108 protein-coding genes and 2 pseudogenes are annotated in these 113,980 nt (G+C 64.6%); 45 read left to right on the forward strand and 65 right to left on the reverse strand.

Annotated features, from left to right (window positions below; translation table 11 throughout):
- Positions 1–485 precede the first annotated feature (485 nt).
- Positions 486–863 carry a BlaI/MecI/CopY family transcriptional regulator gene (locus JF781_RS07610; protein ID WP_225327048.1) on the forward strand — a complete coding sequence of 126 codons (378 nt, stop codon included), beginning with the start codon at positions 486–488 and terminating at the stop codon, positions 861–863.
- 304 nt (positions 864–1,167) lie between these two features.
- On the opposite strand, the gene JF781_RS07615 is transcribed toward JF781_RS07610, so the two are convergent.
- Entirely contained in the window at positions 1,168–1,410 is a 243-nt protein-coding gene (locus JF781_RS07615) for a hypothetical protein (RefSeq protein WP_225327034.1), read from the reverse strand.
- Between the two features lie 846 nt (positions 1,411–2,256).
- On the opposite strand from JF781_RS07615, the gene JF781_RS07625 reads away from it, so the two are divergent.
- Complete coding sequence (locus JF781_RS07625; RefSeq protein WP_225327047.1) at positions 2,257–2,973, forward strand: anti-sigma factor; 717 nt, start codon at positions 2,257–2,259, stop codon at positions 2,971–2,973.
- Positions 2,974–4,353: 1,380 nt separating this feature from the next.
- On the opposite strand, the gene JF781_RS07630 is transcribed toward JF781_RS07625, so the two are convergent.
- Together JF781_RS07630 and JF781_RS07635 are read right to left on the reverse strand one after the other, a co-directional pair.
- Positions 4,354–5,145: a sulfite exporter TauE/SafE family protein gene (locus JF781_RS07630; RefSeq protein WP_225327033.1), complete on the reverse strand. Its 792-nt coding sequence runs from the start codon at positions 5,143–5,145 to the stop codon at positions 4,354–4,356.
- 229 nt (positions 5,146–5,374) lie between these two features.
- Positions 5,375–5,815 carry a heavy metal-responsive transcriptional regulator gene (locus JF781_RS07635; RefSeq protein ID WP_225327032.1) on the reverse strand — a complete coding sequence of 147 codons (441 nt, stop codon included), beginning with the start codon at positions 5,813–5,815 and terminating at the stop codon, positions 5,375–5,377.
- Positions 5,816–6,093: 278 nt separating this feature from the next.
- Here JF781_RS07635 and JF781_RS07640 point away from each other — a divergent pair, with 278 nt between their 5' ends.
- Positions 6,094–6,384, forward strand: a complete 291-nt coding sequence (locus JF781_RS07640; protein ID WP_225327031.1) for a DUF1490 family protein — start codon at positions 6,094–6,096, stop codon at positions 6,382–6,384.
- A 59-nt stretch (positions 6,385–6,443) separates the two neighbouring features.
- Positions 6,444–8,789 (forward strand): copper-translocating P-type ATPase, encoded by a 2,346-nt coding sequence (locus JF781_RS07645; protein WP_225327046.1) that lies wholly within the window; start codon positions 6,444–6,446, stop codon positions 8,787–8,789.
- Positions 8,790–9,026: 237 nt separating this feature from the next.
- On the opposite strand, the gene JF781_RS07650 is transcribed toward JF781_RS07645, so the two are convergent.
- Together JF781_RS07650 and JF781_RS28700 are read right to left on the reverse strand one after the other, a co-directional pair.
- Entirely contained in the window at positions 9,027–9,662 is a 636-nt protein-coding gene (locus JF781_RS07650; protein WP_225327030.1) for a DUF5134 domain-containing protein, read from the reverse strand.
- Between the two features lie 279 nt (positions 9,663–9,941).
- Positions 9,942–10,382 carry a transposase gene (locus JF781_RS28700; RefSeq protein WP_225327029.1) on the reverse strand — a complete coding sequence of 147 codons (441 nt, stop codon included), beginning with the start codon at positions 10,380–10,382 and terminating at the stop codon, positions 9,942–9,944.
- 657 nt (positions 10,383–11,039) lie between these two features.
- On the opposite strand from JF781_RS28700, the gene JF781_RS07660 reads away from it, so the two are divergent.
- On the forward strand, positions 11,040–11,999 hold the full coding sequence (locus tag JF781_RS07660; protein WP_225327028.1) for a M56 family metallopeptidase: 960 nt from the start codon (positions 11,040–11,042) through the stop codon (positions 11,997–11,999).
- Positions 12,000–12,190: 191 nt separating this feature from the next.
- Here the strand turns inward: JF781_RS07660 and JF781_RS07665 are convergent, their stop codons facing one another.
- The gene (locus JF781_RS07665; protein WP_225327027.1) at positions 12,191–12,637 is read right to left on the reverse strand and encodes a DUF4189 domain-containing protein; all 447 of its coding nucleotides are present in this window, start codon (positions 12,635–12,637) and stop codon (positions 12,191–12,193) included.
- Positions 12,638–14,704: 2,067 nt separating this feature from the next.
- On the opposite strand from JF781_RS07665, the gene JF781_RS07675 reads away from it, so the two are divergent.
- The 6 genes and pseudogenes from JF781_RS07675 (at position 14,705) to JF781_RS07700 (ending at position 23,695) form a co-directional block, all read left to right on the forward strand.
- Positions 14,705–15,688 carry a DUF732 domain-containing protein gene (locus tag JF781_RS07675; RefSeq protein WP_225327026.1) on the forward strand — a complete coding sequence of 328 codons (984 nt, stop codon included), beginning with the start codon at positions 14,705–14,707 and terminating at the stop codon, positions 15,686–15,688.
- 1,598 nt (positions 15,689–17,286) lie between these two features.
- Positions 17,287–18,150 (forward strand): cyclopropane mycolic acid synthase MmaA2, encoded by an 864-nt coding sequence (gene mmaA2 / locus JF781_RS07680; protein ID WP_225327025.1) that lies wholly within the window; start codon positions 17,287–17,289, stop codon positions 18,148–18,150.
- Positions 18,151–18,237: 87 nt separating this feature from the next.
- Positions 18,238–19,134 carry a cyclopropane mycolic acid synthase family methyltransferase gene (locus JF781_RS07685; RefSeq protein ID WP_225327024.1) on the forward strand — a complete coding sequence of 299 codons (897 nt, stop codon included), beginning with the start codon at positions 18,238–18,240 and terminating at the stop codon, positions 19,132–19,134.
- A gap of 855 nt (positions 19,135–19,989) precedes the next feature.
- On the forward strand, positions 19,990–20,466 hold the full coding sequence (locus JF781_RS07690) for a hypothetical protein (protein WP_225327023.1): 477 nt from the start codon (positions 19,990–19,992) through the stop codon (positions 20,464–20,466).
- Between the two features lie 131 nt (positions 20,467–20,597).
- A pseudogene (locus tag JF781_RS07695) lies at positions 20,598–21,761 on the forward strand (GMC family oxidoreductase); the annotation flags it as partial.
- 314 nt (positions 21,762–22,075) lie between these two features.
- Complete coding sequence (locus JF781_RS07700) at positions 22,076–23,695, forward strand: OB-fold domain-containing protein (protein WP_225327022.1); 1,620 nt, start codon at positions 22,076–22,078, stop codon at positions 23,693–23,695.
- A gap of 10 nt (positions 23,696–23,705) precedes the next feature.
- On the opposite strand, the gene JF781_RS07705 is transcribed toward JF781_RS07700, so the two are convergent.
- The 4 genes from JF781_RS07705 to JF781_RS07720 all read right to left on the reverse strand — a co-directional run bounded on the left by JF781_RS07705 (position 23,706) and on the right by JF781_RS07720 (position 26,678).
- A complete protein-coding gene (locus tag JF781_RS07705; RefSeq protein WP_225327021.1) occupies positions 23,706–24,869 on the reverse strand; it encodes an NDMA-dependent alcohol dehydrogenase in 1,164 nt (387 codons plus the stop codon).
- 94 nt (positions 24,870–24,963) lie between these two features.
- Positions 24,964–25,758 (reverse strand): SDR family oxidoreductase, encoded by a 795-nt coding sequence (locus tag JF781_RS07710; protein WP_225327020.1) that lies wholly within the window; start codon positions 25,756–25,758, stop codon positions 24,964–24,966.
- A gap of 2 nt (positions 25,759–25,760) precedes the next feature.
- Positions 25,761–25,928, reverse strand: a complete 168-nt coding sequence (locus JF781_RS07715) for a hypothetical protein (RefSeq protein WP_225327019.1) — start codon at positions 25,926–25,928, stop codon at positions 25,761–25,763.
- 117 nt (positions 25,929–26,045) lie between these two features.
- Positions 26,046–26,678: a TetR/AcrR family transcriptional regulator gene (locus JF781_RS07720; RefSeq protein WP_225327018.1), complete on the reverse strand. Its 633-nt coding sequence runs from the start codon at positions 26,676–26,678 to the stop codon at positions 26,046–26,048.
- Between the two features lie 121 nt (positions 26,679–26,799).
- On the opposite strand from JF781_RS07720, the gene JF781_RS07725 reads away from it, so the two are divergent.
- Positions 26,800–27,942, forward strand: a complete 1,143-nt coding sequence (locus tag JF781_RS07725; RefSeq protein WP_225327017.1) for an ABC transporter substrate-binding protein — start codon at positions 26,800–26,802, stop codon at positions 27,940–27,942.
- Here JF781_RS07725 and JF781_RS07730 read toward each other — a convergent pair.
- A complete protein-coding gene (locus tag JF781_RS07730) occupies positions 27,934–28,992 on the reverse strand; it encodes a dihydrodipicolinate synthase (protein ID WP_225327016.1) in 1,059 nt (352 codons plus the stop codon). The genes JF781_RS07725 and JF781_RS07730 overlap by 9 nt on opposite strands.
- A 131-nt stretch (positions 28,993–29,123) precedes the next feature.
- Here JF781_RS07730 and JF781_RS07735 point away from each other — a divergent pair, with 131 nt between their 5' ends.
- Together JF781_RS07735 and JF781_RS07740 are read left to right on the forward strand one after the other, a co-directional pair.
- Complete coding sequence (locus JF781_RS07735; RefSeq protein ID WP_225327015.1) at positions 29,124–30,362, forward strand: cytochrome P450; 1,239 nt, start codon at positions 29,124–29,126, stop codon at positions 30,360–30,362.
- A 10-nt stretch (positions 30,363–30,372) separates the two neighbouring features.
- The gene (locus JF781_RS07740; protein ID WP_225327014.1) at positions 30,373–30,591 is read left to right on the forward strand and encodes a hypothetical protein; all 219 of its coding nucleotides are present in this window, start codon (positions 30,373–30,375) and stop codon (positions 30,589–30,591) included.
- 16 nt (positions 30,592–30,607) lie between these two features.
- Here JF781_RS07740 and JF781_RS07745 read toward each other — a convergent pair whose 3' ends face one another.
- The 3 genes from JF781_RS07745 to JF781_RS07755 form a co-directional block, all read right to left on the reverse strand.
- A complete protein-coding gene (locus JF781_RS07745; RefSeq protein WP_225327013.1) occupies positions 30,608–31,411 on the reverse strand; it encodes an SDR family NAD(P)-dependent oxidoreductase in 804 nt (267 codons plus the stop codon).
- 15 nt (positions 31,412–31,426) lie between these two features.
- A complete protein-coding gene (locus JF781_RS07750; protein WP_225327012.1) occupies positions 31,427–32,206 on the reverse strand; it encodes an SDR family oxidoreductase in 780 nt (259 codons plus the stop codon).
- A gap of 192 nt (positions 32,207–32,398) precedes the next feature.
- Complete coding sequence (locus tag JF781_RS07755; RefSeq protein WP_225327011.1) at positions 32,399–34,012, reverse strand: class I adenylate-forming enzyme family protein; 1,614 nt, start codon at positions 34,010–34,012, stop codon at positions 32,399–32,401.
- A gap of 168 nt (positions 34,013–34,180) precedes the next feature.
- On the opposite strand from JF781_RS07755, the gene JF781_RS07760 reads away from it, so the two are divergent.
- The 4 genes from JF781_RS07760 to JF781_RS07775 all read left to right on the forward strand — a co-directional run bounded on the left by JF781_RS07760 (position 34,181) and on the right by JF781_RS07775 (position 37,445).
- A complete protein-coding gene (locus JF781_RS07760; RefSeq protein ID WP_255641388.1) occupies positions 34,181–34,657 on the forward strand; it encodes a nuclear transport factor 2 family protein in 477 nt (158 codons plus the stop codon).
- A gap of 134 nt (positions 34,658–34,791) precedes the next feature.
- On the forward strand, positions 34,792–36,024 hold the full coding sequence (locus tag JF781_RS07765; RefSeq protein ID WP_225327009.1) for a CaiB/BaiF CoA-transferase family protein: 1,233 nt from the start codon (positions 34,792–34,794) through the stop codon (positions 36,022–36,024).
- Positions 36,021–37,253: a cytochrome P450 gene (locus JF781_RS07770; RefSeq protein WP_225327008.1), complete on the forward strand. Its 1,233-nt coding sequence runs from the start codon at positions 36,021–36,023 to the stop codon at positions 37,251–37,253. Before JF781_RS07765 ends, JF781_RS07770 begins: the two co-directional genes overlap by 4 nt.
- Before the next feature lie 18 nt (positions 37,254–37,271).
- Positions 37,272–37,445 carry a hypothetical protein gene (locus JF781_RS07775; RefSeq protein WP_225327007.1) on the forward strand — a complete coding sequence of 58 codons (174 nt, stop codon included), beginning with the start codon at positions 37,272–37,274 and terminating at the stop codon, positions 37,443–37,445.
- Positions 37,446–37,558: 113 nt separating this feature from the next.
- On the opposite strand, the gene JF781_RS07780 is transcribed toward JF781_RS07775, so the two are convergent.
- From JF781_RS07780 to JF781_RS07810, 7 genes are read right to left on the reverse strand one after another with little or no spacing between them, the layout of a single operon-like run.
- Complete coding sequence (locus JF781_RS07780) at positions 37,559–38,569, reverse strand: zinc-binding dehydrogenase (RefSeq protein WP_225327006.1); 1,011 nt, start codon at positions 38,567–38,569, stop codon at positions 37,559–37,561.
- The gene (locus tag JF781_RS07785; RefSeq protein WP_225327005.1) at positions 38,566–39,051 is read right to left on the reverse strand and encodes a VOC family protein; all 486 of its coding nucleotides are present in this window, start codon (positions 39,049–39,051) and stop codon (positions 38,566–38,568) included. The genes JF781_RS07780 and JF781_RS07785 overlap by 4 nt, the downstream gene beginning before the upstream one ends.
- A gap of 58 nt (positions 39,052–39,109) precedes the next feature.
- Positions 39,110–39,922 (reverse strand): sugar phosphate isomerase/epimerase, encoded by an 813-nt coding sequence (locus JF781_RS07790; protein WP_225327004.1) that lies wholly within the window; start codon positions 39,920–39,922, stop codon positions 39,110–39,112.
- 25 nt (positions 39,923–39,947) lie between these two features.
- The gene (locus JF781_RS07795; RefSeq protein ID WP_225327003.1) at positions 39,948–40,712 is read right to left on the reverse strand and encodes an SDR family NAD(P)-dependent oxidoreductase; all 765 of its coding nucleotides are present in this window, start codon (positions 40,710–40,712) and stop codon (positions 39,948–39,950) included.
- Between the two features lies 1 nt (position 40,713).
- On the reverse strand, positions 40,714–41,919 hold the full coding sequence (locus JF781_RS07800) for a sulfotransferase (RefSeq protein WP_225327002.1): 1,206 nt from the start codon (positions 41,917–41,919) through the stop codon (positions 40,714–40,716).
- Positions 41,916–42,665: an SDR family NAD(P)-dependent oxidoreductase gene (locus JF781_RS07805; protein ID WP_225327001.1), complete on the reverse strand. Its 750-nt coding sequence runs from the start codon at positions 42,663–42,665 to the stop codon at positions 41,916–41,918. The genes JF781_RS07800 and JF781_RS07805 overlap by 4 nt, the downstream gene beginning before the upstream one ends.
- Positions 42,662–43,900: an alkyl sulfatase dimerization domain-containing protein gene (locus JF781_RS07810; protein WP_014384318.1), complete on the reverse strand. Its 1,239-nt coding sequence runs from the start codon at positions 43,898–43,900 to the stop codon at positions 42,662–42,664. Before JF781_RS07810 ends, JF781_RS07805 begins: the two co-directional genes overlap by 4 nt.
- Before the next feature lie 87 nt (positions 43,901–43,987).
- Here JF781_RS07810 and JF781_RS07815 point away from each other — a divergent pair, with 87 nt between their 5' ends.
- Positions 43,988–44,896, forward strand: coding sequence for a helix-turn-helix domain-containing protein (locus JF781_RS07815; RefSeq protein ID WP_225327000.1), 909 nt, complete (start codon positions 43,988–43,990; stop codon positions 44,894–44,896).
- A 203-nt stretch (positions 44,897–45,099) separates the two neighbouring features.
- On the opposite strand, the gene JF781_RS07820 is transcribed toward JF781_RS07815, so the two are convergent.
- The 8 genes from JF781_RS07820 to JF781_RS07855 are packed head-to-tail and all read right to left on the reverse strand — an operon-like array spanning position 45,100 to position 51,829.
- Entirely contained in the window at positions 45,100–45,702 is a 603-nt protein-coding gene (locus JF781_RS07820; protein WP_225326999.1) for a TetR/AcrR family transcriptional regulator, read from the reverse strand.
- A 16-nt stretch (positions 45,703–45,718) separates the two neighbouring features.
- On the reverse strand, positions 45,719–46,897 hold the full coding sequence (locus JF781_RS07825) for a lipid-transfer protein (protein WP_225326998.1): 1,179 nt from the start codon (positions 46,895–46,897) through the stop codon (positions 45,719–45,721).
- On the reverse strand, positions 46,894–47,346 hold the full coding sequence (locus tag JF781_RS07830) for a MaoC family dehydratase (protein ID WP_225326997.1): 453 nt from the start codon (positions 47,344–47,346) through the stop codon (positions 46,894–46,896). The genes JF781_RS07825 and JF781_RS07830 overlap by 4 nt, the downstream gene beginning before the upstream one ends.
- A complete protein-coding gene (locus JF781_RS07835; RefSeq protein WP_225326996.1) occupies positions 47,343–48,452 on the reverse strand; it encodes an acyl-CoA dehydrogenase family protein in 1,110 nt (369 codons plus the stop codon). The genes JF781_RS07830 and JF781_RS07835 overlap by 4 nt, the downstream gene beginning before the upstream one ends.
- Positions 48,453–48,472: 20 nt before the next feature.
- Positions 48,473–48,886, reverse strand: coding sequence for a Zn-ribbon domain-containing OB-fold protein (locus JF781_RS07840; RefSeq protein ID WP_225326995.1), 414 nt, complete (start codon positions 48,884–48,886; stop codon positions 48,473–48,475).
- Complete coding sequence (locus tag JF781_RS07845; protein ID WP_014711341.1) at positions 48,886–49,461, reverse strand: MaoC family dehydratase N-terminal domain-containing protein; 576 nt, start codon at positions 49,459–49,461, stop codon at positions 48,886–48,888. Before JF781_RS07845 ends, JF781_RS07840 begins: the two co-directional genes overlap by 1 nt.
- On the reverse strand, positions 49,458–50,657 hold the full coding sequence (locus JF781_RS07850; RefSeq protein WP_225326994.1) for an acyl-CoA dehydrogenase family protein: 1,200 nt from the start codon (positions 50,655–50,657) through the stop codon (positions 49,458–49,460). The genes JF781_RS07845 and JF781_RS07850 overlap by 4 nt, the downstream gene beginning before the upstream one ends.
- Positions 50,657–51,829, reverse strand: a complete 1,173-nt coding sequence (locus JF781_RS07855) for a cytochrome P450 (protein WP_225327045.1) — start codon at positions 51,827–51,829, stop codon at positions 50,657–50,659. Before JF781_RS07855 ends, JF781_RS07850 begins: the two co-directional genes overlap by 1 nt.
- Positions 51,830–52,087: 258 nt before the next feature.
- On the opposite strand from JF781_RS07855, the gene JF781_RS07860 reads away from it, so the two are divergent.
- Together JF781_RS07860 and JF781_RS07865 are read left to right on the forward strand one after the other, a co-directional pair.
- Entirely contained in the window at positions 52,088–53,548 is a 1,461-nt protein-coding gene (locus JF781_RS07860; protein WP_225326993.1) for an aldehyde dehydrogenase family protein, read from the forward strand.
- On the forward strand, positions 53,545–55,944 hold the full coding sequence (locus JF781_RS07865; protein ID WP_225326992.1) for a CaiB/BaiF CoA-transferase family protein: 2,400 nt from the start codon (positions 53,545–53,547) through the stop codon (positions 55,942–55,944). Before JF781_RS07860 ends, JF781_RS07865 begins: the two co-directional genes overlap by 4 nt.
- 22 nt (positions 55,945–55,966) lie before the next feature.
- On the opposite strand, the gene JF781_RS07870 is transcribed toward JF781_RS07865, so the two are convergent.
- The 3 genes from JF781_RS07870 to JF781_RS07880 form a co-directional block, all read right to left on the reverse strand.
- Entirely contained in the window at positions 55,967–56,443 is a 477-nt protein-coding gene (locus JF781_RS07870; RefSeq protein WP_225326991.1) for a MaoC family dehydratase, read from the reverse strand.
- Entirely contained in the window at positions 56,440–57,633 is a 1,194-nt protein-coding gene (locus JF781_RS07875; protein ID WP_225326990.1) for an amidohydrolase family protein, read from the reverse strand. The genes JF781_RS07870 and JF781_RS07875 overlap by 4 nt, the downstream gene beginning before the upstream one ends.
- Before the next feature lie 92 nt (positions 57,634–57,725).
- On the reverse strand, positions 57,726–58,361 hold the full coding sequence (locus JF781_RS07880; protein ID WP_225326989.1) for a cysteine hydrolase: 636 nt from the start codon (positions 58,359–58,361) through the stop codon (positions 57,726–57,728).
- A gap of 51 nt (positions 58,362–58,412) precedes the next feature.
- Between JF781_RS07880 and JF781_RS07885 the strand changes: the two genes are divergently transcribed.
- Complete coding sequence (locus JF781_RS07885) at positions 58,413–58,850, forward strand: nuclear transport factor 2 family protein (protein ID WP_225326988.1); 438 nt, start codon at positions 58,413–58,415, stop codon at positions 58,848–58,850.
- Between the two features lie 3 nt (positions 58,851–58,853).
- Here JF781_RS07885 and JF781_RS07890 read toward each other — a convergent pair whose 3' ends face one another.
- Entirely contained in the window at positions 58,854–59,756 is a 903-nt protein-coding gene (locus JF781_RS07890) for a TIGR03619 family F420-dependent LLM class oxidoreductase (protein WP_225326987.1), read from the reverse strand.
- Positions 59,757–59,766: 10 nt separating this feature from the next.
- Positions 59,767–60,867, reverse strand: a complete 1,101-nt coding sequence (locus JF781_RS07895; RefSeq protein ID WP_225341154.1) for an acyl-CoA dehydrogenase family protein — start codon at positions 60,865–60,867, stop codon at positions 59,767–59,769.
- Positions 60,868–61,135: 268 nt separating this feature from the next.
- On the opposite strand from JF781_RS07895, the gene JF781_RS07900 reads away from it, so the two are divergent.
- The 4 genes from JF781_RS07900 to JF781_RS07915 are packed head-to-tail and all read left to right on the forward strand — an operon-like array spanning position 61,136 to position 66,045.
- Positions 61,136–62,332, forward strand: a complete 1,197-nt coding sequence (locus JF781_RS07900) for an amidohydrolase family protein (RefSeq protein WP_225326985.1) — start codon at positions 61,136–61,138, stop codon at positions 62,330–62,332.
- A gap of 7 nt (positions 62,333–62,339) precedes the next feature.
- Complete coding sequence (locus JF781_RS07905) at positions 62,340–63,299, forward strand: acyl-CoA dehydrogenase family protein (RefSeq protein ID WP_225326984.1); 960 nt, start codon at positions 62,340–62,342, stop codon at positions 63,297–63,299.
- On the forward strand, positions 63,296–64,498 hold the full coding sequence (locus JF781_RS07910; RefSeq protein WP_225326983.1) for an acyl-CoA dehydrogenase family protein: 1,203 nt from the start codon (positions 63,296–63,298) through the stop codon (positions 64,496–64,498). The genes JF781_RS07905 and JF781_RS07910 overlap by 4 nt, the downstream gene beginning before the upstream one ends.
- Positions 64,495–66,045: a class I adenylate-forming enzyme family protein gene (locus JF781_RS07915; RefSeq protein ID WP_225326982.1), complete on the forward strand. Its 1,551-nt coding sequence runs from the start codon at positions 64,495–64,497 to the stop codon at positions 66,043–66,045. Before JF781_RS07910 ends, JF781_RS07915 begins: the two co-directional genes overlap by 4 nt.
- A gap of 19 nt (positions 66,046–66,064) precedes the next feature.
- Here the strand turns inward: JF781_RS07915 and JF781_RS07920 are convergent, their stop codons facing one another.
- The 11 genes from JF781_RS07920 to JF781_RS07970 form a co-directional block, all read right to left on the reverse strand.
- On the reverse strand, positions 66,065–67,249 hold the full coding sequence (locus JF781_RS07920) for an amidohydrolase family protein (RefSeq protein ID WP_225326981.1): 1,185 nt from the start codon (positions 67,247–67,249) through the stop codon (positions 66,065–66,067).
- A 65-nt stretch (positions 67,250–67,314) separates the two neighbouring features.
- Positions 67,315–68,073, reverse strand: coding sequence for an SDR family NAD(P)-dependent oxidoreductase (locus tag JF781_RS07925; protein ID WP_225326980.1), 759 nt, complete (start codon positions 68,071–68,073; stop codon positions 67,315–67,317).
- Positions 68,070–68,675 carry an SDR family oxidoreductase gene (locus JF781_RS07930; protein WP_308011535.1) on the reverse strand — a complete coding sequence of 202 codons (606 nt, stop codon included), beginning with the start codon at positions 68,673–68,675 and terminating at the stop codon, positions 68,070–68,072. Before JF781_RS07930 ends, JF781_RS07925 begins: the two co-directional genes overlap by 4 nt.
- Before the next feature lies 1 nt (position 68,676).
- Positions 68,677–69,081, reverse strand: a complete 405-nt coding sequence (locus tag JF781_RS07935) for a hypothetical protein (RefSeq protein ID WP_225327044.1) — start codon at positions 69,079–69,081, stop codon at positions 68,677–68,679.
- Positions 69,082–69,115: 34 nt separating this feature from the next.
- A complete protein-coding gene (locus tag JF781_RS07940; RefSeq protein WP_225327043.1) occupies positions 69,116–69,775 on the reverse strand; it encodes a hypothetical protein in 660 nt (219 codons plus the stop codon).
- 365 nt (positions 69,776–70,140) lie between these two features.
- Positions 70,141–71,613, reverse strand: coding sequence for a class I adenylate-forming enzyme family protein (locus JF781_RS07945; protein ID WP_225326978.1), 1,473 nt, complete (start codon positions 71,611–71,613; stop codon positions 70,141–70,143).
- Positions 71,610–72,410 carry an enoyl-CoA hydratase/isomerase family protein gene (locus JF781_RS07950; protein ID WP_225326977.1) on the reverse strand — a complete coding sequence of 267 codons (801 nt, stop codon included), beginning with the start codon at positions 72,408–72,410 and terminating at the stop codon, positions 71,610–71,612. Before JF781_RS07950 ends, JF781_RS07945 begins: the two co-directional genes overlap by 4 nt.
- Complete coding sequence (locus tag JF781_RS07955; protein ID WP_225326976.1) at positions 72,407–73,222, reverse strand: enoyl-CoA hydratase/isomerase family protein; 816 nt, start codon at positions 73,220–73,222, stop codon at positions 72,407–72,409. The genes JF781_RS07950 and JF781_RS07955 overlap by 4 nt, the downstream gene beginning before the upstream one ends.
- Positions 73,219–74,478 carry an acyl-CoA dehydrogenase family protein gene (locus JF781_RS07960; protein WP_225326975.1) on the reverse strand — a complete coding sequence of 420 codons (1,260 nt, stop codon included), beginning with the start codon at positions 74,476–74,478 and terminating at the stop codon, positions 73,219–73,221. The genes JF781_RS07955 and JF781_RS07960 overlap by 4 nt, the downstream gene beginning before the upstream one ends.
- 13 nt (positions 74,479–74,491) lie before the next feature.
- Positions 74,492–75,298 carry an enoyl-CoA hydratase/isomerase family protein gene (locus JF781_RS07965; RefSeq protein WP_225326974.1) on the reverse strand — a complete coding sequence of 269 codons (807 nt, stop codon included), beginning with the start codon at positions 75,296–75,298 and terminating at the stop codon, positions 74,492–74,494.
- A 4-nt stretch (positions 75,299–75,302) separates the two neighbouring features.
- Positions 75,303–76,553 carry a hypothetical protein gene (locus JF781_RS07970; RefSeq protein WP_225326973.1) on the reverse strand — a complete coding sequence of 417 codons (1,251 nt, stop codon included), beginning with the start codon at positions 76,551–76,553 and terminating at the stop codon, positions 75,303–75,305.
- Positions 76,554–76,642: 89 nt separating this feature from the next.
- Between JF781_RS07970 and JF781_RS07975 the strand changes: the two genes are divergently transcribed.
- Complete coding sequence (locus tag JF781_RS07975; RefSeq protein ID WP_308011534.1) at positions 76,643–77,476, forward strand: enoyl-CoA hydratase-related protein; 834 nt, start codon at positions 76,643–76,645, stop codon at positions 77,474–77,476.
- A gap of 11 nt (positions 77,477–77,487) precedes the next feature.
- Here the strand turns inward: JF781_RS07975 and JF781_RS07980 are convergent, their stop codons facing one another.
- Positions 77,488–78,354 (reverse strand): SDR family NAD(P)-dependent oxidoreductase, encoded by an 867-nt coding sequence (locus tag JF781_RS07980; RefSeq protein ID WP_225326971.1) that lies wholly within the window; start codon positions 78,352–78,354, stop codon positions 77,488–77,490.
- A gap of 116 nt (positions 78,355–78,470) precedes the next feature.
- Between JF781_RS07980 and JF781_RS07985 the strand changes: the two genes are divergently transcribed.
- Positions 78,471–79,988: a class I adenylate-forming enzyme family protein gene (locus JF781_RS07985; protein WP_225327042.1), complete on the forward strand. Its 1,518-nt coding sequence runs from the start codon at positions 78,471–78,473 to the stop codon at positions 79,986–79,988.
- Between the two features lie 18 nt (positions 79,989–80,006).
- On the opposite strand, the gene JF781_RS07990 is transcribed toward JF781_RS07985, so the two are convergent.
- The gene (locus JF781_RS07990; RefSeq protein WP_225326970.1) at positions 80,007–80,411 is read right to left on the reverse strand and encodes a Zn-ribbon domain-containing OB-fold protein; all 405 of its coding nucleotides are present in this window, start codon (positions 80,409–80,411) and stop codon (positions 80,007–80,009) included.
- Positions 80,411–81,556, reverse strand: a complete 1,146-nt coding sequence (locus JF781_RS07995) for an acetyl-CoA acetyltransferase (RefSeq protein WP_225326969.1) — start codon at positions 81,554–81,556, stop codon at positions 80,411–80,413. Before JF781_RS07995 ends, JF781_RS07990 begins: the two co-directional genes overlap by 1 nt.
- A gap of 35 nt (positions 81,557–81,591) precedes the next feature.
- Here JF781_RS07995 and JF781_RS08000 point away from each other — a divergent pair, with 35 nt between their 5' ends.
- From JF781_RS08000 to JF781_RS08015, 4 genes are read left to right on the forward strand one after another with little or no spacing between them, the layout of a single operon-like run.
- Positions 81,592–82,443, forward strand: coding sequence for an HpcH/HpaI aldolase/citrate lyase family protein (locus JF781_RS08000; protein WP_225326968.1), 852 nt, complete (start codon positions 81,592–81,594; stop codon positions 82,441–82,443).
- 41 nt (positions 82,444–82,484) lie between these two features.
- Complete coding sequence (locus JF781_RS08005) at positions 82,485–83,600, forward strand: TauD/TfdA family dioxygenase (protein WP_225326967.1); 1,116 nt, start codon at positions 82,485–82,487, stop codon at positions 83,598–83,600.
- Positions 83,601–83,616: 16 nt separating this feature from the next.
- Positions 83,617–84,696: a hydroxyacid dehydrogenase gene (locus tag JF781_RS08010; protein ID WP_225326966.1), complete on the forward strand. Its 1,080-nt coding sequence runs from the start codon at positions 83,617–83,619 to the stop codon at positions 84,694–84,696.
- 41 nt (positions 84,697–84,737) lie between these two features.
- Positions 84,738–85,565 carry an enoyl-CoA hydratase/isomerase family protein gene (locus JF781_RS08015; RefSeq protein WP_225326965.1) on the forward strand — a complete coding sequence of 276 codons (828 nt, stop codon included), beginning with the start codon at positions 84,738–84,740 and terminating at the stop codon, positions 85,563–85,565.
- Between the two features lie 16 nt (positions 85,566–85,581).
- Here the strand turns inward: JF781_RS08015 and JF781_RS08020 are convergent, their stop codons facing one another.
- Positions 85,582–86,769, reverse strand: coding sequence for an amidohydrolase family protein (locus JF781_RS08020; RefSeq protein ID WP_225326964.1), 1,188 nt, complete (start codon positions 86,767–86,769; stop codon positions 85,582–85,584).
- Positions 86,770–87,058: 289 nt separating this feature from the next.
- Here JF781_RS08020 and JF781_RS08025 point away from each other — a divergent pair, with 289 nt between their 5' ends.
- On the forward strand, positions 87,059–87,856 hold the full coding sequence (locus JF781_RS08025) for a TetR/AcrR family transcriptional regulator (RefSeq protein WP_225327041.1): 798 nt from the start codon (positions 87,059–87,061) through the stop codon (positions 87,854–87,856).
- Here JF781_RS08025 and JF781_RS08030 read toward each other — a convergent pair.
- Positions 87,845–89,005 carry an acyl-CoA dehydrogenase family protein gene (locus JF781_RS08030; RefSeq protein WP_225326963.1) on the reverse strand — a complete coding sequence of 387 codons (1,161 nt, stop codon included), beginning with the start codon at positions 89,003–89,005 and terminating at the stop codon, positions 87,845–87,847. The genes JF781_RS08025 and JF781_RS08030 overlap by 12 nt on opposite strands.
- 105 nt (positions 89,006–89,110) lie before the next feature.
- On the opposite strand from JF781_RS08030, the gene JF781_RS08035 reads away from it, so the two are divergent.
- Positions 89,111–90,142: an acyl-CoA dehydrogenase family protein gene (locus tag JF781_RS08035; protein WP_225326962.1), complete on the forward strand. Its 1,032-nt coding sequence runs from the start codon at positions 89,111–89,113 to the stop codon at positions 90,140–90,142.
- A 70-nt stretch (positions 90,143–90,212) separates the two neighbouring features.
- Here the strand turns inward: JF781_RS08035 and JF781_RS08040 are convergent, their stop codons facing one another.
- Positions 90,213–91,121 carry an enoyl-CoA hydratase gene (locus tag JF781_RS08040; RefSeq protein ID WP_225326961.1) on the reverse strand — a complete coding sequence of 303 codons (909 nt, stop codon included), beginning with the start codon at positions 91,119–91,121 and terminating at the stop codon, positions 90,213–90,215.
- 98 nt (positions 91,122–91,219) lie between these two features.
- Between JF781_RS08040 and JF781_RS08045 the strand changes: the two genes are divergently transcribed.
- The 5 genes from JF781_RS08045 to JF781_RS08065 all read left to right on the forward strand — a co-directional run bounded on the left by JF781_RS08045 (position 91,220) and on the right by JF781_RS08065 (position 96,534).
- The gene (locus JF781_RS08045) at positions 91,220–92,332 is read left to right on the forward strand and encodes a dihydrodipicolinate reductase (protein ID WP_225326960.1); all 1,113 of its coding nucleotides are present in this window, start codon (positions 91,220–91,222) and stop codon (positions 92,330–92,332) included.
- Between the two features lie 44 nt (positions 92,333–92,376).
- A complete protein-coding gene (locus JF781_RS08050) occupies positions 92,377–92,988 on the forward strand; it encodes a nitroreductase family protein (protein ID WP_225327040.1) in 612 nt (203 codons plus the stop codon).
- A 93-nt stretch (positions 92,989–93,081) separates the two neighbouring features.
- Complete coding sequence (fadD4, locus tag JF781_RS08055) at positions 93,082–94,611, forward strand: fatty-acid--CoA ligase FadD4 (protein WP_225326959.1); 1,530 nt, start codon at positions 93,082–93,084, stop codon at positions 94,609–94,611.
- A gap of 296 nt (positions 94,612–94,907) precedes the next feature.
- A complete protein-coding gene (locus tag JF781_RS08060; RefSeq protein WP_225326958.1) occupies positions 94,908–95,264 on the forward strand; it encodes an SgcJ/EcaC family oxidoreductase in 357 nt (118 codons plus the stop codon).
- Positions 95,265–95,337: 73 nt separating this feature from the next.
- Entirely contained in the window at positions 95,338–96,534 is a 1,197-nt protein-coding gene (locus tag JF781_RS08065; RefSeq protein ID WP_225326957.1) for a cytochrome P450, read from the forward strand.
- A gap of 149 nt (positions 96,535–96,683) precedes the next feature.
- Here the strand turns inward: JF781_RS08065 and JF781_RS08070 are convergent, their stop codons facing one another.
- Positions 96,684–97,385 carry a metalloregulator ArsR/SmtB family transcription factor gene (locus JF781_RS08070; RefSeq protein ID WP_225326956.1) on the reverse strand — a complete coding sequence of 234 codons (702 nt, stop codon included), beginning with the start codon at positions 97,383–97,385 and terminating at the stop codon, positions 96,684–96,686.
- Positions 97,386–97,478: 93 nt separating this feature from the next.
- Between JF781_RS08070 and JF781_RS08075 the strand changes: the two genes are divergently transcribed.
- Positions 97,479–98,246, forward strand: a complete 768-nt coding sequence (locus JF781_RS08075) for a DUF2249 domain-containing protein (protein ID WP_225326955.1) — start codon at positions 97,479–97,481, stop codon at positions 98,244–98,246.
- Between the two features lie 73 nt (positions 98,247–98,319).
- On the opposite strand, the gene JF781_RS08080 is transcribed toward JF781_RS08075, so the two are convergent.
- The 5 genes and pseudogenes from JF781_RS08080 to JF781_RS08100 all read right to left on the reverse strand — a co-directional run bounded on the left by JF781_RS08080 (position 98,320) and on the right by JF781_RS08100 (position 101,722).
- Positions 98,320–98,511: a ferredoxin gene (locus JF781_RS08080; protein ID WP_225326954.1), complete on the reverse strand. Its 192-nt coding sequence runs from the start codon at positions 98,509–98,511 to the stop codon at positions 98,320–98,322.
- A gap of 35 nt (positions 98,512–98,546) precedes the next feature.
- Positions 98,547–99,021 (reverse strand): annotated as a pseudogene (locus tag JF781_RS08085) (hemerythrin domain-containing protein).
- Positions 99,022–99,054: 33 nt separating this feature from the next.
- Positions 99,055–99,495 carry an OsmC family peroxiredoxin gene (locus tag JF781_RS08090; protein WP_225326953.1) on the reverse strand — a complete coding sequence of 147 codons (441 nt, stop codon included), beginning with the start codon at positions 99,493–99,495 and terminating at the stop codon, positions 99,055–99,057.
- Positions 99,496–99,586: 91 nt separating this feature from the next.
- Positions 99,587–100,732, reverse strand: coding sequence for a mandelate racemase/muconate lactonizing enzyme family protein (locus JF781_RS08095; protein ID WP_225326952.1), 1,146 nt, complete (start codon positions 100,730–100,732; stop codon positions 99,587–99,589).
- Positions 100,733–100,741: 9 nt separating this feature from the next.
- A complete protein-coding gene (locus JF781_RS08100) occupies positions 100,742–101,722 on the reverse strand; it encodes an NAD(P)H nitroreductase (protein ID WP_225326951.1) in 981 nt (326 codons plus the stop codon).
- Between the two features lie 130 nt (positions 101,723–101,852).
- On the opposite strand from JF781_RS08100, the gene JF781_RS08105 reads away from it, so the two are divergent.
- From JF781_RS08105 to JF781_RS08120, 4 genes are all read left to right on the forward strand, one after another.
- Positions 101,853–102,587 carry a metalloregulator ArsR/SmtB family transcription factor gene (locus tag JF781_RS08105; protein WP_225326950.1) on the forward strand — a complete coding sequence of 245 codons (735 nt, stop codon included), beginning with the start codon at positions 101,853–101,855 and terminating at the stop codon, positions 102,585–102,587.
- Positions 102,580–103,017 (forward strand): group III truncated hemoglobin, encoded by a 438-nt coding sequence (locus JF781_RS08110; RefSeq protein ID WP_225326949.1) that lies wholly within the window; start codon positions 102,580–102,582, stop codon positions 103,015–103,017. Before JF781_RS08105 ends, JF781_RS08110 begins: the two co-directional genes overlap by 8 nt.
- 127 nt (positions 103,018–103,144) lie before the next feature.
- Complete coding sequence (fdxA, locus tag JF781_RS08115) at positions 103,145–103,495, forward strand: ferredoxin (RefSeq protein WP_225326948.1); 351 nt, start codon at positions 103,145–103,147, stop codon at positions 103,493–103,495.
- Between the two features lie 103 nt (positions 103,496–103,598).
- On the forward strand, positions 103,599–103,793 hold the full coding sequence (locus tag JF781_RS08120) for a hypothetical protein (protein ID WP_225326947.1): 195 nt from the start codon (positions 103,599–103,601) through the stop codon (positions 103,791–103,793).
- Here the strand turns inward: JF781_RS08120 and JF781_RS08125 are convergent.
- The 4 genes from JF781_RS08125 to JF781_RS08140 form a co-directional block, all read right to left on the reverse strand.
- Positions 103,786–104,253, reverse strand: coding sequence for a GreA/GreB family elongation factor (locus JF781_RS08125; protein WP_225326946.1), 468 nt, complete (start codon positions 104,251–104,253; stop codon positions 103,786–103,788). The genes JF781_RS08120 and JF781_RS08125 overlap by 8 nt on opposite strands.
- Positions 104,254–104,339: 86 nt before the next feature.
- Positions 104,340–105,617 (reverse strand): FAD-binding oxidoreductase, encoded by a 1,278-nt coding sequence (locus JF781_RS08130; protein WP_225326945.1) that lies wholly within the window; start codon positions 105,615–105,617, stop codon positions 104,340–104,342.
- 136 nt (positions 105,618–105,753) lie between these two features.
- Positions 105,754–106,380: a hypothetical protein gene (locus tag JF781_RS08135; RefSeq protein WP_225326944.1), complete on the reverse strand. Its 627-nt coding sequence runs from the start codon at positions 106,378–106,380 to the stop codon at positions 105,754–105,756.
- 186 nt (positions 106,381–106,566) lie between these two features.
- Positions 106,567–108,090 carry a CdaR family transcriptional regulator gene (locus JF781_RS08140; protein WP_225326943.1) on the reverse strand — a complete coding sequence of 508 codons (1,524 nt, stop codon included), beginning with the start codon at positions 108,088–108,090 and terminating at the stop codon, positions 106,567–106,569.
- A gap of 226 nt (positions 108,091–108,316) precedes the next feature.
- Here JF781_RS08140 and JF781_RS08145 point away from each other — a divergent pair, with 226 nt between their 5' ends.
- Positions 108,317–109,414, forward strand: a complete 1,098-nt coding sequence (locus JF781_RS08145) for a 3-keto-5-aminohexanoate cleavage protein (RefSeq protein ID WP_225326942.1) — start codon at positions 108,317–108,319, stop codon at positions 109,412–109,414.
- 21 nt (positions 109,415–109,435) lie between these two features.
- On the opposite strand, the gene JF781_RS08150 is transcribed toward JF781_RS08145, so the two are convergent.
- From JF781_RS08150 to JF781_RS08165, 4 genes are all read right to left on the reverse strand, one after another.
- Positions 109,436–110,206: a slipin family protein gene (locus JF781_RS08150; protein WP_225326941.1), complete on the reverse strand. Its 771-nt coding sequence runs from the start codon at positions 110,204–110,206 to the stop codon at positions 109,436–109,438.
- Positions 110,203–110,829 (reverse strand): hypothetical protein, encoded by a 627-nt coding sequence (locus tag JF781_RS08155; protein ID WP_225326940.1) that lies wholly within the window; start codon positions 110,827–110,829, stop codon positions 110,203–110,205. The genes JF781_RS08150 and JF781_RS08155 overlap by 4 nt, the downstream gene beginning before the upstream one ends.
- 2 nt (positions 110,830–110,831) lie before the next feature.
- A complete protein-coding gene (locus tag JF781_RS08160) occupies positions 110,832–113,156 on the reverse strand; it encodes a nitric-oxide reductase large subunit (protein ID WP_225326939.1) in 2,325 nt (774 codons plus the stop codon).
- 129 nt (positions 113,157–113,285) lie between these two features.
- Positions 113,286–113,771: a hemerythrin domain-containing protein gene (locus JF781_RS08165; RefSeq protein WP_225326938.1), complete on the reverse strand. Its 486-nt coding sequence runs from the start codon at positions 113,769–113,771 to the stop codon at positions 113,286–113,288.
- Positions 113,772–113,980: the final 209 nt, after the last annotated feature.

The raw sequence follows: 113,980 nt of genomic DNA on the forward strand, positions 1-113,980 counted from the left end.
GTGGCGAGGTGCGGTTCGTTGAGCACATGCGCTCTCATCACCTGGGGTTCGACATGCCGCAGGACGTGTCACCTCGCTGTGGTCGCGTGCGGGCGGTTGTCACCCAACCGGGATACCGCGGCAGCGACGGAAGCCACCGGTTTCGGGATCGCGTAGATCGACTGGTTCTCCTACGCTCCGCTGCGGTTCGTTCCGACATCCTTTCCCGCACCCTCGGACGAGCCCTGCCCGCCGGCTGAGTTGGTCCGCCCGCTCGAGGAAGGCATGGCCTGGGTCGTCGAAAGCGTTGCGTCGACGCGGCAATCACGTTCGACGGTCTCCCAATGCGAGGATTCGAAAATGCCGGCGTCATCTGGATGACTTCTGCCGCATCGTGGCCAGACATCCGACATTGTATGTGGGCCACGGTTAACCTACTATGTGTGTACGTAGTTAGTGTATGACGGTGACCGGCGTGGGAATGCTGAGCGGATCGGAGGGTGACGGTGCGCGTGCGCGGGTTCGGGGAGTTGGAAGCGGTGGTGATGGACCGCATCTGGGACCGGAATGGAACCACTACGGTCCGCGAGATATTTGACGAGCTGGCCGCTGAACGCGAGATCGCCTACACGACAGTGATGTCGACCATGGACAACCTGCACACCAAGGGGTGGCTGGAGCGTGAGCGAGACGGCAAGGCCTACCGGTACTGGCCTACATTGACCCGCGAGCAGCACAGTGCCCAGCTCATGCGCGAGGTATTTGATGCCGGGGGGCGCTCTGAACTGGTGCTGAGCCACTTCCTCGAACAGATCAGCCCCGAGGAATCCGCGCGTTTGCGTGCAGCGTTGCAGCGGCTGGCCCGACGGACCCGACGCAAGTAACCGTTACGGGGCCGCCGGGTCCTGCCTTCACCCGTCGAATCATGCTGCTTTGCAGACGCATTGGTTCGGAGTGGCTTCGTGATCGCCGGACGCTAGGGTGGTCCCACCCTGCCGCCATCCGTCAATCGGATACGCAGCACCGGTGGCACCGGCACGCCGCGCAGTGCTTATCCCACACACCGCCCACCGCGTCGGCCAGCGCCGCTAAGGCCGCGCGTCGGGTGTATCTACCCATCTGACGACTCTCGGGATACTCAATCAGTTTTTACGGTCATCACTAGCGCGGTCGCCGCATCTCGCCCGCCTACATCAACCGGCGGCAGACATCATCCCCGTCGGCATCGCCGCGCGCGCCAGGTGACGTTGGCACCTGGCCGGCCCGATCAAAACCGCCGTCCGCTCCCGCCGACGGGACGCTTCGCCTCGCGTCGCGAACATGAATCGCGAGCACCACAGCGGTGATGACGACGCCCAAAAACAGCATCACCGCCAATCCGTTGAACAACGTGCCACACCAAACCCAGCTGTCGGCGCCATACGAGATCATCGCCGCACTACCTCCGTCTCATCACCGATCACCACGCGACCACGAGATCCGAAAACCGAGACCGCCCAACCGCATCGCCCAACTAGGACTGCGCCGCCACCGGCCTGCCGACGAGTCTGATCTGCATTCCTACTATCTATGTACACAGATAGTAGATCAATTCGAAATATCCGGCAACGGACAGAGATGATGCGGCTCTGGCCGCGGCCCGCTGCTCCTGTCCACGGGCCAAGCCGGTCACGCGACGATGAACGCGTTCGGCCATGCGTTGGCGAGGAATCGGACGAAACAATCGTGACAACAACCAGATATGAAACTGCATCTACGTACCGGCTGGCATAGATGATGACGGTCGCGACGCTTCGGCTGGTGAACCTGCCAGGCGCCCCACTCGTGTCATAGCAGGAGGTGATGGAGTGCCAGGGGTCATCGGCGGATCGGAACTGCAAGCGGCGAGGACGGCTCGCGACGACGATCATGCCGCCGCCTTGTGGCGATATGCGTTTCGATTGATAGGCCATGCGAGTCGTCCCGAAGACGTCGTCTGCGAGACCCTGCTCCGGGGACCTCAAATTGCCGAAGGACCGTCAAGTCCCGATTGCGCTAGGTCGCTCGGCACGCCGGCTTACCCAGCAATCACGCCGGCTTACCCAGCAATCACGCCGGCTTACGCAGCAATAGAGCGAGGTGACACGTTGACAGCGCTACCGCCCATCGCGATGCCCGTCGACAGCGAAAGCCAAAAGATGCAAGGCAATTGGCTCGAGACCAAAGCCATCCGACAGCCCGTCCGTGCGCCATCGAGCTCGAATACCTGCTAGTCGCTAGGGATGGAGGGTGATGGTGATGATGACATCGTTACGCGGAGTTGGCCCGCCTGGTGACAACCACCTCCACGCGATGTGGGATGCCGCGTATGTCTTGGGATCACTGTCGGCCACCGATTGGCGTGAATTCGAGGCGCACATGGCCGGCTGCCCGCAATGCCGTCAGGCCGTTGCCGAGCTCAGCGGCATTCCGGCCATGCTGGCGCAGCTCGCCCGCAGTGACATTGGTGCGATCAACGAGGCAGACCACCCAGCCGGAGCAACCGAGATGCCGCCGGATTTGCTGCCGTCGATGCTGGCCGCGGTCCGTTCGCACCGCGTTCGAAGCCGCGCGATGACCTGGGTGGGCTCGGCTGCCGCTGCCGTCATCCTGACGATCGGTGTGCTAATTGGGGTTAATGGTAGGTTCCCGACATCGCCGCCACAGGCGGCGCTGCCGATGGACCAAATCGGTACGACCCTGCTGGCATCGACAGTGTCACTTAGCGGCCAGCAATGGGGTACAAACATCGCGCTGAAGTTCGTGTGCCTAGCTCCACCCGATGCTCCTCACGATACGGTGGCGTTGGTCGTCGTGGGCCGCGACGGCAGCCAGACCCGGCTGGCGACGTGGGTGGCGATCCCAGGCCATACGGCGACGCCCACCGGTAGCATTTCGATGCCGGTAACCCAGATCGCCGCAGTACAAGTGGTTTTGGCCGACAACGGCCACGTGATGCTCCAGCGCTCGATCTAGCCTCGACCGTAGCCGCACCCAATTGTTATGCGAGGCGCAACGCTACGGCTCCGCCTCGAAGTTGTTCTGGTCGGTGTGGGTTCTCCGGGCTGGACGGTGTCGTAGGTCAGGACGATTCGTCGTGTGCGTTGAGGGCAGGGCAGCAGGGTCGCCGCTCATGGGATTGCCATTAAGGAAGTCCCGTAGCGTCTTCCGGCACCGGCTCGCAGCCCGCCGATGCTGCCGGTGGACAGGCCCACGCCCAATTCTGTAAGAACTCGTCGAGGGTAAACGTTCCTTCACGGGCTATTGATATGAATCACTGCGTCAAGCCGTGCGTGTGCACGAGGCCGATTCTCCGACGGGCGACGCCGATCATCGCTGGACCTCAACAGTTACTCAGACTGGGGAGGCCTGTGCGCTTTATCGTTTAATCATCTACTATATGTGTACGTAGACAGTGCTGCATCGGTGACCCCTGAGAGGGATTGGCGCCGCTGACAGATAGGAACGAGGATTGCTCCGTCGCAACCCGCATATGGGTATTCGATGCTGGCAGCGAATCTGATCGGGTCGAGTCCACAATATTTCCGAGGCGCTTGACCAGCTGGCGGCCGAACGTCAAGGGTGGAACGGCCTTCCAAGGCCAGTAACATAATCTAGCGAAACTCGGAGGTGCACATGACTGAAACACCCCAAGCACCAAGCGAATCCACGGCCGGGAAACCGAACCCTCAGCGATCCAGCCGCCTAGGTCAGGCCGCGGCAGTGGTGGGAATCACCGCCGGTGTTGTCTTCATCGTGGGTGCGGTGTTCTTTTCGGGCTTTTTCCTTGGCTCCCGCTGGGAGCATCACAACGGACCGCAGGTGATGCGCTGTGAGATGGGCGGGTCTGGCGGCGGAATGGGAGGCATGATGGGGGCCGGTGGCATGGGGCCGATGGGGCCTGGTCAACCGCCGTCGTCGACGTCGACTACTCCTTTGGCCCCGGTCACTCCGCGACCGTAGCCGTATCGCCTAGGAACCGCGATCTAGAGGTTCCTAGGCCATTAACTCCGAAAACCTACTCGCAGCAAAGAAATTCGTGCTCGGCCGAAGCATCATCGTCGCCCATCATGGCTGCCCTCGCGACGAGGGCCGCGGCGAAGGACATCGTTGACTGGGCGTCCGCGGACATTCCGTCATCGCACATGCCGGCGGCGCTCACCACTGATCACCACCAACCTAGCCCCGCGGACACCAGAAGGACTGCCAGGCCGGACCTCCGGACCAGGGAGCGAATGCTGGTGGCGCTGGAAGGATGCGCGGATTCAGCTGGGGACTGAGGTGTCAACGGTTTCTGAAAATTGACCCTTTTCGGTTCCCGGGAAATCGACCCGCCTTGGCTGTGGTCCTGTCTCGTTAGTGCACGGCTTGGAGGAGGTAGAGGGTTGCGGTTGCGATGGCCAGAGCGCCCAACCCCACGCGGAGGGAGTGTTCGGGAAGGTGTGGTTGCAGCCGTGCGCCGAGGTAGCCGCCAATAAGTCCGCCAGCGCCGGCGATGAGTCCGATGGTCCAGTCGGGTGCGATGTGGTGTCCGGCGGCCGCAATTGCTAGGAGGAGGTAGGTGATCGCGCCGACGGCTGAGGTGATGAAGGTGGAGACCAGGGTGGCCGGCGCAACCATGGCGATGGGAACGCCGCGCCCGACCAGGATCGGGCTTAGCAGTGATCCGCCACCGATACCGTAGATCCCACCGATCACACCGACGATGGTTGCCAGCACGATGGTCGTTGATGTTGGCGGTGGGACTGCCCGCGGTGGCGATGCGGCCGCCGGGTTTTGTGGAAGACACAACCAGATCCCCAGTGGGAGAAGGAATCCAGCGACAAGCAGCCGGAAGACTTGGGGCCCCGGGATGAGGAATACCCGGATGATGGCGCCGATCACCATGCCGGGCAGCGTGCCGATCAGCAGCATGGCGGTCAGCGGGCTATGTAACGGTGCTTGAGTGCGGTAGCGCACAAGAGCGCCGGGAATCGCCACGATGTTAAACAGCAAGTTAGTGGGGGTGACCGCGGGGTTTGGCACCTGCAGCACGGTGAGTTGAATGGGCAGCAGGAACGCTGCACCTGACACGCCCACCGGGGCAGTCAGCAGAGCGACGCCCAATCCCGCCACGAAACTCAGCAGCACCACTTCAAGGGCATTCACCAGTGCACTATCACTGCTCTGGGCTCGTCTGGCCAGGGTTTTGATACAAGACTGATCGTGACCGCCGAGTCGGCAGATGGGGCCGCTTCAAACCGTCGCTACCGAGACCTAACCCGTCACAGACATCCGCAAGTCTGACTCGATGAACCCACTACTGCCTAGGTAAACGCGCAGGAGCCCTCGGAAACCGTGTACGTGCTGGTCCCGCCAGGATGTCGATCTAGCTGTACTAGCCACGGGCGTCCGTGAGTTCGGCGGCTTCTGGGGCGTCCAGGTCGTTTTCCAAGATCCAGCACACGGTGGAATGGTCATGTTTGGTCGGCGCATGGCGTGATGCACGGTCGAGAAGAGTCTGCAAGTGACCCTCAAGCGCGACGAGTTCGGCGATCTGGGCGCGGACTTGGTCAAGGCGGCTATGCAGGACTTGGCGGACGTGCCCGCACGGCATCTCGCCGCGGTCATGAATCGCCAAGATTTGGCGAACCTTCTGCAGGGTCAACCCGGCCGCTTGACCGCGATGGATGAACCGCAGCCGATCCACGATCTCGGGTCCATAGTCGCGATACCCGGAAGCGCTGCGTGCGGGCAACGGTAACAGCCCCGAGTCCTCGTAGAAGCGGATCGTCTTGGTGCTGGTGTTGGTCAGTTTGGCCAGCTCGCCGATCTTCATGCGCCCTCCTTGACCTTCCAGTGCACTGGAAGGATAACACTGGATTCATGGCAATCGCGAGCTGCGGCGGTGCGCTCAAGGTTGACGGTTGGTTTCGGTGAGTCCAGAAGTCACCTTGGTCCCAGAGATTGTTGCCGGCTTGTACGGCAGTAATTGGCCTATGACGCCCGCGGTAGTGGCTTGATGGTCTCTTCAGTCCGGTCATCACGGCGGACACCACCGAAGTTGAACCCACCGACGGGTCAACAATTTGCATGACATGAAAGGGAGCACTCGGAATGGTGTTGCACGGATTCTTGGTGAAGGCGGTACCCACGGTGGTGACCGGCGTAGTCGGGGTTGCCGCGTATGAGGCACTGCGCAAGGCGGCGGGGAAGGCTCCGTTGCGGAAGGCGACGGTCATCGCTACCGCTTGGGGCATACGCGTTGTCCGCGAGGCCGAGCGCAAGGCCGGGGCGGGCGCCGAGCAGGCTCGACTGACGGTCGCCGACGTGCTGGCTGAGGCCAAAGAGCGCGCCGGGGAGGAAGCTGGACCACTGACAGTGGTGGACTCGAGCGACGACAAATGACCACCGGGGTCCTTGACGGCGACGTCGCATTGAAAGTTGTATCCGATGCGTCGGGGCGGATGCGTGTGCGCGTCACGGGGTTTGGTGTGGACGCGGTTCGGGCCGTTGCGATCGAGGAGATGGTCTCCCAAGTGACCGGCGTGCAGGCCGTGCAAGCGTATCCGCGTACCGCATCCGTGGTGGTCTGGTACATGCCCCAAGCCTGCGACACCGCTGACGTGCTGTCGGCGATCGCCGAAGCCGAGCACATCCCCGCCGAATCGGTGCCCGCGCGGGCCCCGCACTCGGCTGATATTCCAAAGGCCGGTGTGCTGCGAAGAATTGCCAGCGGGATCAGATTGGCGCTGTTCGGCTTGCGCCGTGATGTGCAAGATCGTGCGACGGACGGCGAGAGTTGCGGCGGCTGCGGGTCCGGACCGGTCATCGGGAGTGAGTTGTCGCCGGACGAGCAGAGTCGGCGCGAACGGCGCAAGTGGTGGCGGCGGGTGTGGTTGGCCTTCCCGCTGGGGCTGGTAGCGATGGCTTCGACAATGTTCTTCGGCGCCTACCCTTGGGCGGGCTGGTTGGCGTTCGCCGCGACGGTGCCGGTGCAATTCGTCGCCGGGTGGCCGTTCCTCCAGGGGGCGGTCGAGCGGGCGCTGGAGTTGACCTCGAACATGGACACTCTGATCTCGCTGGGCACATTGACCGCGTTCCTCTACTCCACTTATCAGTTGTTTGCCGGTGGGCCTCTGTTCTTCGACACCTCGGCGCTGATCATCGCGTTCGTGGTGCTGGGCCGCTATTTCGAGGCCAGAGCCCAAGGCAAGGCGCGCGAGGCGATCAGCAAGCTGCTGGAGATCGGCGCCAAGGAAGCCACGCTGCTTGTGGACGGCGAGGAGCGCCGCGTGCCAGTCGATCAGGTCCGCGTCGGAGACCTGGTGCGCGTGCGGCCGGGGGAGAAGATCCCGGTCGACGGCGAGGTCATCGACGGGCGCGCCGCCGTCGATGAGTCGATGCTGACCGGCGAGTCCGTCCCGGTCGAGAAAACGGTGGGCGACCATGTTGCCGGCGCGACCGTCAACACCGATGGGCTACTGACGGTGCGCGCCACGGCGGTTGGGGCGGATACTGCGCTGGCGCAGATTGTGCGACTTGTCGAGCAGGCGCAGAGCGGCAAGGCCCCGGTCCAGCGGCTGGCCGACCGGGTCTCGTCCGTGTTCGTTCCGGCCGTCATTGTTGTTGCCGTCGCGACGTTTGCGGGGTGGACGCTGCTTGCCGGCAACCCGATCGGCGGCATGACCGCGGCGGTCGCGGTGCTGATCATCGCGTGCCCGTGTGCGCTGGGCCTGGCCACCCCCACGGCAATCATGGTCGGCACCGGCCGGGGCGCAGACCTGGGAATCCTGGTCAAGGGTGGCGAGGTGCTCGAAGCCTCGAAGAAGATCGACACGGTGGTGTTCGACAAGACCGGCACCCTCACCCGCGCCCAGATGCGGGTGACCGAGGTCGTTGCCGGCAAGCGGCGCAAGCCCGATCTGGTGCTGCGGATCGCCGCCGCAGTCGAATCGGGCTCCGAACACCCGATCGGTGCGGCGATCGTCGCCGAAGCGCATGAGCGGGGATTGGAGATCCCGGCCGCCGCTGCGTTCACCAACGTCGCCGGGCACGGGGTACGCGCCGAGATTGACGGCAGGCCGGTGGTGGTTGGGCGGCGCACGCTCATCAACGAGCACGATCTGGAGTTGCCCGACCATTTGGCTACCGCCGCCGCGGACCTCGAAGCACAGGGCCGCACCGCGGTGTTCGTCGGCCGCGACGGTCACGTGGTGGGTGTGCTCGCGGTGGCCGACACGGTCAAAGAAGACGCCGTCGACGTGGTCCGTCAACTGCACGCCATGGGTCTACGGGTCGCCATGATTACCGGCGACAACGCCCGCACCGCGAACGCGATCGCGAACCAGGTCGGCATCGACCAGGTGCTGGCCGAGGTGTTGCCGGAAGACAAGGTCACCGAGGTTCGCCGGCTGCAGGACGAGGGCAAGGTGGTCGCGATGGTCGGCGATGGCGTCAACGACGCCCCCGCCCTGGTGCAGGCTGACCTCGGCATTGCCATCGGCACCGGTACCGACGTGGCCATCGAGGCCTCCGACATCACCCTGATGTCTGAGCGGCTCGACGGTGTCGTGTCTGCGATCGGGCTCTCCCGGCAGACACTGCGCACCATCTACCAGAACCTCGGCTGGGCCTTCGGCTACAACACCGCCGCAATCCCACTCGCCGCGCTCGGCATGTTGAACCCGGTCGTGGCGGGTGCCGCGATGGGGTTCTCCTCGGTCAGCGTGGTAACCAACTCGCTGCGGCTCCGCCGCTTCGGTCGCGAGGCCCAGCTGGGCGTGCGCAAATCACTGGTCGCTGTGAAATGAGGAGCCACGAAATACCCGTGCATCAGGGTGGCGCCACGCCGTATGCGATTTCGACGCGGTTCCGCTGGCTTGCAAGGCATTTGGCGGCTTACTCTGGGGCACCCGAGATTTCGCGAACGATGCAGCCCTGAACGGCCGAATGGCACTCCACGCTTGAGCGGATAGGAAGTGGAGACGTACGTCGACCTCGCCCATGCCGAATGCGCGAAAGGACTGCCGGAAGCGGCTTTCGCACGCTCAAATCCGAAATAGCGTGGCGGAGAACAGGGTAGACATGCCGATAGCCATCCCTGCCTGACTTAGGTTACCCAGTGACCTGAACAGGGACGGCTCATGCTGACGTTTGACGAAGTACCAGTAGGTCCAAAAAAGCGCCGCAACCGCGAAACCGATGGCAGCGAACCAGTTCACAGCGCTAAACCATACAGGCAATCCGCTGCCTGCCGGCATGGCCGTGCCGGCCATGTCCATGCCCGGCATAGACGACATAGCTGGCGGAGCGTTGTGCTGGGTGCTCGTTCGGGCCGGATACCACCGAGCGTTCATCATGGCGTACATCCAGCCCGTCGCCAGCATCATCAGAGTGTGATACCCGTACCTAACGCGCAAGGCGGTTGTTCGGGCCACAACGAAGGCCATCGTCACGAACGTCATGGCCGCGAGCAGGAAAAACACTGTAGGTCCGGTCGAAGGCAGCTGTGCGCCCGATGGCCAGGCCATCATCACCATTGCCAGTGCCATGACGAAATGCAGCCCGTGACTGACGACCCAGGTCCACGGTCGGCGTTTGCCGACGATCGCCAGCACGCATTCTGCGGCGGTCAGGACGAACAATCCGGTGACGACCCAACGAAGTACCAAGTCATGAATCATGCGATACCGAGCCGCTCCCGTCGACGTCAGAGAGGACGCCAGTGGTCATTTGTGTCGTCCGTGCTTGCCAGTCACGCGCGTGGCACGAGCACGCGCCAGGCTCGCCACTATCGACGTGGCGCCACCGCGTAGAGCATTGCGATCGCACGGCCAGTCGCCAATTGGCGCGCGGTCCAAGTCTTTTAGACGACGCACTCCGAGCCGCGCTACCGAGCCGTATAGTTTCACCGCCACGCGAGGGCTCCAGGCTAAGATCGCGCGCACCGTCGCCTATACAGGTCATAGCCATCGGTCATATGTGTCACCGTCAAACCCACCTTGGCCCTGAGGCTCTCGTCGTGCTTGCTGGGCATCGCGCCATCCTTCCCAAGCAAGAAAGTGCGCACGAAACTCGGGACTGTTAAGTTGCGCCGCGCAATACGCCGAGGCGTTGGCTAGGAAGGCGATAGTTTCTGCCTGTTCAGCCACCTGCTTGCGGAGTCGCACCAATTCCGCTCGCTCCTTGGGTAAAAGCGGTTCACCGCCACTGGGATCATCTAGCAACCTGCCAGCACTGTCGGCAGACATGCGCCACCGTTCATCGCGCACCCATGTGTGTAGCACGCTGTCATTCAGATTGAGCTCCCGGGCGACGTCGACGACACGCTCTTTTCCATCGATGACACGATGCGCGGCCGTAAACCTGTACTCAGGAGTAAACGATCGCCGAGTTCGTCGCATTGCGCCATCCCTCAAGGAACACAAGTCCTGTCATCGCCGGCCCAAACAACCACCTTGGGCGTACTATCTATGTACGCAGATAGTAGATATAGCACTGCGCGACTGGCAATACCGAGTTCGAGCCTTGTGCAAGCCCGCGATTTCGCGGTGATCGATCCGCGGCCGCTGCCGTGACGGATGTGGCCGAGGAGCTCTGGAGAAGCTGTGCGGTTCGCCCCTCCGATGAGTTCAGCACCACCGCTCATAGTCGCGATACCTGGACGCACTTCGCGCCGCGGGTGATACGAAACCCGAGCCCTCGTAGGAGCAGTGGTCTTGGCGCTGGCGTTGGCGAGTTCGGCCAACTCGCCAATCTTCATACCACCGTCCTTGACATTCCAGTGCGCTGGAAGGATAACACTGGGTGGTGTGCCACGGATCGGAGGTACTGGCGGTGAGAACAACGGTCGGTTCGGTACTCGAAACCTCGTGTGCTGCTTGCAAGTGCGCGATTGCTGACGCGATGACGGAACCCACGAACTCACCTGCAAGCCCCGACTTGACCGCGGCTTGCTTCCTCAACCCGATCCTCACGGGCGCGGCAATGGGATTTTCTGCGGTCAGCGTGGGTGCCAATTCGCTGCGCCTGATGAGCTTCGACGAGAGCCCAACGGCACGATGAGCGTCGCAGTCTGCCTGCTGCTGTACAGCTTCGCGGTCGCGACGCTCTCACCGTGGGTGTTGCCTCGCTTGACCCATGCGGGTACCGCCCCGCGGCTAGGGGTGGCTGCGTGGTTAATGGTGATGGTCAGCGTTGTCGCTTCGTGGCTGGCCGCGACTGCATTCCTCATCGTGTCCCTTGTGCGTTATTGGCATGAGCCAGGTCGACTCGCCACCGCATGTTTCGAGTCGCTGCGGCGGCTGGTCGACGGCGGCGCCGCGGTAGCGCTACAGGTGGCCTTGCTCGTGCTGGCCGCGACCGCGGTCAGCACACTGAGCACGCTGGGTTGGCGCTCGGGCAGGTCTCTGTGGCGGGCATGCGCGCAGAGCCGCCGGCACGCCGAAAGAGCTCGGGTGATCGGTCGGCGCATCGATGGAGTGGATGCCGTCGTGGTGGACGCTGCCGAACGGGCTGCGTACTGCGTGGCCGGCCGCCCTGACATCGTCGTCGTGACCAGCGCAGCGCTGGACTCACTCACCGATCGCAATCTGCAGGCTGTGCTGGCACACGAACGAGCCCATCTGGCTGGGCGCCACCACCATGTTCGGGCCTTCGTGCACGCCCTAGCGGTTGCCATCCCCGGGGTGTCCCTGTTCAGCACGGCCGATCGAGAGATCGCTCTGTTGCTGGAGATGGCCGCCGATGACGCCGCGGCCCGCAGGTGCGGTTCGCTGACGCTGTTGGACGCGCTGCTGGCGTTGTCCATGGATGCCCAGGCGCCGCAAGGTGCCTTCGGGGCCACCGGAACGGACGTGCTGGCCCGCGCCGAACGTCTGGCCGCACCGGCCGCCGCTCGAAATCGATGGAACAGCCGGCTGTTGCTTACCGCCGCAACCCTTCTCATCACTGGGGGGCCGCTGATTTTCGCCGTTCTCACTGCAGCCGGCGCCATGTGGTGCTACCCGATAGCCATCTAAAGGGGAACGCCGGCCGAGCACGCTTATCTACCTAATACCGAGTTGCGACACCAGATCGGGGACAACCGCGCATGTCGGAACGCCGCCTGCCGCGTCCCTCGGGCGACAGGGTCCGCCTCTGCGGCGCGATTACGAAAATTGATCCGACAAGCCCCCGCGCTCAGAGCTAAATCGTTCGTACGGCAACGTGATCAGTTCTCACCATCTGTGGACCAGCTGACTTGGTTGCACGCCCATGTGAGGACCCTCCCGCCGCCGAGCCTGGTTATGGCGTCGTTTTCTGCCATGCTGCGCGTAGGGCCGACTCCGCCCGCGGAAGCCGAGCCGTCGTTAGCGAGAGCGCCGCAGCGGGTGAACCAACTGAGCACCTCGCAATTGGCGACGCCGCACTTGTCCATTGCGACGTTCTCTGCTTGTGATCGAGTGCGCCACCGCCATGCTTTGCCGACTGCGCCGTTCGGCGCATAGGCGATCGCGCCATAGCGAATGCCTAGAGCGAAAGGCCGGAGAGGCAGATCGGTGGTGGAACTGTTGTCTGGCTCGGCGCCGGCGGGCGGATTCAGCATGACGGTCATCGCGGCGGTTACCGCCAGGCTCGCGACGGAAAGCACGGTTCGGCGTTGGAGTTTGGCTTTCATTCCGTCACCCCTTTTTCTGGGCTGCAGTCCTGTGGGTTGGATTGGTCGAGACGAGATCGCTGCGGCGGGTTGCGCTGGAGGCCAAATGATTGGCAGCGGTGCGGCGAAAGACCCGGCCTCGAAATGGATGGGGTTGGTGTTTGGGTCGAACCGGGGGAGCGAGAGTGCCGACGAGAGCTAATGCTGCCCAGGGGAGTTCGCCGATCCCGAGACGGTGTGTGGCACCGAATGTCGATCTGGTGGCGAGATTGCCGGGGGAATTCCGGCGCCGACGATGGTGTCCATCTCGAGAGGGAACACCGCAACCGAGTCGATCGCGAGCAGGCCCCCTCATAACAGTAGGGGCGCCCACCGCGGCGGGCGCGCAAAGGCACTGAGTGTCGGGCACCATGAGCAGCGGTACGAACGATGCCGCCGCGAGCATCATGCCGATGAACGGACTACGCCCTGAGTTCCGACGAGCGACGAACCAGCGGGTGACGCGCAAGCGTCCGGTGACGGCTACTAGAATCGACGTCGCGAATAGTGGTGCCATGAGCCATGTTTGGGACGTTAGCGCCAGCCCTAGGCCCAGGTTGCCGCTGGTGGATTCGCCGATCCGGGCGCCGGGTTGCAGCTCACCGCGGACCGGGCTCAGCTCCGCCATGTGCGTGGCGGGACGGTCTTTCATGCGGCCGCCGGAGTTGAAGCCATCATGGTGGTCCAAAAGTCCCGGTCGGGCGGGCGGTTCCGCGATGCACAGCACGGGGATTGGCCCAGTCTGACGCCGACAGTGAAGAGACACCGGCGGCGGGCCGCCGCTACGCGGGTTGCGGGTGTTTAGTGTGTGGATCGGGTGGACACGATGATCAAGGGATGCAACGCCAGTCATGGGTATTGTCGCTTCGGTGCCGGGCCGCGAATCAGAGCAGCAGCCGTTGACAAAGGATCAGCGATCACCGGCCGTCGTGGCAGGACACAACGACCTGACGCTGACCAGTTAGCGACGAGACAAGCAGAACCGCGTCAACAGATCTTGACCGGTAAGCGCAATGCCCGGTGTGACAGGCGGGCCCCGCCCGGCCGAAAAAATAAGCGGCGCCATCCATCCCGTGACGGCGACCACCGCCACGACTACACCCAGCACGGCCAACTCGGTCGCTGAGCGCACCGGTACCGCCGTCGCCACCTGCTGCGGACAACCGTGTGGTGCACCGTCGCCAAGCGAGGCGTCCTCACCGTGGACAACTAACCGTTGACCCGTCGACGCCAACACCGAGTCCGGCGCATGAGCCCCATATGACTCAGCCTGGTGCAATCCACACAGGCCAAAAGCGAGCGCCCACACCACCGCCGCGGCGATCCCCGTGCCAACGATCAAGCGTCGCCGCGGTGATGTTCCAGCGCCCGCGGGGCTCACCGTGGCGAGACTCCGACTTCACTGTTGCGTGCAATGGTCTGCACGGCCGCTAAACAACACGCAGCTCTTGAGCCGCGACCAACACCTCACCGACCGACTTACCCAAATCGATGCGAGCGTCGCAGACGAGCGGGAAACACCCCACGATCCGACGATAGACCATATCCCTTATACCCTCAAGGGGTATGAGGTAGTCGATTTCGAGCAGTTCGGATGAGTCAACGAGCCGAGAGGGAATGCAGCATGGTCGGTGTGACCAGCATCGGAAGGCCGGCGTTAGCCGCTTAGCATCTGGACTTGGGGCCGGATGTTGACCCACCAGCCAACATCCGGCGTTCTCAACGAAGGGCCCATACCCCCGCGTGCGTCGCACTGACCGATCACAGTCGTAAGCGGTCCATACGTGGCGCCGCGGGCGATGATCGCGACCACCGATCCATTGCGCTGGCTGGGCCCAGGAGCGCCACCGGCCCAGACGCCGCCACCTCGATGACGGTCAGCGGATCACAAATGTCGACGTTGGGCTCCCGCATTAGCGACCACGCCACACTTGCCAATTTGCTGACCTACTAAGTACTATAGTAGACAGTATATGTCCGCTCCACCGGGAGGGGCCAAGACCTCGCCAAGGGGAGCGATGGGATGGCCAAAAGAATGGAACCCCTGCCATGTTCGCCGGCATCACTAGCCACGCCGGCGCCCTGGTTACCGCCACTGTGGTGCTAGCCGGCACCGCAATTGTGGGCGCCGGCACAGTAGCGGCCGACCCCGACCAGGACGACCAGTTTCTGGCGCTGCTCGTTAAAAAAGAGATCCCCGCCCGCCGGAACGTGCCAAGCCTCATCGCCACTGCCCACAAGGTTTGTCGCAAACTCGATGGCGGCATGCCGGTGAACGACGTAGTGGACTTGATGAGGAACACTGCGTTCAACGTGGACCCGCCCGAGCGCCAATATCCCCCCGAGCGGCTCACGCGTACCCTCACCCGATTCATCACTGCGGCCGTGGAAGCCTACTGCCCGTACAACCAACAAAAGATAGCTTCCATCACGGCTATGGCTAGTCCCGCGCCAGGATCGAATCAACCGACGCACCTGGTCGCCGCGTCCACACACAACACGGTCAACTCAGCAAGCGATCCGCGCGAGCCGCCGCGCTTTTACATGATCGACACTTCGGCGGCGCGGCAGGAACCGACGGGCACCGGCGTGGTGCGGCTGCCACACTTGATCGACGGTGCCACCTTCGTGTTGGGCCGCTCCGGGAACGACCGATCGGACCGTGGCGCGCCGGGCACAATGCTCACCTCGCTGACCGGAGCGGTTCCCGAGGGAGATTCCGACTTACCGAACCCGCCGCAGATTCCGCCACCACCGCCGCCGACGGCGCACAACCTGATACCACCCCGGCCAATCGCGGCACCGCCGCCACCACAACGACCGCCGCCACCACCGCAAGAGCTGCCGCCACCACCGCAACAGGTGGAGCCTCCTGCTGCGGCTCCTCAGCCGGGAGGCATTGCCGGCGGTGGCGGTGGTGGTAACGGCGGTGGAGGCATCGACGGGGGCGGCGGTGGTGGCAACGGCGGCGGTCCGGTGCAGTCGGCGCCGGCGCCCCATATGCCGCCGGGCTTTGTCAGGCTCGCACCATGAGACAGCAATGGCGCCGTCGGCCGCCACCAAAGCCTTCCGCTGGTCGCTTCACGACGATCGGATCGTCCGTGGCAAGCCGCGCGGCCATCCTCCCGCTACGAGCGGGGCAGCTTCGCCACCGGGCACAAAACCGTTCGCTGGGGTGAAGTTCGGCCGCGTAGCCGCGAGCAAGGATGGGTGATCGGAGTGAAAGCAGGTTCCGTTCGACCTTGCGCATAGAGCCTTGGCAGCTCTTAGGATTCGCAATCTCACAGTCAGGACGCTGTTGATGTGGATCTCCTCAACTCTGACAAGACGTCGGAAGGACCAATATGACTGGCTATCAGGATGGGCAATCTCTTGGCGAAGACCGCTTTGCGCGCTAGCTGACACAATGTCGAGCTTTGATAAGCAAGGCCGGTCACAGTCACTCGATCTCGGCGCGGTTAACGCATTCGGGTCTGCATAGTCATGCGGGAACCACTGCGTGGATAATGTGGATTATCCATGATTTGGGGCCTTGAAACCGTTCTCGGACAACCTGATTCAGTAAAAGTGGTGCGGTCCGGGGGGACGCCCCGTCGGCTTCTGCACTGAAGTGCCGACCTTCTCGTCGCTGTCACGTGACGCAATGGTGTTCAAGCTGTCCGGCCGCGCCGATCGATGACCAGAGCTTGCTGAAGCGACCCAGATGCAGCGCCTGACGAAATGACACGAATATGAGACGAAGCGCAGATGACACGACGTGAGACAACCTGCATCGCAGCAGTTCGATGGCTCGCGATATGACGCAGGATTTGAGAACCGACAGCGGCGGCTGCGGGTCCTCAGCTTCGGAGTCGCATTCTTGGTTGAGATGTCATGTATGACACGTAGCTGAGACGCTGATGTCTAACTGCTCCGCTGGGTCTAACGGACCCCAACGGTTAGTCTGATGCGTCCGCCTCCCGACGAAAGATATTGCACAACAGCATTAATCGCGATTCGCACTCTTAAGTGCTGCCCATTGTCGCTCCCTTATTCCGACACAATGGATCCGGATTGGCGACAAGAGTCGGAGGGCCATACTTCTGATCGCCGCTAAGCGTCTTCGCCTGGTGAACGACGAAGCCGTCCTGATCGGCGGCGTACCCAACGCCGGCGAAATCCTCAGGTGGAGGCGCGTAAAGCCCCGCCTTGCCGTGGCCGGCGTTCACCTTCGTCGGCGCGCGCCCCTGCCGAATCGATTGATAACGACGATATCCGTGTGAGGGCGTGAAACACGCTGTACCACAGCAGGAGTAGCGTTGTGAAGCCATCATTCGACGTATCGTCCGTTACCGCGCCGCCAGGCTTTCGCAGCCCCATGTGGTGGCAGTGGCAAGCGTGATTATCGACCGCTGCGATGTCACAGTGACGGAAGTGGTCATCGTTGGGGACGGCTGGGTTGCCATGATTTCTTCATCGAGCCGCGACACGTAGGGCGCTGGACCTCACGAGCCCCCGGGCCGCCAATTGCCGCTGTGACCTCATAACCGAGAGCGGGTTAGCATCCGACAAACGCATCGGGTAGCACAGCGTTCGTTTCGGACAGCGTTCTGAACGGCTGCGAAGCCTCTACATCTCAGAAAGGCCAGATCATGACGCAAAAACTGCGACCTCATTTCGAAGACGTGCAGGCGCATTACGACCTGTCCGACGACTTCTTCCGGCTCTTCCTGGACCCGACCCAGACCTACAGCTGCGCCTACTTCGAGCGTGAGGACATGACGCTGGAGGAGGCGCAGCTGGCCAAGATCGACCTGGCGCTGGGCAAGCTGGGCCTGCAGCCGGGTATGACACTGCTCGACGTCGGCTGCGGCTGGGGTGCCACCATGCGCCGGGCGATCGAGAAATACGACGTGAACGTCGTCGGCCTGACCCTGTCCAAAAACCAGCTCGCCCACGTGCAGCAGACGTTCGACGAGATGGACACCCAGCGCAGCCGCCGGGTGCTGCTGCACGGCTGGGAGGAGTGGGACGAGCCTGTCGACCGGATCGTGTCGATCGGCGCGTTCGAGCACTTCGGCCACGAACGCTACGACGACTTCTTCAAGATGGCCCACGACGTGCTGCCCGACGACGGTGTGATGCTGCTGCACACCATCACCGCCTTGACCGGGCCGCAGATCGTGGAGCGCGGCATGCCGCTGACGTTCGAGCTGGCCCGTTTCATCAAGTTCATGGTCACCGAGATCTTCCCGGGCGGGCGGCTGCCATCGATCGAGATGGTCGAGGAGCGCTCGGCTAATGCCGGTTTCACCCTGACGCGGCGCCAGTCGCTGCAGCCGCACTACGCCCGCACGCTCGATTTGTGGGCGGCGGCGCTGCAGGCCAACAAGGCCAAGGCCATCGAGATCCAGTCCGAGGAGGTCTACGAGCGCTACATGCGTTACTTGACCGGCTGCGCCAACGGATTCCGGGTCGGCTACATCGACGTCAACCAATTCACCCTGGCAAAGTAGCCTCCGGGAGGTGTGGGTAGCTCGTCTCGGGGCGTCGCCGCAGAACAAAATTGCAGGTAGCCGAGGTGGCGTATATGGTCAGCGGCTATGACACACGGCAACAGTGAACTCAAGCCGAATGTCGACCACGTCCAGTCGCACTACGACCGGTCCAACGAATTCTTTCGGCTTTGGCTAGACCCGACGATGACCTACAGCTGCGCGTACTTCGAGCGCGACAACATGACGCTGGAAGAGGCGCAGCGCGCGAAAATCGACCTGGCGCTGGGCAAGCTGGGCCTGCAGCCCGGGATGACGCTGCTCGACATCGGTTGCGGTTGGGGCTCGACCATGCGGCGCGCAGTCGAAAAATACGACGTCAATGTCATAGGGCTGACATTGAGCGAAAACCAGTTGGCGCACTGCCGGCAAAAGTTCGACGAAATGGACAGCCCGCGCCACAAAGAGGTGCGGCTGCACGGCTGGGAGGAGTTCGACGAGCCGGTGGACCGCATTGTGTCCGTCGGCGCGTTCGAGCACTTCGCCGACGGCATCGGCACTTACGAGCGCTACGACGACTTCTTCAAGATGTGTTACAGCGTCCTGCCTGACGACGGCGTCATGCTGCTGCACACCATCGTGTTGCCCAGCGCCGAAGAAGCCGAGCAGCTCGGGCTGAAGAGGACGATGTCGCTGATGCGGTTCATCAGCTTCATCCGCAAAGAGATCTACCCCGGCGGCCGGTTGCCGATGATTTCGGTTGTCGACAAATACGCCGCCGAAGCCGGCTTCCATATCAGCCGCCTCCATCGGATCGGGTCGAACTACGTGCGGACTTTGGACACGTGGGCCAAGGGTCTGGAAGCGCACAAGGACCAGGCGATCGAGCTCAAGGGCGAGCAGATGTACGAGACGTTCATGAAATATCTGACCGGCTGCCGCGAGCTGTTTCGGGATGGCTACACCGACGTCTGCCAGTTCACCATGGAAAAACGGGCCGCTTAGCCCGCTACCGGTCGCATCTTTTCAGAAAGCTAGCCACACCGTACCGGTCTCAGGCGGGACAGGATCTACTCACTCGCGCTTGCCTGCAAAAAGGACAGACCGTGTTGCCCGTTCTCATTGAGTCTGGGGCAACTTCGGTTCTGCGAGCCGGCTCGGATCGGCCGGAGGGACTAGATAATGCCCTAGGTGGATCATCGCGGTGGCGGCGATGACGTGTGGCCGCAATTCTCTCCCCGTCCGGTCGGCACGTAGCCCGCACAACAAGGTCGAAGCGGCGCTGCGCGAAAGCTCGATGACCTCAACGATTGCGGTGCAGCTTTTTCATGCAATATCTGCACCGAGTGATCTCAGATCCCGCTGGGCATCGGCGAAATCGTCGCGCTGTCTAACGGCAGCGACTCCTTCTTTGCATCCGTTGCGACCTTGACCGAATTATTCGTCACCCACGCGGCGCCGGTCGAAGACGTATCACCGCCGCCGTTGCCGCATCCCGAGGCCGGCGTCGGAGCCGACAACGCGTCAACACCGACAGCGGCCAAGCGGCCCAACGCTTTCCGCCTGGAAACAGCACTACCGAACCCATTGACTGGTCTGGTCGGCATGATTCCTTCGGCTTAACATCAATGGACCCACTATGTCCAACGGGAACATCTTCTGTTGCGCAAAACCATCACATCCGTCGCTGGCAATTGCTGATTGTTAGCGTCTCCCTTGGGGGACCGCAATGGAGTCGATTAATCGATGAAGCCAACGCATCGTCCTGGTCGTCGCCTCACCGTCCGCGCCGACACGTTTAGGTGAGATCCTCTAGCGCAGCACATTGACCCGTTCGCATGGATCAACGAAGGAGACATCATGCCCGGAATCGCTGAAATGGCCCTATCCGGCGCCCCGATCGCCGGTGGGGCCCTGCTCGGGATGGCAGCGGGAAGCCTCCGGCTACCCGACCTTCGCGGCAACATCAAAGCCGACCTGGAATTAGTCTCATTACTGCCAGCCGAGGACACCGAACGGCGTACGCAACTACAGCGAACCATCGATATGCGCATCGATGACCTGGTCGCTGGACTCGACCGCAACCGTGAAATCAGGGATGCAGTCACGTCCTACCACGGCAATTGGCGTGACATCGTTGTGTTCGCCTGCACCGTGTTGTTCACCGTCGTCTGGTGGAACATCGATCACACCCGAAGCAATTGGTTGATCACATTCGTCTTGCTCGCCATCCTGTCGACCCTGGCTGCCATTTACGCGGTACGTGGCCTAGCCCGAGGAATTTCCACCTACCGCCACCTACACGGCAAGCGCAGAAGCGGACAGCGCGCCCAATAGACGGCAAACGCCAACACAGCGGCCTACTGGCTTCATCTTCGATCCGCGGCAACAGCCCAAGTCAAGCGGGAGCGGTCATTCTCAACAAATCCGTCCGCCTTGGACCGCCCATGTCTCAGCGTCACCCGAACCGATCCAACCGTTTTCACGGACCCGCCGACCCCGACCGCGGCGCCGGCGGCCCGGTGTTCGTCGCACCCGCTAGCGACCCGAATCCGCTGGCCGCGGCGATCGTTGAGGGCGCACGCTCGGTGGGAATCCCTAGCTACCCAAGCAACAACAGCGCCATGATGGTGGCTGGCGGCGGCGCATCTCTGATCGATCTCCGAGCACGCAATGGATTCCGGCAGTCGATGTTTCGCACCTATGTGTGCCCGCGTCGCCGCCCGTCAAATTTGACCATTCTCAGCGGCGCGACGGTGACGCGGCTGATTTCCGAGGCAAACCGGGTCACCGCCGTAGAGTTTTCGTGCCGCGGGACGAATCACAGCGTTGCCGCGACGAGCGAGGTGGTCGTTTCGCTGGGCGCGATCAACACGCCAAAAGTATTGATGCAGTCGGGCATCGGCGACGCTGACGAGCTGCGCCAGTTCGGCATACCGCTCGTGTCGCATCTACCGGGCGTCGGACACAACTACCAAGACCATCCGCGTATCGACTGCGTATGGGAGTATCGCCAGCCGCTTGAGCCGCGCAACAACGGGGGAGAAGCGATGGTGCTCTGGAAGAGTGATGCACTCATGGAGGCGCCCGACCTACAGATATGCGTCGCGGAGTTGCCGTTGTCCAGTGCGGAAAACGCCGCCGTCTATGGACTACCGGAGCACGGTTGGACCGCGTGTGCTGGCGTGCTCCGACCGAAGAGCCGCGGCCGGGTCCGCCTAACCGGTCCCAATCCGGCCCACCCGGTCGCGATCGAGGACAACAGGCTGGCGCACGACGAGGACTTCAAGGCCGCCCTCGCCGCCGTCGAGCTGTGCCGCGAAATCGGCAACTCGGCCCCGGTGGAACGCTTCAACAAGCGTGAGGTTATGCCCGGCAACCTCGCCGGCCAGCAACTCGAGCGGTTCATCCGCGACGGGGCTGAAACCTTCTGGCATCAATCCGGCACGGCGAAAATGGGGCGAGACACTATGTCGGTGGTGGACGGAAGCCTCAAAGTTTATGGGGTGGAAGGCCTTCGGATCGCCCACGGGTCCATCATGCCGCGCATAACCACCGGCAACACCATGGCTCCCTGCGTAGTAATCGGTGAGTGTGCCGGCGACCTTCTCAAAGCCGAGTACGGGTTATGACGCTCAGACTGAATGAGCACCTGCCAGGTGTCTGTGCTGATACCGCCGTCGCTGATCATTCGTTGACCATGGACGACGAAAGCCCCGAACCGATGAGCCGATACCAGCAGTTGTACCCAGCGCAAGACTGATGCGCATCGACCTGACCGGCGGGTAGCTGGGCCGACCGATGTGAGACTATTGCCGACAATGGACAATTGCGGTTATGAGAATAGGCATATCCAAAGCTACCCGGCATGGATGCTTCCCATAACGCGGCCGCATCTCGCGAGTGTTGACGGCTTTCGCGGCCGGCGTGCGTCCGAGGCCAGGACATGAGACCGCTGCCGCAGCTCACGCCGTGGAATCAGTGGTTCTGGGCATCCGGCCGGGACGGCCATCTGCGGATCCAGCGCTGCACCGAGTGCCATACGTACGTACACCCACCGGTACCGATTTGTCCGTCGTGCCGGGCGACATCGGCTGCACCCACCGTGGTTTCCGGTCGTGCGACGGTGGTGGGCTACACGGTCAATGAGCATCGATGGCTTCCCGGGTTCGAACCGCCCTACGTCGTCGCGGTGGTCGCACTCGACGAGTGCGCCGAGGTGCGCCTGACAACGAATATCGTCGGCTGCTCGCCCGAGGAGGTGCACGTCGGCCAGCGCGTCTCCGTGCGATTCGAAAACATTGACGACGTGTGGTTTCCGCTGTTCGAAGCAACCGGCGCCACCGATGAGCGGGACCTACTGGGACCGCCCACCGCTCCCGTTCCGCGTCAGCCTGTAGCCAGAGAGCGGTTTGAGCATCGATCCGTGATATCGGGCATCGGACGGTCTGCCACCGGCCGCCGACTCATGGTCGATCCGTTGTCGCTCACGGTGGATGCATGTTTGGCCGCGGTTACCGATGCCGGTTTGGAACTGTCTGATATTGACGGTCTTTCGACGTACCCGGGACCCGTGGGCATGGGCATGAGCGAAGGCGGGATCGCCGCCGTCGAGGAGGCTCTGCGTATACGTCCGACATGGATCAACGGCGGCATGGATCTACCCGGTCAGGGCGGCGCGATCATAGCCGCGATGATGGCGGTGGCTGCGGGCCTTTGTAGACACGTCCTTTGCTTCCGGACGGTGTGGGAATCGACGTTCGCCGCGCTTCGGCTGCACGGGGGCGGCGGACGGGTATCGGGGCCACAGCAATGGTCGTTGCCGTTTGGCGCGGCCTCGGCGGCCAATTGGATCGGCGTGAATGCCAACCAGTATCTGCACCGTTACGGTGCCGATCGAGAACTCTTCGGCATGATCGCCGTGAACGCGCGGCGCAATGCCGCGCTCAATCCGTCGGCCATCTACCGGGACCCGATGACGATGGACGACTACCTCGCCGCGCGGCCCATCACGTCCCCATTCGGCCTGTACGACTGCGACGTTCCCTGCGACGGTTCGATCGCGGTCGTGGTCTCTGACGCCTCGGCCGCCGACGACTTGCCGCGTCCGGCCATACGCTGTGAGGCCGTCGGAACGCAAGTGGCCGAACGTATATCGTGGGACCAAGGCACCTTGACCCACGAGCCCCAGGTCATTGGCCAGGCCGCCCATTTGTGGAGTCGCACCGACCTGCGACCGAGGGACGTCGATCTTGCGCTGCTCTATGACGGATTCACCTTCAACTGCGTGTCGTGGCTCGAGGCCCTGGGCTTCTGCGGCTTCGGCGAGACCCAGGGCTGGTTGGACGGCGGCAGACGCATCGCGCTGGATGGCGAACTGCCGCTCAACACCCACGGCGGCCAGTTGTCCGAGGGACGGCTACACGGATTCGGTTTCGTCTACGAGGCGGTGCTGCAATTGCGCCATCATGCCGGGAGCCGTCAGGTTGAGAACGCACGCACCGCCGTCGTCAGCACCGGTGGGGGAGTTCCGTCTGGGGTGATGCTGTTGCAACGCGCGACGTGACGTCGCAACACTATTCGAAGGCGATGACGCCGCGAATGTTCTTGCCGGCGCGGAGATCTTTCATGGCCTCGTTGATATCGTCGAGCTTGTACTTCTGCGTGACCAACTCGTCGAGCTTGATCAAACCCGCCTCGTACATCGCCAGGAGTTTCGGCATGGCCTCGCGCGGGTTCAGCTCGCCGTAGAGCACGCCTTTGAACGTCTTGCACGAACTGACCATGTCAGTGAGGACGATCGGCACCATCAGGTCGGTGATCTTCGGCATCCCGGTCAACACACAGGTCCCGCCCTTGCGCAACAACATCATCGCCGTCAATATCATGTCGGCGGGCACGACCCCGGGCGTGAGAACGACCCGGTCGGCCATCACGCCCCAGGTGATTTCCTTGACCAGTTCCAGCGCGGCGCCGATGTCGGCAGCGACGTGGGTGGCGCCGAACGTCGGCGCCACCTCACGTTTGAACTCGTTGGGGTCGACGGCGACGATGTGCTTGGCGCCGGCGACTTTCGCGCCCTGCACGGCGTTCATGCCGATTCCCCCGACGCCGACCACGACGACGGTGTCGCCGGCTTGGGTGCCCGCCGCGACCGACCCCGACCCGAATCCCGTTGTCACACCGCAGGACACCAGTGAGGCTGCCTCCAACGGGATCCAGTCGTGGACTTTGACCAGTGAGCGCTCCGACGCCACCACGTATTCGGAGAAGGTGCCGACCTGCATCATCGCCATGAGGTCTTCGTCGCCGAGGTGGCGCCGCCGGGTGCCGTCGGTGGTCATCGCCTTGCTGTAGATGTCGGCGCCCACGTCGCACAGGTAGGTGTAGCCGCTGGCACACCATCGGCAGTTGCCGCAGGCGGGCAAGAACGAGATGGCCACGTGGTCACCGGGTTTCAGTGTCTTTACCCCGGCTCCGACCGCTTCGACGACACCGGAGCCCTCGTGTCCGCCGAGCATGGGAAACCATTCGGGCACCGGAAGGCCGGACGCCCGCATCATTTCTGCCATCTCCGCGGTCGGCACACTGTCGCCGGTATAGAAGTGTTCGTCGGAGTGACAAATCCCGGCATAGGCCATCTTGACCAGCACTTCGCCCGCGTGCGGCGGATCAAGTTCGACTTCGGTGACTTCCCAGTCGACCCCGACACCGCGCAGGACTGCTGCTTTGGACTTCATCGCGTCTCTTTCATTAGGAGGGTAGCCGGCCGGCCGACAGTCTTTGGCTCAGACTCGGAGAGCTTGCCGTCGATGAGCATCCGCGATTCGTGGTTCACCATTGCCGGAGTTCCTTCACTGCTTCGGAGGCGCGCGGAGCCAATGTCAGGGAGGGGATGAAACTGCTATTGCCGCAACGGATGACGGAATGGACGACCTCGGTCAGATGATCGGCGTCGACGAGACCGCCCAGCATGTACTTGTTTTCCATCCAGAACTTGATGGCCGCTTCGAGAGCGTCGGGGTCCCAGCTTTTGTTGAACTCGGTCTGTGCGTCGCCGGCGCCGCCGAGGCTGTCGCCCACGGCGAGGCGGGTGAAGCCGATCTCCGGATGTTCGATGCGCCAGGCCTCGACGAGCTTGTCCAACGCCCCCTTGGTAACCGCGTAGGACCCGAGCAGCGGCCACGGGGTCGTGTAGGACGCACTCAGCGACGACAGGTACACGGCCGAGCCCGCAGCCGCCGCCAAATATGGGGCAGCGGCGGCGGTGACGAGCGAGGCGCCGGTGACATTGGTGGCGAACAACTGCGCCCATTGTTCGGCGGTCACCTCGCGCAGTGGTGCCAGCACACCCATGCCGGTCGTGTACACCAGGGCGTCGAGGCCGCCGAGCGCGCCGACCACCTCGGACATCGCCTGCCGGCAACTGTCAGTCACGGTGACGTCGCAGGCGACGGCGACCGCACCGTTGCCGGCGTCCCTGGCGGCGTCGACCAGCCGGTCGTAGCGGCGCGCCAGCAGCGCGACGTGGGCGCCCCGGTGGGCGAGCCCGGTGCCGATGCATCGACCCAGACCGGCGGAGGCACCGACGACGGCGACCCGAAGCGGAAGCTGCCCCTTGTCAGACATTGTCAGACATCGAGTTTGGCGCTGACGGAGCCGAGCGTCGCGCCCATTGGCAGGAGGATCACGCCAGGCGAAACATCGGCGTACTCGTTCGCGACCCTGCCCTCGAACAGGTTCGGCGGCTCCACCAGATGGTCGTCGACGCTCACCAAGATCATGTGTTCGGGCAGCATGGGTCTCCTTGCGCACAGGTTACGAGCGAGGTTATCAGGTTGTAGAGGAACTATATTCAATTACGAAAATGTACATTTCCACAGCGGCGGCGTCAGGCCAGGGCATGAACAGGATGATCACCGCCGCAATGTTTTTCGGGGCTCGGCGGCGAAGGAGAGCAGGAGTCGATCGAGGATCTTGGCGGCCCGACGCCGAGCCCTGGTGGGATTTGCGGCATGCGCCACGAGAAGTGCGGCTTCCTCGAGGGCTGCCACCAGCATGTGGGTCAGTTCCCCGACCGGTTGGTCGTCGATGACGCCCGCCGCGATCGCTTCACGGACCACCTCGTTGATGAGGGCGATGCTGTTGCCCTCCTGGATTTCCCGAAGAGTTTGCCAGCCCAGCACCACCGGCCCGTCGACGAGTATCACCCTCTGGACGGCGGGCTCGGTGGCCGCTTCGAGAAATCCGTGCAGACCGCTCGTGAGCCGCTCCCATGGGTCCGTGCCGGGCGGGGGAGCGGCGATGGACCGAAGGGTGAGGTCGTTCTCGACATCTTCGAAGACGGCGCGAAACAGCTCGGCCTTGTCCTTGAAGTGGTGGTAGAAGGCCCCGCGCGTGCCGACGCCCGACTTGGCCACCAGGTCACCGATGCTCGTGTTGAAGAACCCGTGTTCCACGAACAGTTCCCGGCCCGCCTCGATCAACTCGCGACGGGTCTGCTCGCCACGCGCGCGTCGATCGTCGTCCGCCCCACCGCGCTGCGCCATGCCGACGATCGTAGCAACATTCAGCTTGAATGTTGAGCGCTAGGTAGTGGCGGCGTCAGCGCGCGACACCGCAGCACGGTTCGGACCCTAGGCCCAACCTCCATGCTGTATGTTGCCGGCTATGGCAGGCGAGGTTCGCGCATACGGTTCGGTCGCTCCCCTGAAAGTCGGCTTGCTCAATGACTATCCGACCTCCGGCGACATGGACAACGACACCTTCGCCGCGCTGCGGCTGGTGATGGACGAAGCCTATGACTCCGGATTGCTCGACCGGCCGATCGAACTCGTCGCGCGCAACGTGGTGGGCCTGCCCAACGGCACTTACCTTGCGGTTGAACGGGCCTTCGACGAACTCGTGGCGGAGGGTTGTCTGGTCATTTTCGGGCCGTGGGTATCGGACAACGTCGTGCCGCTGCGTTCCCATGTCGAGGCCACCGCGCGGGTTCCGATCCTGACATTGTCCGGGTCGGAGGGAGCGCTCGGCGACTGGTGCTTCGCTCTGAACAACGGTTCGATGCCGGAGGAGCCGGTGATGCTGGCCGCGGTGATGATCGGCGATGGTCGATCGCGCATCGCCATCGCGTATGAGGCCTCGCTGATCGGCAAGGAGTACCTCGCCTTCGCTCAAAGAGCCTACGATGCCGCGGGTTTGAAGGTCGTTGCGACCGTGGCGATTCCCCAGGTCGAGGCCGACAAATCCGAGGCGGTCACCGCGTTGCGCGCGTCGGAACCCGACGCGCTGGTGCATGTCGGGTTCGGGCACGGCCTGTGGGGCTTCACGGATGCGCTCCGGACCGCCGGCTGGGATCCACCGCGGTACACGACGACGGCGTTCGAAATGGCACACATCAGCACTGAGTGGATGCGGCATCTATCCGGCTGGATCGGGCTGGACAGCTACGATGAGCGCAACACTGTCGGGCAGGCCTTCCTCGATCGCTTCGAGGCCCGATACGGTCGGCGGCCCGGACACTCGATGCCGGGCCTGTCGCATGATGCGGCGACCGTGATCGTGCGGGGCCTCGCCGCAGCGCGCCCGCTGACCGGCGAGGGGGCGAAGAACGGGATGGAGCAGGTGAAACTCGTCCCGTCGGCCAGCGGCGCACCGGGCACGTTTTTGCGGTTCGGCCGGTTCATTCGACAGGGCTGGATGGGTTCCGACTATCTCGTGGCCCGGCGCGTGCTGCCCGACGGCACCGCGCACGTTTTCCACGCGGCGCCCAGCGACCACATCGCCCGCGCCGTCGCTGTTACGTCACGCTAGTTGGATCGCCCCGAACACCGGTGCGGTCACGATGCCGGGCGGTCGGGCAAGCACGTACGGAATGGCGCGAACCGCGCCCATCGCGATCATCAGATGACCGGGCATGGCGTGCTGGCCCGTCGGCGTCACACCATCGAACGCCACGTCGAGCTGGAGTTCGAAGCTCGGCTCACCTTTGGTGACCGCGCGGATCAGCGGCGCCTTCTCACCGGGCGCCAACGGAGCCATACCCCACTGGGGCAGGTCGCGGGTGAGCACCCACTCCTCGTGAATGGCCAGCAGAGGGCGGCCTGACCAGTGGCCAACCCACGAGAAACGCTGCCCGACAACCGTTCCCGCCCTCATCCTGCCGGCCGGGACATCGATATCGTGGGGCAGTGTGGTGGCGTCGACCGCCACATCGATGTGCGAGAGGGTGATCCCGAGGACATCGGCCGTCGCGTTGAGGGCCTGGCGGTAGGCCATGTCGAGCTTCTTGATGATTGGGGAGTCAATGCTGACATCTTCCGGCGGTCTGCCCATACCCATCAGGTCGACGAGCATCGGCCGACTGTTGACGGCTGAGACGTCGGTGGCTTCGTAGAGGTCGATGCGGTCGATTGTCTTACTCAGCCCCGTCACTGTCGCAACGAGTCGCTCGAACATAAAACCGGGGTTCTCGCCGGCGGCGTGGAAGCGTGACCCGCCCTGTTGGCAGGCCCTTGCGAACGCCGCCTCGGTCTCCACGCCGTAGGTGGGTAAGTGGTTGTACGACGTCGTGGTGATGACGGTGTTGCCCGCCACGAGTAGGCGGCAGATGTCCTGCGCGTTCGTCTCGACGGCATGGGCCTTGCTGGCCGCGTGCACGACGACATCGGCGCCCAGCGCGATGATCTCGTCCTTGTCCGCCGTGGCGAACACGCCCGTCGTCGGTGGGAGCCCGCAGAGCGCACCCGCGTCGAGCCCGGCCTTCGCCTGGTCGTACACCAGCACGCCCGCCAGCTGATAACGTGGATTCTCAATAAGCTCTTGCAGTGCGGCCCGACCGACGGCGCCGGTGGCCCATTGCACGACTCGGATAACCAATCGACCGCTCCAGGTTGCGCTTTCGGATTTCTCTGAGGTTCTGGTTGGTTCAACCTACATCATGTAGGTTTGCAACCGACAGCTTGTAGGTTGAGCGGCCTTACGGGAGGTGGCGCGTGGCGGAGCCTACGGTTACCGACGACATCGAGCAGCGCATCCGCGCGGCGCAGGCGAAGTTCAACGCGGGAATGGGTGCCGACGGCGACGCGACCCCGTACCCGCTGCTGCGCGAGCTGCGCCAGAAGGCGGCCGTCCACCCGGGTTGGCCGGAAATGGGTGTTCCCGACGATGGTCCCGACGGCAAGAAGACATTCACGGCGTACTCGTTCGATGCGGTCAAAGCCGTCTTCACCGACAGCATCACGTTCAGCACCCGGATCTACGAGGATATGGTGCGACCACTGCAAGGGCCGACGATCCTGGAAATGCAGGAACCCGAGCACGCGACCTACCGCAAGTTACACGAATTCGCCTTCGCGAGGTCCTCGATGAAACGCTGGGACACCGAACTTGTTGGGCCCGTTGTGGATCGCACCATCGCGAAGTTTCGCGACGACAAGCGCGCCGACCTGGTCGATGCGGTGTTCATGCCGATCCCCGTGCGGATCATCGCCGCCCTTCTCGGGTTGCCCGAATCGGATATCGGTGAGTTTCATCGGCTGGCCATCGATCTGCTGGGCTTTCGTGCCGACATGGAAACGGCGATGAAAGCTTCGGCGGAGATGAAGGAGTACTTCGTCGAAGTCCTTGCCGACCGGCGCAAGTCGCCAAAGGACGACATGGTTACCATCCTGTCTCAGGCCGAGATCGACGGTATCAAAATGTCCGATGAACAAATCTACGGATTCATGCGCAATCTCTTGCCCGCGGGAGCAGAGACCACGTCGCGCTCGACGGCCAGCCTCGCGTTGGGTCTGTTGACCCACACCGACCAACTCGATGCGCTGCGGGCCGATCGCAGCCTGTTGCCGCAGGCGATCGAGGAGGGCATCCGGTGGGAGACGCCGCTGCTCAACTTCATCCGAGAGGTCACCACCGACATCGACTTTTTCGGGCTCCGTATCCCGAAGAGTTCGACGATGATGGTCAACCTCGGCAGCGCCAACCATGACGAGACGCGATGGGAGGATGCCGAGTCCTTCAACATCTTTCGGGACCGCAAGCCGCACATCGGGTTCGGGCACGGGGCGCACCTGTGCCTGGGCATGCACCTGGCGCGGCTGGAGAGCACCAAGATCTTCAACGCGTTGCTCGACAAACTCCCAGGGTTGCGGCTCGACCCCGATGCTCCGCCGCCCTACGTGAGCGGCACGATTTTTCGTTCGCCACCACGCCTGGACGTCGTGTGGGATTAGGAATCCTGACATGACTCGCGTGATCCAGCGGGCCACCGGGGTGACCGGGATGATGTCTTTGCGGCACATCATGAGCCGGCCGGACCTGGAACTGGTCGGTGTGCGGGTCTACGACGCGGGCAAAGCCGGGGTCGATGCGGGCGCGCTGTGCGAGGTCCCGGAAGCAGGGGTGCTGGCGTCCGCCGATCGCAACGCCATCATCGGTACGGATGCCGACGTGGTGCTCTAGCGATGTGAGTTCGCGATCAGATGAAGTCCGATCCGCCGTCGACGTTGACGGTGGCCCCGGTCACGTAGCCGTTTCGTCGTGACGCCAGGTACGTGGTGATGGATGCGATCTCTGCGGGCAATCCGGCACGGCCGACGTCACAGGGATGGCCGTACGTCCGCTCGACCCACGTCATCACGTGCTTGGGATCCGATGAGTCCAACCCCTCCGCGGCAAGCACATCCCGCAAGATCTCGGTGAAACTCGCCGTCACGATGGTACCGGGGCAGATGCAGTTGACGAGAATACCCTCTTCTCCAAGGCTTTTCGACAGGTTCTTGGTGAAGCTCGACAGCGCCGATTTGGTGGCTGTGTAGGCGACCAGGCGCGCGCTCTGGCGTTGAATCGAGTGTGCCGAGAACGTGACGATGCGAGCCCAATCGGCCGATCGCAACATGGGCAGCGCGGCCCGCACCGAGCGCACGGCGGAGAGCGCGCCCAGATCGAAGGCAGCGTGCCAGTCGTCGTCGTCGAGTTCTTCGAATGTGCCCGCGTTCGGTCCGACGGTGTGTACCAGGACATTCAAGCTGTCCCAGGTATGACCGACAGACGCGAACGCCGATGTGATGGACTCGGCATCGGACATGTCGACGGTGATCGTCAACACTTCGGGAGCGCCCGCACTGCGGATTTGCCTCGCAGCCGAGTCCAATGCAGTCTGGCCGCGCGCCATGATCGCCACGGAAGCGCCCTCGGCGCCGAGACTCTCGGCGATCGCCAGCCCCATCCCCTTACTGCCTCCGGTGACGACCGCCGTTGCACCGTCGAAACCTAGGTCCATCGAGCAGTCCTTCCTTTATGCGCTGCCAGTGAAAGTCGGCTGGCTCTTAATGATTCGGGGAGCCAGGTGAACGATCTCGCTGACCACTGTGGGGTTGGCGTGCGAAATGGCGATGAGGGAAAGCATTGCGTTGGCCACGTCTTCGACCGTGGACATCTCGTCCGGAATCTGGCCGCCACGCGCCCAGGCTCGGTATAGATCGGCCAGCAGGTCACGGTCGGCTCCGCGCAGGATTTCGGTGTCACACGTGGGGCCGACGCTGACGCGGATCAGGGCGATCTCGGGATGTTCGGCCCGCCAGGAGCGCAGGATCTCGTCGAGTGCGGCCTTGCTCGCATGATAGGCGGCCACACCCGCGCGGGGACTGCCTACGTCGTGGCTCGACGCGACGACGACCGTGGCGTTGTCGGCCAAGTGGGGGAGGGCCGTCCGCAGTACGTGGGAGGCACCGACAGCGTTGACGGCGTATGCGTGCAGCCACGTGTCCACATCGGTCTCTTCGATCAACGCGAACGGCACCACGGCACTGGTGAATACCACTGCGTCGAGTTTCCCGAATTTGGCAGCAACATCGCTGATGACGGATTCGATGGCGCGCGGATCGGATACGTCGAGCTCATGAGCCGATCCGCCGAGCCGATCGGCCAGCTCTGCCAGGCGGTCTACCCGTCGCGCGGCGAGTGCTACCGTGGCGCCCCTGGAGTTTGCGGCGAGGGCCAGCGCCTGTCCGATCCCGGACGACGCGCCAATGATCAGCATTCGTGTCCCCGCGATGGTGGAGTGCCGGTCGCTCATTCTCTGCCTCCTTTGGGTGATTTCATGAATGACGGCGTTACGGCGATCTCGGCGCTGCCCGTCATCTTCTGCCTCTCTCGCATACGTCCCGTCGGCGCGAATGGCGAACTGGACCGAAGTTGTGATTCGCGCATATAAGGATCGACGTTTTCACTGCGGCTGGTTTTATTGCGTCGCCCAATCGATCGCCCCTCAGCGGCGCGCCAGCAGGCCGCTGAGCTGTTGCGCCAGCTGCGACTTCTTAACCTTTCCTGTCGCGGTGAACGGGAGGTCCTGCTTTGCAGTGACCCAAATGAATTTCGGCACCTTGTACGCCGACAGCCGGTCACGCAGTTGCGTCCGCAAGGACTCGCCGTCCAGCGTGGATTCACCGCGCGGGACCACCGCGGCGGCGACCACCGTTCCGTACTCATCGCTTTCGGCGCCGACCACGTACGCCTCGAGCACACCGTCGCAGTCGGATAGCGCCCGTTCAACTTCGCTGGGTGTGACATTAGTGCCGCCACCCGTCTTGATCAGATCGCCCAACCGGCCGGTAAACCTGATCCAACCGTCGTCGTACTCGACGCCGCAATCGCCCGTGCGGTAGTAGCCGTCGGGGGTGAACACTTCTTCGCGCTCACGCTTGTACAGGCGTTGCATCAATGAGTATCCGCGGACCCAGATCTCGCCCGGCGTGCCGAGAGGCGCCGGCAGTCCTGTGTCGGGGTCGACCAGCACATGTTGCAGCCCTTCGATCGATACGCCGCCTGTTTCGGACCGGTCGGGCGGTTGCGGCACGTAGGGGTCGACCCCGATGTGGTTGCCGCACAGTTCCGTCATCCCTAATGCATTGGGGCCCTTGGGTCGCCGCGAGGGCGGCACCATCGCGGGCATGCTGGTGCGTTGCACCGAGCTCAGATCGCGCACCGAAAAGTCGGGATGTTCGGCCAGGGACTTGCCTTGTTGGGGCCAGCCCAGTGTGATCGTCGCGCGGTGGCGCTCGATGAGCTCGAGGGCCTCGGCGGCATCGAAGGCGGGCTGGGTGACCAGGGTTGCCCCGTGGTGGATCACGGCATTCAATCCGGTGATCAAACCTCCCACCCAGAAGAAGGGCATGGCGGTGAACATCACGTCATCGTGGCTGACGCCGTAGGTGAAAGTGAGGTTGTAGGTATGGCGGACCAGCGTGCCCTGAGTGTGGACGGGTCCCTTCGGATCCCCGGTGCTGCCCGAGGTGTAGATGATCATCACGTCATCGGCCGGCGTTACACACAGTTCCACGTCGACGAGGAAGTCGGCGTCGCCGGCCGACACGTCGCCATCGCCGTTGATCGGCGTCGTCCACACCTGATCGGATGATCCCCAGACCGCGACGGTCCGCAGGAACGGTGCTTTTCGTACCGCGATGCGGCCTGGCTCACGCTGATCGGCCAGCCCTGGCAGAGCTTCCTGCAGGCGCGCGACGAAATCGTGATTGCGGAACCGTGACCACGTCAAGATCGCGCGCAGGTCAGCGTGGCGCGCGGTCCAGGCGAGTTCGGACGCCTTGTAAAAGGTATTGAGCGGAACGGCCACCGCGCCGATGCGCGTGGTGGCAAACCACGCCAACGCCCAGTCGATGCTGTTGGGCATCAAGATTCCGACGTGGTCACCCTTGCCGATGCCCTCCGCTAACAGGGAGATCGCCAGCGCGGCCGAGCGGCGGTCAAGATCGGCATAGGTGAGTACCTGGCCATTGGCAATGAGGAACGGCTTGTCCCCGAAACGTGCCGCGCAGGACCTCACCAGAGCAGGAATCGTGGGCAAGATGTTCGGGAACGGCATGTCCGCAGGATAGTAGCATTTGCGAAAAACGAGAACATTGGTTCTCGCAGCTCGCTCCCCGCTTACAATTTCGCCATGGTCACAGAATCGGGGAATCGCGACATAGTCGATCGATTGGACCGGACCGAATCGTGCCTCGCGATCAGTCAGTTGCCCAGCAGGTACGCGATGGCCCTCGACGCGCGAGATCTCGGTGCCCTGGTGGCGTTGTTCGTCGACGACGTCGATGCGGGTGCCGAGGGTCGGGGCAGAGATGCACTGAAGCGTTGGTACGACAGGGTGCTTCGGCGGTTCTATCGCAGCATCCATCTGATCTGCGGCCACCAATTCGACTTCGTCGACGCTGACCACGCGATCGGATCGGTGTATTGCCGCGCCGAACACGAGGACGGCGACGGGTGGTTCGTGATCACGATGCGATATGACGACGTCTACGAGCGTCGCGACGGTCAGTGGTGCTTCGTCAAGCGAAGGGAACACCCTTGGTACTCGGTCGATGTGACGGAGCGCCCGGGCCCGGAGTTCATGCGCTGGCCTGCCGACGTTCGGTTGCGTGCGGCCATGCCTCACCGGATGCCGACGTGGCGGGACTTCTGGGCCGACGGAGATCCTGCGTTGCCCGAACGGCTCTCGGCGCGCCCATAACGTTCGGTGCTGGCTGCCTCACGCTTCGACGCGGTTTACAAATCCGTGCGAAACTGACATTCTCACTGAATGCAAGCAGGCGTTTCCGCCGTTGCTTACCTGTCGGTGCGCTCGCACCTGTACCACCGCGATCAATGGAGGCCGTCATTTCCGCCGACAAAGTACTCAGTGGCGTCCGCGTCCTAGAGGTTGCCGCGTGGACTTTCGTGCCGTCGGCCGGCGCCGTGCTGGCGGAGTGGGGCGCCGAGGTCATCAAGGTGGAGCCGCGCGAGGGCGGTGACCCACAGCGTGGCCTCGTCACGATGGGCATCGTGGACGAGGGCGGCGGCACGGTCAACTACATGATCGAGATACCGAATCGGGGAAAGAAGTCGATCGGCGTCGACCTGAATACTCCCGGCGGCCAGGACGTCATCCGTAAGCTTGCCGCGACGTGCGACGTGTTCCTCACCAGCTATCTGCCGAGCCGCCGCAAGAAGCTCGGCATCGACGTCGATGACATCCGAGCCGCGAACCCAGGCATCGTCTACGTGCGCGGGTCAGGCCACGGCCCCAAGGGCCCGGATTCGGACAAACCCGGCTACGACGGCGTCTCCTACTGGGCGCGCGGCGGCATCGCCACCGTGCTCACCGACGGTGCCGGCGAGCTGGTGCGGTCGCGACCCGCGTTCGGAGACCTCCTCGGGGGCATGGCGATCGCAGGCGGGATTGCGGCCGCGTTGTACAAGAAGGCGACCACAGGTCAGGGGTCGGTTGTGGATGTCTCCCTGCTCGGGTTGGCGGCCTGGAACCTCAGTCCCGATGTCGCCGTGAGCCAGATCCACGGTGGCAGCTCGATCCCGAACTACAGCCACGCCGACGCGCCCAACCCGTTGGTGGGAACCTACCGCACCAAGGATGGACGTTATGTCCAGCTGATGATGCTGCAACTCGACAAGTTCTACGCCGAAGCGATGCGCGCCATCGGCCTACCCGAACTGGTCGGTGATGAGCGATTCTCCGATCCCGCATCACGATTCGCCAACCGAACGGAACTCATCTCGCGCATGGACGACGTGTTTGCCCAACGCACACTGGCCGAATGGCGCGAACAGCTGGCCGACATTTCGGGCGCCTGGGGAGTGGTGCAGACACCGGGAGAACTTTGCCATGACCCAGCGGTGACCGCGAACGGCTATATCGCGAACACCGCCACGATGAACGGTTCGACGTACTGTCTGCCCACCAACCCGGTCCAGTTCGACGAGCGGGCCGTTGTTCCGCCGGGGGCGCCGGAACACGGCCAGCACACCGAAGAGGTGTTGATGGAGGCCGGCTTGGACTGGGACACCATCGCGAACTACAAGGAAATTGGAGCCATTCTATGAGCGCGACGCCGTCGCAGATCGCTTCTGAGAGTCCTGTCGACTTCGACCCGTTTTCGGAGGACTTCTTCAATGGAGCGTTCGACACCTACCGTCGCCTGCGCGACGAGGCTCCCGTTTATTACAACGCGAAGTGGGACTTCTGGGCCCTGACCCGTTACGACGACGTCGCGTCCGCGACCAAAGACCACGAAACGTTCTCCTCCGCCAAGGGCGCGACATTGGACATGGTGCAGGCGCACGACGATGCGCTGCCGGTGCCCAAGGTGATCATCTCGATGGACCCGCCCGAACATCAGAAGATGCGCCGGCTGGTGAGCAACGTGTTCACCCCCCGTGCCATTGCAGCACTGGAAGACATGGTGCGCGAGAAGGTTTACGTGCGCATCCACGCGCTCGACCCGTCCTCCTTCGACGTGGTGGCCGACTTCTCGGCCTTGTTTCCGAACGAGGTCATCACCACCATGTTGGGAGTGCCGAAGCAGGACCGCGACCAGATTCGTCTCTGGCTCGATCTGCTGCTCGAACGCCGTCCAGGTGAGATCGCCACCACTGCAGAGGGTTTCGAGGCCTCGACGAAGACGGGGATCTATTACTACAACCTGGTGCAGAAGCGCCGTGCCGAACCCTGCGACGACATGATCAGCCGGCTCATCGAGACCGAGATCGAGCGAGACGGGCAGATCGAGAAGCTCACCGATGTGGATATCACCGGATTTGCGACCATGCTCGGGGGAGCGGGGGCGGAGACCGTCACCAAGCTCGTCGGCAACGCCATGGTCGCCTTTTCCGACTTTCCCGACCAGTGGCAGAAGTTGCAGAAGGACCGTAGCAAGATTCCGGCCGCGATCGAAGAGCTGTTGCGTTACGAGGCGCCGTCGCAGTACCAGGTCCGCACCGCCACCCGCGATGTGACGTTGCACGGCAAGACAATTCCCGAGGGCAGCGCCGTGTTGCTCGTCACAGGTTCAGCGACGCGCGATGAGCGAATGTTCCCAGATCCCGATCGGCTCGACATCGACAGGGAGCGCAAGATGGGCTTCAATCTCGCCTTTGGGTACGGCGTGCACAGTTGTTTGGGGGCGGCGTTGGCGCGGATGGAGAGTCGCATCGCCCTAGGCGCGCTGCTCGATCTCCTCCCCGAGTACGAAGTCGATCGCAGCGGGTTGCGGCGGGTGGCAATGTCCAATGTTTGCGGGTGGTCCAATGTGCCCGTGCGCAGAACTAGATGAAGTGTTGCGGACGCCGACATGGGCCAGACGGTGATCGAATTGGCCGACCTCGCCGACGCCGGCGACGAGATCGCCGGAGAATTGCTGGCGTGGCTGTACGGGCGGCTCGCGAGACACAAGTGCCCCGGTCGATTTCATTCACGCGGTGCCTCCCGCGCACCGACGCTAAACGCAACCGCGAGCGCGTCGTGATCGCCGCAAGTCGGTTATTCGCCGAGCAATCGGTGCAACTCAGCGGCCTTGAGCGGAGGCCTGGGACAGGCTTGCTCGCCGCGATCGAATCCCAAAGATGATCGCGCGCAACGTTAGGGGAACGTCACGACGACCTTGTCCGCGGCGCCGGGGGTGGCCGCCAGCCGCAATGCCTCCTCGACGTCATCGAACGGAATCGTGTGACTGACGATGACGGCGTATTTCTGCCAGTTGGTCACCAGATCCTTTGTCACTTCGAAGATTTCGTCTGGATACCCGCAGGATCCGACGATCTCGATTTCGTTGCCCATCACGTTGAGCAGCTCCACGGACACGGGTTCCTTGTGGACGCCCACGATCGTCAATCGCGCGCCCCGCTTCGCCACCGACAGGACGGTGTCGGCGACGGCTTTCGCGCCCGCAGCGTCGAGGTAGACATCGGTCCCGACCCGACCGCCGAACATTGATTCGCCCTCGCCGTGCAGTTCCGAGAGGCGAGCGGCGACGTCCTCCTCGGCGGGATTGATCACGGCGTCGGCGCCGACCTGCAGCGCCTTGTCGAGGCGGCCGGTGATTGGGTCGACCACCACCACGTGGCCCACGCCGAGCGATTTGAACGCCAGCACTGCGCCGAGGCCCACCGGTCCGGCGCCGAAGACGACGACCTTGTCTCCGGTTCGAGGGTTGCAGCGATTGGCGCCGTGTAGGGCGACGGCCATGGGCTCGTTGAGCGCTGCGACCTCCCACGGCACGTGCTCGGGTATCACCTCGAGACTGCGTCCCCGCGCCGCGTTCTCGATGAGTAGGTACGGTGCCAACGCCCCTGTGGTGCCGCCGTTTCCGATGATGCCGCTCGGGGCGCTCATCGGGTTGACGACCACGTGATCCCCGACCTGGATCCCTACGACGTCCGCGCCCACCTCGACGACTTCACCGGCGGGTTCGTGGCCCAGAGGCATGCGGCCCTGCACAGGTGGGACCCCGCCCATGGATATGTAAATCCCGTCGGACCCACACACGCCGCAGGCACGCATTCGCAACAGGACGTCGTTCGGTCCGGTTTGCGGCTTCGGAACGTCGAGTAACCCGGTCTCGCCGACGGCAATGACTGTCGCTTGCTTCATGGCATCGGCCGATCGCCGTCCACGCGCGCGGGATCGGCCGCCCCCATGGCGAAGAAGCTCTCCATTACGGGCTGCATCACGCGGTTGACGAGTTCGATCCGGGGACCGATCGGTCCTTTGCAGTACGCCCAGAGCGTTTCGCCGTCGGGGGTCAGACCCCGCCCCTCGACAGCAAAGTGATTTTCTCGCAGCGCCGCGATGTCGTCATCGATGTCGTCGGACCAGTATCCGAGGTGGTGTAGGCCCGAGGTCGAAGGGGTCCACAGGGTGTTGGGAACGGCCTGGACGAGTTCCAGGCGTGGTTCGGTCAGCGAGAACGCCAGCCGTAGGGGGATGGTGTCGACCCGGCCGTCGAGTTCGACCGTCTGGTCCACCTCGAAAGCCTGAGTCCACCGGTGACCGACTACGTCGGTGAGGAAAGCCATCTCGGCGTCGAAGTCTTCGACGACGAGTCCGCAGTGGTACAGATCGTCTGCCTTCATTCTCGTTGCCCTTCTTCCATTTTCATTGCCTTTCTTCGTGCGCGTTGTGAGACGGTCATCAGATGGATGCGAGTAGTTCGCGCGCTGCTTCGACGCCGGGACGCAGTCGTGCGGCCGCTCCGGTACCGGCGAGGGCCGCTTCGCGTTGCGGCATCTCCAGGCCCACGACGACGTCCTTGGGGAGCTCGGCCAGATACTCCTTCAGGGGCACCTCACCGGCACCCGGGACCAGTCGCTCGTTCATGGCCTCGAAGTTGTAGTCGTCGAATCGGCTGGTCATAGTGGTATCGGACAGCTGGATGTATCCGATGCAGGCCGGCGGAATTTCTGCGAGATCGGCGGGCCGTGCGCCCAACCGGGCGATGTGCATGGTGTCGATCAGCAGGCGGAATTCGGGCCGATCGACGTACTCGACCACCGTCATGCCCGTGCGGAGGTCTCCGACGGTGAAGCCTGGCACGACCTCCGTGACGGTATTCATTTCACGCTGGGCAGCCATCTCGGTGATCGCGGCGAACTCGTCACAACTTCGGCGTAGATCGGGCTCGAAGCTCACGACATTGACTTGCTCGGCGCCGAGCTCGGCCATCAGGTCGAGATCGGCTGCCAGACTGGCGGAGTCGCGTTCGGGCAGGATCAGCAGTCCCTCGCCCAACGAGATCTTCACCCCGGTATCGGCCAGGGCGGCGATCACCTCACGCCGCAGACGTGTGTCGTCCTTGAGCGAATACGTCGGGTAACCCAATTCGGGCAGCGGCACCCCGTACAGCGCCGTGGAGATGTAGTGGCAGCCCAACTCCGCGGTGAGAGAGATGAATTCGAGTGGCGGCATGCCGAAGATGCTCAGGAATTCGATGCCCAGCCGGTCCATGGTGTACTCCGATCGGTGTGATTTCTCAGGCGCCCAGCATGATGAGGCCGCCATCGACGGCGAGCAGTTGACCGGTGATGAACCCAGACCCCTCGCCGGCTAGGAAAACCAGCAGCGGAGCAAGGTCTGTGGCCGGGTCGCCGAGGGCTCCGCGCAATGGGATGGCCAACTTCAGGTTCTCGTCCATGAACGCCGAACCTTCCGGACCGAGAAAGCTACGCAGGCGGTCGGCTCCGGGCGTCTGCATCGCCGGCGCGATCGCGTTCACGGTGATGCCTTCACTGCCCCAGGCCTTGGCGGCGGAGCGCGTCCACGCGTGTACCGCTCCCTTCGTCGCCGCGTAGACCGCCGAGATGGGACTGCCCATGACCGCTTCTGCGGAGCCGAAATTGATGATCCGGCCTCCTGAGCCCTGCATGACCCGGTGGGCGGCTTGATTGACGTGGATGGTCCCGCGCACATTGATCGACACGAGCCGATCGATGTCCGCGTCGGTGATCGTTCCCGCGATGCCCGGTAGCCACAGGCCGGCGGCATGAATGACGGCGTCCAAGCCCCCCATGGCTGCCGCCGCTGCGTCGACCGTCGCGTCCACGCTGGTGACACTGGTGACGTCGCAGCGAAGCCAGGAGGCTGGGGAGCGCTCGGGGGCCGGCGCCTCATGGAAGGTGGCGACGACGTCGGCGCCGGAATTCACGAAGACGTCGACGATGGCCGCGCCGATGCCCGTGGCCGCGCCGGTCACCAGGACTCGTCTGCGTCCGGGTATGTTCGCACCAGTCCCGGGCATGTCACGGAGTCCCTTCAAGCTCGATGTCGAAGGCGGCTAAGTACTCGTCGAACACGGGCCGGATCCCGTCGACGGTCAAGCCGTACTGCTCCAATGAGTAGGCGGCAGAACCGAACCGATCTTGAGGATGTTCGGCAAGCCATCGACGCATCCGCTGAACGGTGTCATCGGTGAGTTCATCGCCGGCCCAGTCGTACAGACTGCGCATCACTGAAATCGGATCACGCATCATCTCCGAGTAATACATGTCGAAGAAGCGGTCATTTCCGATTCGTTCGCGGACTCGAAGCGGGCGGGTGACGTGCGCGCGCATCTGATCGGTGGCCTTGCGGCCGAGCGCGCGCCGATCGATGTCTGCTTCATGCATCACCACCTGCTGGGGCATCATCAGCAGGTTGCACAGCGAACCCGTGGCCTTGAACGGGTCACGATGGGCCCAAATCATACGCACGTCGGGGAACACGGTCAGCAGGGTTTCGATGTGCACCGCGTGCGACGGCATTTTCAGGTTCCAGGTGCCAGGCGCCTTCGACTGCAGGATTTGCAGCACCAACTTCTGATACTCGTAAGTGCTTGTCATGTCCGCTTCGCCGATGAGCCACTCGGAGTATCGAGAAGTGGGCTGCCATGATTCCCACGACAGGGCCTGGAAATCGGCGGCGTGGATGAACATGTCCTCGGTCGGACCATCGGCGTCTTCCCAGTGCGGGATAGCAACTTTGGCCTTCCGCGCCATCTTCAGCATCACCTTCTGCTCTTCGAGGATGGCCAAGCATCGCGGGTCACTCTTCAGAGTCGCAGTGGTCGCGGGCGGCACCGGGTGGATGCACTCCCAGTGCAACAGCGAGCGGCGTGCGGGGTCTTCGCCCAGTAAATAGCTGATCACCGTGGTACCTGTGCGCGGCATCCCAAGGGTGACGAGGGGCCGTTTGATCTCCTGCTCGCGCACTTCGGGGTGGCGCTTCGCGTAGTCGTGCACTTCCAGGCGGCTCGCTAGGACCCGTGCGAAGTTGCTGATCAGGTATTCGCGACCGGAGTCGGTGACCAGCGGCGAGGAGTGAATTTCGTCGAGCAGGATCGCCAACCCCTCCCGCCAAGAATCGGAATCGATTTCGTGTAAACCGCTGCGCTGCTGCGCGAGGCGCAGGACGTCATCGGGGCTGCGGACCGCACGGTAATCCACCGCGGGCGGCGTGTCGGTGCTCATACCGTCAGGTACCCTCCGTCGACGGCGATGGTGGTTCCGGTGATGTACCTGGCCGGTTCACTACAGAGGAATAGCACTGCCGCCCAACAGTCTTCAGGCTTTCCCGGACGCCCGAGCGGAGTATGGAATCCGATTTCGACGTCGACGACTTGCGGGAGGTTGATACCGGGGTCACTCAGTCGCGTGTGGATGAGGCCAGGTGCGACGGCGTTGACGCGGATGCCGTCGTTGCACCAGCGTCGCGCGAGATTCCATGTCAGTGCGGTGAGTGCCGCTTTCGACGATCCATATCCCGGTGACAGGATCGCCGAGCGGAACGCCGACATTGAGGTGGTGTTGACGACGTTGGCTCCGCCGGGTGCCGTGCTGCTCTTGAGCAGACCCTCGCATGCCATAGTCAAACGCATCGCGCCGAAGAGGTTCTGCGTCAGGGATAGGGCGAAGCCCTCGGGGGTCCATTCATCCTTCCACTCCGGGAAGGGGCCGCCCGCGTTGTTGACCAGGATGTCCGGTTCGCCAAGCGATTCGGCGAGGTCGTCGACCGATTTTTCGTCGCGGATCTGGCATTGCCGGTAGGTGAATGCGCTCAGGTCGTCGTCATAGTCTTCGGTGGAGGCACGGGTCCCGGTGATGGTCACGGCGGCACCCGCTTTGGCGAATTGGGTGGTAATCTCCTGTCCGATACCGCTCGTGCCACCGGTGACGAGAACCTTGGCGCCGACGAAGTCGAAGGTGACCGCGTTCATGCCGATAATCCTTTGATGGAGTGCTGGATCCAGGCCTTCACCCAGAAGTTGTCTGCATCGCTGAGCAGGCGCTCGTGTGCGGCAATGGCGACGTCCTTGGCGGCCGCATTGGTGTCGTCGCCGGCCAGAATTAGATCGGTTAGGTGCAGCGCCTCGACCGCCTGGCCGGCATCTAAACGCGAGCGGGCGGCCGCGACGAGCCGTTCGGCGCCAGCGGCCGCCACGACGTCTGGCGCGACCGACCACGGCGGGATGGGGAACAGCTCGGTGGTGGAGCGGTGGTGGAACCAGCCGCCGTAGAGCTCCCAGATGGCGCGGGAGTTCCACGTGGTCCGCCCGTAACCCTCGCCGACGTCGAAACGTTCGGGCAGGCGGATTTCGTTCATCAGGCTGTAGATATCGGAGCCCGACACCATGGCATCGATGACGCGGTCGTGTACCCACTGCATGGCATCGCGCATGGCGGTGACCTCGGTCGCGATAAGGTCCGCACCTTCGATGGGGTCAAAGTGCCCGGTGATGAGGCGATCGGGCTGCAGGGACAGCACCAGATCGAGCGCCTCGATGTACTGGATCGGATCGCGATACCGATCACCGCGGATCGTCACGAGATTTGGGACGTGACCGAACAGCGGGCCAAACAGGTTACCGGTGAACAGGACTCGGCTGTCTGGTAACCATGCGACCAGCGCATCGGTGGTTTCGCCTCCGGGCGTCCAGTGCAGGTCCACTTGCCTTCCGCCGACGTTCAGACCAAGGTGACGATCGAACGTGATAGTCGGTTCAGGAAAAGACATGTCGAAAAGCGACATGTCGACGTCCTTGAGGTGTTCGAGCGTGGCTCTGGTGAATTTCTCGAAGGCGAAGGCGGTGTTGCGCACACGGGCCGGCATTAGTCGTTCGTTGTCGTCGCGCCAGTAGTAATAGTTGGCGTGCATCACCACCGCCGTGTCTGGGTCTCGGAGCGCGGCCGCTCCGCCCCAGTGATCAGCGTGGCCCTGCGTGACGATGATCGTGTGGGTCGGCCCCGGCACCGCCTGGTAGGCGTCGCGATGCAGTGGCCCCTCGTAGAAAACTCCGGTGTTGATGATGATCCGCCCGCTGCCGGTCTCTACGGCATAGGTGTTCGACACTCCCGGTGACATCCAGATGCCATCGCCCAGCGATGTCGCTGGCTGACCCGATGCGGCAGCAATCGCCTCGACGCCGGGTCGGCGGTGATGAATTGACCCCATACGCCGTACTTCCTCTCCGCCAGCCGCGCGGCGTGGTTCAGCGGGCCGGACTATGCTATATCGAATATTCGATATAGCATCGATATCATGACACCGAGCGTAACCTTGGATTCCCAACCGCGTCAATCCGTTTCGCCACCCACCGATCGGGTGGTCGCCGTCATGAGCCTGCTGGGTGGTGCCCCCGACCGTTGCTTCACGGTCACCGAAGTCGGCCGAGCGTTGGAAATCAGCAGAGCGACCGCACACGCAGTGCTGAATGCACTGGCCGTTCACGACTGGGTAATTCGGGACCCCGAGACTGGTCAATTCAGTTGCGGCCCGGCCATCGAGGCATTGGCTCGTCCCTCCGGAGCGGGACGACGTCTCGTCCGGGGCCGCCTGGCCGAACTGGCGACTGAACTTCAGATGCAGGTTCTGCTGGTACGGCGCAACGGAACCGACATGACGGTGATCGAGACCGCTGGCCAGACGGCGACGGCTGCCCAGGTAGGCCTCGGCTTCCACATCCCGTTTTTGGCCCCTTTCGGCCGCGAGTTCGTCGCGTGGGCCGATGACCAAACGCATGGGGCTTGGCTCGCACGCTTGAAATCGGCGACGCCCGAATTTCGTTCTCGTATGGACGAAGTACTGGCGGACGTACGCGACCGCGGCTACGCCATCGAGCGTCTGAGCCCTGAATGGCTGCGGGTGCACACTGCGCTTCAAGCGCTGAGCGGGCATGGTGACATCGACATCGTGACCACCAGCCTCGCCACTGCCATCGCCGACGGCACCGTGGTCGACTTCCTAACCAGGGAGCTTCACCCTGGCCAATTGAATGAAGTGGCCATGGTGATGGCTCCGGTGCGGAACACCGACGGCGCGGTCGTCATGTCGGCCTCGGCGATCCCCTTCGCGTCGCTGGAAGCGACCGCCGTGAAGGAGTTAGGTCAGCGGATGTGTCACGCCGCCGCCGAACTCGAAACGGTCATCGCTCGCTACGAGGCGACGTAAATGCCGGCACCGGACAAACTCCCGTGTGAGCTGACCGTCTGACCGGATTTTCTAGTGTCGTGAGTCAATTCGCTTGCAGTAGTTCACGGCGGGTCCACGCCCTCAACTGCTCACGCTAGGCGCTAGACAAAACCACAGCCGCAGCAGCAGGGCCCGGCACAGGCCAAGCCAACTATCCGAATGCGGGTTAACGACTCACGACACTAGCGCCTCTTGAGTCCGTCACTCAGAAATCCCCGCACGACGTGGGCGCGGACGAAGTCGGCGACCACGTCGTCGTCACTCATGTCAAGATACGGCGATTCAGTCGTGAACAGCGAGAACAGCATTCGCGCAAACCACTCCGTTGCCGACCGGATGTCGAGGTCACCGCGGACCTCGCCCGTCAGCCGTGCGGCGGAGACGTACGGCGCAAGAAACTCGCCGCATTCCTGTAGGAGGGTCGACGCGTTCTTGGTCAACATCAGGCTGACTACTTCTTGGTCGAAATAGGATTCTGGCTCCACCACCCGGCGGGCCTGGGTGACGAAAACGCCCGCCCGGACCAGTTTTTCCTCCAGGGTGCTGCCGCCATGGCGGTCGATTGCCTTGGCCAGCCTGCGATAGAAGCGCTGAGACGCCGCCTCCGCACAAGCCCCCACAATCGTCTCCTTGTCCGGGAAGTACTCGTAGAAGGTGCTCCTGGAGACTTCTGCGGTGCGCACGATGTCGACGATCGTCGTCTTCCGCAATCCTTGCGTGCGGAAGCAGGCGAACGCGGCCGAGATGAGCACCTCGCGGGTGTCGACCCCAGTCGCGTACGTCATCTGAAACTTTCCGCGCTCAGTGATCGGGTGCGAGGATCAGTCCGCTCGTCGGAACGCCCGTACCCGACGTGACTAGCACGTGTTCGACGTTGGCCACCTGATTGTGCGACGTGCCGCGCACCTGCCGGACGCCCTCAGTAATCCCGTTCATGCCATGGATGTACGCCTCGCCGAGCAGTCCACCGTTGGTGTTGATCGGCATCCGGCCGCCCAGCGACAGTTCTTCGACCGAGACGAAGTCCTTGGCTTCCCCGCGGCCGCAGAATCCGAGCTCCTCGAGTTGAGTGAAGACGAATGGCGTGAAGTGGTCGTAGAGGAAGGCCGTCGAGATGTCTTGCGGTTTAAGACCGGAATCCCGCCACAGCTTGTCGCCGACGACGCCCATTTCGGGCAGGCCCGTGATCTCCTCGCGGTAGTAGCTGGTCATCACCTCGCCGTCGTAGGCGGCGCCTTGCGCGGCGGCTGCGATGACGGCGGGCGGCTTGGCCAGGTCGCGGGCGCGCTCGACGCTCGTCACCACCATGGCAACGCCGCCGTCGCTTTCCTGGCAGCAGTCGAGCAATCTCAGCACGGGTTCGATGATCCACCGCGATTGCTGGTGCTGCTCAAGGGTTATCGGCTTCTGGTAGAACCAGGCGTCGGGGTTCTTCGCGGCATGCTTGCGGTCGATGACGGAGATTTTGCCGAAATCGGCGTTGGTGACGCCGTATGTCGTCATGTAGCGCTGAGCGTGCAACGCCACCCACGCGGCCGGCGTCATGAACCCGAACGGCGCATAGGGTGCCATCCATAGCGGAGTCACGCCCGGCTGGCGGCCGGCACCACCGAAGCGGAATCCGGAGCGCTCGTTGAAGGCGCGGTAGCACACCACCGCTTCTGCGACGCCCGTCGCGACCGCCATCGCGGCCTGCATCACCGTTCCCGCGGCCGCGCCACCGCCGTGTGGGACCCGGGTGAAGAAAGTCAGATCCCGGATCCCGACATTGCGGGCGACCTCGATCTCCTCGTTGTCGTCGACGCTGAAGGTGACCATGCCGTCGATGTCGGCGGGACGAAGGCCGGCGTCGCCGATGGCGGCTTTGACTGCCTCGCAGGCCAGTTGCATCTCACTGCGGCCCGATTCCTTGGAGAACTCGGTTTGTCCGATCCCGACGAGGGCGGCCTTGCCGCCAATCCCGCTGGAGTCCCTGTTCATGCATCCACGCCTTCGAGCAAGCTGAGCACCGCGGTTCCGGAGACGTGGTCGCCGAGGCTGTTGGTGCCCTTGAAGGTGACCTCGATGAATCCTTCGCCGTCGCCCGACGATTTGTCCGTGACGGATCCCGTGAAGCGCATCGGGTCATTCGGGTATGCCGGTACGCCGAGCCGGATGGACAACTTTCTGATCATCGCCTCGGGGCCCGCCCAGTCATGGAGGAACTTCACGCAAAGCCCGTTGGTCGTCAAGATATTCAAGAAGATGTCTTTGGATCCCTGGGAATTCGCGAAGTCGCGGTCATGGTGTACGGGCATGTAGTCACGGGATGCGATGGCGCCTGCCACGATCAGTGTGGTGGTCACCGGAACGTCCATCGGGGTGACTTCGTCGCCAACGTTGATGGAATTCCATGCGAGCGTGGTGGTGCGGTCGACGGTGGAGGTCATTTGCTTCCTTCCGGGTATGTTGCGCCGAGCCGGGCGAGTTGTTGGGGGGCAGAGCCGAGCGCGAGCTCGATCTGCTTGGCCCACAGGAAATAGCGGTGCAGCGGGTAGGTGACGTCGATGCCCATGCCGCCGTGGACCTGTTGGGCTGATGCGACGACCCGGGCTCCCGCTTCAGCGGCCCAGAATTTGGCGATGGCGGCCTCGCGGACCGCGGGCCGTCCTTCCGCGATCAGCCACGCCGCGTGCCAGGTGGTCCATCGAATCGCCTCGACGTCGATGAATGCATCGGCCAGCCGCTGCTGCACGGCCTGGAATGAACCGATCGGCCTACCGAACTGCTCGCGTTCACTGGTGTACGACGCCGCGATCTTCAGGGCGCGTTCGGTCACGCCGACCTGCATCGCGCATAGGCCGACGAGCGCCCTGGTGTAGAGCGAGCCGACGGCATCCGCACCGCTTGACCCGTTGAGGCGATGTCCGACAGCATGGGAGAGTTCGACGTCAGCGTAGGGCTCACCATTGGTGGTTATTGCCGGTGTGACGACGACGCCCTCGGTGGCCGTCTCGACGACGAACAGCCCAGGGCCGTCGTCGGCTCGGGCCGAGACGATGATGGCGTCGGCAAGCTGGGCGGCGGGCACGAGCTCCTTGACGCCGTCCAGGATCCAGGCGCCTCCATCGGGCCGTGCGGTGGTGCGTGGGACGGCCGGGTCGGAGCTTCCCGGTTCGGCGAGCGCAGCGGTCAGGATTGTGCTGCCGTCGACCACTTTCGGCAGGTATTGTTGCTGGATAGTCGAGTCACCATGCCGCGCAATCGTATCCGCGCCGAGCACCAGGGTCGCATAGACCGGAACCGGCGCAACGCTCCAGCCGACCTCCGCGAGCAGCACGCCGAGGTCGAGGAAGCTGCCACCGCTGCCGCCGACGGATTCGGGTAGCGCGATGCCCAGCAAGTCCGACGACGCCAGCTCCCGCCACAGCGCGGGGTCGAAACGGATCTCGCCCGATTCGAACTCGGTGAGCTGCTCGGTGGTGGCGCGGTGCTCGAAGAGCTGGCGGGCCACCTTGCCGACGGTCTCTTGTTCTTCGGTGAAGGAAAAATCCATGTTCGCCTGGTGCCTCGTGTTCAGCGCGCGGGCCGGAACTGGTGCAGCACCAGCTCGTCCCCGCTCGGGATTGCTTCGAACTTCTCGTAAAAGACCTCGACGGGCATCCCGACGTCGATGGCCGCCGGTTCGATATCGCACAGGTTCGACACGATGCGGACGCCTTCGTCGAGCTCGATCAGTGCCACGACATAGGGGTATTGGAGGAAGGGGAGCGGCGGGTATTGCGGCATCACGAAGCTGTAAACCGTTCCGCGCCCGGTCGATTCGATGGAATCCCAGTTGAGCGACTGGCAATTTCCGCACATCGGACGGGGCGGCACCCGCAGCGTCTTGCAGTCGGCGCAGCGCTGGATCAGCAGCTTGTGGTCCTTGAGGCCCGACCAAAAGAATTCGGTGTCCGGGCTGATCGACGGAGCAAGTCTGGTCGCCATCAGTCCCCAGCCGTTCCGGCGGGGGCCCCGCCCGTCTTGAATCGCAGCGTGCGGAACCATTGGCGGCCGATGACTTCGCCGTTCTGATCGCGGTAGGTGGTCACCCACGTGACGAAGAATCCTTTGCCCATCGCGGTCGTCTTCTCGTCGGAGATCGAGTCGAACACCGTCTCGCCGGTGATCTCGTCACCGACGCGGGGATAGCGTTCGATCTCGAACTCAGAGTTCGTCGCGATGATGCCCGTGTAACCCGCGTCGGAGAGGAATTGCAGCGGGTTCGTCTTGATCTCGATCGGCACGCCGCCGCGCTCATGGATGCCGGCGAGCTTGGGCGGCGGCATCGTCCAGCTCTGCAGCATCACGGGCGGGGAAACCAGGCCGCCGTAGCGGGAGTTCTCCGCGAACTCGGGATCAAGGTAGGCGGGATTCATGTCGTCCAACGCGTACGCCCAGTGCCGGATCATCGCGGCGTTCACCGGATCGGGGGCGCGGGAGGGTCTGCCGACTCCGTCGGTGGGCGTCCCGATCAACGCGTCGAGGCGCTCGCGCAGGTCATCTTTGGCTAGCTCTGTCACGTGGATTTCCCCTCTCCGGAGGCCCGCACGTCTCGGGGTGCGCGGGGCATCCCAAGGCCGGCCATAGCGATGATGTCGCGTTGAAGTTCGTTGGCTCCGCCGCCGAATGTGTTGATGACCGCCAGCCTGTAGGCGCTTTCCAGCTCGCCCTTGAGCGGAGCTGCCGAGTCCTTGCGGACACCCGCCTGTCCGACGACTTCGAGCAGTTCGCGGGCAACCTGTTGGGTGAGCTCGGTGCCGAAAACCTTTGTCGCCGAGGCCTCGCCCATCCCGAGGGCACCCGGACTCATCGTCGCGTTCACGCGCAGGTTCAGCAGCCGGTAGGCGGCGACCTGCGCTTCCACCCGGGCCAGGGCCTGCTGCACCCAGGGCTGATCGATGACCATGCCGTCGTCGAGCGGTGTCGTCGACGCCCACTTGAGCGTCTTGGCGAAGAGCGGCTCCAGGGCACCGAGGTTGCCGAGGGCGGCGCGTTCGAGGTTGAGCTGGTTGGTCACCAGTGTCCAACCCTGGTTTTCGCCGAGCACGATGGCGCTCTCGGGTACCCGGACGTCATCGTAGAACGTGTAGTACGTGGACACCCCCGGCATGGTGTGCAGCGGCTTCCAGGAGAACCCGGGCGAGTCCGTCGGCACGATGAACAGGGTGATTCCCTTGTGTTTCTTGACGGTTGGGTCGGTGCGCGCCGCCAGCCAGATGTAGTCGGCGAACTCCGCGCCGCTGGTGAACATCTTCGAACCATTGATGACGAACTCGTCGCCGTCCCTGACCGCGGTGGTCCGCAGCGAGGCGAGGTCGCTCCCGGCGCCGGGCTCGGAGTAACCGATCGCGAAATCAACGGTGCCCTTGAGGATCGCGGGGAGGAACTTGGCCTTCTGCTCCTCGGTGCCGTACTGAATGAGCGTGGGGCCCACAGTGTTCAGGGTGACAAACGGCAACGGTGCATTGACCCTGCGCGCTTCCTCCGAGAAAATGTACTGTTCCAACGCGGTCAGCCCGCCGCCGCCATATTCGACCGGCCAGGCGACGCCCAGCAACCCGGCATCGCCCAGAGCGCGTCGGCACTCGGTCATCGCGGCGCCGCCCTCGGTGAGGTTGGCGACGGCGGCGCGGCGCTCCGGGGTCATCACCGCCTCCAGGCGCGTCCGGTAATCTTTGCGGAGCTGCTCCTGTTCGGGCGTGTAGTCGAAGTCCATCAGTTGCCCGCCCCCAGTCGGATTGGCATGCGTTTCACGCCCGGCACCATGGTTGCGCGCAGCCGGGTCACGTCACCGGTGAGCTCGATCGTGGGAAAGGCGCCCAGTAGCACCTCAAACATCACCCTGGCTTCCAGGCGCGCGAGCTGGGCGCCAAGGCACGCGTGCTCCCCGGCCCCGAACGCGATGTGCGGGTTGGGATTACGGGTGATGTCGAACTCTTCGCAGGTGGGCCCAAAGATCTCTTCGTCGCGGTTGGCGGAGCCGTAGAGCATGACCACTGTGTCGCCCGCCCTGATCTGCTGGCCGCGGATCTCGACGTCCTCGGTCGCGCGGCGGGCCATGTGGGTGACCGGGCTGGTGTATCGCAGCATCTCCTCGACCGCGCTGGGCAGCAGCGACGGGTCCGATCGCAGCAGCGCGAACTGGTCGGGGTGGTCGATCAGCGCCAACGTGCCCAACGCGATCAGGTTGCGCGTGGTTTCGTTGCCGGCGACCAACAGCAGGAAGGAGAAGTTGAGCAGATCCGCGTCGGTGAGCCGCTCGCCGTCGACCTCGGCCGCGGCCAGGATGCTCAGCAGGTCGTCCTGCCCGCTGACCTCGCCGGAGCGCCGCGCGGCGATGAGCTTGGTGAAGTATTCGTACAGCTCACCGAGCGCGACGATCGAGTCCAGTTCGATGTCCGGGTCGGCGGTGCCGACCGCCGCGTCCGACCACGCGCGGAATTGCTCCCAGTCTTCGGGTGGGGCACCGAGCATCTCGGCGATCATCCGGGTGGGAAGGGGCGCGGCGATCTCCTCGGCGAACTCGTACTCTCGCGACGGCTCGACACTGTCCACGATGCCCTTCACGATCTGGCGCACCTTGGGCTCGAGCAACTGCACCTGCCGGCGCGTGAAGCCGGAGTTGATGAGCTTGCGGAGCTGCCGGTGGCGGGGAGGGTCGGTGAAAATGAGGTTGCCTTCCTGAACGGGTTCAGGCTGGCTGGGATCCGGAATCGTGATGCCCTTCGTCGACGAGAAGGTCAGTGGGTGGCCCGAAACGTAGCGGACGTCTTCGTACTTCAATAGCGCCCAGAAGTTGGTGACGTCGTTCCACACCACTGGCGTCGTGTTGCGGAGTTCCCGGTAGACCGGGTAGGGATCGCCGGCGTAGAAGTCCGGAGAGTGCAAGGGAACTTTAGTAGTGGGCACAGCATGCCTTCCTTGACACTGGGGGCTGGCCGGACAGATGGAGCAAGAATGTCCGTTTCCATGCTGTCTACAGGAGAGCTAGATCATCTGTCAATCGCCGTATATTTGTCCGCAAACGGCGCAAATTAGCCGTTGACGGCGTTGGCGTCGGCGTGTACACACAGGTTGAGTATGTAAGTTATCTCGGTGGCGCGGTCGCGCTGCCTCACGATCGTGCAGTCAGGGAAGGCAGGCAGGATGGCTGGGTCGCGTTCGCTCCTGGAGGCCTACGGTCACTACATCGACGGCCGATGGACCGACCCGGACAGCGGACGCTACGACGTCGTCAATCCCGCCACCGAGGCGGTGATCCAAACGGCGCCCGACGCGAGCGTGGCGCAGGTCCAGCGGGCGATCGCCGCGGCCAGGACCGCTTTCGACACGGGCCCGTGGCCCGCGGCAGAGCCCGCGGAAAGGGCCCGATGCCTGCAACAGCTCAGCGATGCGTTGATGGCCAGGGGCGAGGAGGTCTACGCACTCGCGCAGGCCGAGTGGGGTTGTTCCGCAAACGAACGGCTGATTCACGTCGACGGCCCGGCATTCATGGTCGGTCATGCTGCCGAGCTCGCCACGGAGCCCGCCGAGGCGCCGATGGATGCGTGGGGTGCCGCGGGAACCACGGTGTTGCGCTACGAACCGCTCGGTGTGGTGGCGGCCATGACGCCGTGGAACTTCCCGCACACCCTCAACGTCATGAAGCTGGGCGCTGCGCTGGCGGCAGGAAATACGCTCGTGCTCAAGCCTTCACCTCTGACACCGCTGGCCGGCCTGGCGCTGGCGCGAATCATCGACGAGGACACCGACATTCCAGCCGGCGTCGTCAACGTGGTCACGCCGACCGGCGTCGAGGCCAGCAAAAGCCTGACGCTGGACCCCAGGGTCGACATGGTGAGCTTCACCGGCAGCTCAGCGGTCGGCCGCGATGTGATGGCGGGTGCGGCGACCACGATGAAGCGAGTGTTGCTGGAGTGCGGCGGCAAGTCGGCGACCATACTGCTGCCCGACGTCGACGTCAGCGACGAATTGTTGGAGCGGCTGCTGTTCGAAGGATGCACGATGCATGCCGGTCAAGCCTGCATTCTCAACAGCAGGTTGCTGCTGCCCGAGGCGATCCACGACGAGGTGGTGGACCGGCTCGCCGAGTTGGCCCGCGGGGTCGTGATCGGTGATCCCGTCGATCCCGCGGTCACCATGGGACCGTTGATCAGCCGCGAGCACCTCGACCGTGTCGAGGGATTCGTCAAACGCGCCGAAGCCGACGGCGCAACGGTCGTGGCCGGAGGAGCCCGTCCGAAGGATCTGAGCCGCGGTTTCTATTTCGAGCCAACGATACTCACCGATGCTTCCCCCGACTCGTATATCGCGCAGGAGGAGGTGTTCGGTCCCGTGCTGACCGTGTTGCGGTATCGAGACGACGACGATGCGTTGGCCATCGCCAACAATTCGTCCTACGGCCTTGGCGGCGCGGTGTGGGGGAGCGATCTCGATCGCGCGGTGGCCATCGCGCGCCGGATCAGGACCGGGCAGGTATCGATTAACGGCACGATTCCCGGAGACGCGCCGTTCGGGGGGTTCAAGCAGAGCGGCATCGGTCGTGAGGGCGGCGTGATGGGGCTGCGGGCCTACATGGAGCCCAAGGCCATCGGGATACCCGCGTGAACCGGCCCCTGGCGGGCTTGCGCGTCGTCGAGCTGGCCTCCGAGATCGCGGGCCCCTATTGCACGAAGCTGCTCGTGGACCTGGGCGCCGACGTGCGCAAAATCGAGCCCCCGTCAGGTGACCCACTGCGCCGCTGGGGTCCCTTTCCGCCGGAGGGCCCTCATCCGGAGCGAAGCGGTCTGTTCGAGTACCTGAACGCCGGAAAGCGCGGCACCACACTTGATTTCGCACATGATGGCAGCCGTGACGCCTTGCGCGAAATGATCTCTCAAGCGGACCTTCTTGTCGAAGACCTGCCAGCGGGCGCGCCCGAGCGCCGGGCGTGGGGCCTAGACGCAGAATCGCTGGCCCAGGTCAGCCCGAATCTTGTCGTGGTACGAATCTCGAGCTTCGGTCAGAAGGGGCCGCTGCGCGACCGGGTGACGACTCCGCTGACCCTGCAGGCGGCGGCGGGCTGGGTCAACATGCGTGAGCCCGGCCGAGCGCCGGTGCAGGCCGGTGCCCGAATTCCGGAGTACATCGCGGGCGGCTACGCGGCCCTCGGCGCGCTCACGGCCCTGCACATCGGCACAGCCGAAACGAACCGGCCGGTCGAGGTGGACGTGTCGATCTTCGAGTCGCTGTTGTCGACACTGCCCTATCCCATGCTGATGGCTGCCCGCCTGAAAGCCCTTGGCTTGCCGACGAATTCCAAGGCCGCGCCGATGCTGGGTATCGTGCGTGCCGCCGACGGCTGGATCGGGATCAACTGCCTGACCGGTCAGCACTGGTTGGACGTGTGCGCGATGGTCGGGTTGCCCGAGTTCGGCGACCATCAGCTCGCGATCATGCTCGGCGGGCCCGAGCGCGACGAGTTCTTCGCCAAGGCCCAGCCCTTCCTTGAATCGATGTCCGTTGCCGATCTGGTCGAATTGAGCCAGGCCATGCGCATTCCCGCGGCGCCGATCACCGAAGGCGACACGATCCTGGGCTGCCCGCAGTATGCGGAGCGAGGGTTTTTCGTCGAATCAGCCGCTGAAGCATGGCGCTTCACCAGACCGGGAGCGCCGTTCCGGCTTTCGAAGACCCCGGCGCGGCCGCCCTTGCCTGCTCCCGCCCTGCGAACAAACGGCGCGCAGGCCACGTGGAGCGAGCGCGGCGCACCCCGTCCGAGGGGCGACGGTATCGACGTGTCGCTGCCGTTCGCCGGGCTGAAGGTGTTCGATTTGAGCACTTTCTGGGCGGGCGCATACCTGACGTGCTACCTCGGTGCGTTCGGGGCGGACGTGATCAAGGTCGAATCCGTTCAGCGCCCCGACGGACACCGCTACTCGGGCGCGCTGCTGCGTGAGGGCGACGACTGGTACGAGCGTGGGCCGCTCTGGCAGGGAACCAATCTCAACAAGCGCGACATCACGCTCGATCTCACCTCTGCCGCCGGTCGCGAGCTGGCGCTGCGACTGGCCGCAGAAGCCGATGTGGTGGTGGAGAACTTCTCGCCGCGCGTGGTTGAACAGTTCGGGATGGATTACGACTCCATCGCGCACAACAATCCCGGCGTGATCATGGTGCGGATGCCCGGGTTCGGGCTGGACGGGCCGTGGCGCGACTACGTGGGCTGGGCGCTGAACATCGAACAGGTGTCAGGCATGTCGGCCGCGACCGGTTATGCGGACGGCCCGCCGTGCAATCTGCAGGGGCCCGCCGACCCGATCGCCGGCGTACACGCGTGCGTCGCGCTGCTGGCTGCCCTCGAGCACAGGCGGTCCACCGGTGAGGGGCAGCTGATCGAGGTCGCGCAAATCGAGGTTGGCGCGGCGGTGACTGCCGAACCCGTCATCGAATACTCATTGACGGGAGCGGTGCGGCAGCGCGAGGGAAATCGCCACCGCGAATACGCCCAGGGCGTCTACAAAACCAGCAATGTCGACGAGTGGGTCGCGCTCACGGTGCGGGATGACGCGGATTGGCTTGCGGTGCTGGACGTGATTGACCGTCCCGATCTACGTGACGACCCGATGTTTGCGAACGCAGAAGCGCGCCGGGCAAACCACGACGAGTTCGATGAGGTACTGGCGAATTGGACATGCGGGCGAACCGCGGAGGAGGTCGTGGCAACGTTGGGCCGGCATGGTGTGCCGGCCGAGCGACTACTGACGGCCGATCAGATGTATGACGTCGAGCAGCTCGACGCGCGCGGCTTCTATCAGGACCTGGACCATTCGATCACCGGCCGACAGAGGTTTCCCGGCTGGCCGTTTCGCATCTCGCCGGGACCCGCGCACCATCACCGAACCGCGGCGCCGACGCTCGGGCAGCACAACGCCGAGGTGCTTGGAGCGCTTGGCCTTTCCGCTCAGGAAATTGCCGCATTGCGTGAGCAACGTGTCATCGGGGAACGTGTGCTGAACGCGTAGCCGATGACCTCGGCCCGTTCGGTCAGGCGTCGACCATCGCGGCGATCGTGTCGACGACACACGCCGGGCGTTCGCTGCCCTCGACTTCGACGGTGACGCGAACCGTGGCCCGGCCGCCCTTGTCGTTGCGCTCCACCTTGAGCAGTTCGGCGCCCGCCCTGATGCGTGAGTCGACCGGTACCGGCGCGGGGAAGCGCAGCTTGTCGCTGCCGTAATTGACCTGCATCGCCAAGCCGGTCACCCGGTAGATCTGTTGCACGAGAATGGGTACCAGCGACAGCGTCAGATAGCCGTGCGCGATCGTCCGGCCGTAGGGGCCGGCTGCCGCCTTCTCCGGATCGACGTGAATCCATTGATGGTCGCCGGTTGCCTCGGCGAACAAGTTGATTTCCTTCTGAGTGACCTGGTGCCAGTCGCTGAAACCGAGGTGTTCGCCGACGTGAGCCTCGAAGTCGGCGATTCCGTCGTAAACCTTCGGGGATATGCGCGCCCGGGTCATGCCGGGACCTTGAGTCCCAACTGCTCAATAGCGTTGCCGCCCATGATCTTCGCCTCGGCGGCCTCCGAGATGCCGTCGAGCCGGTCTACGAAGCTCAGCGGATCACCGATGCCTTCGGGGTGCGGGAAATCGGAGCCGAACATCACGTGATCCTCGCCCATGATGTCGATGATCCCCTTGAGGTCGTCCTCGAGGAACGGATGGATGTAGATGTTTCGCTTGAACACCTCGACGGGGTGCTCGTCGAACTCCTTGGGCATGATCTTGTACGCGGTGTTCAACTGTTCGAGCAGATTGCGCACCCAACCGCTGCCGTTCTCGACGCAGAAGATCTTCAGATCGGGGAAGCGGGACAGGGCGCCGTGGCAGATCATCGCGGCCAGCGTGTCCTCGATGGCGCGGTGGCCCATCACGACCTCGCGTAACGCGCTCGGCTTGAAGGACAGGTACTCGTCACCGCCCTCCCACTCCATGAGGTGCTTCTGGTAGCCGCTGTCCGAGGCATGCATGGTGACCGGCATGCCGGCGTTCACGACTTCTTCCCAGAACGGGTCGAACTCGGGAAGGCCCATGGAGCGCGAACCGCCGAAGCGGCTGGGCACGGGTGCGGGCCGCACCAGGAAGGTCTTCATGCCGTGCTCGACGCCCCAGCGGAACTCCTTGATGGCTTCGTCCACCAAGGGCAGGCAGATGACGGGGGTCGCGAAGATCCGGTCGTGGTAGTTGAACGTCCAGTGCTCGTGCATCCACTCGTTGAGCGCATGAATGATCGCGTGGGTGAGGATGACGTCGTCGGTCGTGCGTTCCTCGATGAGGCTGGCGAGGGTCGGGTACATCACGCACTGATCGATGCCGAGTTCGTCCATCAGTTCCAGTCGGGGCGCGGGTGACTGGTATGCCGGAATGACATCCATTGCCTCGCCGATGAACTCGCGGAAGTTGAGACCCTCGGGATTGTTGCCGAGGAAGTAGTCCTCCGCGCTGCCGGGCCTGGCAACTCGCTCGAATGTCGGATTCGGGATCATGTGGCTGATGTGGTCCTTGACGACGAGTTTGGGCCGGCCGTTGACCTCGACGTAACCGACCTTTCCGCGGTGTTCCTTCGGCAGGTATTTGGTGAGCGCTTCGGTGGTCTCGTACATGTGGTTGTCGATGTCGAAGACCGGATACGGCAGGGACCGGGGTGACATGAGGCTGAACCCTCCTCAGAGCAGCGAATATGAACATTTACGCTATTTGAGAACGACATTATCACCTATGCTATTCAGCATCCAGATCGGGGTCAGGACGCTTGGATTCCTTTCCATGCGCCGATCACAGCATCGGTGGTGGTCACCGTGGCGAGCAGTGCCAGCGTGTTGTCGATGATCGACTCGGCGTACTCCCGCGGATACCCGCTCACCGCGTCGCGCGGCAACACGAATTGATAGCTGCGATTGACCGCGTCCATCGCGAAATTCTGAATGGCTATGTTGATCGAAACGCCCACTCCAACAATGGTCTTGATGTTCATGTTCCGCAACACGGAGTCAAGATCGGTACCGGTCATGGGCCCGACGCCGTGGGTGCGTGTCAGCACGAGGTCGCTGGGTACCGGGCCGAACTCGGGGAGAAGCCACGCGCCAGGGCTGCCGGGAGTCAGGTCGGCGGCGAAGGATTTCCCAGCCATGAACAGCCGGGCGTTGGAGTTCGATCCGCGGTTGTCCGGGCGCTTCTCGATGAGGCAGTGCACTACCGCGACTCCCGCCGCCCTAGCGGCGTCGAGCAGTTTGGAAATGTTCGGAATGGCCTCGCGGCGAGCCTCTTCGGCGAGGTATGGGAGGCCGGCTTGCGGACCTATGACCCCGCCCTGGCACTCCTGAGTCACGAGCGCGGTGGTGGCGGGATCGAGCAGCGATTGGAGCGATGGTGGCGGCATGAGAATAGACGTTATCGTGTGCGGGAACTAAATTTCCAACGAGGAGGCCCCATGGATGTCTGGGAGCTCGAGGTGCGGGAGGCGGTACGACAGACGCTGGCCGACTACACCGCCGCCACCGATCGATTCGATCTCCACGCGCTGGCTTCGTGTTTCGGTGATGCGGGCGTCTTGGAATTCAGTGGTGGTACCGAGCCGCTGAGGGGATCGGCGGAAATCGCGGCCGGTCTCGGCGCCGCGGTGACCCGGCCTTCGAAATCGGGGCAACCGGCACCGACCCACGTCCGGCACCATGTATCCAGCGTCCGGTTCGGGTCGGTGGCCCGCGACAGGGTCGAGGTCAGCAGTTACTTCGCCGTCCACACTGACATTGGGCTCGACCACTGGGGCCGTTACCGCGACATATTGGTCCCCATCGGAGGTCGGTGGCTGTTCGCCCATCGCCGGATCAGTGTGGACGCATTCGCCGCGGACAGCCTGATGGCCTAAGGATCATGCCGTGATGAACTCCTTGCCGAATGCGCGCGAACGCTCGATGAGTTCGGCCCGGTCCGCGCCGGGCGACGCAATGGTAAGCCAGGTGACGCCCATTGCCTCGAGCCTCGCGATGGTGGCGTGCCGTTCGTCGGCCGATCTGCTGTCCTCCAACAGGTTTCCCGCGGAAAAGCAGATGTCCAGCGGTGCGGTGCGGCCGATTTCGGTTGCGTAGTGCCTGGCCCAGTCGATGGCGGCCGCCAACTCGTCGATCGTCGAGATCTCCGCGGTGCGCGACGCGGCGGCGTAGCCGAACGTGTTGAACGGCGCCCATCCCTGAGCGCGCGATACCGCCCGCCGCACGGCCGGCTTGCTGTTGCCGCCGACCCACACCGGTGGCCGGGTCGCCGGCAGCGGGCGCAACCGAACGCCGCGGGCCGCGAACGTCGTCCCTTCGTAGGCGATGTCCTCGCCGGTGAGCACCTTGTCCAACACGTCCAGCGCCTCATCGAGGAGGGCGCCGCGGTTGTCGAAATCGATTCCCAGGGCCCTGAATTCGGGCTTGAGGTATCCCGCCGCCGTTCCGAGGATCAATCGACCTCTCGACAGCGAGGCGAGGCTTTGAATCGATTTGGCGCCGAGAAAAGGATTGCGGTAGGCGGCGATGTAGACATTGGTCAGCAGCCTGACATCGGTCGTTGCGGCGGCCGCGAAAGCCAACGCGACGAACGGATCAAGGGCGTGGTGGCCGCCGTGGTCGAGCCACTTCGCATCGGGTGCGGGGTGATCGGTGACGTGGACGGCCGCGAACCCGCTCTCCTCGGCCACTCGCGCGATGTCGGCGATCGCTTCGGCGGTTACGAACTCATCGACCGATTCGACACGATGAGTCGGCAGTTCGAGGGAAAAGGAGACGGTCACGAGGATCCTTTCATTCAGAGACGAGCGTGGCCAGGCGCTGCGCGTGGTAGTCCGGGTCGCCGAAAATCAGCTGACTGACCTTTGCGCGTCGGACAAACAAATGGGCGTCGTGTTCCCAGGTGAAGCCGATTCCGCCGTGAATGCGCATGTTGTCGAGCGCAACCTGCAGGAAAGCCTCCGAACACACCATCTTCGCGACCGAGGCGGCGGTCGGGAGATCATCGGTGGCGGCCACTTCGGCCGCATGTGATTCGGCCGAACGTGCGCCCTCTACCTGGACCAACATGTCCGCGCACCGATGCTTCACGGCTTGGAAACTACCGATCGGCCGACCGAATTGAATGCGATCCTTGGCGTAGTCGACGGCCATATCGAGGCACCGTTGCGCCGCGCCGACCTGTTCGGCGGTCACCGCGATAATGGCGAGGTCGGATGTGCGCGCGAGGAAGTCCGCGGCGCCACCTTCGGTCCCGATCAGCTCTGCGCGGGCGCCGTCGAACTGCACCCGGGCCAGCTTGCGGGTGCGGTCGAGACTGGCCAACGGTGTGCGACGAAGGCCCTGTGACCCGGCACGTACCGCGAACAACGAGATGCCTGCGTCGCTGATGGCCGGCGACAGGATGACGTCCGCGGTGTGGCCGTCGATCACGAGAGGCGCCTCACCACGGATCCGATAGACGGTACCGTCGCGGTCAGCCCGCACCGTCACCGCGGCGGGGTCCCATGCGTCTAGCCGGCCGTTGAGGATCAGCGTCGCTGTGGTGGAGCCGTCGACGAACCCGGGGACGAACCGCTCCACCGCCGCGTCGTCGCCGCTGGCGAGAATGGCCTGCGTCGCCAGCGCCACGGTGGCGAAGAAGGGGGAGCACACCAGCGCGCGTCCCATTTCCTCGAACACCACCGCCAATTCGGCCACGCCGGCACCGGCCCCGCCCCATTGGTCCGGCACGACGATGCCCTGCAGTCCCAACTCGCCCGCCATCTGGCGCCACGACGCCTCGTCGTACCCGATGTCCGTCGCCATCAGCTTGCGAACGGTCTCGCTGGGCGATGTCGCGCTCAAGTAGTCGCGGACGACGCTGCGAAGCTCGTCGACCTCACTTGACGGCACGCAGGGCATCCCGGTTCGGCCTCACCCGGGCTGCTGCCGGATCTGTGATACGCAGCGCGGCAGACCGAACGCTCAGCGGTGCCCACCCGATCATGTTGTCGTACATCGGTTTTGATGGAGTCATGTCTTCCTTTGCGCGATCGCGGCCGACGCCGGCGTCCCTCACTCGGGCGCCTGGCCATCCCGCGCGAGATGGCCATTGTCGGATCAGGATAGTATGTTTTGTGAAAATAGAGAATAACCATTCTCGCGCTTAAGGAGCGAAGCGGTGACGACGAAACTCGACTACGGCATCTTTGACTGCGACACCCACTGCTACGAGACGCGGGACGCGTTCACCCGTTATCTGCCGGAGGAGTTTCGGGACCGGGCGATCACCACCGTGCGCGGGGCGGACGGCGTCGAGGTGATCCTTGCGGGACATCGGGTCGCCACGTTCAACAGCGAAGGGGGACTGGGCCTCGATGTCGCTTATCGGCCGGGCTCGCTCAAGGAGATGCTCAAGCAGATGGGATCGGGCAACCCCGAGGAATCCTACGAGCCGCAACCCATGCAACCGGAATTCATCGAGCGCGGTGCGCGCCTTGCCGTCATGGCGGAGCAGAACATCGAGCGTATGGTCATCTATCCCAGCGGTATGGCCCTGGCCGCCGAACACTACGTCGACGACACAGCGGCACTGTACGCCAACCTGCGCTCGTTCAACCGATGGTTCGACGAAGAGTGGGGTTTCAACTACGAAGACAAAATTTTCGCCACGGCGCTGATGTCGTTGCGCGACTTGGATTCTGCGATCGCCGAGACGGAGGCCATCATCGCGCAGGGCGCAAAGTTCGTGCTGCTGCCGACCGGGCCGGCTTACGGTCGATCGCCCGGCGACCCGTACTTCGACCCGATTTACGCACGCTTGCAGGAGGCCGGCTGCATCCTGGTGTTCCACATCATGCCGTTCTGGTACTTCAATGCGATCTCGCCCGCTTGGGGACAAAACTCCGACCCGGCTTCTTGGCACATGTCGGCGTGGCAGTGGATGAATGTCTACGGCCAGCGCCCGATCGAGGAGACGTTGTCCGCTCTCATCTTCGACAACCTCTTCGGTCGCTTCCCGGGCCTGAACGTCCTCGTCGCCGAGCACGGGGCGGAATGGGTGCCGTTCTTCGTCAAACACATGGACAAGAGCAGAGGGATGGGCCGCAACGGGCCTTGGATTGGTGGGAAGCTGACGGAGCGGCCTTCGGCGATCTTCCGCCGTCATGTCCGTGTGGTGCCGTACCCCGAGGACGACATCCCGGCGATCGTCGAGGGCCTAGGATACGACGACTGCTTGGTGATGGGCTCGGATTACCCGCACGCCGAAGGCCTGGCCGTGCCGGCCGAATTTGCCAAGCTGCTCGACCCGCTCGACGACGCCGCCAAGCGACGGATCATGCGCGACAACGCCGACCAGTTGCTCTCCCGGAGCTAAACGCCCGATGGCAGACGACGACGTCGACCTCGACCTACTGAGGGTGTCGGCGCGGCAGTTTCTGGCCGACCGCGGCGAGAAGGAATCCGTCAAGGACCTTGCGGCGATGGACTGGACGGGCCTGCTCGTCGATGAGGTGGTGGGTGGCGCCGGCTGGCGTCCAGTCGAAACGTGCGTCATAGCCGAAGAACTCGGACGAGCGAACGACAGGTCGGCGTGGTTGGGAACCACGGTCGCCGCCGCGGCGCTCGCCTCGGCGCCCGACGACCTGAGGGAACAGTTGCTGCCCGGTCTGCTCGCCGGCACGATGGCGGCGGGCGTCACCGTCGTCAATGGCTCCGCACGGATCATCCGCGGCAATGAAGTCGACATCATTGTGCTTCTGGGACGCAACGGAATTCACGTGATTCGTGACCCGGATCCCGCGCGGACGGTTCTGGACGGCGACCTGCTCGACGTCACCAGAACGGTCTGGCGTATCGACCTCACCGACGCGCCCAGCACCCTTATCGGGCCGCCCGACAGGGCCACAGAGCTGACGGCCGTGGCTCGGCTGCTCGTTGCCGCCGACTCCGTGGGTGCCACGTCGATGACCCTTGAACGGCTGACGGCATACCTGCGGGAGCGCGTGGCGTTCGGGGCGCCGATCGCGAGTTTCCAAGCGATTCAGCACCGCCTCGTCGAGCTGCTGGTCTTCGAAGTCAAAGCGCGCGCCGTCGTCATGAAGGCCGCGCGTGCCATCGCCTCCGCCGACCAACGGGCGACCACCTTGACGGCGGCGGCGCACGCATTCGTAGCGGCGAAAGCCACGGCCGCCGTGGACGAATGCATGCAACTGTCGGGCGGCATCGGATTCACCTGGGAGTACCCGCTGCACCACGAGATGCGCCGTGTCTTCACCAACGCCCAGCTGATGGGCACGGCGCGGTCGAGTCGGGCGCTGCTGGCGGAGGTGTCCGGCTGGTGAGCGCTTTCGTCAACCGGCCCACCGAGGCGCAGCTGAACGATTTCAGGAATCGGGTCAGGACATACATCGCCGACCACGCACCGGCGATCGAGGCCCGCGAAGGCCATCGAGCTCCTGAGACCGCCGAACAGGAAACCCTACTGCGCGCTTGGTTCGCCGGCCTGTTCGACGCGGGTTTCGTGGGCGCGGACTGGCCGATCGAATACGGCGGTCGCGGCGACTACCACCCGCTGCACGATCGCATCGTGAGTGAGGAGATTCTGCGCGCCCGCGCGCCGCGCCCGGTGGACCAGGTGAACCTGGCTGCCCACGTGCTCCTGCACTTCGGTTCTGACGAACAGAAACAGACGTTACTGCCACCGATTCGGCGCAGCGAACATGTCTGGTGTCAGCTGCTCAGCGAGCCCGACGCCGGCAGCGACATCGCCGGAGTACGCAGCCGCGGTGCGCGGCAAGACGATGGCAGCTGGCTCCTCGACGGGCAGAAGACCTGGATCACCGACGGACACTGGGCCGACATGGGCCTCGCCCTGGTCCGCACCGACCCGAGATCCTCGCGCCACCACGGCCTGTCGGTCTTTGCCGTGCCGCTCTCGGCGGAGGGTGTCGAGGTTCGTCCGATCCGCACGATCGGTGACGCGATCGAGGTCAATGAGGTCTTCCTCACCGGAGTCAGACTTGGTGCCGAGAGCCTGATCGGCGCGGCGGGCGAAGGCTGGTCGATCATCATGGCGGGCTTGGACTTTGAACGATTCGGCATCGGTGGGAACGTCATCCTGCTGGAACTGCTGATCGATGATCTGGTCGTCGTGGCGCGTCACGCGCATATCGACGGCGCACCCGCGCTGGAGTCCGCCGACGTACGCCAGCAGGTCGCCGAGTTAGCCGTGGAGGTCGAAGTGGCCAAGGCGTTCATCGACGATCACGTGGAGCGCCTGACATCGGGCGACGAACAACCGGGCGACGGCTCTATCGCGAAGCTGAGTTTCGCCGAGACATACCATCGGGTCGCGTCCTACGGCGCGGAATTGGCGGCGTCGACGGCGGTCGTCGGCGTCGAAAACCATGAACTGGGGCAGGCCAAACAACGGTTGCGTGAATGCTGGCTGTGGTCGCGCGCCTACACGATATCCGGTGGCAGCTCCGAGATGATGCGCAACATTCTTGCCAAGCGCCGACTGCACCTGCCGAACCGATGACCTCACGTCCTGCCGCGCAGACCTACTGGTCCCTGGTGGAGACCGCCGCGCGGGCGCACCCCGACTGGGTCGTGCTCGCCGATGACTACGGGCGCAGCCTGTCGTGCGCGCAGCTGCGAGATTCCGCACTGACCTGTGCGGCGGCGCTGGCGCAACGGGGGATCGGTGCGGGCACGGTGGTGTCGTGGCAACTGCCGACCACGCTGGAGACGATGGTCGTCATGACGGCGCTGGCGCGCCTCGGTGCGGTGCAGAACCCGGTGCTGCCGATATGGCGGGAGAGCGAACTCCGGTTTGTGACAGCACAACTCGGGACCGAAGTCATCATCGTCCCGGGGCTGTGGCGCAGTTTTGACCACACCGCGCTCGCACATCGGCTCGCGAATGAGCGGCCCATGCGGGTCCTGGTCATCGACCACGACGCTCCCATTGCCGACGGGCTTCGATTGCCCAGCGGTGATCCGGAAACGCTGCCTCCACCGCCGAGCGGCGGCGAGGAACCGCGGTGGATCTACTATTCGTCGGGCACGACGGCGGCACCGAAAGGAGCGCGGCACTGCGACCGGTCGGTCATCGCCGGTTCGGCAGGGGTCATCGGGATCGTCGGGGCGTCCAGTCGCGACGTCAACCCGATCGCGTTTCCCGTTTCGCACATCGGAGGCGCCGCCATGCTCGCCGCGGCTCTGCTCACCGGGATGAAGCTGGTGCTGTTCGATGCCTTCGACCCCTTCGAGACCCCCTTTGCCATCGCGGCGCACCGCCCGACTCTGCTGGGCAGCGCAACCCCCTTTTTCGTCGCTTTCATGGCGGCGCAGGCGAAGTATGGTGACGAACCGCTCTACCCCGAGCTGCGTGGCTGCGTCGGTGGGGGCGCACCAATCACCGCCGAGCTCGGTCATCAAGTGCGGCAGACACTTTCAGTCGACGGCGTGGCCAATGCGTGGGGCCTGACCGAATTTCCGGTCGCCACCTCTCAGGCGCCCAACGGTCCCGCGGAGCTGCTGGATCACACCGTCGGGAAACCGGTGCCCGGCGTTGCGGTACGGGTCGTCGACGAAGCGGGACGCCAGACCCCGTGTGGCACGGAGGGGGAGCTGCGGCTCAAAGGGCCGCAGTGCTTCCTCGGCTACGTCGACGCAACTCTGGATGCCCACGCGTTCGACGCCGAAGGATGGTTTCGCACAGGAGATCTGGGACGCATCGACGACGACGGCAACGTCGTCGTCACCGGCCGAATCAAGGATGCGATCATCCGCAGTGCGGAGAACATCTCGGCCTTGGAAGTCGAGGGTGTCCTGGCCAGCCACCCGGCGGTGGCCGACGTGGCGATCATCGGGGTGCCGGATGAGCGAACCGGCGAGCGTGTTTGCGCCGTCGTCGTCGCGCGCCCGGGTGTGGCGGTGACGCTTTCGTCGATCTTCGAACACTGTCAAGCGCGGGGATTGAGCAAGCACAAAACGCCCGAACGACTCGAAATCGTGGATGCGCTGCCTCGAAATATCACCGGCAAGGTGCTCAAGAACGAGCTGCGGGCGAAGTTCGGCTGAAGCGCTTCGTCGAACTCGCCTAGAGGCCGATGAGCTCCTTGAGGTTGCCGCCCATCACTCGTGCCCTGGTGTCCTCCGGAAGATCCTCGAGCTCCTTGACGAAATCCGCGGGCTCGGCCAGCCCCTCGGGGTGCGGGTAGTCCGAGCCGAACATCACCCGATCCGCACCCAGGATGTCGACGAGGTGCGACATGTCCTCCTCGTGGAACGGATTGATCCACACGTGTCTGCGGAAGACATCGCAGGGATGCTCGCTGAAGTCGTATGGCCTCTTGCGGTATACGCGGTCGAACACGTCCAACAGGCGGTGTGCCCACGAGCCGCCGTTCTCGACCACGCCGATGCGTACCCCGGGGAAGCGCTCGAACACCCCGTGCGCGATGAACGCCGCAAGAGTGTCGAAGATGTTTCGGCTCTCCTCGTAGATGAAACCCCGCAGCTTGCTCAGCGCGAATCCGTTGAACTCCGTAGCTTCCTCCCAGTCGTCGACGTAGCGCTCATAGCCGGAGTCTGAGTTGTGCATCTGCACCGAGATACCCGAATTCTCGACCAGTCGCCAGAAATCGTCGAACTCCGGCAGCGCCGGTGACCGCGACGTGCCGTCCTCGCGCGGAACGGGTGCCGGCCGGATCAATACCGTCCGGGCGCCATTGTTCAGGCACCATTCGAGTTCCTGCACGCCCAGCGCGGGATCGTTCAGCGAGATCGCAGGAACGGGGAAGATCCGGTCCTGGTAGTTGAATGTCCAGTCGTCGAGTAACCACCGATTGAACGCATGCGTGACCGCGTGGGTGAGCTCGGTGTCGGATTTGGTCCTTTCTTCGAGCATGCCCGCTGTCGTCGGGAACATCACGGCGCCGTAGACGCCCTGCCGGTCCATCAGCGCCAGGCGTAGGTCGGGCCGCCGGAACTCATCGGGGCAGCGGATCGGTTCGGCGAGCTCCCGCAATGTCTTGCCCTCTGGGTTTATGCCCCGGAAGTAATCGGACCAGGCGCCGGGTGTGGGGATCACCTCGTATGTCGGGTTGGGGATGCACTCCGTGACCGTGCCCAAGATCTGCAACTTCTTGCGCCCGTTGACGTCGATGAATTTCAGCGCCTCGGAGTATTTCTCCGGCAGATATCGCGTGTAGGCGTCGATCGTCTCGTACATGTGGTTGTCGGCGTCCCAGACCTCGAACGCTTTGTCGTCGCTCACCAGCACCTCCAGCAGGCGTGAGAATATTGATTCTCAATCATAGCGAACGTTGGTATCTGCAGCGAACGGGCTCAGAGGTTCATGAAATGGCCGCCATCGACACCGAGGGTTTGCCCGGTGACGTAGCGAGCGGCGGGACCGATAAGGTATGCCACGGCTGAGCCGATATCGCTTTCGGGGTCTCCGATGCGTCCCAGCGGGATTCGGCGTGCCAGCCTTTCCTCCATCGCCGGCTCAGCGCTTATCGCCAAGGTCATCGCGGGTGAATATGCCAGCGGTGAAACAACATTCACCGTGATGTCGTGAGGGGCCCATTCCCGCGCGAGGCTCTTGGCGAAACCGCGCAACGCGCCCTTCATTGTGGCGTAGAGCGGCAGGGTCGCGCTGCCTTCGATGCCGGCGGGTGAGGTCATGACGAGGAAGGTGCCGCCTCGCTTCTTCAACTCTGGAAATGCTGAAACGGCGCAGAAGTGCGCTCCACGAAGTGACACCGAGTAGTGGTCGCCCCAAACGGAACGATCGACATCAGCCAGTTGGTGCGGCTGGCTCGAGGCGTTGCTCGTGGCGTTGTGCACCACGGCATCGAGCCGCCCGGTGGTGGTCAGGGACAGCTCTATCGCGCCGGCCACTGCGTCACCGTCGGTCACATCGCATCGTGCCCAAGTTGCATCGTGGCCCCGCGCGGTGATTTCCTCGGCGACGGCCAACCCCGTCTCGGACCGGGTGGCGACGACGACGTGCGCCCCGGCCGAGGCGAGAGCCTTGGCGATGCCGCGGCCAACGCCAGCGCCCGAGCCAGTCACCAGCGCGGTGAGACCGTGCAGGCTCATGGCAGCATCACCGCCCCTCCGTCGGCGACGATCGTCTCGCCGACGAGGTGATTGATATCCGGCCGCAAGAGGAATTTCACGGCCTCGACGACGGTGTGGAGAAGCGTCGAATCGTCTTGGACCACAGCCGCGGTGAGGTGCGCGGTAAAAGAGTCCATCTCGGGCGCGAACAGTCGCAGAGGGGCTGCGACCAGGTTGACGGACACGCCTTCGGGCTGCCATTGCCGCGCAGCGGATTTCGCCATCGCCCGGATGCCTTCCACCGCGGTGGTGTACGCCACCAGTCGGGCCGCACCCGCCATGCCGATCGTCGGCACGACAACGACGATTCGTCCCCCGTGGGGTGCTAACGCGGACCGTGCCCGCTGGAGCGCAGCGAGCGCGGGCCACATCATCCCGTCGACGATGCGATCCCACTCCTCGCCACTGAGGCCGGCCGCGTCGGACGGCCGCGGGGTCGGATCGGTACCGACGACTACGACCGCTCCGGTGATACCCGATGCCAGTCCACGTCCGGGTGCTGGGACGATGCCGTCGAGTCCGTCTGCCAGCTCGCGCGCCAGACCGTCGGCCGCGCCCAAGACAACTGTGGACGACGCCACGTCATCGACTCGGCTGGCGCGCTAGGCGGTCATCGTGAATTTTCACCAACTCCCTGAACCCGATACGCACGTACCGGGGTTTCGGTTGAATGCCCCAGTCGTCGCGGGCGGTGTGCTGGCCGGCCGCTTCGGGTGCTCCCCCGAACGGGGGCCCGCCGAGTGGATAGGGCTGTTGGCATTGGAGACTGTCGTCGGAGAAGCGCACCTTCATGAGCTCACTGCAGATCTCGGTCAGCGATAGGGTTGGCCAGCCGTACCAGACCGCCATCACAGGTACCGTCAACGAGCCCTCGATGACCAGCCCGAACAGGCAGACGTACAGCCCGCGTTTGAGCCATTTGTGCATTCGCGCCCACGTCGGGGTGGTTCCGACCGGCAGCGGCTCGACCGAATCCTCGGTCTCCACAGTGGAATTAGACACGGCGGTCCCTTCTTCGGTGCTAGTCGGAAAAGATCTCTCGGTTGACGGTGTGCAGGTACGGGATGGCGAGGAACGGCGTGACGTAGAAGATGTTGAATGCCCACCACCCGAGAACCGGTAGCCCGACTCCCGTATAGCGGACGTCGGCGTACATCGTCATATTGAAGATGTAGCCGGTCCATATGACCACGCCGAACCAGCACGTCACGATGGTCCACTGGTGTCCCCAACGTTTCATCTGCAGCAGCGCGATCGCGGCCGCGATCCGCATCGGGAACACGATCAGGACGCAGACCATCACCCACGCCTTTTCCCCTGGGGCGCCTGCACCGCCGATCCAGAGTTCGTTGTAATGCCAGAAATAGCCGGCGTCGATCCAGTTGCCCCACGCGGTGAAGACGGTGCGGGTGATCAGGGCGTGGTTGGCGAACAGGTCGAGCGCCCAGCCGATGCTGTTGATCGCACCGTCGAGGATGATGACGTATCCGATGAGCGTGACCATCATTGGCCGAACCGAAAACCCGTCGCGCTGCGCCTTTCTCAACAGATAGATGCCTCGGCAAAATACGGGCAGGCCGACGACTCCGAGGACGAGGGTGCCCATGAGTGCGGTGCCGGCGATGCACCATCGATCCGCGCGCCGTTGGATCTCCCGCGTGTGTGCCTCGTGCTCGTCCATGGTGAGCGATCGGGTTGGACTCGTCATTGATCACCAATCCCTCGTGAGATACATCTGGAGCTGGATCGCGAACATCGCGATCAGCACTCCGTAGATGAAGACCTGGAACGCGATCAATCCACGTTTGCGTCGTCGATCCTGCTCGTCCACTGTGTCTCCGCGTCTATCAGAAGGTACCGATGTTGGCCAGCATCCAGTAGAAGAATGCGACAAGCCCACACATCACTGCCCAGGTCACAGCCAGTCGGACCAGTTCCTGCCACATGAGACCCTCCTACCGAAGCGACGACTTCCCACCAAACGTTAACATCACTCTCAGAAATGAGAACAGTCGTTTCCGCTGCGGAGGCACTAGAGGGACAGGGTCACACGTCCGCGAGCGCAGCGAGATCGCGCTTGACCACCTTGCCGACATCGTTGCGGGGCAGCTGTTCGACGAACACGATGCGTACCGGAACACGGTAGGGCGTCAGACGCTCGCGACACCACGACACGAGGCCGGCCTCGGAGACCGACTCATCGCCTCTGACGACGAACGCCCACGGCACCTCCCCGAGCCGCTCGTCGGGAACGCCGACGACGGCGGCTTCGCGCACACCATCGGCGGCCAGGAGGACGTCCTCTACCGTGCCGGGAAACACTTTGAGGCCACCACGATTGATCATGTCCGATACTCGGCCATCGAGCCACAGAAAACCGTCATCGTCGAACCAGCCGAGGTCGCCGGTGTGGAACCAGCCGTCGTCGGTGAGCCGGTCCAGGAAGGCCGGATCGATCTTCCGCGCGGCCGTCGTGGGCGTGCGGACCATCACCTCGTCGTCGGCGATCGTGACGTCGATGCCGGGCAGTGGCCTGCCGACCGAACCCAGTTTGGTCTCGCCCCACTCCCGGGCGTCGGCGGCCGACCAGCCCACCACCTCACCCTCGAGTTCGGTCTGGCCGTAGGAGTTCAGCACGATCACCCCGAACTTGTCCCGGAACCGGCGCGCCTGAACGGGCGACAGGGGAGCGGTGATCGACCGCACGATCTTCAGTGGCGAGAGGTCGGCCACCGAGTCGTCGTGCAGAACCATGGTCAGCGCTGCGGGTGGTAATACGGTCGACCGCAACTGATGTCGCTTGACCAGAGCTGCGAAGTCCGTTGGTGAGAACCTCTCCATCAGCACGACACCCGAGCCCGCGCGGAAGGCGAACAAGACCTGGTATATGCCGGCCCACAGCGATAACGACAAGGGCACCAGATTCGGCATGGGGGACCGCTTCGGTTCGGCTGCAGCGGATTTGGAGGCAGGTCTCGTGCCGCGAAGTTTGGCCAGCAGCCGGTCGATCAGATCGAGGACCGTGGTATGGCGAAGCGGCACCGGCTTTGGCGGTCCCGTGGTGCCGGACGTGAACTGCAGCAGGGCCACATCGTCGTCGTAGGACCGCGCGTCGGCCCGGTGACCTGACGATGCGACCCTCGTCCACGACAGCGCCTCTCCGGTGATGACGGGCAGGTGACAAGTCGAGAAACGCCGTACGAGTGCGGGAGTGGTGATGATGGCGACGGGGCGCAACGTTTCCAGCTGGGTGACGATCTCGGCATCGGCCGCCCTGGGGTTCAGCGGTGTGTACACGCCGCCGGCGCGCCACGTGCCGAACAGCGCGGCGACGGTGGTGGCGTCGTTGGGCAGCATCGCGGCGACGACCTGTCCCGTCGCCAGCCCGGACTCGGCGAGCAGCTCGGCGAGTCGCGCGGCGCTGGCCGACAGCTCATCACGCGACACTTGGTTGTCCGTGGCGCCGACCGTGTGCACAGCGACCTCAGGCAGACCGTCCAGCAGCATTGCCAGGCTCACGAATCAGCCACCAGGGGAGCCCAGTTCGGAGTTCGCTTGTCCGCAAAGGCAAGGGGGCCCTCGTTCTGGTCCGGATGCCCCCACATCGACGTCAGGTGCTTCGCACCTTCGCGGCACGCGTCGGTGAGCCCGTATTCGAGTGCGCCCCACAGCGCCCGCTTGGTGGCGCGCATCGCCGCCGGTGAGTTCTTGGCGATCTTCTCGGCGAGCTCCTGGGCGGCGGCACGCAGCTCGTCGGGCGGGTCGATCACCTGGCTGATCATGCCGAGTTCGTACGCGCGCTGGGCACTGAGCCGTTCGTGACTACCGATGAGCGCCATTCGTAACACGGCTTCGGCGGGCATCTTTCGCATCAGTGCGATGGTCTCGAGCGCGCTGACCTGACCGATGGAGACGTGGGGGTCGACGAAGGTCGCATCCGACGACGCGATGACGATGTCGGCGTCGGCCACCCAGTGCAGTCCGCCGCCCGCGCAGACCCCATTGACGGCAGTGATGACCGGCTTCTCGACATTGCAGTGCCAGGCGCTCAGCTTCAGATCCAGTGTGCGCATGGTCTCCTGAAATTGCTGCACGGCCTCGCCGTCGAGGTCCTCGACATCGGCGCCAACCTGAAACGCCCGACCGTTTCCCGTGTGCACGATGACGCGGACGTCGGGATCGGCATTCAATTCCGCCCAGGCCCTGGGGAATTCCTCGCGCATCACGACGTCATAGGCATTGAGACGGTCAGGGCGGTCATTGATGATCCATCCGACGGGACCGCGCCGTTCGACGATGAGTCGCTGGTATGTCATGAAACCTCCGCCACGTCCGGCAGCGGCTGCCACCGCGGCGCACGCTTCTCGCGCCACGCCCGCACACCCTCGGCATGATCAAGGTGATTGCGGAGCCGCCAGATCTCCTCGGCGGCATCGCGTCGCGCCTGCGTCAATCCGACTTCCAAGGAGTGCCAGAGCGCCTTCTTGGTGGTGCGCATCGCGGTCGGCGAATTTGTGGCGATCGCGGCTGCGAGTCGGCCCGCGGTTGCGCGGAGCTGATCGGTCGGCACCACCTCGGACAGAATGCCCAACTGGTAGGCGCGCCGCGCCGAGATGCGTTCACCCTTGCCCCCCAGCGTCATTCGAAGCACCGCCTCCATCGGCGACTTGCGCAGCAGCGTGACTGCCTCGTACGCGACGGCCTGCCCGATGGAGACGTGGGGGTCGGTGAAGGATGCCTGCTCGGCGGCGATGACGATGTCGGCGTCCGCGACAAGGTGTAGACCCCCTCCCGCGCACACCCCGTTGACCGCGGCGATCACCGGTTTCCACACGCCGCAGTGCCAAGACGAGATCTTCAGCTCGGCGTCCCTGGTTCGGCGGGAGTGCCGTCGCATGGCCCCCTTGTCCCGCGCGACCTGGACCACGTCCATCCCGGTGCAGAACGCCTTGCCGTTGGCGGCGTTGACGATCACGTTGACCTCCGGATCGGTATCGAGGTCGGCCCAGGCGGCCTCGAGCTCGTCGAGCATCAGCGCGTCGAAGGCGTTGCCCGCGTCGGGCCTGTTGAGGATCAGCCAGCCGATCCCGTCGGACTTGGATACGATCAAGCGTTCATAGCCGCTCATGAACGGGGAATGTCCTTCCAGGGCTTGCCCTTCCAGGGATCGGGCTCCTTCGGCAAGCCGAGCACGCGTTCACCGAGGATGTTCTTGTTGATGTCGGTGGTGCCGCCCTCGGTGCCGTTGGCGAGGCTGCGCATCATGCCCTGCACATCCCGTGGCAGAGCATCATCATCGTCGGTGGTGGGCCATGCAATCGCCGCCGTACCCAGCAGATCGACCATCAGGTCCTGTATCTGCTGATTGATGGTGGCCTGGTGAACCTTGCCAATCGAGGACGCCGCGCCCGGTGACTGTCCGGCCGAAAGTGCGGCGCGCACACGATCATTGGTCCAGCCACGGACCCGCTCCTGCGCCCACAGGCGCATCACCTTGTTCCGGACCACCGGATCGGCCCACCGCCCGGTCTCCCTGGCGAGGGTGATCAGTCGTTCGGCGCTCGAGCCACCGAGGCGGCCCATGCCACCCGAACCCGAGCCCGACACCATCTGCCGCTCGCTGGACAATGTCGATGCACTCACGCGCCAGCCGTCGTTGACGTCGCCGACCCGCTGGGCGTCCGGCACGCGCGCCTCGTCGAGGAAGACCTCGTTGAACTCGGCCTCGCCGGTGATCTGGCGAAGCGGTCGCACCTCGACGCCCGGTTGGTGCATGTCAAGCAGGAAGTACGTGATGCCCTTGTGCTTGGGCTGGTCGGGATCCGTCCGCGCCAACAGGATCGCGAAATCGGCCTCATCGGCCCATGTGGTCCACACCTTCTGGCCGGAGATCACCCAGTCTGCGTCCTCGCCCGAGCCGTCCCGTACGGCCTTGGTGGCGAGCGACGCGAGATCCGAGCCAGCGCCCGGCTCACTGAACAACTGGCACCACTTCTCCTCGTTGCGCACGATCGGTGGGAGGAAACGCCGGCGTTGCTCCTCTGTCCCGTGACTGAACAGAGCGGCTGCGGCGTTGTTGAGCCCCAGTGGGTTGAGCCGCGAGAGGCGTAGCGGCGCAAGTACTCCCTCGATGGCGCGCGCCATGTCGTTGTCGACGCCGAGGCCGCCGTGTTCGGGGAGCCATGTCGGCACCACCAGACCCGTCCTGGCGAATGTCGGGTACCACCGCCGGTAGTCGGCGGGGGTGCGGACGGCCCGCAGCGCCGCCGGCCCGTCGGCCGCGGCCGAGCGCCATGCTGAGGGCACCTCGGCATCGATCCACTGCCGTACCACCGCGAGTGCATCATCGACCGGTGTGTCCGGGCGGATCGGTAGTTGGGTCATGATCTCAACCTTTTCAGCGGCCCTTGAACTCTGCGCCGCGCTTGTCGCGGAAGGCGGCCAGGCCCTCCTTGAAATCCTCACTACGGCTGGATAATTCGAGTGCCAATGCCTCGTTCTGGAGATGGCGGTCAAGGTCGAGCCCGTTGCCGCTGTGCAACAACCACTTGGTGAGCCCGAGAGAAACCGTGGGCGCGTCACCCAGTTCTCTGACGAGTTGTTCGGCCACCGAGGGCAATTCGTCGGATGCGCAGGCGCCGTGGATGATGCCCCACTCGGCGGCGCACGTTCCTCCGATTTCCCGGCCGAGCATCAGCAGCTGTCGGGTGCGTACCAATCCGATGAGCCGTGGCAGCAACCAGGCCGCGCCGCTGTCGGGGGTGAAACCGCGCGCCATGAAGGGTTCCCAGAACCGGGCGTCGTCGGCGGCCACGCAGAAGTCTGACGCCAGCGCGATGTGAAAGCCCAGGCCGATCGCCCAACCGCGGACCACGGCGACAATCGGCACCTGCGTCTGAAGCATCAGCGGGATCAGCCGATTGGCCTTGTTCGGTAACCGGCGCTGCGTGCTGCCCACGCGAGGTTTCCGTTCGGACTTCGCGTTATTGGCGATCAAGTCCGCGCCGGCACAGAAGTCCGCTCCGTTGGCGTCGATCCGGATGACCCGCACCGATTCGTCGACGCCCGCGTCGGCCAGGTGTCCGATCATCGCGTCGAGCATGACGTCGTTCATGGCGTTGCGGCGGTCGGCGCGGTCGAGGGTCAGCCGCAGGGTCGGGCCCTGCTGTTCGGCCATAAGACCGGGAACACTGCGGTAACTCATGTGCTCAGCGCTCGGCGAACTGTTTCGTCACGGCGGTCAGCAGTTGGCTGAGGTCGGCCGCGCCGCCCGGCGGCTCGGGCAGGCGCACCGGTCCTCGATCGCGGCTGGGCAACAGGATGGTGGCGTGTCCGGGCGCGGTGATCTGGCCGCGGTGGTTGGTCGCCGCGAGCTCGAGGTCGACTGCGGGTCGTTCGCCTTCGGCGAGGTACTTGCGGACCACGGTGCCGGTGACGGTGTGGACGTCGCCAACGTAGTTGAACAGACGGAACTCGCAATCGAGCTTCCACAGCCAGGCGTCGTCGCCCATCCAGTCCGTGCACAGGTGGATCAGCCACGTCTCGCGCATGCGCCCGTAGTCGAACGTGGTGGGGTTGCCCGCGTTGCGCGCGGCGCCGGGGTCCCAGTGCACCCGCTGCTGAGCATCGGGGACACCGTATTCGTTGGGGGTGTAGAAGCGGGGGATGCGCTGTCGGTTGCGCCATGCGAGTCTCAGCGGACGCACACCATACATGCCGGTACCCATGCCGACGTGCCAGCAGACCATGTCGGTAACCGTCAACGGCCCCTTCGTCAACGGCCCCACATCGTCGCCTTCGGTGACGTCTTCCCACCATCGCGGATCGGCGCCGCGCGGGCTTTCGCGCGCGTAGCGTTCGTCGAGCTCGGCGATCTCGTCCGCGGTCCACGTCTTGAGCTCGACGGTGTCGTACTTCTTGCGGCCGCGCGCCTTGCTGCGTTCGGTGCGAATCATGTTGCGGTACTGGGCGCCCAAGATCGTGCCCTCGTCGTCACGAAACACCTGGGCGGACCACTCGTGGATGGCACGCTCGGCGAAGTCGCTGCTCTTGTCGAGCGCCGCCACCAGGGCGTTGCGCCTGAACACGCGGTGGTTGGCGCGCAGCGGGGCCCACCATTCCCGAGCCGACGAGGCGTAGAAGGCATGTACCCCGCGAAGTGGGTCGCCCTTGGTCAGTGCGCGGTCCTCGTCGGAGAGCGTCGTGACCTCGTCCTCTCCGATCAGCGTGTCGCCGCCGACAAGGGCAGGTGGGGCCACAGACTCTCCCCATACAGACTTCGCTGCGTATTCCGGATCGGTCCATAACGGGTTGGCGTCACCGTAGCTTTCGGCGACGTGACGAAACGTGTCTTCGTTGGGGCGGTAGTAGTGCGGCGGCTGCGTGTGCGGGACGGCGATGCCGATGGTAGCGCGCAACCTGGCCAATCCCTCGTCGGTGATCAGGCCGGTCTGCCCCATCGGATCGCCTCCTCGTTGTGGCCCGCGTCGTAGCCCGGACAAGGTGGAAATTAAGATACCCGAAAAACGGAAACGCCGTTAACGCAGGGGTGAACGAGATGGCCGAAGAAGCATCCGGGATCGTGTGTGCGATCGGCGCCGACGGCGTCGCGCGGGTGACCATAGATCGCCCCGAAACGGGAAACTCGTTGTCTCCGTTGGCGCGTGACGCACTAACCGAAACCTTCGTACGGGCTAACGACAACCCTGCGGTTCGCGCGGTGCTGTTGAACGCCAGCGGCACTCGGCACTTCTGCGCGGGGGCCGGCCTCGCACCTCAACCGGCGCGCGGCGGGGCCGCCGTCGAGCCGGTGCAAAAGCGTCCGGGTGACATCGCGCGGATGCTTCAGCAGGGCTGGCAGCGGCTGGTCGCGTCCATTCTCGACTGTGACAAGCCGGTGATCGCGGCGGTCAAGGGCACGGCCGCGGGGGCGGGCGCGAGCCTGGTTCTGGCGTGCGACCTGGTCGTGATGTCAACGGAAGCAAAGCTTGTCGAGGCGTTTGTGCATCGCGGAATCCTGCCGGATTCCGGCGCCATCCACCTCCTGACGAGGATCGTCGGCCTGCGCAAGGCGACCGAACTGCTGATGCTCGGTGAGCCGGTCGACGCGGCCACCTGCGAAAGGCTCGGACTGGTCAATCGGGTGACCGCACCGGACGACACCGACGCCGTCGCCGAGGAGCTCGCGGGGCGCTTGGCCGCGGGGCCGACGGTGATGCTGGCGCTGACCAAGCGGCTGTTGTCGGTCTCGTCGGAGTCCGATCGGCACCGCGCATTCGAGCAGGAGGCGTGGGCTCAGGAGGTGGTGTCGGGTACGGCGGACCTCCAAGAGGGTCTCGCGTCGTTCGCCGAACGCCGCAATCCCAAGTTCCTGGGTCGATGACTTACCGTGGGTCAGCGTGCAGTCGGGCCGCCGCGAACGGTGAACGTTGCGCAGTCGTCGATCTCGTCGATCGACGATGCCACCGACTCCGCCGTCAGCGACGTGTCCTCGACTCCCTTGGTGACACCGATGAATACCCGCGACACTTTCCCGGCGCCAACTGAGTAGATGTGCGCGGTGCGGTCGCAGGACCGGTGGCACAGATAGACCACGACGGGGGTGACAAGCTCGGGATGCATGGCCTTACCGGCGTCGCCCATGATGTCCTCGGTCATTCGGGTCAGCGCGATGGGGGCGATGGCGTTGATGGCGATGCCGTTGCGGGCGCCTTCGATGGCGAGAACGTGCATCATGCCGACCAGCCCCATCTTTGCGGCGCCATAGTTGGCCTGACCGAAATTGCCGAAAAGGCCGGTGCCCGAGGTCGTCTGAACGATTCTGCCGTAATTCTGCGCCCGCATGACCGGCCACACCGCCCGCGTGACGTTGAATGCTCCGGAGAGGTGCACGGCAATAACGGCGTCGACCTGCTCGGCGGTCATGTTCTTGAACGCCGCGTCGCGCAGAATCCCCGCGTTGTTCACCAGCACATCGACCTGCCCGAAAGCGTCCATCGCGGCGGTCACGATTGCCGCACCGCCCTCCTCGGTGGCCACCGAGTCACCGTTGGCGATCGCGGTACCCCCGGCGGCGGTGATCTCGTCGACCACTGCTTGGGCCGCCGATATCGTCGCCCCGCTGCCGTCCACCGAACTACCCAGGTCGTTGACCACGACCCGGGCGCCGCGCCGGGCGAGCTCGAGTGCATGACAGCGGCCCAGTCCGCGGCCCGCCCCCGTGACGATGGCGACCTGGTTGTCGAAAGACATTGAATGCATGGGTGAGAGGTTACATTTACCTAATCGAGAACAACCATTTGCATCGGAGGCTTCGGAGGAGGCCCATGACCGGCCCGACTGAGTTGCTACGACATGCGCGCCGCAGAGCCGAAGGAATGCGGCACCGCTACCGCGAGGCCGGCTACTGGACGGCGGAGCCGATTGACCTGGTGCGGTCCACCGCGGCGCGGCACTCTGCGCGGCTTGCCGTCGCGGATCGAGGCGCCGAACTGACCTACGGGGAACTGGACAAGCGCATCGATTCGGCCGCTCGAGCGATGATCGATGCCGGCGTGGCTCCGGGCGGCGCGGTCGTCGTCGTAGTCGGTAACGACGTGGACTCGGTGGTGTCGGTTCACGCGGCGCTACGGGTCGATGCGGTGGTTCTGCTCGTGCCGCGTAGTGCCGGAGCGACGCAGATCGCCGACATCCTCACACGCACCGGTGCACGATTCGGCGTAGCGCCGAACTGGGCGAGGATCACCGAGGCAGAACTGTCCGGCCACTGCGATTGGATCGGTGACGGTGGCCGAACGGGCACCGCCCAGCCGCCGCGGTCGGTGCGGTCAGCCGATGAGCCGTGCCTTGTGCTTTACACCTCGGGCACAACCGCGCGGCCCAAGGGCGTGATCCACTCGCTGAGCACGCTGGCCAAGGCTTCGGCGAATTACATTGCGGCGGCGGGCCTGGGTTCCGACGACCGGATCTTCTTGATCAGCCCGCTCGCGTCGGTCACCGGGGTGTTGCAGGCGCTGTTCATCGGTCCGATGCTGGCGGCGCCAGTGATTCTGGAGGATCGCTGGGACCCGGCGGCGACCTGCGACCTCCTGGTCAGCTCGGGTGCCACCTGGTACGGGGGCCCGGACCGGCTGCTGGACCGGATGCTGGACCAGGCCGTCGCGCGCGACGCTGTTGTGCCATTACGCGCGGTGTACCTGGGCGGCACGATGCTGGACCGGCGGATCGTCGAACGCATCGAAGACGAGTTCGGCATCGTTGTCATGCGCGCCTACGGGTCTTCGGAGACCCCGATCAGCACGTCCGGACTGCGAACCGAACCCCGAGACATCCGCCATGCCGACGACGGGGTCGCGCTCGGCGGCGTCGACGTGCGCGTCGGATCCGAGGCCGATCCCACCGAGTGCTGCATCAAGGGCCCGCACACGTTTCTCGGTTACACCGATGCCGAGGACGACAAATACGCGTTCGAGGGCGAATGGTTCCGCACCGGCGACGTGGCGGAGGTTGCCGACGGTCGGGTTCGGATCGTCGGCCGGATCAAGGACATCGTGATTCGTAACGGGCTGAAGATCCCGGCCGCCGAAGTCGAGGAAGCCGTCTCGAGGATAGGTGGGATACGCGAATGTGCCGCCTATTCCGTTTCCGACCCCACCACCGGTGAACGATTGGCTATGGCAGTCGTGCTCGAACCCGGCGTCGAGATCTCGCTCGCCGAAATCATCCGGGCTCTCGCCGCGGAAGGCCTGCCGAAATACAAGCTGCCCGAAGAACTTGTCTTCTGGGACGAGCCGCTTCCCCTCAACGCCAACGGCAAAGTCGACCGCGCCAAGCTCGACACGCGGTCGGCCGGGCGGAAGCGGCTGCTCGCCGACCGTCTCACCACTACCGGATGAGAATCGCGCCGCCGGAAGCTAGCCCGCAGCAGGACGGAAGACGGGGACGACGAATCCGTCTTCGTCGTCGCGGAAAGCGATCACCAATTCCATGTCGGCGCGCAGATCTTCGACGCGGCAATTCTCCACGACTGTCATCAGCCGCGGTCCCTCCTCGAGATCCACCATCGCCAGCACGTACGGCGTGCGCACGTCGAAAGGTGCGGCATTGTGGTGGATGACGCTCCACGTGTAGAGCCGCGCGCGACCGGTTGCCGGCGCCAACTCGACGTCCTCAGCCCAACAATGCGGGCAGAACGGCCGGGCGTATAACGATTTCTGACCGCAGGACCCGCAGGCGTTCACCAACAGCCGGCGGTCCTGCGTGGCTGACCACCACGCCTGACCGTCGGCGTCGATCGTGGGCCGATCAGGAGCCGTCATTACTGCCTCCCGAGAATCATTGTGGCGCTGTGGGTGAAGAAGCCCCCCATCGCGTGGACGCATGCCAGCCTGGCATCGGCGACCTGACGCGCTCCGCATTCGCCGCGCAACTGCCGCACCGCCTCCACCATGAGGAACATTCCTCGCATACCCGGGTGACACGACGCCAGGCCGCCGCCATCGGTGTTAGTCGGCAGCGACCCGCCCGGGCGAAGTGCTCCGGACTCTATGAACGGGCCCCCTTCTCCGTTGGCGCAGAAGCCGAGGTCCTCCACGGTCAGCAGGACGGTGGACGTGAAGGAGTCGTAGAGCTGGCACACATCGATGTCGGCCGGGCTGACACCCGCCCGCGCGAATGCTTGCGGACCCGAGCGCGCCGCCGGCGACGTCGTGAAATCGGGCCATTGGCCCATGCTGACATGCGACGTCGCGTCGGCCGTGCCAAGAATCCACACCGGATCCTTCGCGCAATCCTTGGCTACGCGCTCGCTGGCGAGCACGACGGCACCGCCACCGTCGGTGCGCAGGCACACATGCTTGGAGGTGAACGGGTCGGCCAACAGGGGTGCGGCGGCGACGTCGGCAACGGTGATGCGGTCTCGTTCAAATGCGTTGTCGTTCATGGCCGCCCACTCGTGGGCCGCGACGGCGACTTCGGCCAGTTGATCGACCGTGGTACCGAATTCGATCATGTGGCGTCGAGCCGCCATGGCGTACTTGGCAATCAACGTGGGGCCGTAGGGCGCCTCGTATTGCAGGGCACCGCCGGTTCCCATCGCGGCAGCCGACGCGCGCAGCTGTCGCTTGACGTCGGAGCGCGCGGTCGATCCGTAGGTCAACAGAGCGACCTCGATTTCGCCGGCCGCGATCGCGGCGGCGGCATGGCCGGCCATCACTTCCCAGGAGGATCCGCCGACGTTGGTCGCATCGACCCAGGTGGGTCGCAGGCCGAGGTACTCGCTGACTTCCACGGGGGGAAGCAACGTTCCGTGCCCACCGAAACCGTCGACATCCTCCTTCGTGAGCCCGGCATCGGCGACCGCCCGCCGCGAGGACTGGGCCATCAGAGCCATCGCGGTCTTGTCGGGAACTCGGCCGCAGTCGGACAGGGCTGCGCCCACGATGGCGACGCGGTTCGATCGCATAGCTCATGGTTATCACATCGACGTCGTCGCTGATAATGGGCGTTGACGATAATGTGGAAACGTTATTCTCGGTCCGCTACCGTGAGCCTATGACGACGGCGCTGCGCGATGCCCTGCGGGGACAGGAGCTGGTGTTGTGCCTGGCGTTGCTGCACTCACGCACGCCCGATGTGCCGGCAATCGCGGCGGCCTGTGGATACGACGCCGTTTACGTCGACCTCGAGCACACGTCCACATCCCTGGATACTGCCCAGATGCTCTGTGCGAGCGCGCTCGGAGCGGGGATCTCGAGCCTGGTGCGGGTGCCGTCCCACGATCCCAGCCTCATCGCACGGGTGCTGGATGCTGGTTCGGTGGGAGTGATTGTGCCACACGTAAATTCGAAGGAAGAAGCCGAAAGAATCGTGCAGGCCGCACGATTTCCGCCGATCGGCAACCGGTCCATTTCGGGTCCCAACGCGGTCACGGGATACACACCGCGAACAGCGCCGCAATTGGTGGAGCTGCTCGAACGGCGCACGGTCGTGGCCGTGATGGTCGAGACCCCGGAAGCTGTCGAAGCGTCCGACTCCATCGCCGCCGTCGACGGCGTCGACATGATTCTCATCGGGCCGAGCGATCTGACCGCCGAAATGGGCATCCACGGACAGTATGAGAATGATCATTTCCAAAGTGCAGTAGAATCGGTCGCGGCGGCTTGTCGTAGTCACGGCGTGGCGCTCGGTATCGCCGGAATAACGTCGGTTGACCTGCTGAATCGATTCGTGGGACTCGGATTGCGATTCATCTCGGCCGGGACCGACATCGGGATGATGACCGAGGCGGCCACAACACGCGCGAAAGCGCTTCGCGGACTGCAGAGCCACCGCGACGAGCGTGATGAATGACACCGAGTAGCCGAGCGATGCCAACATAACAGGAGGACCGGATGCCGACAGCCATCTACACCGAACGCGTCACCGACCCGATGGCGTGGACCGGCGCGGACTTCACGAGTAAGGAAGACTTCGCCTTCGACCTGTCCGCCCGGAATGTGGCTGCGCTGGAATCGATCCTGGCCAAGACCGCGAATAAGGACCGCGACGACATCACGCCAGAGGACGCTCGTCACCCAGACCTCGACGACGATCTGGAACGGCTCTACCGGGACCTGATGTTCGGTAAGGGTCTGGCCTGCGTGCGCGGCTTTCCCGTCGAGCAGCATTCGATTGACGACCTCGAGCGCATCTACTGGGCGTTCTGCACGCATCTCGGCTATCTCGTATCAAACAACTCCTTTGGTCACCGCATGGTGCGCGTTCAGGAAGAGATCCTGCCCGGCGGCGTGCAACCCGCTCGCGGCACGAAGTCCCGCGCCGAACTCGCGATGCACAACGACGCCGCCGACATCCTCGCGCTGCTGTGCGTCTACCCGGCGGCCCAAGGAGGCGAAAGCCAGTTCGCCAGCGGCCCCGCCGCGCACAACCGAATCCTGGCCGAACGCCCCGACCTGCTCGACGTGCTCTACGAAGGCTTCCCGCACCACCGACGCAGCGAACAGCCTGATGACCAGCCCGATGTCACGCCCTACAACGTTCCGGTCTTCTCCCAGATCAACGGGCGAATCTGCATCAACTTCACCTATAGCAGCATCTTGCCGGCCATGAAGACGCTTGGGCGCGAATTCACCCCAGAGCAAGAAGAGGCCGTCGAGCTGCTCCGCACCATACTCGTCGACCAACAGGTCGAATTCCGTTTGGAATCCGGGGAAGCGGCCGTGGCCAACAATTTCGCGATGTGCCACTCCCGATCGGACTTCGTCAGCAGCGACGACCCCAAGAAGGCCCGCTGCTTCCTGCGCGCCTGGATGGAGGTCCCGCGCGAAGATCGTCGGCTGCCTATCGGTCGTGAGTACTTCCACATGGAAAACAAGGATTTGCGGCTCGGATACGACGTGGTGCCCGGGCGCGACGGCGCGATCGCGCGCAACGATTACCGCAACGTCGACACGGCGTTGGCCGACATGTTCAAGGCGGCCCAGGCCAAACCCAAGGCACGTCCATGAAAGGCGCACGACGGAGATGACCGGCGCGCCACGACCGCGATTGGTCGTCGAGCGGTGGACTGACCCCGCCGCAGCGGACGTCCTGGAACTGTCCGGCATCGACATCGTCAAACTCGATCTGACTGCGCCCGCCGAATCAGGCTGGGCGGCATTGGAGTCCGCGCACGGCTACCAAGTCGCCACGCGAACCGATGTTGCTTCCGTTGCCGACGGCGCGCAGTGGCTGGCCGGTGAGGCATTGATCGCGCGCTGCCCGTCGCTGCTGGCCGTCTGTTCGGCGGGAGCCGGATATGACGTCATCGATGTCGATGCGTGCACCCGCGCCGGGATAGCGGTGTGCAACAACTCCGGGCCGGGGGCGGAGGCGGTGGCCGAGCACGCCCTGGGATTCATGCTCGACCTCGCCAAGAAGATCACTGTCTCCGACCGGGCACTACGAAGCGGTCCGCTTCGCGATCGGCTGACCCTGCGTGGCAGTCAGCTGTTCGGCAAGACGCTCGGTGTCATCGGGCTCGGTGCCATAGGAAGCCGCCTCGTCGAGTTGTGTGCGCCGTTCGGCATGGAGGTGCTGGCCTTCGATCCCTATCTCGACGAGATGACCGCACGGTCTCGCGGTGTGCAGCGGGTGACGCTCACCGAACTCGTCGAACGGTCGGACTTCGTGCAGGTGACGTGCCCTCTGACCAGCGAGACCCACGGTCTCATCGGCAGAACGCAATTCGCCGCGATGAAGCCGACCGCCTTCTTCATCACCACGGCGCGCGGGCCCGTCCATGACGAGGCGGCCTTGCTCGACGCGCTCGTGAGCGGTGGAATCGCAGGGGCGGGCCTCGATGTGTTCCACGAGGAGCCGCCCCGGCAGGACAACCCGCTGCTGCAGCTCGACAATGTCATTGCCACGCCGCACACCGCGGGCATCACTGTGGAGGCCGCGCGGGATATCGCCGTCGCCACCGCGACCCAGTGGCAGACGATCTTCGAAGGCCGCATGCCGCCTCGCTTGCTGAACCCGGCTGTCTGGCCGCGCTATTGCGAACGATTTCACGACATCCTCGGTGTTCAACCGACCACGCGCGTCACCGCGGCTGCCGAGTGAAACCGACGATTCCCCAACGAGATCGAGAGAAGGGCCTTGACTTGGCGACACGCTACGACACGATCGAGGTCGAGGTCAGGGGTCATACCGCCTGTGTGACACTCAACCGTCCTGAGGTGCTCAACGCGATCAACGACGAGATGATCGCCGAACTGGCCGTGGCTTATGCGGAAATCGAACGCTCGCAAGATATCTGGACCGTGATCATCACGGGCGCCGGCCGTGCGTTGTGCGTCGGAGCGGACGTCAATAAAGCCGCCGGCCACGACATGGAGAACGCGGCAGGGATCGACAATCAGGGCGAGCCCATTCTCAGTTCGATGCGGCAGTGGGATGCACCGCAGGAGGCGACGCCGCCGTGGCTCCAAATGACCAAGCCGATCATCTGCGCGGTGAACGGCATCGCCTGCGGTGCGGGAATGGACCTCGTGACCACGGCGGACATCACCATCGCATCCGAGCGCGCGACGTTGATGGACCCGCATGTCAGCATCGGCGTGACGTCCGGGCGCGAGGGGGTCAGGCTCGCCCGCATACTCCCGCTGCCCGTGGCGATGCGGCTGATCCTGATGGGCAAGCACGAGAAGCTCGACGCGCAGCGCGCTTATGACTTGGGCGTCTTCACCGAAGTGGTCGCGCACGATGAGCTCATAGCGCGCGCCTGGGAGATCGCCGACGTCGTGAATTCGAATGCGCCGCTGGCGGTGCGTGGTTCACGCATGGCCGTGCGCAAGGGGCTGACGATGCCCATCTACGAGGCAGAACTGCTTGCCGAGAATTACCGGATGAAGGTGGCACTGACCAAGGATGCCATCGAGGGGCCGCGCGCCTTCCTCGAGAAGCGCAAGCCGCGGTGGAAGGCCCTGTAGGGCTTGACTCCGCGCGCTATACCATCCCGAAGAAGTTCTTTGCGTTGGTGGACAGTACCTTTCGTTTGGTGTCCTCATCCAGGCCCTCCGTCGCCTTGTTTGCGACCTCGAGGCTCCGCGGCCAGTTCGTGTCGTTGTGCGGGTAATCGGTCTCGAACATGAGCTGGTCCGGCCCGACCAGATCCAGGATGCGGAACGCGACCGGATCGCCGAAGGTGGAGAACCACACTCGACCGGGTACCTGGCTGCTCGGCGGTTCGGTCAGCAGCGGGTGAATGCCGCCCCACCCGCGCCGGTCCTCCCAGACCTCGTCGACACGCTGCAGGTAGTAGGGGATCCAGCCCGCTTGCGCCTCGGCGAACGCGAGCTTGAGGTCGGGGAACTGCATGAGCTTGCCCGAAAACAGCCAGTCGACCATGGCGATCGTGCAATTGACGGCCATCAGTGCGCTCGTCACGACATGCGGAGCGTCGGGAGAGGACTTCGTCAGCGACGAACTCGACCCGATGTGCAGCATGATCCCGACCTGATTTCGCTCGCACGCGGCGAAGAATGGGTCCCAATAGCCGCTGTGAATGGACGGCAGGTCGAGACGAGAGGGCAGCTCGGAGAAGCACACCGCGTGCATCCCACGGGCGGCCACCCTTTCGACCTCCTGCGCGGCCAACTCGACGTCCCAGAGCGGGATGATGCCAAGCGGGATCAGCCGGCCGTTCGAGCTGCCGCCCCACTCGTCGATCTGAAAGTCGTTGTACGCCTCGACGCAGAGCTTGGCGAGCTCCTTGTCCTTGGCGTACAGGAAGCGTTGGCCACAAAAGCGTACGAGGGTGTTGGGGAAGCAGGCCGAAGCTTCGATGCCGGCAATGTCCATGTCCGCGAGCCGATCCGCGGGACGGTAGCAGCCGGGACGCATCTCGTCGTAGGTGATCGGGTCGGTGGTGAGTTCGTCGATTTCATAGCCGGCGGCCGCGCTGATGAGTGGGATCGGGATGACCGCGTCCTCGTAGTGCCAGATGTCCGCGGCGCGGCCCTCGTCGTCCTCTACGAACGCCACGTCGGACGTGACGGATGGATCCATGCGCCCACGGGTGCGAACGATCCGCGGACCGATGTCGCGATAACGCTCGGGCAGCCGACTTGTCCACAAATCGGCCGGCTCCACCAGATGGTCGTCCGGCGAGACGATGAGGATATCTGCGCTCAACGCTGTACTCCTTCGAGAGCGGCCCACGACTTCAACGAGCGGCACATTGATTCAAAAATGAGAATGACCGTTTCCACGGTACCGCATGGGGTGTGTCCCGTGCGGCGGGGCGCCTCCAGACTGCCGTTGGCCCCTACCGTGACATCGGAGTCTCACCGGGTTCGAGGTGAGCACCGCCCTCCCGGCCCGCGTTGACGCCGGCAACAACCACTTGCGCGCAGTGAGAATCAACATGCACGTGCAGGTAGATCGCACGTTTTCCGCGTCGGGCGCGTATTCTTTCCCCATTATGCCTACGAAGAAGCCCGCCGGTCCCGACCCCGAAACCGGCTTGGAATTGGTCGATAACAACGTCGAGCTGCACGGCTCGTGGCAGCAACGCACGATCGAGCGCCGTCTGAGTTCTGCCAGAGCGCGTGCTCTCGCTCGCAGTTCGCGGTTCCTGGCCACCGCGCTCGAATTGGTGGAGGAGTCGGGTAAGGCCGATTTCACGATCCAGACCCTCATCGACAGGTCGAATCTGAGCCTGCGTGCGTTCTACCAACACTTCGCCGGTAAAGAAGAACTCATGTTGGCGCTCTACGAGAACGTCACGAGTCAGTTCACCGAGGACATTCGCCACGATGTCGCAGCGGCCGACGGTCCGATGGAACAACTCGAGGCCTTCTGCCGGGGTGTCCTGTCGCGCGCGGAGTCGTCGGAAGCCGTCGGGGGCCGGGTCATGACGATCTACAACCTGAGCCTGGAGATCGAGCGGCCGGACGACTTCGCAAAGGTGTGGGAGCCGCACCTGAAGCTGCTGACGAAGATCCTCACGTCGTGTGCTCGGGCCGGACTGGTACGCACGGATCTGACCCCCGCGCAGCTGACCACGTTGCTGAACACCACGCTGACGGCGCTCGCTCAGATTGGGGTTTTCCATCTGGGCGGCAAGGGTTCCAAGCTGACGGAGGACCAACTGTGGGCGTGGTGCAAACAGGCCGTCACGCCGCCCGCCTCCGACGTCAAAGCCAAGCCCGCACGCAAGGCAGTCTCGCGTGCGGCGTCGGCTGGTCGGGCCGGACGGCCGAAGAAACTAACGGGGTAGGCCGAGCCCGCGCTGGGCGATGATGGTGCGCTGGATCTCGCTGGTGCCCGCATAGATGGTCGTGCCCAATGAGAATCGCAGTGAGTGGTCAAACCTGCCGTGTTCGGGAGCGGTCGGTTCGAGGTAGCTGCGCAAGCCGTCCGCGCCGACGAGTTCAACGACGTCCTGGCTGGCGCGTTCGAGCGCCTCGGTGCTGAACACCTTGGACATCGGCCCCTCGGCCACCGGTATGTCGCCCTGCTCGAGCATCCACACGCACCGCCGCTGCAACAGGATTGACACCTCGGCCTCCATCGCGACGCGGGCGAGTCGGCGCCGGACGTCGGTATCGGTGATCGGTAGTGAGCCATCGTCGGAGCGGCTGGTGGTTGCCCAATGCTCGGCGTGGTGCAGCAGCCGGATCAGGTGCGGGCCCCAACCGGATGCGTGCTCGTCCCGCAGGGACAGGCCGAGCACCTCCCAGCCACCATCGACATCGCCGATGCGCCACTCGTCGCCGATGCGGACGTCGCTGTAGAAGGTGATGTTGGTGCGTTCCCCGGAAAGGGTCCACACGGCTTGCGCCGCAAAGCCATCGGCGTCGCCCGGCACCAGAAACATCGTCAGGCCCTGGTGTTTGGGCCTATCCGGGTTGGTGCGCGCGAGCAGGAACACGAAGTCGGCGAGGTGACCGTTGGTGGTGAACATCTTGGAGCCGTTGATCACCCACTCGTCACCGTCGCGCACGGCGCGGGTGGCGGCCGCCGCGACATCCGATCCGCATTCCGGCTCGGTGAAGCCGAGGGCGATGGTGATCTCGCCGTTGATCGCACCGGCCAGGATTCGGTCCTTCAGGAAGGGGGTGCCGATGTCGCGGATGATCGCCGCCACCATCCTGGTTGTCTCGGAGAGGTAGACCGGCGCGTCAAAACGCATCAGTTCCTCTTTGACGACCTGGTCGTCCCATGCGTTGCGGCTCTGTCCGCCGAACTCGACGGGCCAGGCCGGAGCGAAATAGCCCTTGTCGACGAGGCTTTTGGCGAACTCGTCGTCGTGTGCGACGCCGCTGCGGTAGATGCGTTCCTCGAATTCGGGGGACAACACGTCCTGAAGGTAAGCGCGGATCCCGTCGCGGTAGGTCGCGGTCTCTGCATCGAGCTGAAAGTGCATGTCTGCACGCCAATCTGTCGTGGCACGCGGCCCGGGACGGTACGCACGGCAATGTTAATCTCAATTTTGAGAGTAACCATATCCGCATGTGATGGGACGACAAACGTGGACCTGAGCCTGACGGGCGAACAGAGACAGTTGGTGGATTCGTTCGCCGCGCTGTTTGCGCGTGAGTCGACCAGCGAGCGAGTCCGGGCGGCCGAGCCGCTGGGTTTCGACGTGAAGCTGTGGAAGGCCCTGCTGGACATCGGCGCAGTGGCGATGGCGGTCGACGAGGCGGCCGGCGGGTGGGGCGCCTCCGAACTGGATCTCGCGTTGATCGCCGAACAGTTCGGACGCGCGGTCGCGTCCGCTCCCGTCATCGAAGCGCAGGTTGCCGCGCGGCTGCTGGCTGCGTCCGGTGAGGCCGGTGCGGGGTTGTTGAGCGCGGTCCTCGCCGGTGACCAGTTGGTCACGTTCGCGCCTCGCGCCGGACGTGGTGGGCGGCTGGGATTGGTGCCCGGCGGGGCGGTGGCAGACCAGGTAGTAGCCCTGGCGGAGGGGCGGCTGCTGGCGGTGCCGATTGGAGAGGACCGCACCACGGTGGAAAACCTTGGGTCAATGCCGTTGGCGGACATCATCATCGAGCATGATGCCGTGGTGCTGGCAGACGGATCGCAGGCGCGCGTCCTGTTCGACAGCGGACTTGACCTGTGGCTCGCGCTGACCGCTGCCGCCTTGGCGGCGGCGGCCAAGAGGGCCGTGGAGATCGGCGTCGACTACGCCAAGCAACGTCATGCCTTCGGAACCGCGATCGGCGCGTTCCAGGCGGTGTCTCACCCACTGGCCGACAGTGCCACCGCCGCCGATGGGGCGCGGCTGCTCGGGCTCAAGGCCGCGTGTGCCTTCGCCGATGAGCCCGATCGCGTCCGGGAACTGGCTGCGATGGCCTTCGCATTCGCCTATGAGACGGCGCGCGACGCCACGCGGCGCAGCCTGCACATTCACGGCGGATACGGATTCGGCATGGAGGGCGACATCCAGCTGTACTACCGCCGGGTACGGGGCTGGGCAATGGTTTTCAGCGAGCCGGCCGCCGCATTGGACCGTGTAGCCGATGCGCGCTACGGCGCCGCCGGACTGGCGACAGTGGGCTGAACGGGACGCGCGCCGCCAGGATCACGGAGCCCAGACTCGCTCGAGGCGCGGGCCGGGTTCGGCGCGCCGGTCACGCGTCCGCCCGAACCTGGTCTTTGACCGCCAGGACAACGGGGGGAGCGGTCCGCCAGTTCGGTACCCCCTGCGCCTCGCCGGCAGTGGGAAGCTTGTCCTCGCGAATCTGCGCCCAGTGCGAGTGATTCAGTTGGTGCAACGCGAAACACGATTGCAGCGCGTTGTAGAAGCCCATGTTGTCGACCGATTGGTTCACCGACTCTTTTATCAGCAGCGCCGCCATCGTCGGCACCTTGGTGATGCGCCGTGCCAGCTCGAGGGTGCGCCCGGCGAGTTCGTCGCGTTTGAAGATCTTGCTGACCATGCCGAGCCGGTAGGCCTCTTCGATACCGATCGCATCACCGGTGAGCATGAGCTCTTTCGTACGCCGCGGTCCGAATTCCCATGGGTGGCCGAAGTACTCCATCCCGCACATTCCCAACCGCGTGCCCACCACATCGGCGAAGCGCACCTCTTCGCTTCCCACGATCAGGTCGCACGCCCAGATCAGCATGAGTCCCGCCGAGAACACGTCGCCGTGTACCTGGGCGATCGTGATTTTGCGGAGGTTGCGCCAGCGCAGGTTGTTTTGGAAGAAGTAGTGCCATTCCTGCAGCATGGTCCTCTCCGCGCCATCGCGGGTGCCGCCGTTGATGGCCACCGTCGGGTGCTGGCCGGGACCAGGACTGAACTCGGCGCGCGCCTGCGCGGACCCGATATCGTGGCCGGACGAGAACATCGGGCCCTCGCCGGCGAGGATGACGACGCGAACGGCGTCATCGGCCTCGGCGCGGGCGAACGCCTCATCGAGTTCGACCAGCATGCCGCGGTTTTGGGCGTTGCGTTGGTCGGGGCGGTTCAACGAAATCCGAACGATCATGCCGTCGTCGAAGACCTCCCACTTCAAGAATTCGTAATCGCTCACGGCTCGCCCCTTCTCTCGTCTACGTCCGGTAATGGCGTTATCAATAGTGAGAAGGTATGTTCTCACAGGTCGGTCGGTGATGACCGGAAGGGGTGCAGATGGCGGCAGGTCAACGGAAGCCGCGAGTAATCCTGTGGGGTCCGGGCCAGGTCGGCATCGGCGCGTTGCGTGCCCTCATCGCGCACCCTGGCCTGGAGTTGGCCGGCGTGATCGTGCACGCGGAAGCCAAGGACGGCAGGGATGCGGGTGACCTGTGCGGAATGCCCGCGACCGGAGTCATCGCCACGCGCGACATCGCTGCGGTGCTGTCGATGGACGCCGATGTGGTCGCGTACTTCGCGTCGGGCGACTACCGCTACCGCGAGGCGGCGCAGGACATCGCGCGCTGCCTGCGGGCGGGCAAGCATGTGGTGAGTACCTCCTTGGTGCCCATGTGCTATCCGCCGGCCGCGGATCGGGAAACGGTCGAATTACTCGAGGCGGCGTGCGCTGACGGTGGCACCAGCTTCTTCAACAGTGGTGTCGATCCCGGCTGGGCGAACGATGTGATCGCGCTGACGATGACGGGCTTCAGCAGTCGGGTCGATGGCATCACCATGCTCGAGATACTCGATTACGGCCCCATCAACCAGCCCGACATCATGTTCGACTTCATGGGGTTCGGGCACACCCCCGACCATCGGGCGCCGCTGTTCGACACCGAGCGGCTCGCCGCGTTGTGGGGACCCACCGTGCATCTCGTCGCAGACGGCATTGGCCTGCCGCTAGATCGCATCGAGACGACGATCGAAAAGTGGTTGGCGACAGAGCGTTACGAAGTGGCATCGGGGTGGATCGAGCAGGGAACCATGGGAGGTATGCGCTTCAAGCTCGCCGGGATGGTTGACGGCGACGAGCGCGTCGTGCTCGAACACGTCACCCGCATGGGCGAAGGCTCTGCGCCGGACTGGCCGCGGCATCCGTCCCCGCACGGCGGCTACCGCGTCATCGTCGACGGCCTGCCCACCTACACCGTCGACATCGAGATGCACGGCCGCGGCAACAACATGCGCGGTCTGACCTATGCGACCGTCATGCGCGAACTCAACGCCATTCCCGCCGTGATGGCCGCCCCAACCGGTTTGCTGTCCACCCTCGATCTGCCTCCTGTCACGGGTCCCGTGCGCGGCGGAACATGGCAGGGCGTGCTGCCCGGGAAGGCTGCACCGTGAACGACGGACCGGTTCGGCAGACGTCGGCCGACCTGTGGGAGGTCATGCGCACCGCATCGGCGGTGCGGCGCTATCGCGACGAACCCGTCTCGGACCAGGCCATCGACATGTGTCTGCGCGCGGCGAGCTGGGCTCCGTCCGGAGGCAATCAGCAGCCGTGGAAGTTCGTCGTATTGAAGTCGAGCACTTTGCGTGACGTGGTCACGGCCGCGGCCCACAAGACATGGGAGGTCATGACCGAGTTCTATCGGCTTTCGCTGCCGGAGAACGAGGCTGACGACCCGAAGTCGCGCGTGCTGCGGGCTATGGCCGAGCATATGAGCGTCGGTGGCGCGGCGCCTGCGCTGGTCCTGTTCTGTGTCCAACCGCAACGGGGAACCACCGAACTGCAGCAGGGAGGGTCGATCTTTCCCGCCGTCCAGAACTTCCTGCTGGGGGCCCGCGCGCAAGGCCTTGGGGCGGCGATCACCTTGTGGCACGGGTCTTGCGAGGATCAGCTGCGGTCCATGGTCGGGATACCCGACGACTGGCTCATCGCGGCGCTGCTGACGGTGGGCTGGCCCAAGGGCGGGCACCACCCGGTGCGGCGCAAACCGCTCAATGAGGTGGCGGCGATCGATCGGTGGGATCGACCGTGGGGGAAGACGACACCATGACGGCGTGGCGGTCGACGTTGGATCGCCACTCGGTGAGGGTTCCGCGGCACCACCCGATGATCCACCGTCTCGTTGACTACCGAGGAGCCTTTTGTGCAGCTGCGTGATCACGCAGGCTCTGCGAAACCCGCTGTGATCCTTCACGATTCCGGCGTCGAAGTGAGCTTCGCGGACCTCGAAGCCAGCGCAAACAGACTTGCCCACTTCCTGCGACGTTCGGGCCTCGTCGCCGGGGACACCGTCGCAGTGCTCATGGAGAACAACGAGCACATCCACGCGGTGATGTGGGCGGCCAAGCGGAGCGGGCTGTACTACACGCTGGTCAACACGCACCTGAGCGACTCCGAGGCCGCATACATCGTGGCGGACAGCGGGGCGAAGGCCATCGTCTCCTCGCGGGCGATGCGGGGTGTGTGTCGCCGGCTGCCCGAACAGCTTCCAGGTGGACTACCACCCGTCGCGCTGATTGCCGACGACGATCTGGAGGGCTGGCAGCGCTATCCCGAATGCGTGGCAACCGAGCCTTTGACTCCGGTCGCCGGTGAATGTGACGGTCAGCTCTTGCAGTACTCCGCGGGCAGCACCGGTCGCCCGAAGGGCATCCGTCGGCCTTTAATGCCCTGCGGCTCTGGTGTTTCCAATCTGTCGACGCCCGTCTTCGAGGCGCTCGGCGTGACAGACGACTCGGTGTACCTGAGCCCCGCCCCGACCTACCACACGGCACCAGCCATGTGGACGATGGCAGCGCAAGCCATCGGCGCGACAACGGTTCTCATGGAGAAGTTTGACGCCGAGCGTGCCCTCGACTGCATACAGCGCCGCGGTGTCACGCACGCCCAGTTCGTGCCGACGATGTTTGTGCGGATGCTGCGGCTACCCGAAGCAATTCGGATGTCCTACGACCTATCGACGCTGCGCCGCGTCGTTCACGCCGCCGCTCCGTGCCCGCCGGAAATCAAACGCCAAATGATCGACTGGTGGGGGCCGATCATCGACGAGTACTACGGGTCATCAGAAGGTGCAGGCATCTCGTTCATCCGAGCCGAAGAGTGGCTCGCCCATCCGGGATCGGTGGGCAAGCCCATTCTTGGTACACCGCACATCCTCGATGGGGACGGCGCCGAACTCGGGCCAGGACAAATCGGTGAGATCTACTACGCGGGCGGTTATCCGTTCGAGTACCTCAATGATCAGGCAAAAACGGCTGCGGCGCGCAGTCCCGAAGGCTGGGTCACCGTTGGTGACGTCGGCTACTTGGACGACGATGGTTACCTCTACCTCACCGACCGGCGAAATCACATGATCGTCTCCGGCGGAGTGAACATCTATCCGCAGGAGACCGAAAATCTTCTCGTCAGTCACCCACTGGTGGTCGACGCCGCTGTGTTCGGTGTCCCGGATCCGGTCATGGGGCAGTCGGTGATGGCCGTCGTGCAGTTGGTGGATCCAGTTTTGGCGTCCAACGGACTCGGCGAGGAATTGATCGCATGGCTTCGGAGTCGCATGGCGCACTATAAGTGTCCGCGGTCGCTGCATTTCGAGGCGCAATTGCCGCGCACTGATGCCGGCAAGCTCTACAAGCGGGTGCTCATCGAGAAGTACGGGGGCGCCGACGAGGGTTAGACCAGGTGCCGCATGCACTCCCGCGGGACCCGTGTCGTACGGGTGTCGAATATGGCGTGACTCAAGAAACCATTTGGGCGCGCTTGCCGCCTATCGTATTCCCACGCAATATTGTCTGCGGTCGAAAGGCACTGGGGGAGAGCGTAATCCAATTTCAGGCCGGTGTCGTGGGCGGCCGCCGAGATCAATCCGCGGCCTGCGGTCACCAATCATTGCCGTGGGTGAGCAAGCCCGGCAAACGTTACACCTATCTGTGATAGTGTAACTGCTTTGTCACACATGCCGACGGGAAATTGATGACCGCTGAGGAAGTCGTGCGTGCCGAGATCGCCGCATGGAGCCGCAACGATGTCGACGAGGTCATGAGTCACTTCGCCCAGGACGCCACATTCGACATCGGCCCCTCCTGGCCACGGCTATCTGGTCACGACGCGATCCACGAGATGATGACGGTGTTCTTCGCTGGCGGGACGTGCGTTGACCTCGAAATCCAGCATCTCGCCGTGGACGGCGACGTGGTGATGATGGAGCGCCGCGATCACTGGATCGTGGACGGAAAGCAGATGAGCTGGCCGGTCATGGGCGCGTATCAGGTGCAAGACGAAAAGATCAAAGCCTGGCGAGAGTACTTCTACCCCCCGAGTGAGACGTAGGCGCACCAAGCGCTGAAGGACGCTTTCCTGTTCCGATCCAGTTGAACAACCCGGCAGCCCCGATGGAGTTCTGATGACCGTGCCGACCGCCCCCGCCGAGTCTGACCTGTACTACGACCCGTACAACATCGACCTCAATATGAATCCCTATCCGGTGTTCGCCAGGATCCGGGAAGAGGCCCCGCTCTACTACAACGAACAGCACGACTTCTACGCGCTCAGCCGCTACGACGACGTCAACAAGGCCGTCATCGACCACGAGACGTTCATCTCCGGGCGCGGCGCCCTGCTTGAGATCATCAAGTCGGGCATGGAAATTCCGCCGGGCACACTGATCTTCGAGGATCCGCCGATCCACAACATCCACCGCAACCTGCTGTCGCGGGTGTTCACACCCCGCAAGGTGCTTGCCCTCGAGCCGCAGATCCGCGAGTTCACCGCGCGGTGCCTGGATCCGCTGGTCGGCTCGGACCGCTTCGACTTCGTCAACGACCTCGGTGAGCAGATGCCGATGCGCGTCATCGGCATGCTGCTGGGGCTCCCCGAAGACCGGCAGCGGCAGATCACCGACCACGGCGAGGAGACCCTGCAAGGGAAGACCGTCGACGCCTTGGCCACCGGTGAGGTGTTCGCGGAGTTCGTCGACTGGCGCGCCGAACACCCGTCTGACGACATTATGACCGACCTTCTCAACGCCGAGTTCGAAGACGAGACCGGCACGGTACGCAAGCTGCGCCGCGACGAGCTGTTGCTGTACTTGACGGTCATCGCCACGGCCGGATCCGAGACCACCACGCGCCTGATCGGCTGGGCCGGTAAGACGCTGGCTGACTACCCGGATCAGCGCCGCGACCTGGTGGAGAACCCGGGACTGATTCCTCAGGCGATCGAGGAGATCCTGCGCTGGGAGCCGCCGGCGCTACAGATCGCCCGCTACGTCACCCGCGATGTCGAGTACTACGGCCGGACCGTGCCGGAGGGTTCGGCGATGCTGATGCTCGTCGGCGCGGCCAACCGCGACCACCGCCGGTTCCCGCCGGACGGTGACGTCTTCGACATCTACCGGGAACAGCGTTCGCACATGACTTTTGGCGCAGGCACGCATTTCTGCATGGGCAATGCGCTGGCCCGACTGGAGGGCCGGATCGCGCTGGAGGAGATCCTCAAGCGCTTCCCGGCCTGGGAGGTCGACTGGGCCAACGCGGTACCGTCGGAGACCGCCGCGGTCCGGGGCTGGGCGGCCATGCCCACATTCGTTTCCCGTTCCTAGCGTGGAGCGAACGTCGCTCAGCTGCTTGACCATCGCAAGGGGACCGCAGCGCGGCGTCACCACCCTGGCGACGAATGTTTCGGGTCCTCGTCGTCGGGGACTGTCGCTGGTCGTCAACGTCTAGCCAGACCACGGCCGTGAACGCTCGGTCAATCGTGATGCCGCACAACGGGATCGGGCAGGAACAACCGGCAGGCACCGGGTTCGGCGAACGGAATGAGACCCAGGCCCGGCGTGTCGGTGGCGCCGAGCCGCTCCAGCATTCCCTCGACGATCCCGAGGTGGACCTGACAGACGATCGTCGGATAGCGACGGGCCGCGTTCAGCAGGGGACACCGGCGCAGCGCAATGCCTCGCCGGGCGTCGGGGTCGTCGTCGGGCGCGAAGCCGAGGCGGGCCAACGCCTCGAGCACGGACCGCCGCGCGTCATCGCCGGTGTGGCTGCACTCGTCGATGAGTTCGCGTCCCCACTCGACGCCGGCGGCACGCGCGTCGCGCTCCGGGTGCGCGCTGGTGCGAGCCAGCTGTCCGGCCAGCGCGGTCGCCAAACCCGCGTAGTCGCGCATCGCCACCGCGGGGTCGGCGGCCGACACCCGATACAACGTGGCCGGACGTCCGCGTCCGGGTGTCCTGGCGGTGGAGCGTTCGACGAGCCCAAGCTCTGCGACCACGTCGAGATGTTCGCGAACGGTGTTGGCGTGCAGGTCAAGAGCCGCGGCGGCGTCAGTGACCCGGACGGGGGAGTGTGCGCGCACGTAGTCGAGAACCCGCAGCCGCTGCCCGGACAGCGCCACGGGCGCCTCCAACACCGGCGTGGGCGGGGGGCCCAGGACGACCGGCTCTTTTTTCACGGAATTTATTGTAGTAAATTAATGGGCGATGCACCTAGCGCACTGAGCCGCACCCGCTCGGCGAGCGAGCGCGCTCAATGGAAAGGAACCGAAATGCCGGCCAACGATGTGATCGTGGCGTCCACAGCTGCCGATGCCGAGGCGGTCGAAGCCATCACCAGGCACCACGCGCAACTCGCCGGTCAGCTGGCGGTGCTTACCGATGCGATGGTGTCGGCGGTCGAGCGCGGTGCGGGCTTCGAGCCGGCACGCGTTGCGGCCCTTGCCTTCCTGGCCGGTGAGCTGCTGCCCCACGCCGCCGCCGAGGAGGAGCGCCTGTACCCGGCCGCCACCCGCACCCAGCGCGCGCGGCCCCTGATCGAATCGATGATCGCGACCCACCGCATCATCGGCTCCCTCGTCGACGGCATCCGCACGGAACCGCCGGTGCGCGCGGCCGGTTCCGCCCAAGCCCTGCGGGTGCTGTTCGACGCACACCTGGTCAACGAGAACGAGCGGATCCTGCCCATCGTCGCCGCCGACCCCGACGTTTCCCTGGTGGAGGTGACCCACGGCATGCACGAACTCCTCGGCCACGCGCACCCCACCAACGGCACCGAGCCATCACACAACTGCGGCTGCGGCGAAACCGATGCCGACGATCCCGTGCTCGACGTTCGCGAGGTGCCGCATTCGATCCGGCACGCGACCGTGTTCGGCGCGTTCGACGCCGTTCCAAACGGCGGCGCCCTGGTGCTGGTGGCTCCCCACGACCCGATCCCGTTGCTGCGCCAGCTCGACCACAGAACCTCGGGGCGACTCGAAATCCACTACGAGCAGCGCGGTCCGGAGGCGTGGCGGTTGCGGCTGATCAAGCGGTGAGTGCAGATACATCCCGGGACTGGCCCGAAACCCGTTCGGTGTAGCGGCAATACGGCGAAACCGCGCCGGGCGACTAGTCTTCGCGGGATAGCGCCGCGCGAGGGCACGCGGCGATGGCCTGCTCGGCGAGCGCCACCTGCTCGGCGGGCACGGGGTCGGTGAGGACCACGGCGTATTCGTCATCGTCGAGCTCGAACACCTCGGGCGCGATGTTCACGCAGAAGGCGTTGCCCTCACAGCGATCACGGTCCACTACCACGCGCATTGAAACCTCCTTCGATACTTCAGCGGGCTGCATCCTCACGCGTTCGCCTGCTGGCACACCCACCCGTCGGGCGTGCGTCCGGCCTCGATGAACCGGGTCAGCTCCGCGCTTGTTTGGGGCGGCAGGGTCGGTGTCGGCGTTCGGATAGATGACCGGCTCCTCTTTGGAGTTGTGCTGGTGGAGTTGATCCAGCAGCTGCGTGCACGTATCCCTCAGTCGCGGAATGTCGTTCCCGTCGGCGAGCAGATCCCCCAGCGTGTTCATGGTGTGCCAGAGCTGACCGTGCTCGCGCATCATCACGAAGATCGGCATCACGATCCCGGCCTCGCGCAGCGGCGGGAACAGGAAGACCTCCTCGAGGTAGATGTGCCGGCGCAGGGCTACCAGCGTGTCGGTCAATAGTTCCCGCTGCACGCTGCCGCAGTCGAGCTGTTCAATGAAAGCCTCTATCGCGTCATCGATTTCGCGGTGTTCTCGCGTCAGCTCGGCAGATAGCGTCAGGCTGGTCATTCGCGGTCTCCTCTGCGTCAGGCAGATTCTGTTCTAATCGAGTTGGGCGTCGACACTGATCGTTGCGCCGGCGAACAGTCGTGACACCGGACATAGCGCCGCGGCCTGGTCCACCACGGCGGCAAACGAGTCGGCATCCAGGCCGGCAACGCTGGCCTTGACCTTCAGCTGCGAGGTGGTGATCGTCGGAACACCATCGACCGCATCCAGGGTCACAGTGGCGGTGACCTCGAGTCGCTGTGGCGGAGTGTGGTTCTCGCCCAATTTCAGGGCCAACGCCATCGAAAAGCACGACGAGTGCGCCGCCGCCGCGAGTTCTTCGGGGCTCGTCTTGCCGCCGGGCTCCTCGGTGCGAGAGGCCCACGTCAGCGGCAGGCCGTCCAGCGCTCCGCTGCTGCCCTGCGACAGTTTGCCTTCGCCCGACGCCAGCGGGCCTTCCCATGTGGTCCGCGCCGCCCGTTCCGCGATGCTCATAGTCCGCGCTCCCTTTCTCCATTGCGTGGCATTTATACAAGTGTTATTTGTGCAAACCCTAGCCCGTCACGGTGCGCGTTGGCCAGCATCGTCATGCTGTTGTTTGCCGACGGTATGCGCTGATGACGTCGGGATCGGGGTCGATCCCCAGGCCCGGTCCCTGCGGGACCGAAATCCGGCCTGCCGTCGGGGTGAGGCCATCGCCATAGATGGAGGCTTCCAGTTCGAACCAGCGCCACTCGATCATGGAGTCGATGTCGCCCAGAGCGGCGGTCGCATGAAGCGCCGCGAGCAATCCGGGACCGTCGTAGAAGGAATGCGTCATCACCGGGACGTTGTGGACGGCCGCGAGCGGAAAAACCTTGCGCAACTCGCTGATACCTCCCATCTTGGCCGGGCTCGGCTGAACAAAGTCCACCGCTTCCGCGGCGAGCATGCGCTCGAATTCCAGTACGGTGGAGGCGTTCTCGCCTGATGAGATCGGGATGCCGGTGGTTCGGCGCAGTTGGGCGAGACCATCGAAATCCTCCGGCGGCCACAGTGGCTCCTCGAGGAATTTGAGCCGAGCCGCCCGGAGTTCGTCAGCGACGGCAGTGGCTTCGGTCAAGGTCCAGGGGCAGCCGGCGTCCACGATCAGCTCGATATCGGGGCCGGCTTCCTCGCGGGCCGCCCGAATTGCCGACACCCCCGCCTCGTGCAGCTTGAGCACTTGGAATCCGGCGTCGATTGCCTGCCGAACCACGGCGCGGACCAGCGCCGGGTCGGAATAGCAGGCGAGGCTTGCGTAGCACGGCATGGTGGTCACCCCGCCGCCGAGGAGCTGGGACACCGGAGCATGGGTGAGCTTCCCGGCGATGTCCCACAAGGCGATGTCGACCGCCGAAAGGCCATAGGTCAACGCGCCACCGCGCCCGAACACGTGCAGCTTCTTTTGAATCTCCAGCATCAGCGGACCGATCCGCGTGGCGTCCCGCCCGATGCACAGGGGTGTGATGAGTTGGTCGACAGCAAGTTTGGCGGAATCGACGGCGCTGAAACCGAAGGCTTCCCCCCAGCCTTCCACTCCGTCGGAGGTTGTCACCTTGACGAGCAGCGAGTCCGCCGCGGTCAGCGCGTCTCCCCAGAGCGACGCCCCGGGAGTGCTGCCCGCCTTGAGCGGGATACGCAGGGGAACCGTCTCGATCTTCGCGATCACTGCGGCGCGGTCAGCGGCGGTGGGCGCGGTAATCCCTGCCATGGCCGAGACTCAGCTCGTCAGCCGCAACACGTCGGCGAGCGCCCGGCGCGGCGTGGGCGGCGGGGCTGCGTCGAGTGTCGGTGCGACACCCACCCGGATCAAGACCTGGGGGAGGTCGGTGTGACCCGTGACCGCCGCCAGCAGTTCACGGCTGACCGACAGTTCCGTCAGCTGCGACACCGGGCAGGTGGCCAAGCCGGCCATCGTGCATTCCAGGAGGACACCTGATAGCAACTCGCCGCACGCAAACGCGTTGGCGCGGCTGTCATCTTCGGTGGACAGCATCAAGATCTTCGAGAAGTCCCGCGTCACCCCGGCACGCCTGTCCGGGTTGCGGGTGAAGGGGAAGTGGCGATTGACGCCCACCCGATCCGACTCGGCGGCCGAGATCAACGAGCTGTAGGGGATCCCCTCCGATACTTCGAACGGTGCTGTCCACCAATCGAGTTCGACATGATACGCAGAGTCATACAGGCGCAGCGACTCGGTGAACTCGGCTGCTTCGGCCAGGCGCGGACGCATCTCCTCCGGCAGCACGTCCAATCGCACCACGCCCGCGTCGATCCTGCCGCGGAGCAAAGCCTCAAACGATTCCCAGTCGACCGGCGCAAGGAACGGGAGCCGGTCGGTCCGACGTTGCAGGATCGCGTCGGCGCGGCGACGCTGGTGGTCCGTCACGCCGTCTGACGGAGCGAATGTCACCCTGGCCAGGTGCGTCGGATCGCGCGGCTCGGGAAATCGTTCGATCTCGGCGATCCAGCCCGCGGCCGCCATCGCCACCCGGAGGTGTTCAAGCGCACCCCCGCAGCTGATGTGGGCCTCGCGCATCGATCGGTCCGCGTGCACGACACGGCGTGTGTCGAGAAGCAGGTCCAGCCCCGCGCCGTCGGCCTCCCATCGCCACGGTTGGGTGTTGTACAGCGACGGGGCGCGGCAGGCCAAGCGAACCGCATCCTCGATGACCTTGGTTTCCACCATAGTGTCCAACACGGTGCACCTCCGGCTTCTCTGCTGGCCCAAGGCCGTTCGTTAGGGAGGACGACTCGGACATCCAGTGCTATTATTAATGAATAATATCCTCGAAATAGCTGGAAGGCAACCGCACGAGAGGACGGATGGGGTGGGCGAGCACAACGGGAGCGAGGCCGGACGGCCGCACCGCGGGGCGCAAAACCGGCAGCGCCAACGAGTTCTTGAACTGGTGCGTGAGCATGACGAACCGGTCGATGCGACCGAACTCGCCGGACGGCTCGGGCTGCACACGACGACCGTGCGTTTTCACCTTGACACGTTGTGCGCCGCGGGACTTGTCGAGCGGACTCGGATCACGCGGACCGGTGTCGGTCGTCCCCGTACCGGCTACCGCGCGATGCGCGAGCGGCTGGACTATCGAATCCTGGCCGAAATATTGGCCTTGGAACTCGGGGATACCGCCGACAAGAGGCGCCGCCGCGCCGAAGCCGCCGGCCGGCGCTGGGCTGAACGGATCGCCGACGACGTCCCGCACGAAGACGCTGCGGGACAACATGTTCCAGACGCGGCCGCACCGGGGAAGGTTGCTGAGGAGCGTTCGGTGATGATCACGACGGTGTTCGACAGGATGGGATTCGGTCCCGAGTTGGTCCCGGCTCGCAAATCGACCCGCGGCAACCAACGGACGATTCGTTTGCACAGCTGCCCTGTCCGTGATCTGGCCCGGGATCACCCCGAGGTGGCATGCGCGTTGCACCGGGGCCTCCTGCAGGGCCTGGCGGGCCCGACGAAGGCGGTTGGTTCGGAGCCGGGGATGCACGTCGAGCTCGAGCCGTTCGTCGAACCCGAATTGTGTCTTGCCACGGTGATCGCGCATGACTGAGGTGTGCGCCCCGGTTGGCCGAGCGGACGCAGATCTGGTCGCCCGCACGGACATCGAGGCGCTGTTGCGCCGCTTTTACGGCCGGGTGATGGTCGACGACGTCCTCGCTGAGCCGTTCGCGGAGTTGCGAAGCAAGGGCCTGGAGTCGCACCTCCCGGTGATGGCCGACTTCTGGGAGACCGTGCTGTTTCGCGCCGGACTGTACCGAGGCAGCGCCTTGCACGCCCACCGGCACGTCCATCGACGAATCCCGTTGGGCAGCCGTCACTTTGTCCGCTGGCTGAGCGTGTGGAACGACACCGTCGATGAGATGTTCCGGGGACCGATCGCCGAGCGCGCGAAGATTCAGGGCGCCCGGATCGCCTGGGCGATGCACCGACGGCTGACGGGCGCGGACTCACCGGAACTGGACACCCTGGTTCCGCGCTGAAACGCTGACCGGCCGCCGGACGTAAGGTGACGAGCTTGTCATCCGGGTCACGGTTCTTGGTTGCTTGCCGGTCATCGGAGCCCGATCCATCTGGTTTATACAAGCATACTTGTGTAAACTCCACGGCATGGCATACGTGATAGGAAAGCCATGCGTAGACGTGATGGACCGGTCCTGCGTCGAGGAGTGTCCGGTCGACTGCATCTACGAGGGTGGCCGGGCGCTTTACATTCATCCCGACGAGTGCGTGGATTGCGGGGCGTGCGAGCCTGTTTGCCCCGTCGAGGCGATCTACTACGAGGATGACCTGCCGGAAGAGTTGCAGCCGTACCAGGCGGACAACGCGGCGTTCTTTTCCGAAACGCTTCAGGGCCGTGACGAGCCGCTGGGGTCGCCGGGCGGGGCCGCCAAGATCGGCCCGCTCGGCGTCGACACTCCGTTGGTGGCCAACCTGCCCAAGCAGGCCGACCCGGCGTGAGCGCGGCCGTCATGTCATGCGACGAGCCGTCCGGCCACCGCCGCGATGAGCCGCGAACCCCTCGGATGGACCTCAACCGGCCGACGCCGCAAGGAATTTCGAGGTGAACGCCGAGAGGTCGATCGTCGTCGCCTCGGCGGGCGGATTTGAACTCCTCACGCCCGCCGGTGGGACGCTTCCTCGGACATCACATCCGCCCATACGCGACGGCCATCAGGAGGAAGATCGCTGCGATCAGAAGAAACATCGTCGCCAGCGGGTCGATCACATCGAATATCACGGGACGGCCATCAGCTGAGGCCCGCCAGGTGGACGCCGTAGGGAACGGCCTTCAGGAGCGTGACGGTGAGCGCGACACCGCTGGGCAGGGTGTAGGTGCGCCGCTCGCCGGGTCGAGCGCCGGCGATGGCGGCGCCCAGCGGCGATCGGATCGAATAAACCTCCATGCCACCGTATTCGGCGCCGCGCACGCTGAACAGGAACGTTTCGACCTCGCCGGTGTCATCGTAGCGGATGGTTAAAACCATTCCGGGCTCGGCGATCCCGTCATCGGGCGGGTCCTCACCGACGACCGCATCGACCAACAGCTCATGGATCCGTCGAATGCGCAGCTGCCACGCACGCTGGACAGCGACCGAATTTTCGTCGGTGGCATCGCCAACGGCGTTGGTGTCGCACAACTCCCGCAGCGTGGCCAGCTCCCGCTGGAGCCGCTCGTAGGCCTGCGGCGAAATCCATGCGGGTTGTGTGCTAGTCATATCTTTTCCCTTTCTTCTGACAGCGTTCGAGTGCAACCGAGATACGTTCTCGCGGTCGGGACTTCGCGGGAGGTTTGCGTTCGGGGTTATCGGGCGGCGTTGCGCAGGGTTCTGTGCCGCGGGTCAAACTCGGCGAGGGCTTGGGGCTGCTTGCCGGTGGTGATGTGTTCGGCCAACAGCCGCCCGGTCACCGGGCCGTGTGCCAAGCCCCACATGCCGTGCCCGCCGGCCACGTAGATACCGTGCGCCAGCTGGCCGATCAGTGGGCGCCCATCGGGGGGAACCGCGCAAGCGCCGGCCCATACGTTGCTGCGCGCGGCCCAATCCACCCCGTCCAGCAGGGAACTGGCGGCGGCGGCGATGGCCTCCACCCGCTCGCGTGGGTGCGGCTGATGGGGCCGGCGAAGTTCCAGGGCGCTTGAAACACGCAGCGCGCCCTTGTAGGGCGTGCACGCCACCCGAATGTCGGGCAGGTAGATAGGCGCCAGTATCGGCCGGTCCACCGGCACGGTGAACGAGTAACCGCTCTGGGCCTGGACCGGGACGCGCAGCCAGCGACCGGCCAGCCGCGACAACCGGTCACCGGTGGCGATGACCGCGGCATCGGCGGTCAGCGGGTCGCCGCGGCGCGGGTGCACTACGACACCGCGATCGGAGCCGTGAACGTCGTCGATTTCCCGCCTGTGCATCGCCGCCCCGCGGGCCATCACGGAGCGGCCCAGGGCTTCGACGAATCGTCGGGGATCGACGAACCGCTGGCCATTGATGTTCAGGCCCGCGGTGACCCCCGGCGTGGCCAGGGGTACTTGCTCACGCAAGGCCGCGCCGGAGAGTGCGGTGACATACATTGGCTGTCCGGCGTTTTCGAGCTGCTGCAGCATTTCCAGCATGCGCTGCGCCTCTTTGGTGCTACGAAACAGCGCGGTGATCGGCGCGTCGGTGACCGGTGCATCGACGCCGTTGGCGATCAGCACATCGAAGGCTTCGATGCAGTCCTCGTTGAGCGCCACGCCGGCCCGCAGGGCCGACTGCGACGACGAACGCCGATGAGACGGTGAGAGCTGCATGAATATGGCCCCCAGGTGCGCGCCCAGGGTCGACGGCACCTGCGTAGGCGTGGCCGGTTCGCGACGGGCCTGCAGCTCGTCGCGCAGCACGCCGGGGGGCTGAAGCGGCAAAGTCAATGCCGGAGCGATCCATCCCGCATTGCCCCATGACGCACCCGCGGCAACGCCCGTGCGGTCGACCACCGTGACGTCGACTCCGCGTTCCTGGAGGAACCACGCCGTGGACAATCCGACGATGCCGGCGCCCACGACAATCACGGATCTGGGTCCGCCGTCAATAGATTCGACGCCACCCATCGCGCACCTCCGCAGCTGATCTTCTCGATTGGTGATGTCCATGGTGGTGTGCGCAGGTGCCACCGTGTTTGCCGGAACTCGACAACGGGGGCGTGGGCCGTTGTTCCGAACCGACAACGCCGTGGCTGCCGTTATCTCACCGATGTCCGACGAGGTTGTCGAAGTCCCGTTGCCATCTGGCGTAGCGCGACCGGTCGAGCGCGATACGGACGACGCCGAATAAGCCCACCGCCAACAAACTCACGGTGGACCAGGTCGCCGCGGCGAACGCCACGCCCTCGTCGACGGCGGTCCGTACCGGCGGGCGCACCGGGGCGCCCGAGCCGTCGACCCAAATCTCTATCTTGTCACCGGGTTTCACGTTTAAGGGCGCGGTGACGTCGCCGCTGTGTTCGGTCCCGTCGACCGACCAGCGTGCGGGCACCGTCACCGTTGGGCTGTCGAGGGCCCTGCGCGGGTGGCTGTCCCCGGTGGACGTCGCGGTCACCTGCCGGTGAGCTTGGGCCTGCTCGGCGTGAACGCGGCTACTGGACTCGTGGACGGCGGTGCCCACGGCGGCCCCGATGGGAACCGCCACCAGCGAGATCGCAACGGCCAGCACCAACGTCAGCGCCTCCAGCCGGTCGCTGGCGCGTATCAGCGGGTTGCGCCCGAACAACCGCGAGGACAGCCTCCGCGGCAGTGGCACGGTGAAGCTCTCCATGGCGGCGCCGTCGTCCGGGTCGCCGGCGGGCCGAAGGTGATCGGGACGTTGGGTGCTCATCGGATGTTTCCTGTCGACGGGTCGGCGCGGGCTTGACGGTCGCACGCGGCGGACGGAAAGACCCCCGCCACCGAAAACCCGGCCTTAGGTGGACAACCTCATGATGGCCGGGAGGGGTGGGGCGAGGTTTGCCGATACGAGACAATGGCGCCGCGGCGCTTTGTCGTATTCCGACAGCGCCGTCGCTCAATCGGTGTCGGTGGCCGCGAGCTCGATCATCATCGCCAGCCGCTTTCTGGCGTCGTCCAACGACAGGGTGGTGATCTCAGCCATCTTGCGCAGCCGGTAACGGACGGTGTTCTCGTGCACTCCCAGCCGTTCGCCGGCCTCGGTCGGGTCGCCCTGAGCCTGTAGCCACGCCCGCAGCGTCAGCACGTAGTCGGTGCCGTTGGCTTGGTCATGGCGGCGCAGTTCGGCCACGGGCCCGCGGGTCGGCGCGCGCCCCGAGCGCGCCGCGGCCCGCAGCCGCTGCAGCAGGATGTCGTCCCATGACTCGTCGTAGGCCGGAGGCGCGGCGGTGGGCGACATCTCGTGCAACGCCAGGCATTCGTCGGCCTCTTGGCGTGCGGCGGCGAGATCTGTCACCTCGGCCACACCGCTGACCCCGGCGATCACTGTCACCCGCTCGGGTAGGGACGCCTGCAAGGCGGTCACCCAGCGCCGCGCCGTCACCGCGTCCTCGCCGGGGAGCACGGTGTAAACGATATTGCCCGCCAAAGCGCTGCGCCCCGGCCGTGACCAGCCGAACCCGGTGGTGGCGCGCCCGAATGCCAGCAACAGCGCGGCATCGCGGTCGGCTCCGACGAACGCCTGCACCGCGATGACGCGCAAACCGTTGTGCGCCAGGCCCAGCCTGCTCGCCACCGTGGGCGCGTCGGCGCCGCCCTCGAGCAACCGGATCACCAATTCGGACTCGACCTGGCGCTCCAGGTCCGCGCTCGCGCGTGACCGCAGCAGATGCAGGGCCACGGTGTGCGCGCCGTCGGCCAGGGCCCTGCGCGCCGCGTCGCCCAGCGGTGCCGGGCGTGCCACCCACACGGACCCGATCAGTTCCGCGCCGGATCGCACCGCAACCACCATGCGCCCGGTCAAGCCAAGGTCAGGTGCCTCGGCGATGAACAGCGGCTCGTCGGAGGCCGCCAGGTGCGCGAGTACCCCCCGCTCCTCCAACAGCGCGCGAAGCGGTTCCGGCGTCTGCCGTCCGAGGATGGTCTCGACCCGCGCCGGGTCTGCATGGTGCTGCAGCCTCGAATACGCCAACACCCGCAACAGCCGATCGTGGATGACGACCGCGCTGCCGATCGCGTCTGCCAAGCTGTCGGCCAGCGCGAAGAGATCGGTTGGGCCGCGCCCGGATTCGGTCTCGCGGCCTTCCAGCACCAGGCCGTAGACCACCGCCGCCACCGCGCTCCATGACACCGTCTCATCGATGACCATCACCGCGCCGACGTCGGCGTTGCTGTCGAAGGTCACCGGTGTCTCACCGTCGCGCAGCAGCACCACGACCGCGCGCGCCGACGCCGCCCAGCGCACTGCCTCGTCGAGTGAGCCGGCGCCGATGGCCAGCAAGACGTCGCCCACCACCGGGCGTTCGGCGGACGGCTCGTGGACGACCACGCTGCGCAGCTCGGTCGACCGTGGCACCGAGGACCAACGCAATCGGACGCCATACCCACCCAGGACGTTCACCAGGCGGTCCAGTGTGATCATGCGCCGGCTCCAACGATGTTCAGAAACGAGAGGGAGGTGCCTTGCATTGTGCCCCCAGATCGCGAGCAGCGAGGCGGTTGTGGCTGCGGAGCCGGAAACCGCGTCGCGTGGCCGGCTGGACTTTTCACAATATCACTTGTAAAAACATAGGGCGGGCATGGACCACGTGGGCCACGATCAGCCAACGGCCGGCGACGGACATCTGCGAAGAAAGGGCAGCGACGCAATGAGTTTTCGCGACGACGGCAAGGTGTACCTCGAAGTCGGGGTCAACGAAGACGTCGGTAAGGACGAAAACCCGAATGTGCCGTACAGCGCTGAAGAGACGGCCCGCGACGTGGTCGAGTGCATTCAGGGCGGAGCCACGGCCGTCCAATTCCACGCCCGCTACGACGACGGTCGGCAGGCGTGGGCCGACGACGAGGTCTGGCGCACCATCTTGGCGACCGCGGCCCGTGACGTCGACCCGTTGGCCTATCCCGGCTACGCCGGCAGCCTCGACCACATCTGGGCGCTGGCCGAGCATCCACCGGCCGGCACCGGACTGCTGTTCGCGCCGTTCGACCCCGCTCAACACGTCCAGCGTGTGCTGTGGCAGGAGGACGAAAACCAGTTCAAGACAGTCGATTCGAGCGGTCCGAACGGTTCGCATCCGTCTTACCCGCCCGAACTCGACCGGTTCACCAAGTTGGGCCTGGTGCCCAGCATCGGTGTTTTCAACGACGTTGACCTGCGCTGGGTGATACTGGCGGCCCGCATTGGGATCGTGCGGCAACCGCTGAACATCAAGTTGTTCTTCTCCGATCGCTGGGTTTCCCATAGCGATCCCGACCCCGACGTCCTCGACTACCTGGTCTCGCGCGTCCCGACGTGGATCGACCACGAGATCGTCGTCGTTCCGTATGCGATGAGCTCCGCCGAACGGCGCCAAGAGCTTTGGGAGCATGCGCTCAACCGCGGGCTCGGCATCCGGGTCGGCATCGGGGATTGCCCATCGATATCGCGGACCGCCACCAACGCCCAGATGGTGGAACGCGCGGTCAACCTCATCACCAAACGGGGACTCACCCCGGCCACCCAGGATGACGCGCGTGCCCGCTTCGCCCCGGCCGAGGTGGACGAAAGCGAGTTGGTCAGGGTGGTCGTCAACCGGAATCGGTGCATGGGATGGGGTGTCTGCTACTCGCACGCGCCGGAGATCTACCAACCCGATGCCGAGGGCTACTGCGTCGTCGTCAAGCCCCATGTCGATGCCAGCCTGCTCGAGAAGGCCATCGAGGGCGCGGCGAGCTGCCCGGAACGGGCGATCCGCGTCGAGATGTGACAACGGCTCGCCGGCCGACGATTACGACGGGGGTGTTAGTGAGCGACGCAGGAAAGGCGTGAGTATGTCGACGGGCAGTGGGAACACCACGGTCGAGTTCTGGTCGGCGCCCAGCTCCAAAAGCGTTTGCAGGTACCGCAGTTGAAGCGAGGCCGGATTCTTCGACAGGGTCTCAGCGGCCTGGCGCAGCTCGTCGGACGCCTGTAGTTCGCCGCGGGCGTTGATGACCTTGGCGCGGCGTTCGCGTTCGGCTTCGGCCTCGCGGGCCATCGCGCGCTGCATGGATTCGGGGATCTCGACATCCTTGATCTCCACGACCCGGACCTCGATACCCCAGGGTCGGGTCTGCGCCTCGATGATGGTCCGCAGATCGTTGTTGAGATCCTCGCGTTGGGCCAGCAAGGTGTCCAGGTCTGCGCGGCCCAGCAGCGAGCGCAGGGTGGTTTGCGCGATCTGTGAGGTGGCCACTGCGTAGTTTTCCACGGCGAGAATCGCTTTGAGGGGATCGACCACCTGGAACATCACCACCGCATTGACCCGGGCCGGCACGTTGTCACGGGTGATCACTTCCTGCGGTGGGATGGTCAACGTGACCACCCGCTGGTCGACCCGGATCATCTTGTCCACCAGCGGAATCAAACATCGCAGCCCCGGCCCGTAAAGCGGGCGGGCATGCCCCATCCGGAACACCACCCCGCGCTCGTACTCGCGCACCACCGCCAGCGAAACGAGCGCAAGCACGATCAGCAGCCCCGCGATCGTCAGACCAGCGACAAGCAGCCGCGCGCTCACGGTGCGGCGCCCTTCTCCGATCGGCCTGCGCCCCAGCGGGTCGAATAGCGGTCGACCGCGACGGCCACCTGGTCTTCCATCCCCGAGCGGTGCGCCACGTGCTCGGGAGCGTCTGACGGGGTACGCCACAAATGGCCGGCCAGCGGCAACCCCGCCGCCATCGCGATGGCTATGGCGCCGATCAGAACCAGCAGGTCGGCGGGGGAGTGCAGCCTGGCGAGCATGACGAGGGGCATCACGACCGCCAAAGTGGCTACGCAGCAGGCGATTCCGCGGTGAAAGCGTCCTGCCTCGGAATGCGGCCAGGGGTCGATCTCGCGGCTGATTTCGCGCCCGTGCTCCGAGGTCGTGCAGGTCGATTTGACCGGGCAGCTGTTGCACACGCTGGGCTTCGCCCGATAACGCATCACCCGATGCTTCGGATCGAAGGAACTCGGCCACAGCCAGTGGTCTTCGGGACACACCCACGCGTCATGATCGGCGTGATAACGGAATCGGCCGCTGCGCCACTGCGCGGCGCGCTGCGACACCCGCCGCGCCATCATGTCGACACCCCAGGCGGTGGCCACCAGTGCCAGTGCATAGCCGGCAACCAGCCAGGCCGCGACGGTAGGGGACGCCATCGTCAACCTTTCTGCGATGCCGAGGGGACCGGGTCGAGTTCGGTGTAGAGCGGGTGTTCGTTCAGTTCGTCGCTGGCCGGCGCGCGGCGGACGTTGCGTATCGCCGTCCACGCGATCCAGACGAACGGCAGGACACCACCCAGGATGAAGACGAAGTCGCCGGGCAGCCGCAGCCATTCGATCAGCGAGTTGCCGGGGCGGGTGAGGTAGCCCAGCGAACGCGCCTCGAAATACCCTGTGCTCACGGAGTGGTACAGCTGCAAAACCCCCAGCGGCAGCAGGGTGGCGAACACCATCCAGGCCAGGCCGATGTTCATGCACCAGAAGGACAGCCGCGCCCACTTTTCCGGCCACTTGGCGGCGGGGATCGCGTAACGGAAGGCGAACATCGCCAGACCGACGGCCAGCATGCCGTACACACCCATCATCGCTCCATGGGCGTGGTTGGCGGTCAGTGCGGTGCCGATCTGGTAGTAGGACACGATGGGCAGGTTGATCAGGAACCCGAAGATGCCTGCTCCCAAGAAGTTCCAGAAGCCCACCGCGACAAGGAACATGACCGCCCAGCGGTGCGGGAACGGTGTTTCGTGGCTTTGTTGACGAGACCCTAGCTGAAGGAAGGCCCAGGCCTCGACGGTCAGGAAGGTCAGCGGGATCACTTCGGCCGCCGAGAAGAACGCGCCCAGTGCCATGTGTTCCACGGGGGTTCCCGAGAAATACAGGTGGTGCATCGTGCCGATCACACCGCCGGCGGAATACAGGATGATATCGAGGAAGATCACTCCGAGCGCGATGCGTTCGCGTACCACCCCCAGCAGGACGAAAATGTAGGCCACCATTACGGTGGTGAACAGCTCGAGGAAGTCCTCCACCCACAGGTGGACCACCCAGAACCGCCAGAAGTCGGCGACCGAGTAGTGGGTGTCGTGGCCGGCCAACAGGCCCACGGCATAGAAGGCGGGGATCGCCAGGCCGGTGAAGAAAAACATCCACGGCAGGTTCATCTTCGACGCGCCCTTGAGCTTTCCGCGGATGCCGCGCCAGATGATGGCGATCCACAAGAACAGTCCGACGGTCAGCAGGATCTGCCACAACCGCGGCAGGTCGAGAAATTCCCACTGCTGGGAGAACAAGCCGCCCGCGGGAATCACCCCGTAGATCGAGAGGGCCTCGCAGATCAGTGAGCCGCCGACGACCAAGACGAGCGCGCCGAGGAGGCCGTAGACCAGCCAACTCTGCCGTCGCGGTTCGTGGCGACTGATGAAGGGCACCAGGAAGATTCCGCCCGCCAGAAACGCGGCCGCCGTCCAAAACAGCGACAGCTGCACATGCCAGGTGCGGGCGAGGTTGAACGGCAACAGCTTGGCCAGGTCCAGCCCGTAGAACGCCGACAGGTCGGCGCGATAGTGCTCGACGGCGCCACCCATCAGGGTTTGCGCCAAGAACAGCACCGACACGATTCCGAAGATCCAGATCGCGGCGCGCTGCGAGGCGGTCAGTCCCACCTCGCCGGGCTGGCGGAACGACAACGTGGATGCCTCGGCGCTGTGCCACCCGATCTTTTGGCTCCACCGCCCGTACACCGCGAACATGATCCCGGTCCCGCCCAGCAGGGTGACCAGCGACAACACCGACCACACCACGATCGATGCGGTGGGCCCATTGTCGACTCGCGGCTCGGCCGGCCAGTTGTTGGTGTAGCTGTAGCTGTGACCCGGCCGCTCGGCGGCGGACGCCCACGCCGTCCACGCGAAAAACGCAGTGAGGTCATGGATGTCGGCCTTGCTGGTGATCATGCGCGGCAATAGTCCGTACTTGGTGGACTTCTCCCCGAAATAATCCGCGTAATGCTGTTGGATGTGGTCGAAGGCGGCCGCCTGCTTATCGGTGAACACCAGAGTCTTGGTGTCGGCGTTGTAGCGGTTGGCGCGAAACTCGGCCACCACCCGCTCCTTGGCATCGGCCGCCCCCTGCGCCCGCCATTGCGCGGCCACATCGTTGGTCGACATGCGCAGATATTCCGCGGTGTAATCGGGCCCCAGGTAAGCGCCATGCCCCAGCACGGAGCCGTACTGCATCAGGCCGCGCGCCTGATAAAGCTCCTGGCCGCGGGTGATCTGGGCGCCGGTGAACAGCGCCTCGCCCGATTCACTAACGACGTTGGCCGGCAACGGCATTGAGGCGGTGTAGGTCCGGTACACCAAAATGCCCATCACCAAGAACCCAAAGATCATCACCAGGGCCACGCCCTGAGCCCAACCCTTGCCGATCAACGAGGTGGAGGGTGCTGGCGTGGTAGGTCGTGACGGTGCTGATCGGATTGCCATGTGCCGGTGCGCTCCTCGGGCTGGATGAAGGAGGGAAATCTGTCCGGGTAATTACACAATGGCGATTGTAGAAATTCACTATGAGCTGCATCACGCCCGCCGCGGTGGGCGCATGATCCAGTTAGCCGACTACCGAGCGCGTTTCGTACCCGCCTGCTGGCACACCCATCCATCGGGTATGCGGCCCGTGACGACGAACCGGGTCAGCTGCGCGCTCGTTGGCGCCGGCAACTCGTAGTCGGCGTGCAGGTAAACCACCGGCTCCTCTTTGAAGTTGTGCTCGTGCAGCTGGTCCAGCAGCTGGTCGCAGGTAGCGTCGAGTCGCGGACCTCCCGTCCGGTCAGCGAGCAGGCGCGTCAAGGCTTCCATCGTCCGCCACAGCTGGCCGTGTTCGCGCATCATCACGAAGATGGGCATCATGATCCCCGCCTTCCGAATTGGCGGGAACAGGAAAGTCTCCTCCAGGTAGATGTGCCGACGCAGCGCGTCCATCGTCGCCCTCAGCAGCTCGGGGTGCCGGTCGCCGCCACCGAGCTTCTCGATGAAACATTCGATCGCAGCGGCGATTTCGCGGTGTTGCCGCATGAGTTCGGCGGATAACACCCGGTCGGGCATCACGTGCTCCTCTACGTCGGTCTGCGGATTGGGGAGGTCGGTCTCGTAGCGGGCAATCGGTCAAGCCGGGGGCCTTGCCGGCGACGAACCGACGTTCGGTTCCCGTTGCCCGACAGCAAGCCCCTGCTGCATTCCCCCGATGAGCTGCTGTCTCTGACCAGGGCTGCCGGCGGGCCCGGGCTGTGGGCAGCTGCAGCTGAGGCCGCCGA

It is taken from the genome of Mycobacterium sp. WUMAC-067, from assembly GCF_020217485.1.
Lineage (GTDB): Bacteria > Actinomycetota > Actinomycetes > Mycobacteriales > Mycobacteriaceae > Mycobacterium.

Excerpts from the sequence above, each read along its gene's own strand:
- JF781_RS07615 (WP_225327034.1), bottom strand. The coding sequence starts at position 1,410 with ATGATCTCGTATGGCGCCGACAGCTGGGTTTGGTGTGGCACGTTGTTC.
- JF781_RS07625 (WP_225327047.1), top strand. The coding sequence starts at position 2,257 with ATGATGACATCGTTACGCGGAGTTGGCCCGCCTGGTGACAACCACCTC.
- JF781_RS07635 (WP_225327032.1), bottom strand. The coding sequence starts at position 5,815 with ATGAAGATCGGCGAGCTGGCCAAACTGACCAACACCAGCACCAAGACG.
- JF781_RS07640 (WP_225327031.1), top strand. The coding sequence starts at position 6,094 with ATGGTGTTGCACGGATTCTTGGTGAAGGCGGTACCCACGGTGGTGACC.
- JF781_RS07645 (WP_225327046.1), top strand. The coding sequence starts at position 6,444 with ATGCGTGTGCGCGTCACGGGGTTTGGTGTGGACGCGGTTCGGGCCGTT.
- JF781_RS07650 (WP_225327030.1), bottom strand. The coding sequence starts at position 9,662 with ATGATTCATGACTTGGTACTTCGTTGGGTCGTCACCGGATTGTTCGTC.
- JF781_RS28700 (WP_225327029.1), bottom strand. The coding sequence starts at position 10,382 with ATGCGACGAACTCGGCGATCGTTTACTCCTGAGTACAGGTTTACGGCC.
- JF781_RS07660 (WP_225327028.1), top strand. The coding sequence starts at position 11,040 with ATGAGCGTCGCAGTCTGCCTGCTGCTGTACAGCTTCGCGGTCGCGACG.
- JF781_RS07665 (WP_225327027.1), bottom strand. The coding sequence starts at position 12,637 with ATGAAAGCCAAACTCCAACGCCGAACCGTGCTTTCCGTCGCGAGCCTG.
- JF781_RS07675 (WP_225327026.1), top strand. The coding sequence starts at position 14,705 with ATGTTCGCCGGCATCACTAGCCACGCCGGCGCCCTGGTTACCGCCACT.
- mmaA2 (WP_225327025.1), top strand. The coding sequence starts at position 17,287 with ATGACGCAAAAACTGCGACCTCATTTCGAAGACGTGCAGGCGCATTAC.
- JF781_RS07685 (WP_225327024.1), top strand. The coding sequence starts at position 18,238 with ATGACACACGGCAACAGTGAACTCAAGCCGAATGTCGACCACGTCCAG.
- JF781_RS07690 (WP_225327023.1), top strand. The coding sequence starts at position 19,990 with ATGCCCGGAATCGCTGAAATGGCCCTATCCGGCGCCCCGATCGCCGGT.
- JF781_RS07700 (WP_225327022.1), top strand. The coding sequence starts at position 22,076 with ATGAGACCGCTGCCGCAGCTCACGCCGTGGAATCAGTGGTTCTGGGCA.
- JF781_RS07705 (WP_225327021.1), bottom strand. The coding sequence starts at position 24,869 with ATGAAGTCCAAAGCAGCAGTCCTGCGCGGTGTCGGGGTCGACTGGGAA.
- JF781_RS07710 (WP_225327020.1), bottom strand. The coding sequence starts at position 25,758 with ATGTCTGACAAGGGGCAGCTTCCGCTTCGGGTCGCCGTCGTCGGTGCC.
- JF781_RS07715 (WP_225327019.1), bottom strand. The coding sequence starts at position 25,928 with ATGCTGCCCGAACACATGATCTTGGTGAGCGTCGACGACCATCTGGTG.
- JF781_RS07720 (WP_225327018.1), bottom strand. The coding sequence starts at position 26,678 with ATGGCGCAGCGCGGTGGGGCGGACGACGATCGACGCGCGCGTGGCGAG.
- JF781_RS07725 (WP_225327017.1), top strand. The coding sequence starts at position 26,800 with ATGGCAGGCGAGGTTCGCGCATACGGTTCGGTCGCTCCCCTGAAAGTC.
- JF781_RS07740 (WP_225327014.1), top strand. The coding sequence starts at position 30,373 with ATGACTCGCGTGATCCAGCGGGCCACCGGGGTGACCGGGATGATGTCT.
- JF781_RS07745 (WP_225327013.1), bottom strand. The coding sequence starts at position 31,411 with ATGGACCTAGGTTTCGACGGTGCAACGGCGGTCGTCACCGGAGGCAGT.
- JF781_RS07750 (WP_225327012.1), bottom strand. The coding sequence starts at position 32,206 with ATGAGCGACCGGCACTCCACCATCGCGGGGACACGAATGCTGATCATT.
- JF781_RS07755 (WP_225327011.1), bottom strand. The coding sequence starts at position 34,012 with ATGCCGTTCCCGAACATCTTGCCCACGATTCCTGCTCTGGTGAGGTCC.
- JF781_RS07760 (WP_255641388.1), top strand. The coding sequence starts at position 34,181 with ATGGCCCTCGACGCGCGAGATCTCGGTGCCCTGGTGGCGTTGTTCGTC.
- JF781_RS07765 (WP_225327009.1), top strand. The coding sequence starts at position 34,792 with ATGGAGGCCGTCATTTCCGCCGACAAAGTACTCAGTGGCGTCCGCGTC.
- JF781_RS07770 (WP_225327008.1), top strand. The coding sequence starts at position 36,021 with ATGAGCGCGACGCCGTCGCAGATCGCTTCTGAGAGTCCTGTCGACTTC.
- JF781_RS07775 (WP_225327007.1), top strand. The coding sequence starts at position 37,272 with ATGGGCCAGACGGTGATCGAATTGGCCGACCTCGCCGACGCCGGCGAC.
- JF781_RS07780 (WP_225327006.1), bottom strand. The coding sequence starts at position 38,569 with ATGAAGCAAGCGACAGTCATTGCCGTCGGCGAGACCGGGTTACTCGAC.
- JF781_RS07785 (WP_225327005.1), bottom strand. The coding sequence starts at position 39,051 with ATGAAGGCAGACGATCTGTACCACTGCGGACTCGTCGTCGAAGACTTC.
- JF781_RS07790 (WP_225327004.1), bottom strand. The coding sequence starts at position 39,922 with ATGGACCGGCTGGGCATCGAATTCCTGAGCATCTTCGGCATGCCGCCA.
- JF781_RS07795 (WP_225327003.1), bottom strand. The coding sequence starts at position 40,712 with ATGCCCGGGACTGGTGCGAACATACCCGGACGCAGACGAGTCCTGGTG.
- JF781_RS07800 (WP_225327002.1), bottom strand. The coding sequence starts at position 41,919 with ATGAGCACCGACACGCCGCCCGCGGTGGATTACCGTGCGGTCCGCAGC.
- JF781_RS07805 (WP_225327001.1), bottom strand. The coding sequence starts at position 42,665 with ATGAACGCGGTCACCTTCGACTTCGTCGGCGCCAAGGTTCTCGTCACC.
- JF781_RS07810 (WP_014384318.1), bottom strand. The coding sequence starts at position 43,900 with ATGGGGTCAATTCATCACCGCCGACCCGGCGTCGAGGCGATTGCTGCC.
- JF781_RS07815 (WP_225327000.1), top strand. The coding sequence starts at position 43,988 with ATGACACCGAGCGTAACCTTGGATTCCCAACCGCGTCAATCCGTTTCG.
- JF781_RS07820 (WP_225326999.1), bottom strand. The coding sequence starts at position 45,702 with ATGACGTACGCGACTGGGGTCGACACCCGCGAGGTGCTCATCTCGGCC.
- JF781_RS07825 (WP_225326998.1), bottom strand. The coding sequence starts at position 46,897 with ATGAACAGGGACTCCAGCGGGATTGGCGGCAAGGCCGCCCTCGTCGGG.
- JF781_RS07830 (WP_225326997.1), bottom strand. The coding sequence starts at position 47,346 with ATGACCTCCACCGTCGACCGCACCACCACGCTCGCATGGAATTCCATC.
- JF781_RS07835 (WP_225326996.1), bottom strand. The coding sequence starts at position 48,452 with ATGGATTTTTCCTTCACCGAAGAACAAGAGACCGTCGGCAAGGTGGCC.
- JF781_RS07840 (WP_225326995.1), bottom strand. The coding sequence starts at position 48,886 with ATGGCGACCAGACTTGCTCCGTCGATCAGCCCGGACACCGAATTCTTT.
- JF781_RS07850 (WP_225326994.1), bottom strand. The coding sequence starts at position 50,657 with ATGGACTTCGACTACACGCCCGAACAGGAGCAGCTCCGCAAAGATTAC.
- JF781_RS07860 (WP_225326993.1), top strand. The coding sequence starts at position 52,088 with ATGGCTGGGTCGCGTTCGCTCCTGGAGGCCTACGGTCACTACATCGAC.
- JF781_RS07870 (WP_225326991.1), bottom strand. The coding sequence starts at position 56,443 with ATGACCCGGGCGCGCATATCCCCGAAGGTTTACGACGGAATCGCCGAC.
- JF781_RS07875 (WP_225326990.1), bottom strand. The coding sequence starts at position 57,633 with ATGTCACCCCGGTCCCTGCCGTATCCGGTCTTCGACATCGACAACCAC.
- JF781_RS07880 (WP_225326989.1), bottom strand. The coding sequence starts at position 58,361 with ATGCCGCCACCATCGCTCCAATCGCTGCTCGATCCCGCCACCACCGCG.
- JF781_RS07885 (WP_225326988.1), top strand. The coding sequence starts at position 58,413 with ATGGATGTCTGGGAGCTCGAGGTGCGGGAGGCGGTACGACAGACGCTG.
- JF781_RS07905 (WP_225326984.1), top strand. The coding sequence starts at position 62,340 with ATGGCAGACGACGACGTCGACCTCGACCTACTGAGGGTGTCGGCGCGG.
- JF781_RS07915 (WP_225326982.1), top strand. The coding sequence starts at position 64,495 with ATGACCTCACGTCCTGCCGCGCAGACCTACTGGTCCCTGGTGGAGACC.
- JF781_RS07925 (WP_225326980.1), bottom strand. The coding sequence starts at position 68,073 with ATGAGCCTGCACGGTCTCACCGCGCTGGTGACTGGCTCGGGCGCTGGC.
- JF781_RS07940 (WP_225327043.1), bottom strand. The coding sequence starts at position 69,775 with ATGGACGAGCACGAGGCACACACGCGGGAGATCCAACGGCGCGCGGAT.
- JF781_RS07950 (WP_225326977.1), bottom strand. The coding sequence starts at position 72,410 with ATGACATACCAGCGACTCATCGTCGAACGGCGCGGTCCCGTCGGATGG.
- JF781_RS07955 (WP_225326976.1), bottom strand. The coding sequence starts at position 73,222 with ATGAGCGGCTATGAACGCTTGATCGTATCCAAGTCCGACGGGATCGGC.
- JF781_RS07960 (WP_225326975.1), bottom strand. The coding sequence starts at position 74,478 with ATGACCCAACTACCGATCCGCCCGGACACACCGGTCGATGATGCACTC.
- JF781_RS07965 (WP_225326974.1), bottom strand. The coding sequence starts at position 75,298 with ATGAGTTACCGCAGTGTTCCCGGTCTTATGGCCGAACAGCAGGGCCCG.
- JF781_RS07970 (WP_225326973.1), bottom strand. The coding sequence starts at position 76,553 with ATGGGGCAGACCGGCCTGATCACCGACGAGGGATTGGCCAGGTTGCGC.
- JF781_RS07980 (WP_225326971.1), bottom strand. The coding sequence starts at position 78,354 with ATGCATTCAATGTCTTTCGACAACCAGGTCGCCATCGTCACGGGGGCG.
- JF781_RS07985 (WP_225327042.1), top strand. The coding sequence starts at position 78,471 with ATGCGGCACCGCTACCGCGAGGCCGGCTACTGGACGGCGGAGCCGATT.
- JF781_RS07990 (WP_225326970.1), bottom strand. The coding sequence starts at position 80,411 with ATGACGGCTCCTGATCGGCCCACGATCGACGCCGACGGTCAGGCGTGG.
- JF781_RS07995 (WP_225326969.1), bottom strand. The coding sequence starts at position 81,556 with ATGCGATCGAACCGCGTCGCCATCGTGGGCGCAGCCCTGTCCGACTGC.
- JF781_RS08000 (WP_225326968.1), top strand. The coding sequence starts at position 81,592 with ATGGGCGTTGACGATAATGTGGAAACGTTATTCTCGGTCCGCTACCGT.
- JF781_RS08005 (WP_225326967.1), top strand. The coding sequence starts at position 82,485 with ATGCCGACAGCCATCTACACCGAACGCGTCACCGACCCGATGGCGTGG.
- JF781_RS08010 (WP_225326966.1), top strand. The coding sequence starts at position 83,617 with ATGACCGGCGCGCCACGACCGCGATTGGTCGTCGAGCGGTGGACTGAC.
- JF781_RS08025 (WP_225327041.1), top strand. The coding sequence starts at position 87,059 with ATGCCTACGAAGAAGCCCGCCGGTCCCGACCCCGAAACCGGCTTGGAA.
- JF781_RS08030 (WP_225326963.1), bottom strand. The coding sequence starts at position 89,005 with ATGCACTTTCAGCTCGATGCAGAGACCGCGACCTACCGCGACGGGATC.
- JF781_RS08045 (WP_225326960.1), top strand. The coding sequence starts at position 91,220 with ATGGCGGCAGGTCAACGGAAGCCGCGAGTAATCCTGTGGGGTCCGGGC.
- JF781_RS08050 (WP_225327040.1), top strand. The coding sequence starts at position 92,377 with ATGCGCACCGCATCGGCGGTGCGGCGCTATCGCGACGAACCCGTCTCG.
- JF781_RS08060 (WP_225326958.1), top strand. The coding sequence starts at position 94,908 with ATGACCGCTGAGGAAGTCGTGCGTGCCGAGATCGCCGCATGGAGCCGC.
- JF781_RS08065 (WP_225326957.1), top strand. The coding sequence starts at position 95,338 with ATGACCGTGCCGACCGCCCCCGCCGAGTCTGACCTGTACTACGACCCG.
- JF781_RS08075 (WP_225326955.1), top strand. The coding sequence starts at position 97,479 with ATGCCGGCCAACGATGTGATCGTGGCGTCCACAGCTGCCGATGCCGAG.
- JF781_RS08080 (WP_225326954.1), bottom strand. The coding sequence starts at position 98,511 with ATGCGCGTGGTAGTGGACCGTGATCGCTGTGAGGGCAACGCCTTCTGC.
- JF781_RS08090 (WP_225326953.1), bottom strand. The coding sequence starts at position 99,495 with ATGAGCATCGCGGAACGGGCGGCGCGGACCACATGGGAAGGCCCGCTG.
- JF781_RS08095 (WP_225326952.1), bottom strand. The coding sequence starts at position 100,732 with ATGGCAGGGATTACCGCGCCCACCGCCGCTGACCGCGCCGCAGTGATC.
- JF781_RS08110 (WP_225326949.1), top strand. The coding sequence starts at position 102,580 with ATGACTGAGGTGTGCGCCCCGGTTGGCCGAGCGGACGCAGATCTGGTC.
- fdxA (WP_225326948.1), top strand. The coding sequence starts at position 103,145 with ATGGCATACGTGATAGGAAAGCCATGCGTAGACGTGATGGACCGGTCC.
- JF781_RS08125 (WP_225326946.1), bottom strand. The coding sequence starts at position 104,253 with ATGACTAGCACACAACCCGCATGGATTTCGCCGCAGGCCTACGAGCGG.
- JF781_RS08130 (WP_225326945.1), bottom strand. The coding sequence starts at position 105,617 with ATGGGTGGCGTCGAATCTATTGACGGCGGACCCAGATCCGTGATTGTC.
- JF781_RS08135 (WP_225326944.1), bottom strand. The coding sequence starts at position 106,380 with ATGAGCACCCAACGTCCCGATCACCTTCGGCCCGCCGGCGACCCGGAC.
- JF781_RS08140 (WP_225326943.1), bottom strand. The coding sequence starts at position 108,090 with ATGATCACACTGGACCGCCTGGTGAACGTCCTGGGTGGGTATGGCGTC.
- JF781_RS08145 (WP_225326942.1), top strand. The coding sequence starts at position 108,317 with ATGAGTTTTCGCGACGACGGCAAGGTGTACCTCGAAGTCGGGGTCAAC.
- JF781_RS08155 (WP_225326940.1), bottom strand. The coding sequence starts at position 110,829 with ATGGCGTCCCCTACCGTCGCGGCCTGGCTGGTTGCCGGCTATGCACTG.
- JF781_RS08160 (WP_225326939.1), bottom strand. The coding sequence starts at position 113,156 with ATGGCAATCCGATCAGCACCGTCACGACCTACCACGCCAGCACCCTCC.
- JF781_RS08165 (WP_225326938.1), bottom strand. The coding sequence starts at position 113,771 with ATGCCCGACCGGGTGTTATCCGCCGAACTCATGCGGCAACACCGCGAA.